Annotated in this window: 79 protein-coding genes, 1 tRNA gene and 4 pseudogenes; 42 read left to right on the top strand and 42 right to left on the bottom strand. The window is 46.5% G+C overall.

Features of this window, described 5'->3' with window-relative positions:
- Nucleotides 1-168: 168 nt before the first annotated feature.
- The 8 genes and pseudogenes from QUA71_RS04320 to QUA71_RS04285 form a co-directional block, all read right to left on the bottom strand.
- Nucleotides 169-1,797 (bottom strand): FAD-dependent oxidoreductase, encoded by a 1,629-nt coding sequence (locus tag QUA71_RS04320; protein ID WP_333282587.1) that lies wholly within the window; start codon nucleotides 1,795-1,797, stop codon nucleotides 169-171.
- 184 nt (nucleotides 1,798-1,981) lie between these two features.
- Nucleotides 1,982-4,063 (bottom strand): ribbon-helix-helix protein, CopG family, encoded by a 2,082-nt coding sequence (locus QUA71_RS04315; RefSeq protein WP_333282573.1) that lies wholly within the window; start codon nucleotides 4,061-4,063, stop codon nucleotides 1,982-1,984.
- A 60-nt stretch (nucleotides 4,064-4,123) separates the two neighbouring features.
- A pseudogene (locus QUA71_RS04310) lies at nucleotides 4,124-4,549 on the bottom strand (hypothetical protein).
- Nucleotides 4,550-4,574: 25 nt separating this feature from the next.
- A pseudogene (locus QUA71_RS04305) lies at nucleotides 4,575-4,649 on the bottom strand (phycoerythrobilin:ferredoxin oxidoreductase); the annotation flags it as partial.
- A gap of 74 nt (nucleotides 4,650-4,723) precedes the next feature.
- Nucleotides 4,724-4,939 (bottom strand): hypothetical protein, encoded by a 216-nt coding sequence (locus QUA71_RS04300; RefSeq protein ID WP_333282571.1) that lies wholly within the window; start codon nucleotides 4,937-4,939, stop codon nucleotides 4,724-4,726.
- Between the two features lie 126 nt (nucleotides 4,940-5,065).
- The gene (locus tag QUA71_RS04295; protein ID WP_333282568.1) at nucleotides 5,066-5,206 is read right to left on the bottom strand and encodes a hypothetical protein; all 141 of its coding nucleotides are present in this window, start codon (nucleotides 5,204-5,206) and stop codon (nucleotides 5,066-5,068) included.
- Between the two features lie 101 nt (nucleotides 5,207-5,307).
- On the bottom strand, nucleotides 5,308-5,964 hold the full coding sequence (locus QUA71_RS04290) for a HEAT repeat domain-containing protein (protein WP_333214724.1): 657 nt from the start codon (nucleotides 5,962-5,964) through the stop codon (nucleotides 5,308-5,310).
- Between the two features lie 295 nt (nucleotides 5,965-6,259).
- Complete coding sequence (locus QUA71_RS04285; protein WP_333282565.1) at nucleotides 6,260-7,162, bottom strand: phosphodiester glycosidase family protein; 903 nt, start codon at nucleotides 7,160-7,162, stop codon at nucleotides 6,260-6,262.
- A 74-nt stretch (nucleotides 7,163-7,236) separates the two neighbouring features.
- Between QUA71_RS04285 and QUA71_RS04280 the strand changes: the two genes are divergently transcribed.
- Together QUA71_RS04280 and QUA71_RS04275 are read left to right on the top strand one after the other, a co-directional pair.
- Complete coding sequence (locus QUA71_RS04280) at nucleotides 7,237-8,046, top strand: pentapeptide repeat-containing protein (RefSeq protein WP_333282562.1); 810 nt, start codon at nucleotides 7,237-7,239, stop codon at nucleotides 8,044-8,046.
- A 68-nt stretch (nucleotides 8,047-8,114) separates the two neighbouring features.
- Complete coding sequence (locus tag QUA71_RS04275; RefSeq protein WP_333282559.1) at nucleotides 8,115-8,384, top strand: hypothetical protein; 270 nt, start codon at nucleotides 8,115-8,117, stop codon at nucleotides 8,382-8,384.
- Here the strand turns inward: QUA71_RS04275 and QUA71_RS04270 are convergent.
- Complete coding sequence (locus QUA71_RS04270) at nucleotides 8,374-9,636, bottom strand: transposase (RefSeq protein WP_333282556.1); 1,263 nt, start codon at nucleotides 9,634-9,636, stop codon at nucleotides 8,374-8,376. The two genes, QUA71_RS04275 and QUA71_RS04270, sit on opposite strands and share 11 nt — an antisense overlap.
- Nucleotides 9,637-9,650: 14 nt before the next feature.
- Between QUA71_RS04270 and tnpA the strand changes: the two are divergent.
- Nucleotides 9,651-10,076, top strand: a pseudogene (gene tnpA, locus QUA71_RS04265) (IS200/IS605 family transposase).
- Between the two features lie 748 nt (nucleotides 10,077-10,824).
- On the opposite strand, the gene QUA71_RS04260 reads toward tnpA, so the two are convergent.
- Nucleotides 10,825-10,909: transfer RNA gene (locus tag QUA71_RS04260), tRNA-Ser, on the bottom strand.
- Between the two features lie 214 nt (nucleotides 10,910-11,123).
- Between QUA71_RS04260 and QUA71_RS04255 the strand changes: the two genes are divergently transcribed.
- The 8 genes from QUA71_RS04255 (at nucleotide 11,124) to moeB (ending at nucleotide 18,175) form a co-directional block, all read left to right on the top strand.
- Nucleotides 11,124-11,492: a 2Fe-2S iron-sulfur cluster-binding protein gene (locus tag QUA71_RS04255; RefSeq protein ID WP_333282553.1), complete on the top strand. Its 369-nt coding sequence runs from the start codon at nucleotides 11,124-11,126 to the stop codon at nucleotides 11,490-11,492.
- Nucleotides 11,493-11,526: 34 nt separating this feature from the next.
- Complete coding sequence (locus tag QUA71_RS04250) at nucleotides 11,527-12,042, top strand: thermonuclease family protein (RefSeq protein WP_006635699.1); 516 nt, start codon at nucleotides 11,527-11,529, stop codon at nucleotides 12,040-12,042.
- A gap of 161 nt (nucleotides 12,043-12,203) precedes the next feature.
- On the top strand, nucleotides 12,204-13,019 hold the full coding sequence (locus QUA71_RS04245) for an inositol monophosphatase family protein (protein ID WP_333282548.1): 816 nt from the start codon (nucleotides 12,204-12,206) through the stop codon (nucleotides 13,017-13,019).
- A 101-nt stretch (nucleotides 13,020-13,120) separates the two neighbouring features.
- Nucleotides 13,121-14,050, top strand: coding sequence for a tetratricopeptide repeat protein (locus QUA71_RS04240; protein WP_333282546.1), 930 nt, complete (start codon nucleotides 13,121-13,123; stop codon nucleotides 14,048-14,050).
- A 457-nt stretch (nucleotides 14,051-14,507) separates the two neighbouring features.
- Nucleotides 14,508-15,743, top strand: a complete 1,236-nt coding sequence (locus tag QUA71_RS04235; RefSeq protein WP_333282543.1) for an ATP phosphoribosyltransferase regulatory subunit — start codon at nucleotides 14,508-14,510, stop codon at nucleotides 15,741-15,743.
- Nucleotides 15,744-15,887: 144 nt separating this feature from the next.
- Nucleotides 15,888-16,115 (top strand): indolepyruvate ferredoxin oxidoreductase subunit alpha, encoded by a 228-nt coding sequence (locus QUA71_RS04230; protein WP_006635695.1) that lies wholly within the window; start codon nucleotides 15,888-15,890, stop codon nucleotides 16,113-16,115.
- A gap of 328 nt (nucleotides 16,116-16,443) precedes the next feature.
- Nucleotides 16,444-16,923, top strand: a complete 480-nt coding sequence (locus tag QUA71_RS04225; RefSeq protein ID WP_333282540.1) for a M67 family metallopeptidase — start codon at nucleotides 16,444-16,446, stop codon at nucleotides 16,921-16,923.
- A 79-nt stretch (nucleotides 16,924-17,002) separates the two neighbouring features.
- A complete protein-coding gene (moeB, locus tag QUA71_RS04220; protein WP_006635692.1) occupies nucleotides 17,003-18,175 on the top strand; it encodes a molybdopterin-synthase adenylyltransferase MoeB in 1,173 nt (390 codons plus the stop codon).
- 47 nt (nucleotides 18,176-18,222) lie between these two features.
- On the opposite strand, the gene QUA71_RS04215 is transcribed toward moeB, so the two are convergent.
- The 4 genes from QUA71_RS04215 to alaS all read right to left on the bottom strand — a co-directional run bounded on the left by QUA71_RS04215 (nucleotide 18,223) and on the right by alaS (nucleotide 26,850).
- Complete coding sequence (locus tag QUA71_RS04215) at nucleotides 18,223-19,785, bottom strand: hypothetical protein (RefSeq protein ID WP_333282535.1); 1,563 nt, start codon at nucleotides 19,783-19,785, stop codon at nucleotides 18,223-18,225.
- Complete coding sequence (locus QUA71_RS04210) at nucleotides 19,772-20,134, bottom strand: hypothetical protein (protein ID WP_333282531.1); 363 nt, start codon at nucleotides 20,132-20,134, stop codon at nucleotides 19,772-19,774. Before QUA71_RS04210 ends, QUA71_RS04215 begins: the two co-directional genes overlap by 14 nt.
- 252 nt (nucleotides 20,135-20,386) lie before the next feature.
- Nucleotides 20,387-23,881, bottom strand: a complete 3,495-nt coding sequence (locus QUA71_RS04205; protein WP_333282528.1) for a CHAT domain-containing tetratricopeptide repeat protein — start codon at nucleotides 23,879-23,881, stop codon at nucleotides 20,387-20,389.
- 317 nt (nucleotides 23,882-24,198) lie between these two features.
- Nucleotides 24,199-26,850: an alanine--tRNA ligase gene (gene alaS, locus QUA71_RS04200; protein WP_333282525.1), complete on the bottom strand. Its 2,652-nt coding sequence runs from the start codon at nucleotides 26,848-26,850 to the stop codon at nucleotides 24,199-24,201.
- A 1,123-nt stretch (nucleotides 26,851-27,973) separates the two neighbouring features.
- Here alaS and QUA71_RS04195 point away from each other — a divergent pair.
- From QUA71_RS04195 to QUA71_RS04165, 7 genes are read left to right on the top strand one after another with little or no spacing between them, the layout of a single operon-like run.
- The gene (locus tag QUA71_RS04195; protein WP_333282522.1) at nucleotides 27,974-28,582 is read left to right on the top strand and encodes a hypothetical protein; all 609 of its coding nucleotides are present in this window, start codon (nucleotides 27,974-27,976) and stop codon (nucleotides 28,580-28,582) included.
- Nucleotides 28,583-28,591: 9 nt separating this feature from the next.
- Nucleotides 28,592-31,309 (top strand): OmpA family protein, encoded by a 2,718-nt coding sequence (locus tag QUA71_RS04190; protein ID WP_333282520.1) that lies wholly within the window; start codon nucleotides 28,592-28,594, stop codon nucleotides 31,307-31,309.
- A gap of 2 nt (nucleotides 31,310-31,311) precedes the next feature.
- Entirely contained in the window at nucleotides 31,312-31,848 is a 537-nt protein-coding gene (locus QUA71_RS04185; RefSeq protein ID WP_190658867.1) for a Rab family GTPase, read from the top strand.
- Nucleotides 31,845-33,401, top strand: coding sequence for a PAS domain-containing sensor histidine kinase (locus QUA71_RS04180; RefSeq protein WP_333282517.1), 1,557 nt, complete (start codon nucleotides 31,845-31,847; stop codon nucleotides 33,399-33,401). The genes QUA71_RS04185 and QUA71_RS04180 overlap by 4 nt, the downstream gene beginning before the upstream one ends.
- 57 nt (nucleotides 33,402-33,458) lie before the next feature.
- Entirely contained in the window at nucleotides 33,459-36,284 is a 2,826-nt protein-coding gene (locus QUA71_RS04175) for an adenylate/guanylate cyclase domain-containing protein (RefSeq protein WP_333282514.1), read from the top strand.
- 44 nt (nucleotides 36,285-36,328) lie between these two features.
- The gene (locus QUA71_RS04170) at nucleotides 36,329-40,039 is read left to right on the top strand and encodes a PAS domain S-box protein (protein WP_333282511.1); all 3,711 of its coding nucleotides are present in this window, start codon (nucleotides 36,329-36,331) and stop codon (nucleotides 40,037-40,039) included.
- Nucleotides 40,040-40,043: 4 nt separating this feature from the next.
- Complete coding sequence (locus QUA71_RS04165) at nucleotides 40,044-41,162, top strand: ATP-binding protein (RefSeq protein WP_333282508.1); 1,119 nt, start codon at nucleotides 40,044-40,046, stop codon at nucleotides 41,160-41,162.
- Here QUA71_RS04165 and QUA71_RS04160 read toward each other — a convergent pair.
- On the bottom strand, nucleotides 41,156-42,412 hold the full coding sequence (locus tag QUA71_RS04160; RefSeq protein ID WP_333282504.1) for an FAD-binding oxidoreductase: 1,257 nt from the start codon (nucleotides 42,410-42,412) through the stop codon (nucleotides 41,156-41,158). The two genes, QUA71_RS04165 and QUA71_RS04160, sit on opposite strands and share 7 nt — an antisense overlap.
- A 211-nt stretch (nucleotides 42,413-42,623) precedes the next feature.
- On the opposite strand from QUA71_RS04160, the gene QUA71_RS04155 reads away from it, so the two are divergent.
- A complete protein-coding gene (locus QUA71_RS04155; RefSeq protein WP_006635678.1) occupies nucleotides 42,624-42,902 on the top strand; it encodes a hypothetical protein in 279 nt (92 codons plus the stop codon).
- A gap of 50 nt (nucleotides 42,903-42,952) precedes the next feature.
- The gene (locus QUA71_RS04150) at nucleotides 42,953-43,492 is read left to right on the top strand and encodes a DUF2231 domain-containing protein (protein WP_333282501.1); all 540 of its coding nucleotides are present in this window, start codon (nucleotides 42,953-42,955) and stop codon (nucleotides 43,490-43,492) included.
- A gap of 67 nt (nucleotides 43,493-43,559) precedes the next feature.
- Here the strand turns inward: QUA71_RS04150 and cutA are convergent, their stop codons facing one another.
- The 3 genes from cutA to QUA71_RS04135 form a co-directional block, all read right to left on the bottom strand.
- The gene (cutA, locus tag QUA71_RS04145; RefSeq protein ID WP_333282498.1) at nucleotides 43,560-43,880 is read right to left on the bottom strand and encodes a divalent-cation tolerance protein CutA; all 321 of its coding nucleotides are present in this window, start codon (nucleotides 43,878-43,880) and stop codon (nucleotides 43,560-43,562) included.
- 273 nt (nucleotides 43,881-44,153) lie between these two features.
- On the bottom strand, nucleotides 44,154-45,053 hold the full coding sequence (locus QUA71_RS04140) for a pentapeptide repeat-containing protein (RefSeq protein WP_333282496.1): 900 nt from the start codon (nucleotides 45,051-45,053) through the stop codon (nucleotides 44,154-44,156).
- A 253-nt stretch (nucleotides 45,054-45,306) separates the two neighbouring features.
- Nucleotides 45,307-47,949: a VIT domain-containing protein gene (locus QUA71_RS04135; protein ID WP_333282493.1), complete on the bottom strand. Its 2,643-nt coding sequence runs from the start codon at nucleotides 47,947-47,949 to the stop codon at nucleotides 45,307-45,309.
- A gap of 344 nt (nucleotides 47,950-48,293) precedes the next feature.
- On the opposite strand from QUA71_RS04135, the pseudogene QUA71_RS29195 reads away from it, so the two are divergent.
- The 4 genes and pseudogenes from QUA71_RS29195 to QUA71_RS04105 all read left to right on the top strand — a co-directional run bounded on the left by QUA71_RS29195 (nucleotide 48,294) and on the right by QUA71_RS04105 (nucleotide 52,197).
- Nucleotides 48,294-49,232: pseudogene (locus tag QUA71_RS29195) on the top strand (Rpn family recombination-promoting nuclease/putative transposase).
- Nucleotides 49,233-49,413: 181 nt separating this feature from the next.
- Complete coding sequence (locus tag QUA71_RS04115; protein WP_333282487.1) at nucleotides 49,414-49,575, top strand: hypothetical protein; 162 nt, start codon at nucleotides 49,414-49,416, stop codon at nucleotides 49,573-49,575.
- Nucleotides 49,576-49,637: 62 nt separating this feature from the next.
- Nucleotides 49,638-51,296, top strand: coding sequence for a CTP synthase (locus QUA71_RS04110; protein ID WP_190658845.1), 1,659 nt, complete (start codon nucleotides 49,638-49,640; stop codon nucleotides 51,294-51,296).
- Between the two features lie 478 nt (nucleotides 51,297-51,774).
- A complete protein-coding gene (locus QUA71_RS04105) occupies nucleotides 51,775-52,197 on the top strand; it encodes a hypothetical protein (RefSeq protein ID WP_190658841.1) in 423 nt (140 codons plus the stop codon).
- A 170-nt stretch (nucleotides 52,198-52,367) separates the two neighbouring features.
- Here QUA71_RS04105 and QUA71_RS04100 read toward each other — a convergent pair whose 3' ends face one another.
- The 4 genes from QUA71_RS04100 to QUA71_RS04085 form a co-directional block, all read right to left on the bottom strand.
- The gene (locus tag QUA71_RS04100) at nucleotides 52,368-53,255 is read right to left on the bottom strand and encodes an ROK family protein (RefSeq protein WP_333282480.1); all 888 of its coding nucleotides are present in this window, start codon (nucleotides 53,253-53,255) and stop codon (nucleotides 52,368-52,370) included.
- Nucleotides 53,256-53,479: 224 nt separating this feature from the next.
- On the bottom strand, nucleotides 53,480-54,187 hold the full coding sequence (locus QUA71_RS04095) for a tetratricopeptide repeat protein (RefSeq protein ID WP_333282478.1): 708 nt from the start codon (nucleotides 54,185-54,187) through the stop codon (nucleotides 53,480-53,482).
- A gap of 140 nt (nucleotides 54,188-54,327) precedes the next feature.
- Complete coding sequence (gene mltA / locus QUA71_RS04090) at nucleotides 54,328-55,530, bottom strand: murein transglycosylase A (RefSeq protein WP_445243747.1); 1,203 nt, start codon at nucleotides 55,528-55,530, stop codon at nucleotides 54,328-54,330.
- Between the two features lie 13 nt (nucleotides 55,531-55,543).
- Nucleotides 55,544-55,798 carry a hypothetical protein gene (locus QUA71_RS04085; protein WP_006635668.1) on the bottom strand — a complete coding sequence of 85 codons (255 nt, stop codon included), beginning with the start codon at nucleotides 55,796-55,798 and terminating at the stop codon, nucleotides 55,544-55,546.
- Nucleotides 55,799-56,039: 241 nt separating this feature from the next.
- Here QUA71_RS04085 and QUA71_RS04080 point away from each other — a divergent pair, with 241 nt between their 5' ends.
- The 3 genes from QUA71_RS04080 (at nucleotide 56,040) to carB (ending at nucleotide 60,648) form a co-directional block, all read left to right on the top strand.
- A complete protein-coding gene (locus QUA71_RS04080; RefSeq protein WP_333282472.1) occupies nucleotides 56,040-56,246 on the top strand; it encodes a hypothetical protein in 207 nt (68 codons plus the stop codon).
- 120 nt (nucleotides 56,247-56,366) lie between these two features.
- On the top strand, nucleotides 56,367-56,606 hold the full coding sequence (locus QUA71_RS04075; RefSeq protein ID WP_333282469.1) for a hypothetical protein: 240 nt from the start codon (nucleotides 56,367-56,369) through the stop codon (nucleotides 56,604-56,606).
- Nucleotides 56,607-57,336: 730 nt separating this feature from the next.
- Entirely contained in the window at nucleotides 57,337-60,648 is a 3,312-nt protein-coding gene (carB, locus tag QUA71_RS04070; protein ID WP_333282582.1) for a carbamoyl-phosphate synthase large subunit, read from the top strand.
- Between the two features lie 100 nt (nucleotides 60,649-60,748).
- Here the strand turns inward: carB and QUA71_RS04065 are convergent, their stop codons facing one another.
- Both QUA71_RS04065 and QUA71_RS04060 read right to left on the bottom strand, forming a co-directional pair.
- Complete coding sequence (locus QUA71_RS04065; RefSeq protein WP_333282466.1) at nucleotides 60,749-61,003, bottom strand: DUF6737 family protein; 255 nt, start codon at nucleotides 61,001-61,003, stop codon at nucleotides 60,749-60,751.
- Nucleotides 61,004-61,055: 52 nt separating this feature from the next.
- Nucleotides 61,056-61,658, bottom strand: a complete 603-nt coding sequence (locus tag QUA71_RS04060) for a Uma2 family endonuclease (protein ID WP_333282463.1) — start codon at nucleotides 61,656-61,658, stop codon at nucleotides 61,056-61,058.
- A gap of 244 nt (nucleotides 61,659-61,902) precedes the next feature.
- Here QUA71_RS04060 and QUA71_RS04055 point away from each other — a divergent pair, with 244 nt between their 5' ends.
- The 7 genes from QUA71_RS04055 to QUA71_RS04025 all read left to right on the top strand — a co-directional run bounded on the left by QUA71_RS04055 (nucleotide 61,903) and on the right by QUA71_RS04025 (nucleotide 70,845).
- Nucleotides 61,903-62,565, top strand: a complete 663-nt coding sequence (locus QUA71_RS04055; protein ID WP_190737639.1) for a VWA domain-containing protein — start codon at nucleotides 61,903-61,905, stop codon at nucleotides 62,563-62,565.
- A 176-nt stretch (nucleotides 62,566-62,741) separates the two neighbouring features.
- On the top strand, nucleotides 62,742-63,515 hold the full coding sequence (locus QUA71_RS04050) for a PP2C family serine/threonine-protein phosphatase (RefSeq protein ID WP_333282460.1): 774 nt from the start codon (nucleotides 62,742-62,744) through the stop codon (nucleotides 63,513-63,515).
- Between the two features lie 38 nt (nucleotides 63,516-63,553).
- Nucleotides 63,554-64,225 (top strand): hypothetical protein, encoded by a 672-nt coding sequence (locus tag QUA71_RS04045; RefSeq protein ID WP_333282457.1) that lies wholly within the window; start codon nucleotides 63,554-63,556, stop codon nucleotides 64,223-64,225.
- A gap of 151 nt (nucleotides 64,226-64,376) precedes the next feature.
- The gene (locus QUA71_RS04040; RefSeq protein ID WP_333282454.1) at nucleotides 64,377-65,069 is read left to right on the top strand and encodes a hypothetical protein; all 693 of its coding nucleotides are present in this window, start codon (nucleotides 64,377-64,379) and stop codon (nucleotides 65,067-65,069) included.
- Nucleotides 65,070-65,422: 353 nt separating this feature from the next.
- Complete coding sequence (locus tag QUA71_RS04035) at nucleotides 65,423-67,186, top strand: NACHT C-terminal helical domain 2-containing protein (protein ID WP_333282451.1); 1,764 nt, start codon at nucleotides 65,423-65,425, stop codon at nucleotides 67,184-67,186.
- Between the two features lie 732 nt (nucleotides 67,187-67,918).
- Nucleotides 67,919-70,036 (top strand): DNA-binding protein, encoded by a 2,118-nt coding sequence (locus QUA71_RS04030; protein ID WP_333282448.1) that lies wholly within the window; start codon nucleotides 67,919-67,921, stop codon nucleotides 70,034-70,036.
- A gap of 269 nt (nucleotides 70,037-70,305) precedes the next feature.
- Nucleotides 70,306-70,845 carry an MgtC/SapB family protein gene (locus QUA71_RS04025; protein ID WP_333282445.1) on the top strand — a complete coding sequence of 180 codons (540 nt, stop codon included), beginning with the start codon at nucleotides 70,306-70,308 and terminating at the stop codon, nucleotides 70,843-70,845.
- A gap of 459 nt (nucleotides 70,846-71,304) precedes the next feature.
- On the opposite strand, the gene QUA71_RS04020 is transcribed toward QUA71_RS04025, so the two are convergent.
- On the bottom strand, nucleotides 71,305-72,405 hold the full coding sequence (locus QUA71_RS04020) for a precorrin-8X methylmutase (protein WP_333282442.1): 1,101 nt from the start codon (nucleotides 72,403-72,405) through the stop codon (nucleotides 71,305-71,307).
- A 443-nt stretch (nucleotides 72,406-72,848) separates the two neighbouring features.
- Here QUA71_RS04020 and QUA71_RS04015 point away from each other — a divergent pair, with 443 nt between their 5' ends.
- Together QUA71_RS04015 and QUA71_RS04010 are read left to right on the top strand one after the other, a co-directional pair.
- Nucleotides 72,849-74,762: a heavy metal translocating P-type ATPase gene (locus QUA71_RS04015; protein ID WP_333282439.1), complete on the top strand. Its 1,914-nt coding sequence runs from the start codon at nucleotides 72,849-72,851 to the stop codon at nucleotides 74,760-74,762.
- Between the two features lie 499 nt (nucleotides 74,763-75,261).
- Complete coding sequence (locus QUA71_RS04010) at nucleotides 75,262-77,328, top strand: elongation factor G (RefSeq protein ID WP_333282436.1); 2,067 nt, start codon at nucleotides 75,262-75,264, stop codon at nucleotides 77,326-77,328.
- Between the two features lie 222 nt (nucleotides 77,329-77,550).
- On the opposite strand, the gene QUA71_RS04005 is transcribed toward QUA71_RS04010, so the two are convergent.
- From QUA71_RS04005 to petP, 7 genes are all read right to left on the bottom strand, one after another.
- Entirely contained in the window at nucleotides 77,551-77,955 is a 405-nt protein-coding gene (locus tag QUA71_RS04005; RefSeq protein ID WP_333282433.1) for a HEPN domain-containing protein, read from the bottom strand.
- A 1-nt stretch (nucleotide 77,956) separates the two neighbouring features.
- A complete protein-coding gene (locus QUA71_RS04000; protein WP_333282431.1) occupies nucleotides 77,957-78,622 on the bottom strand; it encodes a hypothetical protein in 666 nt (221 codons plus the stop codon).
- Between the two features lie 297 nt (nucleotides 78,623-78,919).
- Nucleotides 78,920-80,245 (bottom strand): hypothetical protein, encoded by a 1,326-nt coding sequence (locus QUA71_RS03995; RefSeq protein WP_333282428.1) that lies wholly within the window; start codon nucleotides 80,243-80,245, stop codon nucleotides 78,920-78,922.
- Nucleotides 80,246-80,527: 282 nt separating this feature from the next.
- On the bottom strand, nucleotides 80,528-80,947 hold the full coding sequence (locus QUA71_RS03990) for a hypothetical protein (RefSeq protein WP_333282425.1): 420 nt from the start codon (nucleotides 80,945-80,947) through the stop codon (nucleotides 80,528-80,530).
- A 6-nt stretch (nucleotides 80,948-80,953) separates the two neighbouring features.
- Complete coding sequence (locus QUA71_RS03985) at nucleotides 80,954-84,205, bottom strand: tetratricopeptide repeat protein (protein WP_333282422.1); 3,252 nt, start codon at nucleotides 84,203-84,205, stop codon at nucleotides 80,954-80,956.
- 335 nt (nucleotides 84,206-84,540) lie between these two features.
- Complete coding sequence (locus QUA71_RS03980) at nucleotides 84,541-85,635, bottom strand: Get3/ArsA fold putative tail anchor-mediating ATPase NosAFP (protein WP_333282419.1); 1,095 nt, start codon at nucleotides 85,633-85,635, stop codon at nucleotides 84,541-84,543.
- A gap of 185 nt (nucleotides 85,636-85,820) precedes the next feature.
- Nucleotides 85,821-86,021: a cytochrome b6f subunit PetP gene (petP, locus tag QUA71_RS03975; protein ID WP_190735912.1), complete on the bottom strand. Its 201-nt coding sequence runs from the start codon at nucleotides 86,019-86,021 to the stop codon at nucleotides 85,821-85,823.
- Nucleotides 86,022-86,074: 53 nt separating this feature from the next.
- Here petP and QUA71_RS03970 point away from each other — a divergent pair, with 53 nt between their 5' ends.
- The 3 genes from QUA71_RS03970 to QUA71_RS03960 all read left to right on the top strand — a co-directional run bounded on the left by QUA71_RS03970 (nucleotide 86,075) and on the right by QUA71_RS03960 (nucleotide 89,847).
- Nucleotides 86,075-86,269: a hypothetical protein gene (locus QUA71_RS03970; RefSeq protein ID WP_333282414.1), complete on the top strand. Its 195-nt coding sequence runs from the start codon at nucleotides 86,075-86,077 to the stop codon at nucleotides 86,267-86,269.
- 421 nt (nucleotides 86,270-86,690) lie between these two features.
- Nucleotides 86,691-87,797: a FecR domain-containing protein gene (locus tag QUA71_RS03965; RefSeq protein ID WP_333282411.1), complete on the top strand. Its 1,107-nt coding sequence runs from the start codon at nucleotides 86,691-86,693 to the stop codon at nucleotides 87,795-87,797.
- 235 nt (nucleotides 87,798-88,032) lie between these two features.
- A complete protein-coding gene (locus QUA71_RS03960; protein WP_333282408.1) occupies nucleotides 88,033-89,847 on the top strand; it encodes an adenylate/guanylate cyclase domain-containing protein in 1,815 nt (604 codons plus the stop codon).
- Nucleotides 89,848-90,032: 185 nt separating this feature from the next.
- Here QUA71_RS03960 and glsA read toward each other — a convergent pair whose 3' ends face one another.
- On the bottom strand, nucleotides 90,033-90,959 hold the full coding sequence (glsA, locus tag QUA71_RS03955) for a glutaminase A (RefSeq protein WP_333282404.1): 927 nt from the start codon (nucleotides 90,957-90,959) through the stop codon (nucleotides 90,033-90,035).
- Between the two features lie 461 nt (nucleotides 90,960-91,420).
- Here glsA and QUA71_RS03950 point away from each other — a divergent pair, with 461 nt between their 5' ends.
- Entirely contained in the window at nucleotides 91,421-91,762 is a 342-nt protein-coding gene (locus QUA71_RS03950) for a hypothetical protein (RefSeq protein WP_333282401.1), read from the top strand.
- Here QUA71_RS03950 and QUA71_RS03945 read toward each other — a convergent pair.
- Together QUA71_RS03945 and pap are read right to left on the bottom strand one after the other, a co-directional pair.
- Nucleotides 91,759-92,751: a YdcF family protein gene (locus tag QUA71_RS03945; RefSeq protein WP_333282398.1), complete on the bottom strand. Its 993-nt coding sequence runs from the start codon at nucleotides 92,749-92,751 to the stop codon at nucleotides 91,759-91,761. The genes QUA71_RS03950 and QUA71_RS03945 overlap by 4 nt on opposite strands.
- A 355-nt stretch (nucleotides 92,752-93,106) precedes the next feature.
- Nucleotides 93,107-94,594, bottom strand: a complete 1,488-nt coding sequence (gene pap, locus QUA71_RS03940) for a polyphosphate:AMP phosphotransferase (protein ID WP_333282395.1) — start codon at nucleotides 94,592-94,594, stop codon at nucleotides 93,107-93,109.
- Nucleotides 94,595-95,299: 705 nt separating this feature from the next.
- Here pap and QUA71_RS03935 point away from each other — a divergent pair.
- Both QUA71_RS03935 and QUA71_RS03930 read left to right on the top strand, forming a co-directional pair.
- Nucleotides 95,300-96,259, top strand: coding sequence for a GNAT family N-acetyltransferase (locus QUA71_RS03935; RefSeq protein WP_333282392.1), 960 nt, complete (start codon nucleotides 95,300-95,302; stop codon nucleotides 96,257-96,259).
- A gap of 453 nt (nucleotides 96,260-96,712) precedes the next feature.
- Complete coding sequence (locus QUA71_RS03930; protein ID WP_445243746.1) at nucleotides 96,713-96,922, top strand: DUF4915 domain-containing protein; 210 nt, start codon at nucleotides 96,713-96,715, stop codon at nucleotides 96,920-96,922.
- A 37-nt stretch (nucleotides 96,923-96,959) separates the two neighbouring features.
- Here QUA71_RS03930 and QUA71_RS03925 read toward each other — a convergent pair whose 3' ends face one another.
- The 7 genes from QUA71_RS03925 to QUA71_RS03895 all read right to left on the bottom strand — a co-directional run bounded on the left by QUA71_RS03925 (nucleotide 96,960) and on the right by QUA71_RS03895 (nucleotide 103,182).
- Nucleotides 96,960-97,859, bottom strand: coding sequence for an ABC transporter ATP-binding protein (locus QUA71_RS03925; RefSeq protein ID WP_333282389.1), 900 nt, complete (start codon nucleotides 97,857-97,859; stop codon nucleotides 96,960-96,962).
- A 125-nt stretch (nucleotides 97,860-97,984) separates the two neighbouring features.
- A complete protein-coding gene (locus QUA71_RS03920) occupies nucleotides 97,985-98,758 on the bottom strand; it encodes an ABC transporter permease (protein WP_333282384.1) in 774 nt (257 codons plus the stop codon).
- Between the two features lie 250 nt (nucleotides 98,759-99,008).
- Nucleotides 99,009-100,052: a hypothetical protein gene (locus QUA71_RS03915; RefSeq protein WP_333282381.1), complete on the bottom strand. Its 1,044-nt coding sequence runs from the start codon at nucleotides 100,050-100,052 to the stop codon at nucleotides 99,009-99,011.
- A gap of 503 nt (nucleotides 100,053-100,555) precedes the next feature.
- The gene (locus QUA71_RS03910) at nucleotides 100,556-101,395 is read right to left on the bottom strand and encodes a hypothetical protein (protein ID WP_333282378.1); all 840 of its coding nucleotides are present in this window, start codon (nucleotides 101,393-101,395) and stop codon (nucleotides 100,556-100,558) included.
- A gap of 63 nt (nucleotides 101,396-101,458) precedes the next feature.
- Nucleotides 101,459-101,626 carry a hypothetical protein gene (locus QUA71_RS03905; RefSeq protein ID WP_333282375.1) on the bottom strand — a complete coding sequence of 56 codons (168 nt, stop codon included), beginning with the start codon at nucleotides 101,624-101,626 and terminating at the stop codon, nucleotides 101,459-101,461.
- The gene (locus QUA71_RS03900; protein WP_333216861.1) at nucleotides 101,604-102,629 is read right to left on the bottom strand and encodes an ABC transporter permease; all 1,026 of its coding nucleotides are present in this window, start codon (nucleotides 102,627-102,629) and stop codon (nucleotides 101,604-101,606) included. Before QUA71_RS03900 ends, QUA71_RS03905 begins: the two co-directional genes overlap by 23 nt.
- A gap of 208 nt (nucleotides 102,630-102,837) precedes the next feature.
- On the bottom strand, nucleotides 102,838-103,182 hold the full coding sequence (locus tag QUA71_RS03895; RefSeq protein WP_190663046.1) for a hypothetical protein: 345 nt from the start codon (nucleotides 103,180-103,182) through the stop codon (nucleotides 102,838-102,840).
- Nucleotides 103,183-103,266: the final 84 nt, after the last annotated feature.

Below are 103,266 nucleotides of genomic sequence, written 5' to 3'. Positions count from 1 at the left end.
GATGCACCTTACTTGCTCTCCATTTTTGGACACCATACCTAATTTACCACTATTTGAGCCTTAACTGAACCGTATTGAGTTCCGCCTAAATTTAATCGCGCGATAGTTACATCTCTCGCGCGATTAATTATTTTTTGCGCTAGGGAAACGGCACGGTGCGGTGGCCTCTTAGATTTTAGAGGCGGCTTCCATTTGCCGCACGACTGTTAAAGCAGAATAGGAAACGCCTGCCGTTCCTTCTCCGGGATGGGTGGAGTCGCCCACTAACCACAAGTTTTTAATTGGTGTGCGGTTGGCAAATCCGAAGGGGCCGAAGGTTGGTATTCGCTGCCCAATACCACCCACAACGCCTCTATCTCTCGCTGTGTAGCGGGCAAAGGTGCGGGGTGTGGCGGCTTCTTGATGTACGATCGACTCTGGCGTCAAATTGAAATATTCGCTCAAACGGGCGATCGCCCCGACAGTATATTTTTGCTTCAATCCTTCATAATCAACCGAATTCCACCACATTCGAGTATCAGTAAATGACGAAGCGATAATTGTGGCCATTCCCTTCGGTGCTCGGCCATCTCCCGGATGGCTGACTGAAACAAATAATGAATTATTCTCCCCAATCTCGCCGTCGTAATCGTAGAGAAACTGAAGGTGCGGCCGACAATTGGCAGGAATTGCACTTTCATGCACTCCCAAATATATCACGAAAGCACCGGATGCGGGCGGCAATTTATCGACTCGATATTTGTAGCCTGCCATTTGATTTGGGAGTTGGTTTTTTGTCTCTGAACTCTCTGATTTAACGGATAAATTATCAGTTAAATTATCAGTTAAATTTCCGACACTCGGCTCGCTTGACAACAATTTTACTAAATTTTGCGCGGTCACGTTGGCAACAATGCGATCGGCTGTTTCTGTCCAAACTTCGTCGGTTTTTTGATTGCGAATCACTATACCGGTGGCTTTGCCGTTGGCGGTGACAATACTTTCAACTGTGTGCCGCAATAAGACTTGACCTCCGTAGAGTTCGATCGCCTCTACAAGTCGATCGCTCAACACCTGCATACTTCCTTTTAGATGATACAATCCCTGCGGCTCTTGCGAAACTCCTAAAGCCGTCGCCGCGTAAAGTAGCGCCGTTTCTTCTGTATCGACTTGAGAATACAATTTTAACTGCAAATCCAGAAAAGTTCTCAAGCGCAAATTGTCTCCCAACCCGCAAAGCCGCAAAGCATCTCCAACTGTCATAAAAGTGAAAGGCAAAGTAATTAAAGTATTGGGGCGAACAGCTTGAATTAATTGCCACAAATCCCAGAAGTTTCTGGGCGGTAAAACTGGATCGCGCCCTTGAAAGTTCCAGCTAGCTTTGAACAATGCAGACAATAATTGCCAAAAACGTTCGCTTCCGGGAAACTGCCGCTGTCTTTCTTCCTGCCACTTTTGCGGATCTCGCCAGACGCTAATCGGTGCGGTTTCTCCGGGCAAAAACACCGCACAAGCGGGATCGCAGGGTGTGGCTGCGGGGATTTCTATGTCTAATTCTGAGAAAATTCGGTGGTGAATGCCTCCGGGTTCCAATCCTGCAACCTGCGTGGCGCCGACATCGAAGGTAAAGCCTTTGCGTTTGAAGGTGGAAGCGCATCCTCCGGGGACGATCGCCTGGTCTAAGACTAGCACTTTGTATCCTCTGCGTGCTAGCAGGGCTGCTGCTGTCAGCCCGCCGATTCCGCCTCCAATTACCGTGACGCGGCCCTTAGTGTCTGCTGGATTGGATTTGCCAAAAGGGGTGCGATCGCCTGTCATAAATTTATTTATTGTAATATTTCTTAATAGTATGCTCATATTTGGCAATAAAAAGCTCTTGTAGCGACAGGTTGAAATCTATCGCTACAAGAGGAAGGAGGCCGAGTTGACAGGACATTTCAGGGGTAAGGTGCAGCCGGATCGTCCAAAGCAACCCGAGTTTTTGCCGTAGCCGATTGGAGAATCAGGGACGCCGCCACTTGTTGAGATAAGCTTCGCCAATCCCCGCGACAGCCTGCATTTGAGCTAGCTGTTCCCGTAAAGATTTGATGGTTCTTAGCTGTTCTTGAGACTGTTGCTGCAAAGCGTCGTAATTTCGCTGTATCGCCGCACTCTGGCCCAATTGATTTTCCAGATATTGCAACTTGGTCAATTTAACTTGGAGGTCGCCGATCGCACTTGACTTTTCTGCTAACTCGTGCTGCAAAGATTCGTAACTCGACTTCGACACGGTTTCCTGGAATTGGCTTTCGAGATTTTGCTTTTCGGTGGCGAATTGCTGCTGCAAAGATTCCAGAGCACTGGATTTTTCGGCCAGTTGCTGCTGCAAAGATTCCAGAGCACTGGATTTTTCGGCTAGCTGTTGCTGAAACTCGTGTTCCCGGTGTTCTCTTTCGGCCAGTTGCTGCTGCAAAGATTCCAGAGCACTGGATTTTTCGGCTAGCTGCTGCTGAAACTCGTGTTCCCGGTGTTCTCTTTCGGCTAGCTGCTGCTGCAAAGATTCCAGAGCACTGGATTTTTCGGTTAGCTGCTGCTGAAACTCGTGTTCCCGGTGTTCTCTTTCGGCTAGCTGCTGCTGCAAAGATTCCAGAAGACTGGATTTTTCGGCTAGCTGCTGCTGAAACTCGTGTTCCCGGTGTTCTCTTTCGGCGAATTGCTGCTGCAAAGATTCCAGAGCACTGGATTTTTCGGCTAGTTGCTGCTGAAACTCGTGTTCTCGGTGTTCCCTTTCGGCGAATTGCTGCTGCAAAGATTCCAGAGCACTGGATTTTTCTGCTAGCTGCTGCTGAAACTCGTGTTCTCGGTGTTCTCTTTCGGCGACTTGCTGCTGCAAAGATTCCAGAGCACTGGATTTTTCTGCTAGCTGTTGCTGAAACTCGTGTTCCCGGTGTTCCCTTTCGGCGACTTGCTGCTGCAAAGATTCGATCGAACTTTCGCGTTCACTCAACTGCTGCTGTAAACTTTCGTAACTTGACTTGGTTACTGTTTCCTGCAATTGGCTTTCGAGATTTTGCTTTTCGGTAGCTAATTGCTGCTGCAAAGATTCGATCGAACTTTCGCGTTCCGTCAACTGCTGCTGTAAACTTTCGTAACTTGACTTGGCTACTGTTTCCTGCAATTGGCTTTCGAGATTTTGCTTTTCGGTAGCTAATTGCTGCTGTAAAGAAGCGATCGAACTTTCGCGTTCCGTCAACTGCTGCTGTAAACTTTCGTAACTTGACTTGGCTACTGTTTCCTGCAATTGGCTTTCGAGATTTTGCTTTTCGGTAGCTAATTGCTGCTGTAAAGAAGCGATCGAACTTTCGCGTTCCGTCAACTGCTGCTGTAAACTTTCGTAACTTGACTTGGCTACTGTTTCCTGCAATTGGCTTTCGAGATTTTGCTTTTCGGTAGCTAATTGCTGCTGCAAAGAAGCGATTGAACTTTCGCGTTCCGTCAACTGCTGCTGTAAACTTTCGTAACTTGACTTGGCTACTGTTTCCTGCAATTGGCTTTCGAGATTTTGCTTTTCGGTAGCTAATTGCTGCTGCAAAGAAGCGATTGAACTTTCGCGTTCCGTCAACTGCTGCTGTAAACTTTCGTAACTTGACTTGGCTACTGTTTCCTGCAATTGGCTTTCGAGATTTTGCTTTTCGGTAGCTAATTGCTGCTGCAAAGAAGCGATCGAACTTTCGCGTTCACTCAACTGCTGCTGTAAACTTTCGTAACTTTCTTGCAGCGGATTTGGCTTTACACTCACCGAGTCCGATAGAGTTTCTGCCGTTACAGCGTCATTAATTTCGCTTTCTTCGGCTGTTTCCCCTTGCAAGTCGGGGGTCTCTACCTGCGTTTCTTCACCTTTTTTCCAAGTGACAGTAACTTCCGTCTTGTCCTTAGAAATATCCAGAGCGCCTTGTGCCAAGCGTTCTAGGAGTTCCGACCTTGATATTCCGAGCTTTTGAGCGATCACGTTTAATCGAGCGGCACTAGAAGAAGTCAGCGAAAGTCCGACTTTGACTTTACTCTCTGAATTGGAACTAACTACATTGCGATTTTTTTTGACCATTGGCATTTTCCTCATGCCAACCTACACTTATTAGTGTAGTGGCTGAAGCTTCTATTAAAATTAATTCTTGTTACTTACCAATTGTGCCAGCTTCCGTTCCCAATTGAACAAAAATCCTTGAATATACTCTTGCGTCCATTCCTCGCCGTAGAACCACTTAAACATTCCCTCGGCCGAGTTTTTTTCGGCACGATACCGCAGATAGCACAGTTGAGCTTGTCAGATACTATCTAACTTTGTGCCCGATGTCACCGATTCGGCGCGATCGACCAAATCCAAATCACCCGCCACATAGTCTTTGAACACTGCAAAAACGCGAGTTTCCACAACTTCCGTTTCCTTGGCGCGAGTGCACAGAAACGGCCACGAGAAAAACTGCTTCGCTTCCTCTGGAAAGTGGCCACCCCAGGGAAGGTGCGGTTGATGAGCTTGAAAAATATGTTTGATGCCCAGTACACTTAGCCTGGTAGTGAGCGTCGCCGCCAAACAAAGGCTGCATATCCAAAGTAATTAAATGGCAACCCGGCAGCGTTACCAAATCCGCGCCAAAAAACGGCAAATCAAAGTTAAGATGCGGGAATATCACAAAATTGAGAACTTGCAAGCTGCCGTCTTAACGTGAGTCACCCCAAACTGCTGCAAATTCGGGGATGCAAAAGTCTAACTGGTAGTTACGATTTCCTGACTTTGTTTTTTTCCTGTGCCGACTGTAGCTTCCTTCAGTTCAAACCCTTGTGGAATCTGGTAATACTGTAAGTCTAACCAATTTTTAATTTTAGCGATCGCCGCATCTAAAAAAGGCTGAGCAAGAATGATATCAACCTGTAGATTAGAGATTTTACCTCCTAAATCTACAGGTTGATAGTAAAAAATCAAGTTTTTTTATTGTCTATTTGAGATTTGAGATTTGAGATTTTATTTACTCAATCGAGAGGTTTCTAGTCCTGACTAAATTTATTACGGCGAACTTGTTTTATTGAGAAATATATGTAAACTTAGTGGTCATCGCGAGTTCGCGGTTACAGCTAAAGGCACAGCATCTTCAAACAAAAATTTCTCAACAAATTTCTCAGCCCATTCGTGACCGAAATAACTGCTAAACAATCCCGAAGCCGGGTCTTTGTTGCACTGTATCCGTAACATTGATAAATTGGGGATGGGCAGCGCGATCGGGCTAATCTAGGGGCGGGTTTAAGAGTTTAAGGGCAGCTACCAATGTCTGCTCGATCTTGTAAGCCCTTGTTTTACAGGGAAGCTTCCAAAGTCGCACCTGCAACCCGATGATCTCGATCTTTTGCCAAATAGCTCACAGCAGCGCGAGCTTGAGGATTGTCAAATTTGCTCAGCGCGCGAGCAACTCGCAGCCGAATTCCCCAGTAATCCGCGCTCACAAGAGGTAATAATTGCTGCAAAGCCTCTTCTTGCTTCTGGGTATTGGCCAGCAGACCACATCCGTCAATTGCTGCTTCCTGAACTGGTACATCTTCGCCGCCAAGACCGATCGCACAAATTTCAAATATTGCATCAGGACACTGCATTTCGTACAGCGGAGCCATGATACTGCGGCGGACGAGCCAATTGTCATCGCGGCGAAAAGCTTCGACTAAATGAGAAATTGCCTCGGTTCCGAACCTTGACAAAGAGTTAGCGGCTTCTGCTCGCACGTTCGGATCGCGATCGAACTGCATCATTTTTAACAGCGCCGCAAAAGCTTCCGCAGTTTGAATCTGCCGCAATCCCATCGCCACGAACGATCGCACCATAAACTCGCGATCGTCCACTTTGCTCAGCAACATCGGTAGCGCCACCGCAGAATCGCACTTTCTCAGAGCCGTTACCCCCCGCAGCCTGTCTTGAGAATCCGAACTTTGCAGCGCTGCTTGGATTTCGCTAATTTTCATAAGCCAATTATATATTTTTGTTACTTTTCTTTACAATTTTAGCAATTATTCCCGGATTTTGGGCAGATTTAAAAAAATTTCACTGCTGAATCAGAAATTTTGTGGGTATTTAAGCGAGCTTTTGTATTAGTAATGAAGGCAATCAGTACCCTATTTATTTGAGTAGGCGGAGGCATCCTTTATTTTTTTAAATAGGTTTTAACAGCCTATTTTTTACAAGCAGCGGCTTGGGTGCCGGGGACAATACAATCACTTTAAAACTCAGTTATCGGACCTACAAGCGCAATTTACACCACTAATTTTCCCGCGCATAAAATCCTAAATGATTGGCAATTGGACGTTCCTGCATGGGGATTTTATTCTGAATCGGAGCATTCAACAGTTTCGCTTTTGACGGCGATGCTACTGCAAAACTTACCGACCCGCCGCCATCTAAATTTAGCACTGTCTCGGCTCCCAACTGCATCGAAATATCAGTTATTTCGCTCAATTTCAGCCCTTCACTGTAAAGCCTCTGCTTGCCGTCTACCAGAATTAACCACAACTTGTCGCCTGTTTTGTCGATCGCCGCCACTGCACGGGGATAGGGTTTATCCTGTTTGCGTTCTTCCTGACTTTGTGCTACGGGTTTGCCATTTTTCACCAGTAAAGTATCTCCGGCAACTGCATAGGCTGTCCCCGCAGGACAAGTGCCGTTTTCGATTATTTGAGCGCGGTTTTTGGCATCAAAACAAAGGGCGGGAAAGCCTGGATCTGGTTGAGAATAAGCTTGGCTTTTGGCAATGGCGTGTCCGACATTATTTACTCGATCGCCACTGCGGGGATAGTAATCCCAAGGTGCTTTCTCGATGCAGGGATAAAAAAAATTGCCGTTGACTGCTAATTGCAATTTAAATTCTTTCAGGAATTCAGTAGCGGTGCGGGCATTGGTTTCTGTTAAATCGGGTGTTGGGTTTCCGGGAGTGACAAAAATTCCTATTCCCGGCGCTTTTAGGTCGATGCTAACAATGTGAATTAGGGTGGGACGCGGATTAGTCCGAAATTCCCTGCGGTAGTCTATTCCTTGAAAGAGCGATCGGGCTTCGTTGGTTTGTTCGGGACGCAAAAAGTAGGGAATGTTGTAGAGTAGTATTGGTGCGAGCAATATTCCGAGACCGAGAATCGGCCAAATTTGTTTGAGAGTGGGTCGATCAGTCATACCATTTTAGATTTGAGATGGGGGACGGGAACACTGACAGATTTCTTATATATTTTCCAGCATCCTGTACTAATATGAAGTATTCGGATTCCAATAATTTTAGCAATCAAATTTTACGAAATCGATCGTTCCAAGGACAAGTTCTTAACGGTGCTGATTTCAGCGGTGCGGATGTTCGAGGCTGCAATTTTAGAAATGCTCAGTTAGCGGGTGCGAATTTTATCGGTGCGAAAATCGGGCTTTCTCGGCGACAGATAGCTGTTTTGAGTGCTGGGGCGATCGCGATTTGTTTGGTTGTGGGCGATGTTCTGACTCGACTGATTTTGGGAACTCAAGGACAAGTAGCGGACTCTCGCAGTTGGCCTTTTGTTCTGTTGCTGTACGGGGTTTTGAGCGCTGCTGGTTTCGCTTCGGCGATCGCCAGCAAACAGCCACAAACCTCAAAACTGGGTAAATTGGCACGAACAATTTCTGCTATTCTATCAGGAGCTTTGTTGGGATTTTTCTATGCGGGCACTGCAACTAATAATAATTCCCAGGCTGCTCTTGCTGGAATGGCGATCGGCGGGGTGTTAATGTTTTTTGTGAGTTCCCGGATTCGCGGTCAATTTGCACAGGTGGCGATCGCATCGGCTGGAAGTGTGGCGACTTACGCAGCGGCTTTTTTGTTCAGTGCAACGGCGAGCGCTTTTCTGAGCACTCACAAACTGTTGTGGGGTATGTGTTTCGGTTTGCTGTCGCTGCTGTATCTTTGGTTTGCGTTTGTGTCTTTCTCCGCTATTGTTCGAGAGATTGGAAATGCTGAGGGTACTTCGTTCAGAGGGGCAAATCTCGCTGATGCTAAGTTCGATATAAATTACCTCAATCTAAAATCTAAAATTTAAAATCTCAAATTCCCTAATTGACATTTATTTCCTAACCCACGCTGAATACGACAAAGACAAATAAAAAAATGATCCTTACTTTTGATGGAGCCACTTATAGCAAATTGCCTGCACAAATCGCTCCTAGGACGATCGAAACCGAAGAGGAATACGATCGCCTCCTGGCAGTAGCAGAACGGCTAACGTTTGCTAAAAACCTCACTCCAGAGGAGAGAGCTTTATACAAGTTGTTAGTCACGCTGATTGAAGTTTATGAGAGAGAAAATTATCCGATAGACAAATCGGAGCCTCATGAGATTTTGCAACACATCGTGACAACTCCCACCCTCAACCGCTAAAAGCCGTCTGACGGGGGCTTCTCAAATTCACAAATGAGAGTTCTTGTCTCACAGGCTGTCTACTGACTAAGCCTCCACAAGCAGCAAACGGTTGTCCTACCGTCCGTTTAAGTATGTTCAGTGAAGCGTTTAAATCTCTGTCCAAACAAACCGAACAATTGGGGCAATTATGAATACGAACAGACAGGTCTTTAACAACTCTTTCTTCACAATTAAAACACTCCATACTAGTGCCTTTAGCATCAACTTCTTGGGTATGCTTACCGCGTCTTACCGCTACTGCTTGCAATATATTCAAGAACGTCCGCCATGCAACATCGAGTATTGATTTAGCTAATCTGGTTCTAGCTAGACCCTTGATATTCAATTTCTCGAATCCAATCAGATCGTAAGTTGTACATAAATAATGAGCTACAGCATAATGAAAATCTTTGCGTTGACGGGCAATATGCAGATGCAACCTAGCAACTTTATTTGCTTGTTTTTGATAGTTGTTAGACCCCTTGGACTGTCTGCCTAACTTGCGTTGTCTCCGTGCTAGAACAGCTTGAGCCTTGCGGTAGAACTGAGGAACGGCAATTGCTTCAGCGTCACTAGTAGTTAGAAACTTTTCTAATCCAACATCAATTCCCACCGCAGATTTAATTTTATCAACAGGTAAGGAAGTCGGTACTGTGTTATCTTCAAGTGCGAAACTTACATACCAACCATCAGCTTTGCTAACGATTGTTGCTTGTTTAATATCCAAACCCTCGGGTATCGGACGGTGCAAGATTACGGGAATCTCACCAATTTTAGATAACTTTAAAGTGCTACTACTTAAGTGCGCTCCGGCTTTGGCAGAATTGACTCTTGGAAATGTAATCGAACAAATATCACCCTGTTTCTTAAACCTGGGTTTACCGCCTCTCTTACCGCTTTTATCGGGAACTAACCATCGTTTCCAAGCCTTATCCAACCGCATTAAATTTTGCTGTTGGCAGTCAGCATAAATATCTTTATATTCAGGAAATAATGATTTTGTTTCCTTTAAATTGGTAGCTTGTGAATAGTAATCAACTCGTGCAGGAATCTCACCAATTGGCTCACTTATCAGACTGCATCTATCGATTGAAGAGCGGGTGCGACGAAGGTAATCTAATCTTTGTCCAACAGCATAGTTCCAATGCCGACGCAACAATTCACCCCAGTGGCTCAAAGTCGCCGCCTGTTCTTGGTTTGGTTGCAATCGGTACTGATAAGTGAGTAGCATAGGATTATTATATCATGCTTAGTGCTATGAGCTATAACAAAGGCTACCGTTGCGTATATTCGCTTAATATTCACAAGCGTGCTAGTGACAAAGTACCGAAAAAAGGTCATCAACCAAGAAATTTTTTCATAGGCTGCCTGAAATCCTTGCCACCACTTGTGAAAAGTGGGGTAGCAATTTAACAGATTTCAACGGTGAACCAGACCACGTTCACCTAGTCATTGACTTCCCGCCAGATGTCGCGAAAAGCGACGCTTTCCAACAACATTAAGACCATTTCAAGTCGATTTATTTGCAAGGAATTTGCTGATATTGTTAACCTCATTTACAGTAGTAAACCAGCGTTCTGGACGGTTGCCGATTTCGTTGCCATTTGTGGTGGCGTTACCGTTGAACAAGTTAGAAAATATGTCGAAAACCAGAGTGATATCGCAGAGTAATGGTCGGTTCGTCACCCACCCCACTCACTCTTTGAGCTGTCAAAGTTGTTCGGGGGTGGGATTCCTCACCGACCTGCTATCCCCCTCGCCACCAACCGCGTCTAGCGGTCTGGTGGGAGTACCCCGCAGTTTAGATGGAATCCAGCGGCACCCGTCAAGCGGACTTGGTAGGTATCATTGGATCGAGCGGTGTGGTGTCTGAGGTTGTGAATGGGAAAAGAGCGATTAGCAAGGCACAAGCTAAGGCACTAGGCGATTATTTTAAAATCTCACCTAGCTTGTTTATTTAATTTGGAAATTGGGCATTGCGAATACGGCATGGGTTATTTGTGATTAGAAAAACTACTAACCAGTAACCGCTAACTATTACCCATGCCCGATGCCCGATGCCCATTCCAGAGGCATCTGACTCTAGGCCGGCCGTCCCTGAATATTACCGATTATTAGGCGTTGCGGAATTAAGGTCTGATTAGTTCAAAGATAAATTTGCAAAAAACAATTAAGTGACGCTCCTAGACCATATCACTGGCGATTGGTGTAGGAGCGTCACTATGGTTTTCTACTATTGGCATTATATCGGGGCGTTTATGCTCGGCGCGATCGCCCTAAATTACACTTCCAACATTGAAAAGCTATCGCCCTAGATTTTTCTAAAAGAATTCAAGGGCGATCGCTCTAATCAAAGTATTTATCTCATATCAGAGATTTTGTTTGCAAGCTGTTTTTTTTGCCTAAACAGCTTGTTTAACGGAGAGGGAGGGATTCGAACCCTCGTTAAGTTGCCCTAAACACACTTTCCAGGCGTGCGCCTTCAACCGCTCGGCCACCTCTCCAGGGCTAAATTCATTTATTTAGCCACAGCTAAACTATATTAGCAGAACAAATCTGATTTGGGAAGGGGTAACGACATAAATTTGCTGTTTAATATGGGTAGGGTGTGAAACGGGCAGGCTTGGGTTCTCCTCCTGGGGTCGCAAACCCATTCATTTCAAGGATCTTGCCCCGCCCACGCCAATCTAAAATCTAAAATCTAAAATCTAAAATTCCATGACTAACTCTTACACAATTAAAATTCATAACAGACAGACAGGCGATCGCCACACCGTGCGAGTACCCGAAGACCGCTACATCCTCCAAAGCGCCGAAAACCAAGGAGTAGAATTGCCCTTTTCCTGTCGCAACGGCGCTTGTACCGCCTGTGCGGTGCGCGTCAAGTCGGGGGAACTGCACCAGCCAGAAGCAATGGGGCTTTCTGTGGAACTGCAAAAAGAGGGTTATGCCCTGCTGTGCGTCAGCTATCCCCGTTCCAACATCGAAGTAGAGACGCAAGACGAAGACGAAGTGTACGAACTGCAATTCGGTCGTTACTTCGGCAAAGGTAAAGTTAGAGCCGGTTTGCCGTTGGATGAAGAGTGAGGCAAATTGATAAATAATCAACTACCAGTTATCCATGCTTTATCGGTTATGTGCGATCGCCCTTTGTCTGTTGTTAGCTAGCTGCCAAAAACCAGAAATTCCCCAAGGTACGATCGCCAAAGTAGAAAGGGCCATCAGCGGCCAAACAATCGAAGTTATCAGTACAGCCGACAAAATAGCCTTATTAGAACAAATCAGGCTGATTGGTATTGATGCGCCGGATTTAAAACAGCAGCCTTGGGGAGAAGCAGCCAAACAAAGACTAGAACAGCTAATTGGGGGAAAACAGGTATTGTTAGAATCCGACATCCAAGAGAAAGACCAGTTCGATCGCAAACTAGCCTACTTGTGGCAAGATAAAATTTTGCTCAACGAACAGCTAATCAAAGAAGGTTATGCCCTGGCATCAGTGCGATCGCCCAACACCAAATACCAGCAGCGACTCATCAACGCTCAAGAATGGGCGAGACTCATGGGTAAAGGTCTGTGGAATCCAGAACGAGCTTTGCGCCAAACTCCCGCAGAATTTCGCCAGCAAAATCGGAAATAATCATGAGTCATTAGTCATTAGTCAAGGACTAAAAACTCCTCAGTTATAACTAATAACTAATGAGCAATGATTTCATTCTTCCCTCTTCCTTCTTCCTTCTTCCTTCTTCCCTCTTCCTTCGTGTCCTTCGCGTCTTCGCGGTTCGTACTTCCCTCTTCCTAATGACTGACAATCAACTGCAAAACTTCTTAGAAATAGCCACCGAAGCAGCCCTAGCCGCCGGTTCCGTCCTGAAATCTTTCTGCGGAAAATTAGAAAAAATTCAAGAAAAAGGTCGCTCGGGCGATTTAGTAACAGAAGCCGACAAAGCCTCAGAAGCCGTCATCTTAGAAATTCTCGGTCGCCACGTACCCGACCACGCCATCCTCGCCGAAGAATCCGGCAAATTAGGGGATGCCAGCAGCAAATACCTGTGGGCGATCGACCCTTTGGACGGCACAACAAATTATGCTCACCAATATCCTTTTTGGGCCGTGTCGATCGGACTTTTAATCGACGGAATACCACAAATTGGAGTAATTTACGACCCTTTTCATAACGAATTGTTTCGGGCAGGCAAAGGATTGGGAGCAACCTGCAACCGTTCGCCGATCGAAGTTTCCCAAATCTCAGAATTGAGAACCAGCTTGCTAGTCACTGGCTTTGCATACGATCGGCGCGAAACAGCAGACAATAACTATGCCGAATTCTGTCACCTCACCCACCTCACCCAAGGCGTGCGGCGCAGCGGTTCGGCATCCCTAGACCTCGCACACCTCGCGATGGGGCGATCGGACGGCTATTGGGAACGGGGACTCGCCCCTTGGGACGTAGCAGCAGGTGTAGTCATCGTCTCCGAAGCCGGAGGTCAAATTACAGCTTATGACGGTAGTGCCTTTGAGATGAACTCGGGTCGGATTTTGGCCACAAACGGCAAAATACACGCCGAACTCAGCGGCGCACTGCTAGCCGTTCCTCCCTTATCTTCATGGAAGTAGCGCCCCCCAGCAATAGATCGGGGGTAGTACGGGGGTCAGAACCCCTTGACTCAAGCTACATTAAAGAATAGTGAAAAGCCAGGAAAGGAAGAGTAAAAGTTATGTCTTTTGAAATGACAAAAGGGCTGTTCAAGTATGACTTTACAGATCAGCACGCAATTTTGGGAATTCCCTTAGACGCCGAGTTTAACGACATCCGCAAGCGCTACATGAAAATCGCCCGCCGGTTGCATTCGGATACTTGCTCTTTTGAAAGCCAAGCCGATAAAGATTGGGCTAACCAATTTTTGTCAAAAGTAGTCAATCCGGCTTACAACAAATTCTCCAAGGAAAGCGATCGCAAAGAATACAGCCTGCTATTAACAGCCATCGGCAAGCGCGTCGCGAAAGAACAGGCGAAAATGCAAATCGAAAGCGAAGCAGCCAAACAGTTAGTTACCGCTCAAAATTGGGAAGAAGCTTACAAAACAGCAGTTAGCAAACTCGCTCTCAAGCAGTACGAATCAGTTAAGGAAACGCAAGAGGCGATCGATCAAATTAGCGAACTTAACATGGTTTACCTGCTGCGAAAAGAGCGGGTTGGTGGTGGTGGGGTTGCACCCGGTTCATCTGCAACAGCCACAACCCCACCTAGCAAAGAAAAAACCGCAGCAGCAACCCGAGACACCGCACCCCCGCCTCCTCCTCCGCCTAAAGTCGAACCCCCAAACGTGCAGACCGAAGCCTATTGCCGCCGAGCTCAAGGATTCATGGACAGCAAAAGTTACGCCAAAGCAATTTTAGAGTTGAAAGAAGCGGTGAAACGTGATCCGAAACACAGCAAGTCCCACGCTTTGTTAGCAATGTGTTACGTTGAACAAAATCAAGCCACAATGGCAAAACTTGAGATGAACAAAGCTTTGGCATCAAATCCTGAAGAACCGACGGCTTTAGAGGTTAAGAAAAAGCTGGAACAAGCTTCCGCAAAGGCCAAAAAAGGTGATGATAAACCAGGATTTTTTGCAAGTTTGTTTGGCGGGAAGAAGAAGTGAGAAGTTGTGAGTTGTGAGTCAGGAATATTTAGAAATTGGTAAACTGCACAGCAGTGGAGTGAGATCGAGCAAAACAATCAAGACTGGGTGAGATCACATCCGATCGCAGTCGGAATTATACCGTCAATATGAGCGTCCCGCGATCGCGGGTGATCCAGAAAGAGCGGGACGCTTGCACTGACCGGGAAAATGATTATTCCCATGCAAACCAAAACGCTATCACGCCTTAATTTGTTAAAGTCGAAGGTTAAGCTTGCCTGATTCGACTTTAACAGCGTTCCCTAAAGCTAAGCTTCTAAGCCCAATCTAAAATCTAAAATCTAAAATCTAAAATTGATATGACACCTTAATTTGTTAAAGTCGAATGTTAAGCTTGCCTGGTTCGACTTTAACACCGTCCATAAAGCTAAGCTTCTGGGCCCAATCTAAAATCTAAAGTCTAAAATCTAAAATTGATATGGTTCACCAACCCCCATCCGGTGCAAGAGATTTATTGCCCCTTGACGTTGCTCAAAAAATTTCGATCGAACGGCGCTTGCAGCAGGTTTTTCACCGCTGGGGCTACCACCGGATTATTACCTCTACTCTAGAAAGGCTGGAGACATTGATGGCTGGGGGTGCGATCGACCGATCGACCTTAATTCAACTGCAAGACGCCGAGGATGGAGAACTTGGTTTGCGGCCGGAATTGACAGCTTCGATCGCCCGGGCGGCTGCAATGCGGATGGCCGGGACTCGCTGGCAGCCTCAGCGCCTCTACTACAACGCTAACGTGTTCCGCAAAGGCCCAGATACTGGCTCAGGCGGGCAACAGGAGTTCTATCAAGCTGGCGTAGAGCTCCTAGGCGCGGGGGGGGCGGTTGCGGATGCGGAAGTGCTGCTGCTGCTGTCTGAGTGCTTGCAGAGCTTGGAAATTGATGAGTGGCATTTGGTTTTGGGAGAAGCGGGCTTGACTGCAACATTGCTAGAACCGTTTCCGCCAAACGTGCGCCAAAAAGTTCGGGGGGCGATCGCCAATCTCGATCGAATTGCCTTGGAAACTTTGCCGCTGTCAACCGAATTGCGAGAAAGAGCTCTGCTGTTATTTGACTTGCGCGGCCGGCCAGAAGAGGTGTTGCCAATTGTTGCCAAGCTGGATTTAGATTTGCCGCAGCAAGCCGCGTTAAACAATCTCAAATCGGCGATCGAATTGCTGCACCAATGTCAGTCAAAAATTCCCAATCTCAAATCTCACATTCACCTCGATTTGAGTTTAATTCAAACATTTGACTACTACACTGGAATTGTGTTTGAAGTTGTCAGCAGCAGCAAGACAGGACAGCGAGTTTTAGGACAAGGGGGACGCTACGACCAACTGTTGGGACTGTTCGATCCCCAAGGGCAAAATTCCCCCGGCATCGGGTTTTGTCTGAATATTGAAGATTTGCACCAAGTTTTGCTGACAGAGGGGCAATTGCCCACCCAGACGCCAGCTAGCGACTGGTTGGTTGTGGCTCAAACTCCTGAAGCTAGTGCAGCCGCGTTTGCTTACGCTCGCAAACTCCGAGACTCTACTCACCTAGTTCGGGTGGAAATAGATTTAGAGAGTCGGGAGACAGCAGAGTCGGCGCGGGAATACGCGCGCGATCGACGAATTGCTCAAATTGCTTGGGTAAATGCCGAAGGATTGCCAACAATTGAAACGGTAAATTAGCCTAATTGGTAATTGGTAATTAGTAGTTGGTAATTGGTTAAAAGTCACCGGATATGATATTATGTATCCTGCTGATTCAGAGAAGGTTTTGCCAATTGCTAATTGCTAATTCCCTATCTACCTAAAATGTTTTGAGAGAACACTATGGCACACACTATTGTTACGAATATTTGCGAGGGAATTGCTGATTGCGTTGGCGCTTGTCCGGTTGCTTGCATTCATCCCGGTCCTGGCAAAAATGTCAAGGGTACTGATTGGTTTTGGATTGATTTTGATACCTGTATTGACTGCGGCATTTGTTTGCAGGTGTGTCCTGTCGAAGGTGCGATCGTTCCAGATGAACGCCCTGAGTTGCAGCAAACTCCCTCTTAATTGCAACTTGATTGCAATTGAGGGCTAAATAGCTACATTAACTAAGGGGTAAGGTGCGCGACCCGGCGCACCCTACAGTAACTTTTTTATGAACCGCAGAGGGCGCAGAGGACACAGAGAATAGGAGTGAGAAATAGTGGAAAAATCTAACGTTTAGATATCTAAGTGCAGGTAATTAATGAGGTTACTTTTGTGAGTTCTTTCTCTTCCCTTATCTTGTCTTCCTACCCTTCGGGAACGGCTTCGCCGAACGTGTCCTTCGCGTCTTCGCGGTTCGTTTAAAAAAAAGCCCGATCGCACTTTACAAAAAAATCTACACTAAAATCCTATGCAGCCGATCGCACTTTCCGACTCTCATATTTTATCCATGCGTACCCACGCCGAAAGCGCTTATCCTGAAGAATGCTGCGGTTTGTTGCTCGGTCGAGTTACTAGCGATGTTAAAACTGTGGTAGAAGTTTGGCCGACTGACAATGCTTGGAGTGCGGAAGCTGAGGAGAATTGGCCTGAACAAAAAGGATTGACAGAAAGACGCAGATATGCTATTCGGCCCGAAGATATGTTGCGGGCGATGAAACACGGGCGCGATCGCAGTCTGGATATTATCGGCATATATCATTCTCACACGGATTGTCCCGCAGTGCCCTCAGAGTGCGATCGGACATTGGCCTGGGCCGAATACTCTTACATCATTGTGTCAGTCCGACAAGGCTGTTCGGAAGACCTCCGCAGTTGGAGTCTTGACGGAGAGGGGAACTTTCAACCAGAGGAAATTCGCCTAGTGGAACCGACTGAGATTAAGAAATAATTAGTAAAAATAACAAACACGCAAAAATGCGAAAGATTCAGATAGGATGTAATTCAAAATCTGCGCTACACACAATATCATGCTAAATCCTAATCTGGACGAGATCCAGCTCAACAAACAAGAATACGAACGCTACTCTCGCCACCTGATCCTCCCAGAAGTTGGATTGGAAGGGCAAAAGCGTCTCAAAGCTGCCAGCGTGCTCTGCATCGGTACGGGAGGCCTCGGTTCGCCGCTGCTGCTGTATTTAGCAGCCGCCGGTGTTGGCCGCATTGGGATTGTAGACTTTGATGTTGTAGACCATTCTAATTTGCAGCGGCAAGTAATTCACGGCACTTCTTGGGTTGGGAAACCGAAGATTGAGTCGGCTAAAAATCGGATTTTAGAAATTAATCCTTTTTGTCAGGTTGATTTGTACGAGACTCGCGTTAGTTCGGAAAATGCGATCGACATTGCCACTCCTTACGATATCATTATCGACGGTACGGACAATTTCCCGACTCGCTATTTGATGAACGACGTTTGCGTGCTTCTAAACAAGCCTAACGTCTACGGTTCTATCTTCCGATTTGAAGGGCAAGCAACAGTTTTCAACTACGAAGGCGGCCCGAATTATCGCGATTTGTACCCAGAACCCCCGCCTCCTGGGATGGTTCCTTCTTGTGCAGAAGGCGGCGTTTTAGGCGTTTTGTGCGGAGTTGTCGGTTCTATCCAAGCAACGGAAGCTATCAAAATTATCTTGGGTCAAGGCACTACTTTGAGCGGCAGACTGTTGCTTTACAATGCCTTAGATATGACGTTCCGGCAATTGAAACTGCGGCCGAATCCAGTACGCCCGGTAATTGAAAAGTTAATCGATTACGAAGAATTCTGCGGCATTCCTCAATCAAAAGCGCAGGAAGCAAGTCAGCAAACGCAAATTCCTGAGATGACTGTCGCAGAACTTAAGGAGTTAATCGACAGCGGTGCGAAGGATTTTGTATTGTTGGATGTTCGCAATCCCAATGAGTATCAAATTTGTCAAATTCCTGGGTCGGTTTTGGTTCCTTTGCCGGATATCGAACACGGCGCAGGTGTCGCTAAGGTCAAGGAATTGTTGAACGGCCACCGCTTAATTGCACACTGCAAAATGGGCGGACGTTCTGCGAAGGCTTTGGGGATTTTGAAGGAAGCGGGAATTGAGGGGATTAATGTTAAGGGCGGGATTACTGCTTGGAGTGAAGAAGTAGACCCGTCTGTACCTCAATATTAAGCTCAATCTTGTTCTGGGGCGGGTGATTTGCCCGCCCGGAACCGGGATTATGGCGGCGGCAACTGTTTATTTCTATTTAGTAGATTCTTGAACTTACCTAGTAGATTCTTGGAATTGGCACTCAACATAACCACACCCCAAACTAGAGCCCCGGCACCGATACTAATCAACAATACGAAGGCAAAAGAATTAATTCCCACCTTCAGGAAAGGCAAAGGCAAAGCAACAATTTGATTCGGCGGGTCTTGTTTAATTAAATAAGGAGAACTTCCAGCCACTACCCCGGCTACTCCCAAACCAAAGCCGACAGCTTGAATCGTGACTTCTAATTTTGCATCCCGATAAGCTTCTTCGATCGCCACAATAGCTCTAATTGCCTCAGTTGCTTGGTCTAGCAAGCCGGAACCGTGTTTGAAATAGCCTAAATCTGCTTGAATCTGCCTTTGAAACTGCGGGCAAGTTTCTTTGCTGAATGTTTCGAGGAAACTTAAATTGGCATCACTATCATTGTACTTTTTAGCTGCTTTGATGTCAAGACTTATTTGATTTAATTTATCTTGGTAATTTTGGGCATTAATGGCGATCGTATTTTGGCGAAACTCCAAATCAATCAGCATTCGGGCATACTTCACAGCCCGAGGCGGCATCTCAATCATCTGAGTTTGCAGAGATTTTAATTCTTCCTCCTTTAAACCCGCACCTTTCGATTGCCTCTGCTGAGCTTTATCTCGCTGCAAATACTTAAAAGTCTTGTCAATATCCAGTTCAATTTGTTTGTATTCCTCGCGAGTCACGGCGTAAAGCTTGCGGCTGTCGTGATAAGCGCGAAGAATCTTATTTCGGTACAAAAACAAATCCATAAAATCGCTGTACCGCGTCTCATCCCAGATTTCATCAGTTGTCGGACTGTTGAAAAACCAGATAATAATGTGACAGTAACTATTGGGCTGACTCGGATTGCCGTACTCCAAAATCGGACTGCCGAATAACTCGCCTTGACGGTAAAAATCCGGCAGATTTTGACCAGAAATCAACTTTTCTAGACACTGTTTGCCTAAAGCTTGGAGAAACTGCGAATCTGCCCGCGCCGCCTGATTTTGTTCGACACTCAGCCAAGCCGTAAGCAGCAGAGTTTGCCCGAAATAACTCTGCACGAAATCCGGCAGCAAGCAGTTATCGGGATTAAATTCCTTGAAGATGCTAACATCGACAGCAGGTGTTTTAATGCCGTTAACTTTTTCGGGAACGCGAATTTGTAAACCCAGGGCATAGCTGTCATCAATTCGCAGCGGTTGGGCAAAACCCTTGAGAGTAATTGGCTGATTCTCAACCGAAATCTCCTTGTCAAAGGGTAGAGAATTGCGGTTGCGAACAACTTCTTTATGTTTATTAATCAGGTTAACTCGGAAGCCGACAGGTTCCTCTTTTTTGTGCAAATAGCTGTCATTAAATTTTGTACTGACTGCTAATTTAGTTTGCAAAATCTCATTGCACTTCTGCCACAAACGGGCGGATTCTACAGGGGAATTAGACTCTGATTCTAGGGCGTTGCAGAGGTGAAAGGCAAATAAATAAACGTTGGGGGCATAGATTTGGCTACTTGGAGTCATTGCTGGTATCTGATTGATTATTTGCTGCGATTTGTTGAAGCTTTTTGTAGCTATCTTCAATGCTGGTACGCAGAGTTTGAGTGATATTGGTTAGCGGCGGTGTTGTACTTGGGGTGGGTTCGCCCGCATCGTCGAAATCTTTTCGCAGACAATCTCTTAATTGTTCTCCCAATCCATTCTTGCCACACCACTTGCTGATAGTAAAAGCAATGGGAAACAATTCATCATCTGCGGATTCTGCTATTTCTTCCTCTAATTGGGGTAATTTTTTCCAGGCTGTCGGCGTGAAGATACTCGGATTTTCGTGCAGCCATTTGAGAAAGATAGCGATGACCTTTTCAGGTTCCATTGTAATTACTCCCGTGATTAAAAAATATAATTTTGTAGGGCGGGTTTCACCAACAATAATTGCCTGAAATCGACAATCTCTCAAACCCGCCCCCACCAAAAGAAAAATCATCACCTACATTTTAACATTCGATGCAAAATTCAGGTTGATGTGGGTTATTGGTGGGGTGGGGCGGGTTTATCTAGATTGTTGGTCATCGTTATATATTGTTTGTAAAACCCGTCCCTACAAAATCCTGATGGCACGCCTAACTTAATATCCCGTCGCACAGAATGCCGCCCAATATTTCGGATCGCGGAACGGCTGTTCCTCACTCGAAGATATTAACCACAATTCCACACTTTCTCTAGATTTTTTATCTAAATTTAACAATCCTACCCAAACTCGAAAATCCTCCGTACTAACACCGCGCATCCAGTTTTGCGCCGCATTCAAAGCGAGGGCTACTGAATCTGCCTCCGGCAATTCCTGATAAAATTTAATCATCAAAATTGCCGTGGCAAAATCATCGACAGCCCACAGACTGCTGACAACATTCATGCTACCCGCATACAAAAAACCGCTGGGTAAACCAATGTATTCATCCGTCATTGCGGTTGAGGTTGTTAACCCGGTTTCGCAGGCGGAAAGTGTGACGAGACTGCACTGCGGTAACTGCAAATCGGCAAAGATTTCTCGCAGGGTGAGGCATTTTTCTGGGTTGGCTTTTCTGCCGCTGCGTAGGGTGACATAGCGCTGTTTTTCAGCGGGCTGATTTGACTCTGGGGGCGGGGGTTCGGGCGGGCACGGGGGCACCGCCCCTACGGATTTGGGGGGTAATGGTTCCAGGGAATCGGCTAACACTAGGGATGACAGCAGCGGATAGTCAAAGTTGAAGCTGCCGTGACAGGAAAAGTGCAGGTTGCTGGCGTTTGAGAGGTTTTCTCGGTTTTCGTTGAGGGCGGTTTTTGTGGCTTCTTTTCTGAGTAAAATTTGATGCGGATTGAATCGGGTTTTGATGGTTTCTACTTCCATATCCGCGTTGAATAAATCTTCGGTGGGATTCTGGAGGGCAAATAGTTGTTGCTGATTTGGTGGGGGGGAGTTTCTGGTGATGATGCGATTTTTTACGAGTTGCAGCAGTTGCAAGCTGGGGCTGTATTTCACGCCGTCTGGGAAGCAGTCGAGGAGGTATCCGCGAAAGTTGGTTTTTTGTTTAAATCGGGTTTCTGAGGTGAATTGTAGGGCGTGGAGGGGGAATAGGTGCAGGTAGCGGTGGGGTACTAGGATTAGTTGTTTGCAGTTGGGGGGGATGTGGGCGATTATCTCGTTTAGTCGCAGGATTTCTGAGAGTTTTTCGAGTTTTTGGGATAGGGTGTTTTGCCAGGTTTTGTTGGTGTTTTGGTTGCGGTATTCGTCGAGATAGTTGTTTTTCCAGGTTGCTAATTCGGCTATTTCGGTTGTGGTATATGTGACTGGTTTTATGCTGTCGCGGGTGATGATGAAGGCTGATCCGCCCCAGCTATCATCGGAGTTGGAGTTATTGCCGATGTACCATTCTATGATTGCTGTTTCGGTGTCTAAGGTTTGTTGGAATTTGGTGATGTCGATGGGTTCGACTTTTTGAGTTAGGGAGAATTCTGGTTCTCGCTGTTTTATTTGTTCCAGCAGTTGTGTTAGTTGCTGTGATGTTGTTTCTAATTTGGCTTTTTGTTGTTGGAAATATTCGGGGCTGAGGCGGCGGGTTTGGGTTGTGCGTTGTGAGGGAGAGTCTTCGGGAACCCCCCCCGGCCCCCCTTTGGTAAGGGGGGGAGAAAGAGGGGGAGGAGATGGGGTTTCTGTTTCTAGGAATTGTTGGGAGGCGGCGATTTGGCGGCGCAGGTTTTGGAGTTGCTGTTTCTCGGTTTCGGTGGCTGTTTTGGGGTAGATTTCGCTGTTGGTGAAGAGTTCGACTAGGTAGCGGGATTTGCTGCGTTCGATTGTTTGCAGGGCTTTGTCATATTCTTGGTGATTGATGCAGGATTGCATCATGTTTTCGTAGACATCGAGATTTTCTTCGATGATTTCTCGTTTGCGGTTGTCGGATGTTATCCACTCGCGGCTTTGTTCGACTGCTTCGATGGCTTTTTCGTAACCGAATATGGCTGTTTCCCACAAACTTTCTGCAAATCCTAAATTGCCTAGATTTCTGCCTGTTTGCAGACAGTCAATTGGCAAAGCGGTGGGAGTGCGAACTTGTAAAGCTGCTTCATAAAATGCGATCGCCCTTGCTATATTCTTATTCTTATTTCCTTTAACTCTATTTCTGTAAGCATTTACTAAATTATTTTTAGTAACCCCCAAATCTTGCGTGAAAGTTTTGCGGGTGCAAACTTGTAAAACAGCTTCATAAAATGCGAGCGCCTTTTCGATATTCTCACCCCGTTCTCCTTTGATTCTATCTTTGTAAGCAATTGCCAAATTATTTTGAGTATCAGCCCAATCTTGGGGAAAAGCATGGCGGGTGCGAACTTCTAAAGCTGCTTCATAAAATGCGATCGCCCTTTCGAGATTCTCGCCCCGTTCTCCCTTGATTCTGTATAAGTAAGCATTTGCCAAATTATTTTGAGTCGTCGCCCAATCTTGGGGAAAAGCATCGCGGGTACGAACTTGTAAAGCAGCTTCATAAAATGCGATCGCCCTTTCGATATTCTCGCCCCGTTCTCCCTTGATTCTGTATAAGTAAGCAGTTGCCAAATTATTTTGAGTCATCGCCCAATATTGGGAAAAAGCATCGCGGGTGTAAACTTGTAAAGCTGCTTCATAAAATGCGATCGCCCTTTCGATATTCTCGCCCCGTTCTCCCTTGATTCTGTATAAGTAAGCATTTGCCAAACTATTTTGAGTCTGTGCCCAATCTTGGGGAAAAGCATCGCGGGTACGAACTTGTAAAGCTGCTTCAGAAAATGCGACCGCCCTTTCGATATTCTCACCCCGTTCTCCCTTGATTCTGTTACGGTAAGCTTCTTCCAAATTATGTTGAGTCATCGCCCAATCTTGAGGAAAAGCATCGCGGGTGTAAACTTGTAAAGCTGCTTCATAAAATGCGATCGCCCTTTCGAGATTCTCGCCCCGTTCTCCCTTGATTCTGTATAAGTAAGCATTTGCCAAATTATTTTGAGTCATCGCCCAATTTTGGGGAAAAGCATCGCGGGTGTAAACTTGTAAAGCTGCTTCATAAAATGCGATCGCCTTTTCGATATTCTCACCCCGTTCACCTTTGATTCTGTCACTGTAAGCATTTGCCAAATTATTTTGAGTCATCGCCCAATATTCGGGAAAAGCATCGCGGGTGTAAACTTGTAAAGCTGCTTGATAAAGTGCGATAGCCTTTTCGAGATTCTCACCCCGTTCTCCCTTGATTCTGTCACTGTAAGCATTTCCCAGACTATTTTGATTGATTGCCCAATCTTCTGAGTAAGCTTCGCGAGTAAAAATAGTTAATCCTATATCCAAACAAGCAATCGCAATCTCTATGTTGCTTGCCCGACTGCCTTGCTGAAGACTTGAAAAACTTAGATTTAAATTGTATAAAATCTTAGCATGATTGTATGCTTGGTCTGCATCCAAGTTTTCCAGAATTTGAGTTGCCCACTCTCGCAAGTATTGGGCAAAATCATCGTCTAATAATTCGAGATTGGCTTGCAGGATGGCGGTTTGTTCGTCGGTGTCCCAAGTGAGGAGAGATTGAATCAGGGTGAGATAGGCTTGGCGGCGTTCTTCGTTCATTTTTCACAACCCATGTTTGTAGGATTTTACATTTTTTGCCGGGGGAAATCAAGGGAGTTTTTAACCGCAGATGTTGGCGATGGACGCGGATAAACGCAGATGTAAAGGCCCAAATATGCGGTAGCAGCCTGCGAAGATTCAGGCAGACGGAAGCGATCGAACTGACGATTAGGCCTCGATCCCCCCTAGCCCCCCTTAAAGAAGGGGGGGACAAGATTCTGATCAAAGTCCCCCTTCTTAAGGGGGATTTAGGGGGATCTAGCCTCCGCTATAAACGAGAGATAAAAAGAGTTTTAGTCTCCTACAGAAAACCCAGGCTAACCCAACCCTTCAACTAACAGATTGCGAGCACTTTCCAACGCTTCCTGCAACTTACTTGCATCGCGTCCCCCAGCTTGCGCCAAATTAGGCCGCCCGCCGCCTTTTCCCCCGCAAATTTGAGCAATTCCCCCGATAAACTTGCCAGCTTGCAATCCTTTCTTATTGACTTCGGGACTAAAAGCTGCCACCAAACTTACCTTATCCGGTTCAGGAATTGATGCCAAAACAACCGCAGCATTTCCTAACTTTTGCTGCAATCTTTCGGCCGCAGTTTTCAGCGCTTCTGCATCCACATCTCCTAATTCAGCTACAATGATTTTGAATTCGCCGACAGCCTCAGCCGCACTCAGCAACTGGTCGGATTTCGCGATCGCCAATTCCGACTTCACAGCAGCCAAATGTTTCTGAGTATCCTTCAACTCATTCTGCAAATTAGTAATCCGGTTCGGCAATTCTTCAGGCTTCGCCTTAAATCGATCGCCCAAATCGCGCACCACCTTATCCCGCACATTCAAATAGTCCAAAACAGCTTGACCAGAAACCGCTTCAATCCTGCGAGTTCCCGCCGCTACCCCCGCTTCGGAAACAATCTTAAACAACCCGATTTCTGCGGTATTGCTGACGTGAGTTCCGCCGCACAATTCCATCGAAACGCCGGGAAAATCGATCACCCGCACCACATCGCCGTACTTCTCGCCAAACATCGCAGTCGCGCCTTTTTCTCTCGCAAGGGCGATCGGCATTTCTGCAACGACCGCAGCGTGGGCTTCAGCAATCCAACTATTAACTAAATCCTCAATTTTTTGCAACTCTTCTGCTGTGACAGCGCGCGGAGAATTGAAATCAAATCGCAATCTCTCCGACGATACCAGCGAACCAGCTTGCGAAATCGAATCATCCACAATTTTCCGCAAAGCTGATTGTAATAAGTGAGTTGCTGTGTGGTTCGCCTGAACTCTCCGGCGACCGCTATTGTCAATCTTCGCAGTAATACTATCGCCCACTCTCAGCGTTCCCCGTTCCACAAAGCCGAAATGGACGAAGAAATCCGATTCCTTCTTCACATCATCAACTCTTACTAACAAACCATCACCATTATCTCCGCTTTTCAAATAACCTTTATCCCCAATTTGTCCGCCGGATTCTGCATAAAACGGCGTTTGGTTCAAAACAACTTGTACCTCAGTACCCACGGCTGCTTCCTCCACAGATTTGCCGTCAACCAAGATAACTTCCACCTCAGCTAAACTCGACAATTCAGCATAACCGACAAACTCAGTTCCCTGGATAGTTTCAGCCAACTTATCCAAAGAACCCTGCACAGTCAAATCTATTGTTTGGCGAGCATCTTTCGCGCGAGTTTGCTGTTCCTTCATCGCCCTTTCAAAGCCCTCCAAATCCACCGAAATTCCCTGTTCCTCAGCAATTTCTTGAGTCAGTTCTAAGGGGAAACCGTAGGTATCGTAAAGAGTGAAAGCATCTTGACCGCTGATTTGTTGGTTGGTTTGCTGTTTTGTGCGATCGACAATTTCCTCCAGCAGCTTCTCTCCGCGTTCCAAAGTCTTGAGAAACTGCGCTTCTTCCCTTGCCAATTCCGCCTTAATTTGAGCTTCCCGCTGCCACACGTTCGGATAAGCAGCTTCCGAAAGGGCGATCGCACTTTCAGCCACCCGCACCGTAAATTCGCCCTGAATTCCAATCAGTCGCCCGTGGCGCACCACCCGGCGAATCAACCGGCGCAAAATGTAACCCCGACCAACATTCGACGCGCGAATTTCGTCCGCAATCATGTGCACCACAGCCCGAATATGGTCGCCAATTACTTTCAGCGAAACCTTGACTTTTTCATCGCTATTGTGGTAATCAATCCCGGCAATTTCCGCCGCTGATTGAATGATCGGAAAAATCAAATCTGTTTCGTAATTATTGGGGACTTTCTGGAGGATTTGCGCCATCCGTTCCAGTCCCATGCCAGTATCAATATTTTGATTTTGCAGCGGTGTTAAATTGCCCTCTGCATCTTTATTGTACTGCATGAAAACCAGGTTGTAGAATTCGATAAACCTGGTATCATCTTCGAGGTCAATATTGTCACCTCTCTCTGGGTGGAAATCATAGTAAATCTCCGAACAGGGGCCGCAGGGGCCAGTCGGGCCGGATTGCCAGAAATTGTCCTCTTCTCCCATGCGCTGAATGCGATCGCCCGGAATGCCAATTTCATCGCGCCAAATCGCAAAAGCTTCGTCATCTTCTCGGAAAACACTAACAACCAAATTGGACGCTGGTAAACCGAAAACTTCCGTGGAAAGTTCCCACGCCCAGGCGATCGCCTGTTTCTTGAAATAATCCCCGAAACTGAAGTTACCCAACATTTCAAAAAACGTGTGGTGGCGGGCGGTGCGGCCGACGTTTTCGATGTCGTTGGTGCGGATGCACTTTTGAGAAGTCGTGGCGCGCGGTGATTCGGCGGCGCGCTGTCCGAGAAATATCGGCTTGAATTGTAGCATTCCGGCGATCGTCAGCAACACAGTCGGATCTTCGGGCACCAAAGAAGCACTCGGCAATATCTTATGTCCCCGCTGAGCATAAAAGTCGAGGAAGGTTTGGCGGATTTGGCTGCCACTGAGAAACTTAGGAGAAATAGACATGACAAGAAGTGTTAAGTATGTAAAGATGTAGCAACAATAGAATTTATAGGACTTACGCACGGGTGTCCAGAAACCGGGTTTTTTAACCAAAATACTTGCTGAAAATCCTCAATCTCGGTAGAAAAACCCGGTTGGTTGGTTAGGAGTGCGTGAGTGCTAACTTACATCTATTTGGAGATTCATATCATTATACTTAGTAATGTAAAGACCTATCAAGTTTTGCAAATTGTGCTTTACTCCTCCGAAAGGCCATGCTAACTTAATAATAGACACCGGGACAGAAAGAGAAAGGAGGTCGCTATATTTAGAAAGAAAGTTCGAGGATATAGACATGGTGTCTCCGGTCTAGATTCCCAGGCGCAGCAGAAATTAACCGAACACAACTTGCAATAGTGGCGAACTGCCCATCGAGCAGTCAGGCCAAACCGCAGTCGAGTCAGACTTAGTTGTGGTTGCGGATTAACAGTAAAGCTGCACAAGTTGTAAACCCTAGTAAGTAACAGTTCTCAATCGGAAACACATCTCGTTTGTTAAAAAAAACAAAGCTCTCATATTATTGGGTCTGATCGCTGTCGATCGGGCCCTACGCTTTTTTAGAGGGCGATCGCAGGAGGAGAGGCTTCGAGGGGGGGAGAGGGCAGAGTTCGAGTGTGTAAATGCTTTGTACTCAAAGGCAACATCCCTGGGAGTCGATCGGCGATCGGTGCAGCTTTGGAGTTATATCTTATATATAATTGGACCTGTGCGCCCGCGCCCGCCTGCTTTTTGCCGGGGATCAAGCGCTGTGGTATGAGGCACTGTCAAGATGCGATATGATTGAATATGTCAGTACAAGACATTAAAATCTACCCCGCTGTCCTCTATAGCAGCAAAATCTACGCTTCTCTGAGCTTGCTGCAAGCCAAGGATAGCAAACCGTCTTTTTGGTGACAAGACCAGGCTCAAAAATTTGAATCTCAGGATATTTAGAGTCAAAACTCTAAAAAATCCCATCCCCGACGCAGGGGTGAGAGTTCAAAAAATAAAAGCCCCCCCACTCAAAAAAGCTAGTGCCACCAACAACGGTAGTAAATCACTAGCACAGTTCTTAAACTCACAATCTCCGGAGATTATAGGTACAAGCATGGCCGAAATAACTAAAGAAGAAATGCGCGAACGGCTGGGAAATATCGACCAGATTCGCGATATAATTTTTGGAGCGCAGCTTAGAGAATACGATAATCGCTTCGATAAAATAGATTCCGACTTGTCCATGATGCAGCAAGATATGCAAGCTCGCATCGAACAAGTGAAGACAGTTCTGTCTGCAGAAATGAAGGTGGCAGTTGATTCGTTAGAGAAGAAAGTTAAATCGCTCACCTCAAACACCCAAGAAGAAAGCGCCGACCTCCGTCAGCAAGTCGATCGCGTTAACCGCAAATTCTCCAGCAGCATGGAAGCCCTCGACGAGGCTATAGACAATCAAACCAGTTCGCTTCGCGACGAACTCTCCAAAACCAGAGATCGACTATCTGAAGAAACCCGCACTTTGAAAACACAGGTTTTTGAAGAACTCGACCGTCGCTTTTCTATGCTCAGAGATGTTAAAGTTTCTAGAGACGACATGGCAGAAATTCTGTTTGAACTCGGCATGAGGCTCAAAGGAACAGAATTTGTCCCCGAACTTAAAGGCGCTGCTGATAATAAGTTAAATACCGAATTTCTGTTGCCGGAGCGCCACCATAACGGATAATAAGAACGCATGGCTTTACCGAAAGAAAATCCGGCTGACGAAAATGAGTTAGAGGGTTTTGTTTCTCAACCTGACGAGTCTGCTGCCGATGTAGCAACCCAGCTAGAACCCTTGCTGAATCTGTTAGTCGATCTCAAAATTATTGCTGGTTCCAACCAGCAAAATGCAGAGCCCGAAGCTGACAGCAGCCAGGAAAAAAATCAAGCTGGGGCCCTCGGCGGGTTGATGGATTTGTTAGGTATTTCTGAGCAAGCGCCAGAGGAAGTTGCAGCGAGTGTGCCCGAAACTGGCGACGATCGCCAACCGGAGTCTGGCGATTCCCCGCCTGTTGCAGACGAGTTAAAAAGTTTGCTGTTGACTACTCACAAACTCAACACTTCAGAACTGGAAAAAGACTATTCCTCAGCTAAAACTATAGATGTTTCCGCGATCGTCCAGCCGGATTTGGAGGAGGAATCAAAGCCTGTCGAAGAATTGTCTAACTTGACAATGAATGATTCTCTACAGGAAGTACAGGCTCAAAAATCCCACAAGTTCGATCGGCAACAAGATATTTCCCCTCCCGAAACCGAGTCAAAATCCTCGGAAATTCCCGATAACCCCATAGTTTCCACAGTCTCAGACTCACCAGAAACTGCCGATTTAGATCCGGTGGTTGGTTCGCTTCAATCGATGCCAAACTTGGTAGAACAGCCCACACCGATATCGCAGCCAGCAGAAATATTAGGCCAAATTAAACAGGATTTAAATGAAGCCGACAGCGCCATGGAAAGGCTGCAAAATCTAATGTTCGGCTCGCAAATCTCGGATATTGAGCAAGTGAAAAGTCTGCTGGCAGAAAACGATTTGCCGGGGGTGCGCCACCTGATGGCAACAATCGACGATAAATTAGGAAAGCTGGAGCACCAAATCTACGAACCTCAAGAGTTGATTGAGTTGATGTTGCCTTGGATCGGAGAAATTCTCAGCCGCAAAATTACAGATTCCAGAGAAGAAGTTGTCAACGCGATAGTGCCAATTATTGACGAAGTGATTAGGGCAAAAACTCAGGAAAACAAGTCGGCAATGAGTGCGGCAATAGCTGAGCTGCTTCCCGAGGCACTTGCTCAACAAATAGTGAATTCGCCAGCGGATATTGCTAAGGCGATCGCCCCAGAAATCGGTCTGGCAATTAAAGAGCAAATTCGCCTCGACCAAGAGTCGATCGCCCAGGCGATCGCCCCGGAAATGGGCAAAGCTATTACAGCCCAAATAAAACTCGAACGCAACTCTATGGTGGATGCGCTCTATCCAGTAATTGGCAGTACAATTTCCAGATACATGGCAGAAGCTATCAAAACAATTAATGAAAAAGTGTCCAATGCCATCAGCGTCGAAGGATTCCAAAGAAAAATTCGATCCAAAGTACAAGGAGTCTCCGAAGCTGAATTAATCCTCCAAGAATCAGTACCCTTCACCGTCCAAGCAGCATTCTTAATTCACAAAGCATCAGGCTTAATAATTTCCGAAGTTCAAACCTCAGAAAGCTACCAGTTAGAATCAGAAATGGTAGCAGGAATGCTCACAGCTATTCGCAGCTTTGTTAACGACTGTATCGTTCGACCGGGAGAAGTTTCGGAACTAAATCAAATTGAATACGGCGACTCCAAGATTATGTTAGAAGTAGCGGGATATTGCTACATGGCAGTCGTGATTAAAGGAGAACCGTCAGACTCTTTCATCAATAAAATACGAGAAACCGTTAGTAATCTCATTCTTAATTACGCTAAAGTAATTCACGAGTTTAACGGCGATCCGGATACTATACCGGACTCGCTGCACCCGTGTATAAAAACTTTATTCGACCCGCTGCCCACGGAAAAATCAACCAAACCCCCGATCGCCCTAGCGGGTATTGGTTTAGCCGCCCTAAGCTTAATCTTAGTACCTTGGGGAATTTATCAGTACCGCAGCAGTGTTGAGCGCCGCCTCGAAACAAATGCCATCGCAGCTTTAGCATCCACTCCCGAATTAGCAGTTTACCGCTTAGATGTTGCAGTGGATGGCAAAACTTTAAAGTTAACCGGAAAGTTGCCAAATCAAGAATTGCGGGCACAAGCAGAAAAAATAGCCGCATCAACTGCACCGAAATTGCAATTAGATAATAGAATTATAGCTGTAGATGTCCCCCCAGATCCAGTTTTGACGGCGGCTGAGGTGCAGCGGATTACCGCCGTTTTGAACCAGAGAGAGGGCGTTTCTATTTCTACGCGGTATGGCGATCGCAAACTTACAGTAGAGGGCCGAGTTAGAGACAGTGCAGACGCACAGAAAATAGCTCAGTCCCTGAAGCAAATTCCCGGTGTTCAGTCGGTCATAAGTACCGTTAAATTAGAGCCGCTGAAAATTACAACCCGCATCTACTTCGAGCAAGGAACGACAAAATTAGACTCAACAGATGAAGAAATCATCGCCCGTGTCAAAAATTTCATGGATCAATATCCTCAAAAACATATTAAGATAATTGGGCACAGCGATCGAAGTGGAGAACTTGCTACAAATCAACAGTTGTCGCTCAGGCGTGCCACAGCAGTGCGAGATGCTTTAGTGCGGCAAGGTGCTAACCCGAAGCGCCTCCAAACGGTTGGCATCCCCAATCCTCCTGCGGACGTGGAACCCAATCAACCGCGAATTTTAAGCAGGTGCGTGCTATTTGAACCAATAACTAAGACCATAAACAGTAAATAATTATGTCAGTTACTATATCTAAAAAAATGTGCATGATTGGCGATTTTGGCGTGGGCAAAACCAGCCTGATCCGCCGTTTTGTCGATCAGAAATTCAGCGACGAGTACCTGTCCACGGTGGGAGTAAAAATTTCTCGCAAAAACATCATCTTAGGAAACACAAAACAGCGGGAAAACGTGACTGTACAGTTGCTAATTTGGGACTTAGAAGGGCATACAAAATTCAAAGGAATAGCACCGACTTACTTGCAGGGAGCTAGCGGCGTTTTAATCGTTGCCGATGTCACCCGCTCCGAAACAGTTGAGCGAATCTCCGAACACATTCAGCTTTTTTCTTCAGTCAATCCTAAAGGTTCAATTATCGTCGCTTTGAACAAAGTAGACTTGATTGACGAGGAAAAATTGCCGCTGCTAGTGGAAATATCCCATTCGATATGTCAAGACAAAGTAATAGCAGTTTACACGACATCTGCTAAAACAGGCAAAGACGTTGACGAAATTTTCTATAAACTAGCTTACACAATGATAGAACCAGTATGAACCCCATTTTAAAAAAGTTATTGGGCCCGCAACAAATAGAGTATTTTGTAGTAAATCACCATTTCATAATTCAGGAAACCTCCGCCCAAGTGCAGCATTATGCCGATACTCCGGGCGACGCGATACCCGGTGCAGATGCTCGCATAAGTTTTCCCGAACTGATTGGCATTGAAAATATCCTCATGTCTATCATTATGGGACGGCTACCGGGTTTTGAAGTCAAAGGTATCGCTCGGTTTGCCGACCCAAACCGCCCTTTATACTTTGATATGTTGGCTATCAAACATGAAGACGAACAAGAAGATGTGCCAAATAAATTGCTAATTTTGATTGAAGATACCACCGAAAAGATGGTGATGAAGCAATCGTTGATTCAGAGCGCTAATGAAGCTAATCTTTTGGTTAGTGCCTTAGCCGCTTCTAAAGATTATATAGATAAAGTTATTCGTTCGATGGGCGATGCTTTGTTGGTGACAACAACATTAGGAACTATCAAAACAATCAATCAATCGGCTCAATGGTTATTTGGGTATAGCGAAGCAGAATTAATCGGCCGCCCCCTGTCTTTAATCTTACTCGAAGAAACATTAATTTGCCAAGGTCGCCACCGCTATATTTTGTCTCAGAAAGAGCTGCGTAGAGAACTACAAATAGCCTGCACTACTAAAGCAGGAGAAGAAATTTGGGTAGAATTTTCCTGTTCGCCAATTCAGACAGAATTAGAGGGACTTTACGATTTCATTTATATAGGCAGGGACATCACAGAACGCAAACAACAAGAAATAGAAATTCGCGGCTCTTTGGCAAAAGAGCAAGAACTCAGACAGGTAAAATCTCGTTTTTTCTCAATGATTGCTCACGAATTCGGCAATCCTCTAAGTACAGTATTATTTGCTACTAAAATCCTCCAAGACTACGGCGACGAAATCACCCACGCGGAAAAACAAAAATACCTGCAACACGTTAAATCAGCATCTCAACAAATGGCTCAGCTATTAGATGACGTGCGGTTGCTAAGCAGCGCCGAAGCCGGAAAACTCGAATTCTATCCCGCACCCGTTGACTTAAAAAAATTTTGCAGCGAGTTAGTAGAATCAATTAAAATTAGTTATGGAAAAAATCATACAATTAACTTTATTTGTCAAGAATTAGTCACGCCCGCGACCAAAAATGATAACGAGTCGCAGGAAACGCAAAACTTGCCCGCACTAGATGCAAAATTGCTGCGGCACATCTTGACAAATTTGCTGTCAAATGCTGTTAAATATTCGCCGATCGACAGCAATATTTATTTTGAATTAAATTGTCAGAATAATGAAGAAGCTACATTTAAAATTAAAGACGCAGGCATTGGCATTCCTCTAGAAGACCAAGAACAACTGTTTGAATCTTATTATCGAGCCAAAAATGTCGGAAAAATACCCGGTACAGGGCTGGGTTTATCCATAGTCAAGCAGTGTGTAGACTTGCACGGAGGTCAAATCGAATTTTCCAGCGAGACAGGGTTAGGCACTACCTTTATAGTCAAAATTCCATTTTACCAACACAGATAAATAGATTAATTTTAGATAGTGCGCTACAGAGGGCGCATTCACTACTAAAAATTCAACATGGAAACCCTGTTAAAAAAGCTGTTAGTCCCCCCCCACTTGGAGTACCTAGCACTGGATAAAGACTTTTTAATCCAAGAAACCTCTATCAAAGTGCAGCGGTTTGGCGACTGTCCCGAGGAAGTAGTCGCCGGCAACGATGTCCGCATTCCCTTTCCCGAATTAGTGGGAACTGAAGAAATTTTAATCGATATTTTTGAAAGACGTTTGCCACACTTTGAATTAAAAGCAATCACGAGGCTATTAGAAAATGGATCGCGGCTTTATTTTGATATGTATATCGTCGAGTTCACCAATGACGAAAATTATCAGAGATTAATTATATTTTTTCAAGACGTAAGCGACAGAATGGCTTTAGAACAAACTCTAGTGCAAGCTACCAATGAAATGGATATTTTATTGAGTACCTTAGCGGCTACTAATAATTATGTTGAAAAAATTATTACTTCAATGGCCGAAGTTTTGTTGGTAACAACAGCCTCGGGAAAGATTAAAAAAGTCAATCAAGCGGCTCAAGATTTGTTCGGTTACAGCGAATCAGAATTAGTAGGCCAGCAAATAGACACTCTTGCTGCTGTTGGCTCCTCTTTGCAAGGAATCAGTCAAGAAGATAGTCAACAATCTCAAACTCACACCGAAGTAATTTGCCGAGGAAAAAGCGGAGAAAAGCTAACAGTTTCGTTTTCCTGTACGGCGATTTCGACTGACATTAAAGGCGTTTCTGGGTCTGGGCCCGCCCTTCAAGATTTCGTTTACATCGGCCGCGATGTCACAGATAGACAGCGCGCCCGCAAGCGACAAATAACTCAGTACGTCACCACTCGCATCCTGTCGGCATCCGAAACAATCAAAAAAGCTATAGCAGCAATTCTCCCCGTAATTTGTGACAGCTTGGGATGGGATACTGCCGAACTTTGGATGCCTGAATCTGGGGAAAAACTGCTGTCAGAAACTAAGAGAATAACTGCGGTTTCCGACCCCAATTTGCTTCGCTGCGTCGCCAGTTGGACAAAACGCTCAGTTTCTATCCCCAAATTTGCCGAATTTACCGAACAAATGACTTGTGCGTTTGGCGAAGGATTGCCCGGTTTCGTTTGGGCGAGCGGTTGCTCTCAGTGGATTGCCGATGTCACAAAAAGCGACAGTTGTATGCGCCGCGAAATCGCTGCTGAAGAAGGACTGCACGGAGCTTTTGGTTTTCCAATTTTGGGCGACTACGACCCTGAAAATTCTGCAAAGTCTGTGTTGGGGGTGATGATTTTTTTCAGCCGCGAAGTGCAGTGTTTTGATGAAGAATTGCTCCAGATAATGGCAACCATCGGCAGCCAACTCGGTCAATTTATCAAGCGCAAACAAGCGGAAATAGCTTTGCGGGAAAGCGAAGAACAACTCCGAGACTTATTTGAAAATGCTACTGACTTAATTCAAAGTATTGGAGCAGACGGTCATTTTTTGTATGTCAATCGGGCTTGGCGGGAAACTCTGGGCTACACCGAAGCAGAAATTGCTCAAATGACTGTTTTTGATATCATTCATCCGAACAGTTCCCCAGAGTCTCTGGATATATTGTATCAAGCTATTACCCAAAAAAACCTAAATGAAAATACATCGTATCCCGCCTCTATTGAAATAATATTTATCACGAAGACTCATGAAAAAATTTTGCTGGAAGGCAGCATAAGCTGTAAATTTGCGGCAGGTTCGCTAGTAGCGATTCGCGCTATTTTTCGAGACATTACTGCTCGAAAAATGGCCGAAGACGCCCTAGCAAAATCTGTATCCCTGCTGCAAGCAACTTTTGATTCTACTGCTGACGGTATTTTAGCTACTGACAGGAGCGGAAAAATTGTCACTTTCAATCGAGAATTTGTGGAAATGTGGGGCATACCTAATGAAGTGATGGCACTGCGAGACGACGCCACAACGATCGCCTTTGTCCTGAACCAACTCAAAGACCCCCAAGCATTTCAAGACAGAATACAATCGCTTGACGAGCAGCCAGAAGCCGAAAGTTACGACTTGTTGGAATTTCAAGACGGCAGATTTTTTGAACGCTATTCGCAACCGCAGCGGCTGGGAGATACAATTATCGGCCGAGTCTGGAGTTACCACGACATTACGGAACGCAAGCAAGCAGAATATGCCCTGCGAGAAGAGCAAGAAAAATCCGAAAAGCTGCTGTTAAATATCTTGCCCAAAGCAATAGCAGAACGCCTCAAGCAAAACGAAACTACTATTGCCGAATACTTTCCGCAAGTGACTGTTTTGTTCGCCGACATTGTAGGGTTTACTGCTTTGTCTGCCGTCATGAATCCGATCGAACTTGTGGATCTCCTAAATAAGATTTTCTCAGGATTCGACCTTTTGTGCGAACGGCACGGTTTAGAGAAAATTAAGACCATCGGCGACGCATACATGGCAGTAGGAGGACTGCCTGAACCCAGGGAAGACCACGCAGATGCGATCGCCAAAATTGCCCTAGATATGCAAGCAGAAATAGCGAGATTTAATGCTAACAATAATAAATATTTTAGCATCCGCATCGGCATTCACAGCGGCCCGGTTGTTGCCGGAGTAATTGGTATAAAGAAGTTTATTTACGATTTATGGGGCGACACGGTAAATATTGCTTCCCGCATGGAATCTCAGGGTTTGCCTTGGCGGATTCAAGTGAGCGAAACTACTTATAAATTGTTGGAAAATAAATATTTGTTTCAGGAGCGAGGAATGATTGAAGTTAAAGGCAAAGGGGGAATGAAAACTTATATTCTCCTGGGTCGAAAATCAGGCAGCTCATCAGTCATCAGTCATCTGGCTGATGACTAAAAGTGTTGCTAAAGTTAATTAGCAATACTTTGTGACCAAGACTAATGGAACTTGCTAATTTGTCGGCAAATTTACGATCGCCCGACGAAGCTGTCGATCGCCACCCTGCTACGGTTGGGTCCTCGACTTCACTCGCAGAGGCGATCGCCCTGATGCGGCGGACGAGCAACCCTTGCCCACTGCCTAATTCACCTGCATTTCCCGACTCAAACGAAACTGTAAAAGCATCTATTAGTTGCGTCTTAGTTGTCGATGAAAATCAGCTAGTCGGACTGCTAAGCCCGGAAGATGTCGTGAACTTAGCCGCCTCCGAATACGGATGGCAAGGCATGAAAGTTGCCGACGCAATGACGCGGAATTTAATTGTCTTACAAGAATCAGAATTTACAGATCTTATTACCGCATTTAAGCTATTTTGTCAATACTCGCTCGATTGCTTGCCAATTGTGGATGAACGGGGTCAGCTCGTAGGTTTAGTCAGCGAAAAAACGATTCGGCCAGCAATGTATAGCTGGATGGAGGCACGGCACCAAGAAGCTGCAAAACTTCAGGAACAATCTGAACTGTTAGACGGTAATTGTGAACTAGAAACACGAGTCAGCGATCGCAAAAATGCCGAAAATCACCTGCTGCAGAGCCAGATGCGCTACCAGGCGATTGTGGAAGACCAAACCGAACTGATTTGCCGCTACCTCCCCGACGGTAAAATCACCTTTGTCAATCAAGCTTACTGCCACTATTTCGGCGTGCAACTAGAAGACTTGCTCGGCAACAGCTTCATGTCGCTGCTCCCAGAAGCAGACCGAAAAATTTTTCAAGAGCAATATACTTCTGTGTGTCCCGAGAAGCCTGTTTTTACCTGCGAACACCGAGTAATTTTGCCGAGCGGGGAAATTCGCTGGCAGCAGTGGATCGATCGGGCGATATTCGACGAGAGCGGACAAATCGTCGAGTATCAAGCTGCAGGCCGGGATGTCACGGATCGCAAACAAGCAGAAATCGCTTTGCAGCAGCTCAATGCAGAGTTAGAACTGCGAGTCCAGCAGCGGACACAATGGTACGAAATGGCAGTATCGGCCGGCAAAGTGGGGGTTTGGGACTGGAATTTGGAAACCGACGAAATCTACATTGCTCCGTCTTTGAAAGCTTTGTTGGGCTATCAGGACGCAGAGATTCCCAACCGCATGGAAAATTGGGTGTCTCACGTTCATCCCGACGATCGAGTTGCAGTCGAGGAAGCAGTAAAGGCTTATCTAGAGGGTGTGACAGAAATTTATGAAGTAGAACACCGGATGCTGCGTAAAGACGGCAGCACCTGCTGGATACTTGCCCGCGGCAGCGCGATCCGATCGGCTTCTGGCAAGGCATTACACCTGACGGGCACTGACACCGACATTACCGATCGCAAATTGACCGAAGAAAAACTTCAAAACTCCGAAGCCGAACTGGTGGCGCTGTTTAACGCCATGACGGATATCGTGCTGGTTTTCGACGCAAGCGGCCGCTACCTCAAAATCGCCCCTACGGCTCCCGAACTGCTGTACAAACCGGCTCCTGAAGTGCTGGGCAAAACCCTCGCGGAAATCTTCCCAGAAGCGGAAGCTAATTTTGCCCTAGCCCACATTCGCCAAACATTGGCATCTGGGCAAACGCATAGAGTTGAATACAGCATGGAAATTGGCTGCAAGTTATTTTGGTTTGATGCCAGTATTTCGCCGCTGGAGTTCGATCGAGTGATGTGGGTCGCCCGAGACATTACCGCTCGCAAACACGCAGAAGCTGCACTGCAAAAGAGCGAGGAAAAGTTTCGCAACTTATTTGACGATGCTCCGATCGCGCTTGGTTTGGCAAGCGTGCGCGACTACCGCACGATCAAAGTGAATGAAGCTCACCGCCAGATGTTGGGCTACAGCGATTCGGAGTTGGCTACCATGACTTTTACTGAACTGACGCATCCAGAAGATTTACAAGGAGATGTGGAGCAAGTCAAGCAGTTGGTCGAGGGCCATATTTCTCGCTTCCAAAGGGAAAAACGCTTGATTAAGAAGAATGGCGAGCTGATGTGGGCAAACTTGACGGTAACGCTGATCCGCGATCGCGAGGGCATTCCTCTCTACAGCATGGGGGCGATCGAAGATATCAGTTATCGTAAGCGAGCAGAAATGGAATTTCAGCAGTTAAAAGAACGCCTGCAATTTTTGCTGGGTTCTAATCCGGCGGTAATTTTTACAGCCGCACCGATGGGAGACTTTTGTACTACTTACATCAGCGACAACGTTCAGACAATCGTTGGCTACGAGCCCCAAGAATTGTTAGCAGATTGTAAATTTTGGTCGAGCAGGATTCACCCTGAAGATCGGCCACAATTTCTAGTAAATTTTTCTGATTTGTCCGAGGAAAAAAATTGTATTTGCGACTATCGTTTTCTACACCAAGACGGAATATACCGCTGGCTAAGGACGGAACTAAAACTATTGGTTGACAGCAGGGGCATTCCGATCGAAATTATTGGTTATGCCGCTGATATCAGCAATTCTAAATACGCCGAAATCGCTAGGGGGCAGCAGTTCGAGCAAGAACGGCTTGTGGAGGCGATCGCCCGTCGTGTCCGCCAGTCTTTGCAATTAGAGGAAATTCTCAACACCACGGTTGCGGAACTCCAGCAAGTATTATTAGCCGATCGAGTTTTGGTTTATCAACTTTTACCCAAAAGGGGCGGGCGAGTCATTGCTGAAGCCGTGGCAGAAGGATGCAGCCAACTCGTGGATAGATATTTTGGCGAAGAGGTTTTTCCGCCCCAAAGTTATCAGCTTTATTTGCAAGGGCGAATTTCTGCGATCTCCGAACTAGATGACCCCTGCATTACACCTTGTGTGGTGGAGTTTATGAAACAAATTCAAGTTAGGGCAAAGTTAGTAGTGCCGATTATTCAGCACAGCCAAGTTTGGGGATTGCTGATCGCCCACCAATGCGATCGCCCTCGTGATTGGCAAGAATGGGAAATCAATTTATTTCAGCAGTTGGTGAATCAATTGGCGATCGCGATTCAGCAATCTCTACTTTACCAGCAACTGCAAGCTGAACTGAGCGATCGCAAACAAGCGGAAGCAAATTTGAAAAACTCCCTCAGAGAAAAAGAAATTTTGCTCAAAGAAATTCACCACCGCGTCAAAAACAACCTCTGCGTAGTTGCCAGCCTGTTAGAATTGCAATCGAATACAGTTTCCGACCCGCAAGTCAGCAAAATGTTTGAAGAAAGTCAGAATCGCCTTTATTCTATGGCTCTGATTCACGAAAAACTGTACCGCTCGACTAACCTGGCTCAAATTAATTTTGGCGAATATCTAGAAGATTTGGTAAGTAACTTGTTTCACTCTTACAATATTAGCAACAACCGAATTCAGTTGCAGGTATTAGCTGAGTCAATTTCCCTAAATCTTGAAACCGCTACTCCCTGCGGTTTAATTGCCAATGAATTGGTTTCAAATACCCTGAAACACGCTTTTCCTGATGGCACAACTGGTACAGTTAGTGTAGAATGCTATCAAACGGGCGATCGAGAAATCAACCTCTTAGTTAAGGACAACGGCATTGGCTTTCCTCAAAATTTAGATTTTCGGAAAACTCACTCGATGGGGTTTCAAGTTGTCTGCACTTTAACCGAGCAGTTAGAAGGAACTATCGAAATATCCAGAGAATTTGGTACATCCTTTCACTTAAAATTTAACGAGTTAAACTACTTTCAAAGATTGTAAAAATATGAGTTTTCCCGAAAAACCAATTAATATTTTGATTGTCGAAGACGAACTGTTAATTGCTAAAAATTTATCTCCTAAATTAGAAAAATTGGGATATCAAATCGCCGATATCGTTTCTTCAGGAGCGGATGCAATCCAACGCGCCCGCGAACTAAGACCAGATTTAATTTTAATGGATATAGTTATTAAAGGCGACATTGACGGTATAGAAACAGCAGCAATAATTAATCAAGAATTAGATATACCAATTATCTATACAACTGCCTATGCTGACGACGAAACTTTGCAGCGAGCCGAAAATACTGGTTCTTACGGCTACCTGCTCAAACCTTTTAAAGAAAGAGAAATGCACGCCACTATCAAGATAGCACTGAGCAAACATCAAGAAGCAGTTAGTCTGAAAAAATTAATGGCGTTAGCAGCAGAAAAAAATGAAAATAGATCGCGCTTTATTTCAATGGCTTACCACGATTTAAACACTCCTTTAACTACCATACAGTTATCGGCTGAAATGCTAGAAGATAGCGAAGTGCAGAGAACCCTCGGAACCACCAATAAAAATGTCGATCGGATTAAAAGAGCCGTCAGTAATATGAGTGGGCTGCTGGAAGATATTTTAATGCTGAGCAAAGCAGAATCCGGGAAAATTTCCTTAAATTTAAATCCTATCAATGCGACGGATTTATGCAATTCTATTTTAGAAGAACTGCAACCTATCGTCACCGAAAAACACCTAGTACATTTCCGCAGTCACACAAATCCGCTGTACGCCAATCTCGATGCAAAACTACTGCACCACCTTCTGACTAATTTGCTTTCAAACGCCATTAAATATTCTCCAAACGGCGGCAAGGTCAGTTTAGACTTAAGCTGCGAAAACCAACAGATAATTTTGTGCGTTCGAGATGAGGGAATTGGAATGACACCAGAATATCAAGGAAAACTATTTCAGCAGTTTGAACGGGGTGGTAATGTAGGCAAGATTAAAGGATCGGGTTTGGGACTCTGCATTGTCAAACACATAGTTGACCTGCACGGCGGTACAATAAGTGTAGAAAGTGCGATCGGCAAAGGTACTACATTTATTGTCGCGCTGCCTTTTTTAGTTAGTAGTCAGTAGTCATCTATCCTTCTTCCTTCTTCCTTCTTCCTGACATCCGTTACATCCGTTACAGAATCCGTTGCCGAACTTTTTTCTGCAATAAATCGATGGGGAGACAAAAGCTCGATCGCCCTATCTTCTTCGCCCCCCACCCAATTAGCAAATCGCTCAGCCAAAGCAGGTACAATCACCAAAGGATTGCTGAGACCAGAAAAAACGTGCAATCCAGGGCGATCGGCAATCGGGCCCACTACAGGCAAATTATCAGCGCTAAATGCCACAATACACTCGTGCCAAGTTGCGGGTAAACCTGCCAAATCGGGCAAAACCTTGCCAATTCCTGCACGAATTGCCGTTTCGCTGGTTTCGCGATCGACTTTAGCATTCAAATCGCTCAAAGTGCGCGACAATTGCCCGATTCGCAAACTCCCATCCTTAAACCCAATTGCACCCGAATCTAAAATCGGCGGCTGTAACTCTTTACCCGGTTCATCCCAAAGAAAATCCACCTCAATTCTACTCGATTCAGCTTCCAATTCAAAACGTTTTAATACCGCAGGCATCACCAAAGTCCTGAGTTTCAAATCCACAGGTGCAGTTTCCAAAATCTCCGTGCGAGTAAAATAAACTCCCACAGAAACACCAGCGGCTTTCAGCAAACTCCGACTCCAACCTCCAGCACAAACCACAGCATTTTCACAACGATAAATTCCCTGCGCCGTCTTGACTCCCGAAATCCGATTTCCCTCTTCTATAAACCCAATTACTTCAGCAAATTCTATCGTTCCTCCCAACCGCAGAAACCCTTGACAATAAGCTTTATTTGTGGAAGTCGGCGAAATGTGACCGTGGCGCACAGTCAGAGCTCCGGCGATCGCACTTTTATTCAGCAAAGGTTCCAACTCGCCAGCTTCTGCAACGCTCAAAAGCTGCGGAACAATCGCAAAATGCGCGTAATTAGACGCCACTTTTTCGGCATCATTGCCCGCATCAATTGTCAGCAACAAATCCAACTCGCGAAACTCAGTATCAGCATCTAATTCCGCCGATAAATGGCGGTGGCGTTCGATACCTTCCCGACACAATTGCCGAGTTAAATCTGTCGTTCCCGACCAATAAGCCAAGCCGCCGTAACTAAAACGAGTAGCATTTTGCAGGGTAGCATCTCGTTCCAAAAGCAGCACAGCAAAACCTTTTTTGGCCAGTTCGTAACTCAGTGATGCACCCGTAATGCCACCGCCGACAACAATCCAATCGTAACTTTTCATGGGAAACTCAAAGGGAAGGAAAATATCATGCTTAGATTTTAGCTTAGGTTTTTTCGGAACCAATCGAAAAACCTCTACCTACAGGAAGAGGCTGCCTGCGATCGGCATAACTAAAAGTTCCACCCCTCGGGAGATGTTTGTGCAGGGAGATTTTTCGTTCAATAGTAGGAATTAGAGTCAGCAAAAAATTAGAAATACCAGAGAGGTTTTTATGAGTATCGACAAACCAGGCAAAGATATGGAGCGCACGGTCAATCCGGGCGATCGCATTTCCGACGAACCGCAAACCCTCGAAGAAAAAGCCCAGCAACTGGCGGTAGACCACGTGCCAGACATCACGGGCGATGTTGTTACAGTTCCAACTTATGTGATGGTAGAAGAAGCCGATGGGGAAAAGAAAGCCCTGCACCACGTCAAAGACGCCGATGAAATTTCCGACGTAATTCGCCAGGCCCGCGTTGACGAAAATGGCGAGCGGATTTGGGATTAAGTTCAATCGAATAAAAACGGCTTTGTTGTACAAAAGTTATCGTAGAAATCATGGAAACAAATCCCAGAAATAGTACGCCCTATCCCAATCTTCCGCCGATTCTCGAAAGTCTCGATACAGAGTATCGCGACGCCGGCATTACGAGTACGCTTTCAGTTGCAGGCCATCCCATCCACCCCATCATCGTCATCTTTCCGGTAGCCTTTTTAGTAGGAGCCGCGGGTACGGACATCGGTTATTGGCTCACAAGCGATCCGTTTTGGGCGAGAGCTTCGGTTTGGCTGATGGGTGTCGGTTTTGCTGCGGGGATTTTGGCCGCAATCACGGGCTTTTTAGATTTTTTCAAAGTTAAAAGAGTGCGCGAGCGCAGTGCCGGTTGGTTGCACATGGGCGGCAATGTGGCGGTTATGGTACTTACCCTGATTAACCTGGTGTTGCGACAAGGAAATCCGGCTGAGCCGATCGTATATACAGGTTTAGCAATATCGATCGTCGTTGCAGCTTTGCTGGGCATTACAGGCTGGTTCGGCGGCGAACTAAGTTTTCGCCATAAAATCGGCGTCATCGGCCCTACCAGTCATAATTCCTAGGTTTCTGACCATTTGTAGTAGGGACTTCCGTCCCTCTTCATTTGACACTTTAGCACTAAAGTCTTGACTACAAACTTAAAGATTTTCCCAGCCAATTGAGATAAGCATCGCTGCCAGCGATAATAGGAAGAGCAATAATTTCGGGAACTTCATAGGAATGGAGTTCCTGAACTTTTGTTTTTAAAGCCTCAAATTTAGCCATATCAGTTTTAATCACCAACTGCCACTCTGACTCGGCATGAATCTCGCCTTGCCAAGTATAAATAGAGCGAATTGGCGATACACTCACACAAGCAGCCAGCTTGTGTTCAACTAAAGATTTAGCGAGATTCTCCGCCTCCGCCTCCGATGCCGCAGTTACCAGCACCACCCCAAAATTAACAGTCATAGCGATTTTAGATTTGAGATTAAAGAATTGATTTCAACAGAAAACCTTGAGCGTAATTCTTTGTAGCTACAGGGCAATGCCTTGTCAGGCGCGGATATCTACCACTTTTAATAATTCTAGTTACCGGATTTAATCGAGCGTGTCGCATCTAAATTTTACAGTCAAGTTGGAAGAAATTATTGTGGGGAGTAGGGGTTGGGCGGGATGCCCGCCCAAAAATCCAATTCAGATACGCAATTACCAATTCCACACTTCCAAATTCCCCCTTTCCCATTACCCATTTTTAATTTCCGTAACTTCCCAAGAATTGACTCTGCCAGCCCCAGCTAAAGAAAAATAGCGCCTAGTAGATTCCGGCAAAATAGCTCCCGCCAACAAAGCATTATCTAAATTAGCTCCTATTAACGTCGCCTCGCTCAAATCTGCTGACATCAAATCTGCTTGACACAGCTTTGCCCAATTCAGATTTGCTCCTCTCAAACAACTTCCCCTCAACTTAGCCCCGGTTAAGTTTGCACCCGCCAACTTCACCCCAGGCAACTGAGCCGCGCTGAAATTCGCCCCCGCCAAATTCGAGCCTTCCAAATTAGCTCCCATTAGTTTAGCTTCACTCACGTTGACACCGCTCAAATCTGCACCGCACAGATTCACCCCTGTCAAGTGCGCTCGCCGCAAACTGACTCCGGTTAATTGAGCTCCAAAAAGTTTTGCACTATTGAGCTTTGCACCGTAAAGGTTGGCCCACTTAAAATTAGCTGCCATCAGATTCGCGCCCAGCAAGTTAACTAATTGCAAGTCGGCGCTGCACAAATTGGCATTCCACAACACAGCACCGCGCAGGTTGGCACCAGTTAAAGTTGCGCCACTTAACTTTGCTCTCGGCAATTTTGCTTTTACCAAAAAAGCTCCACTCAAATTAGCTTTTGTCAAATCTGCACCTGAGAGCTGGGTTTCACCCATTTTGGCAAAACTCAGATTTGTTCTGTGCAGCAGTGCACCTTTGAGTGCTGCTTTGGTGAGAAACGCCCTGCTGAGGTTCGCCCCGGAAAGATTAGCTCGCGAAAGGTTGACTCCGATTAAGATTGCTCCGCTGAGGTTTTTCCCGCTGAGGTCGGCTCCAGTAAAGTCTCTTTCTCCTTTTTCGTAATTGTTTAGCAGTTCACTAACTTCCATAGGGCATCATACCTTCTATGATTGGGGGGTTTCGATCCAGAAATCTTTACTGTTAAGGTTGTTTCAGAAAGGAAACTGTTTCAGAAAGGAAACTGTTTTAGCGTTTGCCTCAAACGGTATAAATTTCATTAACATGACTTCCTGTTTAAAGGCAATCTCTTAATAAAGATTTTATATGTTCCACGCGGTAGCGATCGCCCTTTCGGTATTTTTGAATTAAAAGTTAATGTTTTGTGACATAGATAGTCCTTGCTTAACGATCGACCGTTATTCGCAACTTCAGGCGCAGCGTGCCCTTGAATCCTGCGGGAGGTTGCCAGGAACTCAAGACACTCTTGAGACTCTCTACGGCGTCTGTTGCTTGCATCGTCGAGGTTTGAGGGTCGATCGCCACTCGGGCAACGCGGCCTTCTTGTACCGATAACTCCCACACCGTTTCACCCCTAACCCCCGCCGGGAGATTAACAGATTGCAGGTATTGAGTCAAAGCGGCGAGTGCCCCGGCATCTAACCCTTCGGCGCTAACTACTTGGAGGCGAGAAACCTTTGGCTGCGAGGGTTGCAACTGACCGTAACCGGGCTGCCGCGGCATAGCAGGAGCTGGACTCACGGGTGCCGAGTTGCGATTCGAGGTAACGCTGCGAGTGCCGCCCCTAGTTGGCTCTGCCCCCTCCCACTGGAAAATACCTTCATAGCTGACACCCTGCGGCAATTCCACAGGCACTTGCACTCGACGACGAGTTCCATCTGCTTCGACTCGCACTTCTTCGCTCACAGCCACAAAAGCTGTGTATTCCGACAGCAACCGATAAGTCAGAGCAGTATTAGTCACAGCTTCCACCAGAGATTTAGTCTCACCACCAAACATTTGATTCATTAAATCTTTAATGCGCGATCGCCCCCAAAGTTGAGCTACCGCCGGATTGCCAAAATCCGTAGCGCCTGCTGCGACTGAAGTTGACTCCCGCTGCCGCCCGCCGGATGGAGCAAAATTAACAGGTAAAACTTGCTCGTAAGCTTTGCCACCTGCAAGAGTGCCGCGAATGCGAAGTTGGCCGTTAGTTCGATCTGTCTTTTTGCCAAACAAAACCAGCGGCCCACTGGCAAACAAGTCTGGGGGTGCGATCGGATAAATCTGCGGTTTTTCCCCCATTCCTTCCCAACTAATTTGAATATTAGTCAATACCGGACTATTAATTTCACGAAAAAACTTTTCTGCCGCTTCTGCCGACGGTTCATCTTGACGAATTACCTGAGAAGTGCCTCTTCCCACTTCCGCCAAACGGTTAATCAAAAACCGATTCACCGAACCGCCGACCCCAAAACTATAAAGTCGATTTCCCGGTTTCAGACTCTGTTGAACCCGCCCTAGCACTTCATTTTCATTACCAATGTAACCGTCAGTAATTAATACAATACTCCGCAGCCTTCCCGTTGCCGGAGCCGGAAAATTCATCACTGCTTGAATGCCGTTAAGCAATTCACTGCCACCGTTAGCCTGCAACTTTTCGATATAATTAATTGCTTTTTGCCGATTTTCTGGAGTATTTGCTAAAGGAGTTGTTGAAAGCGCTGTCGCAGTATTGGCAAAATCAATAATAGTAAAAGTATCGTTGGGATTCAGCCCTTGAATGAAGCGGCGCATCAACTCCTTTGATTTTGCCAGCGGTTCGCCCTGCTGAGAACCGGAAGTATCCATCAGAAACACGACATCTTTGGGTACAATTTCATTAGTTTTGTAGTTTAATGCCGGAATCAAATAAGTAGCAAAATGACCGCCCCGCTTGTCGGATTGAGTCAAAATAGTTGCCCGAGTATTTTCGCCCGCCACCCGATAGCGCAGAATTAAATCTTTATTGGGAATTGTGTCAGAATTGGCTAATTGGACTTGTACAATATTGCCGCTGCGGTCAGTTGTAATTTGATGCGAAGTAGAGCGGACATCGCCGATCGCAACTCCGGCATCTATTTCTACCGAAACAGCGATATTGTGACCCGATCGTGTTCCCGGAGGCAAAACAGGCGGGTTAATGCGATCGGCATCGGTATTAACCCCCCCCTGCCCCCCCCTTGCTAAGGGGGGGAATTGAGAATCGCCCCCCCTTGCTAAGGGGGAGGATTGAGAATCGCCCCCCCTTGCTAAGGGGGGGTTGGGGGGGGTCGTATTTCTCGCCCCGGGAGACTCAGAACTATCGCCCCTCCTTGCTAAGGGGGGGGTCGAATTTCCCGAAATATAGCGCGGCCCTACCACCATTGGAAACACAAATTCATAATCGCCGCCGGCAAACTTGAGACTTTCCGTGTAGCGAATCGTAACTTCAATTTTTTCTCCGGGTTTGATATTAGCGAGAGACTGAGTAAAAATATTGTCGCGTTCTTGTTCCAACAAACCCGCACTCCGGCCTTGCTTTCTGGCTTGTTCGTAAATTTCCAAAGCTTCCTCGCGCAGTTTGATATCAGCTTTAATAGTGCGTGAGCCTATTTTAATTTCCATATCGTCCACCGCCGCTTCGTCGGGCAAAGGAAATATATAAACAGCTTCTATAGATTCAGGAAAAGGATTTTCAAACTTCTGAACAACTTCGACGCGGGAGATATTGCCAGCTATTTTGGCTTTAACTTCAGTCTGCTTGAGAGGAAAGACTTGTTCTGAGGTCGTATTTGGAGTTTTGACGAACAAACCGCCGACTGGACACCGATTTTGTGCAGCTCGCGACCCATTGCAATTAACATCGTTACTAGCGAGGATTTTCGGCGACACAGACGAATAATTTTCCCCAGGAGCTTTTGCCCGCGCCGTATTTGGAGCGAGCCACGCGCCACACTCGATGGCTGCGAGCAATGCGATACCAGCAGAAAGCAACCGTTGAGCGGATAGAACGCAGACAAACTTCATAGCTGTTTTTTTTTAGCAGACTTGAGGTGCTTTGTTTACCATGACTTTACGCTTCGCGAAACGTTCCTGAGTTAGCTTTCTGGGAAAAATGACTGAGCGCGTAGGGCTGATTTTAGATTTTAGATTTTAGATTTTAGATTGACCCGCCTAGGGGCGGACTGGGCGCTGGAACTTTTGTCGAAGCCATGATTGCTCAGGGCGACTGCTGTCGGCCGCTCGATCCGTATTTGGGTGAGGTCGGTTGGGGCGATCGTCCGCGAACCCAACCTATAAGATGGTCTGATAGTTAAATAATTAAATAACTCTAACCTCAACCTCTCAAGCTCTAATAAATTGAAATTGCCATGAATTTTATTAATCCCAAAACCCACTTTGCCTTTGAAAAAATCTTCGGGTCTGCTGAGACTAAGGACATTTTGATTAGTTTCTTGAATGCCATGCTCTACGAAGCACAGCCAGTCATCGAGAATTTAGAAATAATCGACCCCTATTTGGCTCCAAAAATCAAAGGATTCAAAGATACTTACTTGGATGTCAAAGCTAAGATTGATGGCAACGAAACGGTAACTATTGAAATGCAAGTAGGGAATGTATAGTCATTTTAGGAGCGAATTTTATCCAACAATGCTACTAAAGCTTATTCGCTGCATCTAAGCACAGGAAGCGGTTACAGCTTGTTAAACCCTGTGATTGCTCTGGCGATTACAGGTTTTCAAATGTTTGAGCATCTGGAAACACTGATTTCGCGCTTGGTTTTCAAATAAAAAACTTTTTTAACCGACTATCTCGCTGATAAATTTGAACTTGTATTTGTTGAGTTACCAAAATTTGACAAGACATTACAGGAGTTAGAAACGCTGACAGATAAGTGGAGAGATTTCATGAAAACTGCTCAAATTTTACGGTCGGTTCTCGAAGAGTTGGGAAATGTGCCGGAACTCCGACAGGCTTTTGCAATTGCGAATGAAGCGAATCTCGATCCTGATGAATTGGAAGATTTAGAAAGGCGAGAAATTTTTATTCAAGACCAGCGCGGTGCAATTACCAAAGCTACCAGAATCGGGAGAGAACAAGGCATCGAACAAGGGATCGAACAAGGCATCAAACAAGGAAAGTTCGAGTTAGTTGTGCGGCTGTTGGAGCGCCGTGTCGGCCAGTTGTCGTCGGAGATTCAAACTCGCATCAGTCAGTTATCCGCTGAGCAATTAGAGAATTTAGGGGAGGCCGTCTTAGAGTTGGCCAGTGTGTCAGATGTGACAGATCGGTTGCAGACATATTTGTGAGGAAGGGAAAAAAGCCTGGGTGAAGGTGGTTTTCTCAAAAGATCGATCGCCCTTGATATCATTTCCGGTTACACCGGAATGATGTTGACGGTTGACTGTTGACTGTTGACTGTTGACGCCGTGAACAGTCAACAGTCAACAGTGAACTCGAATTTACTATTCCGATGCTAACGGATTTGATATGACTGGTATCCGCCCAAAGCGAACTGATGAACAATCAACAGTTTTGAAATTGGCCTACGAACTCAAAACCCCCGCAAACCGCCCGATCGAGCAAATGGGCTACTCGTCGTATCCCCAGCCGTATTTGAGAAATGGTCAAACACTGCTGGACAATTTTTGATTTTAGCTCTTAGAGTTGAGTGTTACCTTCTTAAATGAGAAAGATCTAAAGTCGAAAATCCTATGAGCAAATTTGTGTTTGTGACCGGCGGCGTGGTTTCCAGCATCGGCAAGGGAATAGTCGCTGCTTCGTTGGGCCGCCTATTGAAGTCGCGGGACTATTCGGTCTCGATTTTGAAACTAGACCCCTATATTAACGTTGACCCCGGCACTCTCAGCCCGTTTCAGCACGGAGAAGTCTTCGTGACGGAAGACGGTGCGGAAACAGACCTGGATTTGGGGCACTACGAGCGTTTTACCGATACTTCCATGTCACGCCTCAACAGCGTCACCACGGGTTCCATTTATCAAGCGGTAATCAACAAAGAACGCCGCGGCGAGTATCAGGGGAGTACGGTGCAGGTGATTCCGCACATCACTAACGAGATTAAAGAGCGAATTCATCGGGTAGCAAAAAATACTAATCCCGATGTCGTGATTACGGAAATCGGCGGAACGGTGGGAGATATTGAATCTTTGCCGTTTTTGGAGGCAATTCGGCAGTTTCGCAAGGATGTCGGCCGGCAAAATGTTGTGTATATGCACGTCACGCTGATACCTTGGATTCCTTCGGCTGGGGAGATGAAAACTAAACCGACTCAGCATTCGGTGAAGGAATTGCGGTCGATCGGCATTCAACCAGATATTTTAGTCTGTCGGTGCGATCGCCCGCTGTCTTTGGGCATGAAACAGAAATTGTCGGAATTCTGCAACGTGCCCGAAGAATGTGTCATCACCGCTCAAGATGCCAAAAGTATCTACGAAGTGCCGCTGATGATGGAACAGGAAGGTTTAGCGGAACAAAGCATCAATTTGCTGCAACTCGAACCGCGCCGCCCCGATTTGACTCAGTGGCAAACCTTAGTCAAGCGGCTTTACAATCCTAACCACAAGATTGATATTGCTTTGGTGGGCAAATACGTGCGGTTGAACGATGCTTATCTTTCGGTGGTCGAAGCTTTGCGGCACGCAGCAATCTCGATCGGCTGCGACCTGAATTTGCACTGGATTAACTCAGAAGATTTAGAATCGGGAAACATCGAAAGTTATCTCAAAGATATCAAGGGCATTCTTGTGCCCGGAGGTTTTGGGGTTCGGGGAGTAGACGGCAAAATAGCCGCGATCGAATATGCCAAACACCATAAAATACCCTTTTTGGGATTGTGTTTGGGGATGCAGTGTGCTGTGATTGAATGGGCGCGCAACATCGCCCAACTAGAGGATGCCAACAGCGCTGAATTTAACCCAGATACCGCAAATCCGGTAATTAATTTATTGCCAGAACAGCTAGATGTAGTTGATTTGGGCGGTACAATGCGGCTGGGTTTATATCCGTGCCGTGTCAACCCAGACACCCTCGCTTTCAAACTTTATCAGAAAGAAGTGATTTACGAGCGGCACCGCCACCGGTACGAATTTAACAACGCCTACCGCAATCTTTTCTTAGAATCAGGTTATGCAGTCTCCGGGACATCTCCCGACGGCCGATTGGTAGAAATGATCGAATTGCCCAACCATCCCTTTTTCATAGCCTGTCAATTTCACCCCGAATTCCAATCTCGACCTAGCGCCCCCCACCCCTTGTTTCAGGGGTTTATCGAGGCGGCGAGCGTGCAGGGAAATCAGGATTTTTTAGAAGCTGAGGGGCGCGACTTGGTGGCCGGGAAACTTGCAGGAAACTGATCTCATATCATGTTCGATCGATTAGTTCTGATATATTAGATGTCTGTAGGGGCGGGTGAGAGTACACCATATTAAAATCAGGCAGACAATGCATCGTACTCTCACCCGCCCAACCCAACAATCGGATTTGATTCGGGTCGCACTTACCGGACATGATATCGGGCAGCATTCTCAACCCGTGAAAAATCTCACCCCTGAGCCCTAGCATAGGGGTTGGGGGATAGTACCCGAAGGGAGAAGGCAAAAGGCAGAAGGTAGAAGGCAGAAGGCAGATGGTAAAAATGCTGATATTTTTACTTAACTTTTTAGCTTTGATTTCAAAGGTGATACCAGTAAAAAAAAATGCCACTTTAGGCAGGTTCCAAACCCTGATAGTCATCAGTCATGCCCAATCTAAAATCTAAAATCTAAAATCTAAAATGGTATGAGTTGTCAAACTATCCTAAAATACCAGGAAACACAGGTTTGAGGAGGCTTTGTGGCTTATTGGAGCAAAATTACTTATGAGAAAAGTACATACATAATTGACCTTGACACTATTAGTGCTTTTTCTAGCGAACTGGATAACAAGCGTCTCACCTTTTGGCTGCCTAATAGCAGTCAGCCGATTATCCTCAATCCCCAAGGCAATTATGAGGCTTACAAGCAAGTTCTCGATTACCTCAAAAAAACCATCGATCGCAATTCTAAAGGATCGTGGATTAAAATTCATTATGACCGCAAAGAATTTGCGATCGATATGAGTCGAATTAGCTCTTTTGCTTGCGAACAAAACGGTCGGCTAAGCTTTTGCCTGCCTGACAGCGCAACTAATATTGTTATCCTCCGCCAAAGCAACCCGGAAACTTATCAAGAAATTCAGGAATACATTAAAAATACGACTGGACAATCTCTGCCATGAAGCAGTCATTAGTCATTAGTCATTAGTTAGAAGCATGAACAATCAAGGGAGATTATGTTGAGTAACTCCTCACATTCATTTTATTTTTTTTGAGCTAAAGTGCTTAGGTTGCACCGTAATTTTAGATATGAAAAAAGCGCAGTAAAATGCGCTGCTTTTTTAAATTTTAACTATTGAACAAGCTGCCAAGCTAATTTGGCCGCCCCTACCATGCCTGCTTGATTTCCCAATTCAGCAACCAATAACTGCAAATCTTCGCGAGAACTCGGCAGAACCCGCCGCTCAATTTCTTCTCGAACCTGCGGCAAGAAAAATTCAGCACCTGCACTAATTCCACCGCCGAGAATAATAGCTTCCGGCGTCAAAATATAAATGAGACTTGCCAAACCGATACCCAGATAGCGCCCGTAATTTTGCCAATATTCTAAAGCTTTGGCATCTCCCGACTTGGCTAAATTTGCTAATTCTACAGGTTCCAAACCCGTTTCCCGGCGAATTGCTTGCACCGAAACGTACTGTTCTAAAGAACCGCGATTGCCGCTGTTGCATTCCGGGCCGTCGGGATTTATAGTAATCAATCCTAGTTCTCCGGCCGCGCCTTGATGACCTACAAATAGTTTGCCGTCTAGGATAACTGCACCGCCGACTCCTGTACCTAAAGTTATTAAAATTAGGTCTTTAAAGTGCCTGCCTGCGCCCAACCAAGCTTCTCCCAACCCGGCACAGTTGGCATCATTTGCTAACATGGTCGGCAGTCCGGTTTTAGCTTCCAACCAGTCAGCTAACGGGACGTTATGCCAGTTTTTGAGGTTAATTGCTACTCTGGCTATACGGCCGGCGGCGTCTGCGGGGCCTGGAGTGCCGATGCCGATCGCACTTACAGCATTTTCGACCGGATTCAGTTGTAAAATAGCATCGGTCATTGTAGCTAAAACGGCTTCTGGCGTTGCCGGTTGAGGAGTTGGAACAGTTAAGGATTGATGACAAATGCCGTCTTCGCCGAATCTGCCGAGTTTAATTGCGGTTCCGCCTAAGTCAATGCCGATTACTTGTGTCATTCGATGTGGGTTTTGGATGCAATAATTTGGGACTAATTTTAATAGTATAAACCTATTGTATGTGCGCCTAACACACCTTACAAATTAAGTTGGTACTGAGGACTGAAGTCCTCAAACTTCTCTTTTAAATGTATGATAACTAGCCGCGAAAACGACCATTAATTATTAATAGTATCAGCTCGCTCGCAATACCTAGTATAAATTGTATATAAAAGCGAGTTCGCCTATTTAATTTCGCCTAACTTACGTTGCGCTACCTCTCGGTTGTGCAAAGCATCGTGATAGTCTGGTTTGAGAGCAATTGCCTGATTATAAGATGCGATCGCCTCTTCAAATCTTCCTAAATTATACTGCTCATTCCCTCGAACGCACCACGCCTCAGCATCTACATTAACTTCCGATTCTGCCTCCGCACCCTCAGCGCCTCTGCGGTTCACTTCCCCAGAAAAACCCAAACCATCCCCAACAAACACCGCCTCAATCACCCTTCCCTTTGTATCCTCCTCCTCAACCTCCGGCAGCGGAAATCGTGTCAATATCTCCCGCCCAATTTGCCTCGCAACCTCTGACAACTCCCCGCTGCCAATTCTACCTAACAATACCAGCCGCTGCGCCAATTCCTGCAGCGATGCCACCGCATCCGTAGCAGCGGTGTCATCATGTTCGCCCTCTAACAATCTTTTCCCAAACCGTCGCAACCAAGCCGCTAATTCACCATCTTTAAGGCGTCTTGCGATTAAGAATCCCGCTACATCCCCGCGACTCCAACCGACATTCACTCCTTCGAGAATTTCCATGAATTTCGACTCGTATTCAGCGTCAGTTAAGGTTGGGCGGATGGTGGTATTTTCTGAAGGCGGGGTGGGCGGGGTTTGGGTTCCCAATATTCGCTGAATTAGTCGTTTGAAGAATTGCCAAATTTTGTTTAGCATTTGTGCGGTTGGGAGGGTGGGTATTTTCTATTTTATAGCAATTTACATAGAGATTGTCGGCGATAATATCTATAGGGACACGGCACTGCCGTGTCCGGGATTGCAACGCACAGCAAACAATCACATCAAGTAGAATTAATCTACTTTAAAAGCGGATAATACAGTTCTCCTGTCGAGTTGATAAAACCAGCCCGATCGCCCGCTAAATCCCCCGTTCCCATAAATACGTCAACTCTCCCCGCACCTTTGATTGCACCGCCGGTATCCTGATCCAAAACGTAGCGATTTACCGCATTTTGTTCGAGTTGTCCCGCCGCATTCGGATAAGGGAGTTTTGTACTGATTAATGCTAGTGCGCCAGGGGGCATTAAAGCTTTATCGGTGGCGATCGACCTTTCGGCAGTTACTGGCACTCCAATGCTTCCTGTGGCTGGAACTCCATTAGTATCCCGAAAGAATACAAAGCTTTCATTTTTCGGCAAATATTTGTTCATATCTCCGGGAAAGTTGGTGAAATATTCCCTTAGTTTCGGCAAATTTAACTCTTCTAAAGTAAACTTTCCGTCTTTAACTAATTCTCGCCCGACTCCTGTATAACTGTGACTCGTTTTGCCTGCAAAACCGACGGTCATCACGCTACCATCTGTTAGCTGCAATCTCGCAGAACCTTGGACGTGCACGAGAAATGCCTGGAAGCGATCGCGCAACCAAACTAATTCTAATCCCCGCAGCAATCCTTTACTTGCCTGCAAAGCATCTTCGCCTTCTAATTGCAATCTTGTCGGGTGAGGTTTCGGCCAAGATGCCATGTTTGGCGGCATCCGGTACAGGGGATAACGGTATTCGGAATTAGGCGTGCGAGATGCTGCGTAAGTCGGCTCGAAATAACCTGTAAATGCGACTGTTCCTTTGCCATCTTTGCCCGTGGATTTGTAAAATACAAATTCGCGCTTGACCGATTCCTGGAGTTGTGCAGGGGTTGTGGAACTGACAACTAATTGGCGGAATCGATCGAGAGAACGCCGAACTCGATCGCGCGTAACTCCTGCGACTGGATAGCGGCTGTAAGCAGTGGCGGCCGCCGATGTATTGAGATAGCGGAGGCTGTTGTCGATCGACTTTAACAGCAATTCCCGATCGCCCGGTTTGCCATTTTCGCCCCAGATTTGAGCGTCAAAGGCGAGATCATCCGACTCGCCAGCTTGCAATTGATTTAGACTAATTGGTTGCAGTGGCGGGGCTGCAACGGCGGGCACCGAAAAAGCAATCGCCAAAACGCAACAGGCGATGGCTAATAGCTGATAGCGAAAAATCTTGCTCAATTTCCAATCTTTCCTACTCAATTGATACTTTTCCTTATTCATCGTATCGTTCGACGCTAGAAGTAAATACCGGTTCTACGCGAATTGCGAGAACGCTGGTAGGCCGAACTACCATGTATTCGCCTTGAATATTTTTGATCGGGACATTAACAAATTCTGACGAATCTTGTTTGGGAACCAGAGTTTTATACCACTGTTGAAAATCTTGCAGCGTTGAAAAACGGATTTCTTCGCGGTGGCCGCCTTCAAGCAGCAGGTGCACGGAATATTCGCTGGGAGTTCTAGGCATAGGAGATAGGGAGAGTTGTTGGAGGACAATCTAAAATCTAAAATCTAAAATCTAAAATTGATGTGGTTGCCCTCAAGCAGCAGGTGCACGGAATATTCGCACTTGTGTTCTAGGCATATCTTTATTTTTGATTTTTGATTTTAAGCTTTTGGAACGATTCCATATTTTACCTCTTCCTCGGCGCATTCCCTCATCTAGTAGGTTGGATTGAGGGAGAGGGAGAGAGTGGGAGAAGGGGAGAGTGCGAGAGTTGTTGGAGAAAAATCTCAATCTAAAATCTAAAATCCAAAATCTTAAATCGATTGACGGCGGCCCCCCTATGCGGCTACGCTGTGAAATTAAGGTTGCTTTGCTTGCAGAGGAGGCAGCCCGCGTCGCTCAAAAATCTAGTTGCACTGCCCAAAGCTGCTACCAACAGCAATGGACAGCTAACCGCCAAACTGAGTAAGCAGTATGGAGGCTAATGGAGAATTTTAACACTCTCTGTAGCCGCCCTGCTCTGTGTTAACGTGCGGGGCGGCTGGGTTTTTGGGTTTTCCTAGAAAACCAAAAACCAGGAGACAATATTATGTCACAGGAATTCGTACCTGACGATAACTTGTCCGATCGTCCAAATGACAACTCAGCATTATCCGAACAGGAAGTCGTGCGGATAACGGTTGTCGGTTCCCGCGCAGGCGTGTTAGAAACCATCCACACCTTGTACCGACTGGGATTTGCCGCCGTCGGCGATTGGAGCCCGCCGCAGCGAGGTGCAAAGCCGGGACAAGTGATTAGCGTACTCATTCGCCGATCGCGCAAAGCTTAAAAATAGGATGAAATACGGTAGGGAAACGACACCCTGCCTTTCGTCCTGTCAACAAACACGTTAAACCCTCAGTCCGAGAGAGGTTGAAACCCCTTCCTCAAAACTCAAGCCCTCGCTATGAGGACTCAGAAGAACACTTTTAAACTCATTAGTCCTCTTAGAGAGGACTTTAGCTATTAGACAGGGAATTCATTCCCTGGCGGACTGACGGGCAGGTGGGAGGACTGGCGGACGATGGGCTTAAGTTGACACGCTTTGGACACGGGGCCCGGCCGTGTCCTCCATCGCTGCGGCTACATGGCTGGATCTCCGATTGTCACATCCTCCGAGGGCGATGGGGAAATTTCATCATCCAACCCGGTTAATTTTATCCGTTCCCCACAGTCAGGACACGCCTTGGCCTAAGTCTCTACAATGATTAATCAGGCGGAATACCGGGATTGTGTATTTTAGAACACGATTTGACCGCAACACTTAAAATAGTCTTGATTTACCGATCGACCGCACCCTTTTCTCATCAATATTTCTGGTTAGCTGGGGGTGTCTGTCAGCCGGAGTTGCGAGGTTCTGCTTCCAAAATGCTGAGAATGGTGCACAATTTCAAATTAACAACAAAACTTGCACTATTTTGAGTAAGCTTTGGGGGGAACAGCTCAGAAAGCCTGTTTCTAAGACTGAGGCAAAATATCAAATTAATCCTCCACCTTGTCCAATTACTAATTACGAACCTATGCCCCGTCGTCAAGACTTAAAAAAGATTCTTCTCATTGGTTCCGGCCCAATTGTTATCGGTCAAGCGTGCGAATTTGACTATTCAGGAACACAAGCTTGCAAAGCTTTGCGAGAAGAAGGTTTTGAAGTAGTGTTGGTCAATTCCAACCCTGCAACGATTATGACCGATCCGGAAACTGCCGATCGCATTTACATCGAACCTCTAACGCCAGCCATCCTCGAACAAATCATCGCTAAAGAAAGGCCTCAAGCAATTCTACCGACTATGGGCGGTCAAACTGCGCTAAATTTAGCAGTTGCAGTCGCTAAAAATGGCGTTTTAGAAAAGTACAATGTCGAGTTGATTGGTGCTAAATTGCCAGCAATTGAAATGGCAGAAGATCGGCTATTATTTAAGGAAGCGATGGCGCGAATTGGCGTCGCAGTTTGCCCTTCGGGAATTGCTAACACTCTCGACGAAGCCAAAGCAATTGGTCACCAAATCGGCAGTTATCCGTTAATTATTCGTCCTGCTTTTACAATGGGAGGTACGGGAGGCGGCATTTCTTACAATCAAGAAGAGTTTGAAGAAATGGCCCAAGGCGGGATTGATGCCAGTCCAGTATCGCAAATTTTGATCGAACAATCTTTGATTGGTTGGAAAGAGTACGAACTGGAAGTAATGCGGGATTTGGCAGATAATGTGGTGATTATTTGTTCGATCGAGAATCTCGACCCGATGGGCGTCCACACCGGCGATTCTATCACCGTCGCCCCGGCGCAAACTCTTACAGACAAAGAATATCAGCGCCTGCGGGATGCTTCGGTGAAAATTATCCGCGAAATCGGAGTCGAAACCGGCGGTTCCAATATTCAATTTGCCGTCAATCCTGTCAACGGAGATTTCATCGTTATTGAAATGAATCCTCGGGTTTCCCGTTCCTCCGCCTTGGCCTCGAAAGCAACGGGTTTCCCTATTGCAAAAATGGCGGCAAAATTAGCGGTAGGTTACAGCCTAGACGAAATTTCCAACGATATCACCAAGAAAACTCCGGCGTCTTTTGAGCCGACAATTGACTACGTGGTGACGAAGATTCCCCGATTTGCCTTTGAAAAGTTCCCTGGTTCCGAACCGACTCTGACAACGCAAATGAAGTCTGTTGGGGAGGTAATGGCGATCGGGCGCAGCTTCAACGAATCCTTCCAAAAAGCCCTGCGGGGATTGGAAACAGGCCGCGCAGGTTTCGGGTGCGACAAACCGGAAAAGTTGCCGAGTTTGGAACAAATTCGCGCCGGATTGCGGACGCCAAATCCCGATCGGATTTTTACAGTTCGCCACGCGATGATGATGGGAATGTCGGTGGAAGATATCTTCGAGTTTACAGGAATCGATCCTTGGTTTTTGGATAAAATGCAGGAATTGCTGGAAACTGAGAAGTTCTTGAAACGAACGCGGTTGGACCAGTTGACAAAAGAGACAATGTTTGAAGTAAAGCAGTTGGGTTTTAGCGATCGCCAAATTGCTTACGCCACCAAAACATCGGAAGATCAAGTCCGCGCTTACCGCAAACAGTTAGGCGTAATTCCGATTTACAAAACAGTCGATACCTGTGCCGCTGAATTTGAAGCGTTTACACCGTATTATTATTCCACCTACGAAGCGGGAGCGGCAATTTGGGAATTGGGCGATGAAGAAAAGAAAGTTTCGCCTGTAGGCCACAGTCTCGCGCCGGAGTCGGAAGTTTTGCCTTCCACCAAACGAAAAGTGATGATTTTAGGTGGCGGGCCGAACCGGATCGGTCAGGGAATTGAGTTTGATTACTGCTGCTGTCACGCTTCCTATTCCCTAGGAGAAGACGGCTTTGAGACAATTATGGTCAACTCAAACCCGGAGACGGTTTCGACGGATTATGATACGAGCGATCGCCTGTATTTTGAACCGCTAACAAAAGAAGATGTTCTCAACATCATCGAAGCCGAAAATCCAGAGGGAGTAATTATTCAGTTTGGCGGCCAAACGCCGCTGAAATTAGCGGTTCCTTTACAAAAATCTCTGGAAAATCACCCCGATGTACAAACAAAAATCTGGGGAACTTCGCCGGATTCCATTGATACTGCAGAAGACAGGGAGCGATTTGAAAAGATTCTGCGGGAATTGGATATTCAGCAAGCTGCTAACGGTTTAGCCCGCAGTTTTGAGGATGCTTTAATAGTAGCTCAACGGATCGGTTATCCGGTAGTGGTGCGACCGAGTTACGTATTAGGCGGGCGAGCCATGGAAATTGTTTATTCCGATACGGAATTGGAACGTTACATGACCTATGCCGTGCTAGTAGAACCCGATCATCCGATTTTAATTGATAAGTTCTTGGAGAACGCGATCGAGGTTGATGTAGATGCGATCGCCGATGTTACGGGCAATGTGACGATCGGCGGTATTATGGAGCACATCGAGGAAGCGGGAATCCACTCCGGCGACTCTGCTTGTTCTATTCCTTACCAAACGCTTCCTGATGCAGCTTTGGCAACAATCCGCCGCTGGACTGTAGAATTAGCAAAATCCCTGAAAGTAATCGGGTTGATGAATATTCAATTTGCTGTTCAAGGGGAACAAGTTTTCATCTTGGAAGCTAATCCGCGAGCTTCTCGAACAGTGCCTTTTGTGTCCAAGGCGATCGGAGTTCCCTTAGCAAAAATGGCCTCGCGAGTCATGTCTGGCAAAACTCTAGAAGCTTTGGGTTTTACTGAAGAGATTATACCCACTCATGTTTCGGTAAAAGAAGCTGTATTGCCCTTTGCTAAGTTCCCGGGCGCTGATACCTTGTTAGGGCCAGAAATGCGATCGACCGGCGAAGTAATGGGAATTGACACCGATTTTGGCAAAGCATTTGCCAAAGCTCAACTCGGCGCGGGACAAATGATGCCGCTGTTTGGAACCCTGCTGGTTTCGATGCGCGATCGGGACAAACTAGCAGTTGTACCCGTTGTCAAGGAATTCTTAGAATTGGGTTTCAGAGTAGTCGCAACTCACGGGACACGCAAAGTTTTGCGAGAGCAAGGTTTAGAGGTAGATTTGGAATTGAAAATGCACGAAGGGCGGCCGAATTTGTTGGATTCGATCAAGAATGAGAAAATTCAACTAATTATCACCACGCCTTCCGGCGAAGAATCCCGAGCCGACGGAATCTTTATCCGCCGCACAGCTTTGACTTACAAAATTCCGATTATTACGACAATAGCCGGTGCCAAAGCTACAGCAGCGGGAATTCGATCGCTCAAATCCCACCCGATGGAAGTAAAAGCAATTCAAGACTATTACCCGCAAACCTAGACTGCGAAACACTCAAAGGTAGGGTGTGCACCGCGCACCTTACCCACAACATAGGGTGCACACCACCAAAACCTAAACATAGGGTGTGCACCACCAAAACCTAATCTGGATGAGAATCTAAAACTCCGCTAGACAGCATCAACCTCGGCCAAACTAACAAGAAAAAACCCATCCAAGCTAATAAAGGAAGCGCGACTAAAACAGTTATCCAAACAGTTTTTAATAAAAACCAACTACCGCTAATCAGGCTAGTACCAGTTAAAAGAATCGACCAAGGCTGACACCACCAAGGTTTGTAACTCCAAGGGCTAATAGCTTTTTGATCGGAAAGTTTTTTATCAGAAAGAGATTTCATATTTTCAGTTATTTTTTATGGAGAATAGTCTGGCTAGCTGGATTAACCGAAGTTAAACATTCATCACCTCTTCTGCTGTCAGGGTTAATTCGGGAAAAGTCCGCGACACAATCCGTTCGCTGCCCTTGAAGGCGCTTCTTTGATAGTTGCCCTCTGCATCTAAAAGGTGGACAAATACAGTGGGAATTTTGGGATTTCCCAGAAATTCCCTGCTACCAATTGCTAAATAATCGACAATCCAATACTCAGGAATTCCGAGGCGCCGATATTCGTCCAATTTGTCTATATAATCGTCCTCCCAATTTGTTGATGTTACTTCCACAGCCAATTGAATTGGTTCTCGTAAGGCAGAATAAGCAGAACGGTTCGATCGCCACAAATCAGGCTCGATTACGCTGACATCCGGTCTCCGCCCTTGTTCGATGCCGGCTTTACTTACAGTTCTGATAACGGCTCTAGTGTTGACTACATAATTCAAATTCTGTCGCCGGATTTCATCATTGAAGCCAAATAACAGGAAATTAGCAACATCATCATGATTTCTTGGAGAATTCATCTCTACAATTTCTCCATTTACCAGTTCATAGAGTCCATCTTCTGGACATTCTACAAGGAATTGGTCAAAGGTTAATTTCTGTGTGACTGTTGCAATCATAAGATTTATCCTTATTTTGCAGTAATACTATTAGTCTATATTACCACAGGCCGGAAGAAATTTGTTTTTTTGACGGCAGACATCCAATTCTCAAATCTAAAATATACAATCAAAAATCTAAAATCGATTCACGTAAATGGTAAAATGCGATCGCCCTAGCAATTTGCACTTAAATTTGTTACTGACTTGATACAGTAAAGTAACAAACCTAGAAATCGAGCCACTCCCAGGTCAACCCCGAACCATGAGACTAGACGAAGCCGTAGAATTTGCCGAAAACCCAGAGCCGCGCTGTCCCTGCGTCCTCCTGCTGGACACCTCCGGCTCCATGCAAGGCGCACCCATAGATGCCTTGAATGAGGGGCTGGAAATCTTTAGGAATGACCTAATTAAAGACGAACTAGCTAAAAAGCGAGTCGAAGTCGCGATTATTTCATTTGACAATCATATCAAAGTCGTGCAAGACTTCGTGACCGCCGACCAGTTCGAGACGCCACTGCTGACAGCTCAAGGACAAACCCACATGGGCGCAGGCATTCAGCAAGCGCTAGACACCATTGCTGCCCGCAAATCCGAATACCGCAACAACGGCATTACCTACTACCGCCCGTGGGTATTCATGATTACCGACGGCGAACCTCAAGGCGAATCCGACGATGTGGTGGAAATAGCAGCACAGCGGATTAAAGAGGAAGAAACTAACAAGCGCGTAGCATTTTTTGCAGTCGGAGTGGAAGGTGCTAATATCCCCCGTCTCGCGCAAATTGTCGAGCGCACGCCTGTAAAATTGAGAGGATTAGACTTTAGAGAGATGTTCATCTGGCTGTCGGCTAGTATGCAGAGAGTTTCTCACTCAAAAATTGATGAACAAGTAGCACTGCCACCACCCGGATGGGGAACTGTTTAGTTATTAGTTGGAAGTCATTGGTCATTAGTAAGTGACAAGCGCTAAGGTGCGGTGTGCATGGAGCCCTACATAATAAGTAAGGTGTGGTGTGCATCGCCACCTAATTAGGGATAAATAAACCCGTCCAGACTTTGCATAGTTGTAAATTTACGAAGTTTTGAGTTAAAGAGTTATTAATGCAGAATTCATCCTTCAATTGGCAAGTTGTAGCGGCATCGGTGATAGGTACGAGCCACGAAAAAAGATCGCAGCCCTGTCAAGATGCCCACTGCTGGCGTCTCTTGCCGAATGGTGTTTTGGTAGCCGCAGTTGCCGACGGCGCGGGCTCGGCAGCACTCGCAGAAGTTGGGGCGAAAATTGCTGTGGAAGCGGTTGTTGAAACGATTTGCCAGCAACAGGAAAGGCTGCCTCAACATGACGACGAATGGCAAGTATTCTTGACAGCATCACTGCAAGTCGCGCGGGCGCAGGTGGAAGCAGAAGCGGCTGTGCGGGAAGTGGCTGCGAGAGATTTAGCCTGCACTTTAATTGCGGTTGTTGCTACGCCGGAATTAATCGCAGTGGCTCAAATCGGCGACGGTGCGGCGGTAGCAGGTGACAGTGCGGGAAATGCGATCGCCCTGACTGTACCTCCCTGCGGCGAATACATCAACGAAACCATCTTTTTGATTTCGCCGAATGCGATCGAAACAGCGCAATTTCAGGTACTGCGGGAAAAACTGCGGCACTTGGCAGTTTTTTCCGACGGCTTGCAAATGCTAGCTCTCAAAATCCCGGAAGGCACGCCGCACGGGCCGTTTTTTGCGCCTTTGTTTCGGTTTTCTGGCGAGTGGAAAGAAGAGGAAGATGCGAAACAGCAGTTAGAGTCATTTTTGCGATCGCCCCGCGTTTCCGAACGCACCGATGATGACCTAACATTATTGTTAGCAACTTTTTCGAGTAATGTCTGATTTGTTCAAATCAACTTACAAAAGCCGGATAAAAAGTTATGACAGCTCCACGAATTAGTGCCAGAAGCTTGTTGCGAGAAACATTTGCTACTACGGGGCCTCTATACGCTCCCCTGTTGATAATCAACTCTCCCAGTTTGATATTTGCCGCGCTCAATAGTTTGGGCAAGCTAGGTTCAGCAGGTGTTGCCTTCAATATTATCTACTGGTTCGTGGCACTTCCTTTGTTGTCGGGAGCCATGATTTTCTACACTTACCGAAGTTTGACAAAAAATAACGTAACTGTGGGTCAGGCTTTCAATCAAGCAAACAGAAGATTGCTGCCACTCATTGGGGTTTATATTATGTGTTTCCTGCTGGTGTTCGCTGGCTGCATTGCACTAATAATTCCCGGGCTTTATGTATCATATCGCTTAATATTTTCATTGTACGCTACCGTCATTGATAACTCTTCGGTGATCGACAGTCTTAGCAGCAGTTGGGAATTAACTAAAGGGCGCTGGTGGCTGGTGTTTCGATCGTATTTTCTGATACTTTTTGTTGTTTTCGTGCCAATATTGTTGATGGCCCTATTAATCAGTTCGACGGGAAATTTGCTAGCATCTAAGCTTGTGGCTAATGTACTCGGATTTTTAGCCGGACTGTTGATGAATGTTTATTTGGTTTTATTGTACCTGCGCCTGCGGGCATCGGCAGCAACTATTCAATAGACATCTCCTAAAAATCAAGTCAAGGGCTGTCAGGATACCTACCCCAGAACAATTGTTGGAAATGTCTAATGAGCGGTGAAAATTTGGCGCGGTTCTATAATAAAATCGAGGTGTCAACAATTCTGCTTTAGTTTGTACAGTAGGTCGTCGTTTGCAAGCACAAGAGATTAAGGATAAGCTCAACTCCCTAATTAGCGCAGCAGATCCAATAGATCCGAGTTTGGCGAGAAGATTGGATGAAATCAATCGCTGGGTGAAAGATGTTAAACCCGGTTCGCTAACTGCTAAAAAATTTGTGATGGCTTTTTTGCTGCAGCTTATCCGAGATTCTCAGGTTTGGCTGGCTGTTCAATCTCTACCTTCGGAAAGAGAACAAAAAGCCGCGTTTGAGTTAATGACGCCGGGGGAAAGGTATTGGTACAGCTATCTATTTCCTAAATGGCTGAGCGAAAACGATCGCAAATTTTACATCTGGAAACAAAAACTCAAGGCCGGCAAATTCGATCCGGGAGATGATATCGTGATTCGTGCGATCGCAGCCCGAATTGTCGATCGCCAAGGCACTGTTTTGTATCGATATGTTGCCGATCTTTCTATGGCAACCGATTCCATCGTTAGCAGCCGCCAACAGCAGCCCCTCTGCATTCAAGTAACTACTCTTTCGGATGAATTCTCTGAACAAAAATATCAGAATTGGCAACAAACTCTTCAAGATTGGGGGATTGACAGAGGATTATTTTTAAGTTATGATAAAAAGGATGCAAATTTCTTGAACCAGTTAGTTAACATTGCATTATATAATAGTGATAATTTGCCCGCAGGTCGTTACCTCAAGTTCCCGTAAATCACGCAGATATGCTGCTGAGAATAGTTCGACTGCTCCCAACTCGGTGAAAAAGAAATTTTGACTAACTCACATATTGCACCATTCTCGAAAATGCCAAAAGCCTAGTCCCCAGACAGCTTCCCGCAAAAGGGAAGGCGGAGCAAGATTCTTCCTCCCCTTTTCTGGTTCCGGGAGGGGTCTGCCAGACGGCGACAACAGGTGCTGGATACGAAGGCTAAGCAACGGGAAGATTTACCGCAGCAATCAATAAGAGTGAAATAACTAGCAACTCGGCCTAAATTGAATTGAGATTTGATTTAATCGCCGTGAATTGTTGGAAATCAAATCAAATTACATCAAAATCAAATACTATGACTGTACAAGGTACGAACGCAGTTGAAAATAACTTGCAGAAAGTCTGGGAAGAATTGGAAGCGGCCAGAATAATGCAGGATGAATGGATGAATTACGGGGTAGATTTTGTAGATTTGTATGTGGAAGATGCGGGCGGTGATTGGTTGGAAAAGTGGGGTAAATGTGAAGAAGAATTAGAGCGAATTAAACATAATGTAGATATTGAAGCAGTCAAAGCCGCGATCGACATTCCCAGCTTTCAGCAGACAAAACTGCTGGAAATCGCCTTGAATTGCCGTTACTATACCAGCGATTACTCGGATCGCCCCGAGGAGTCTCCCGCTTGGCAAGACGTTAAGTACAAACGGCTGTCACTCTTAGGCGGGGCGATTTTCGGTGCTGTTGTTACCGATTACCTGTACCGCGAATATCCAGAACTCGCTCCAGATGCGATCTCAACTTTAAAAGCTCGTTTAGCAGACCCGAAAAAACTGGCAGAATTTGCACAAAATTTGAAGTTAAACCAACTCGGTTGGCGGGTATGGAATCGGAAACAAACAGACGAAAACGAGTACAATAGATTGCTTTCGGAGACTTTTGAGGCTTTGTTTGGCGCGATTTACTTGGAGTTTGAACGGGAGTTTTTCCGTGGGGGAAACTGGCTGATTCAGCACTTGATTGAACCAATTGTTAGCCAGCAGGGGGATTTAACTCAGCGGCGACAAATAGGGCCCGAAAACGAGCTGAAACGGCGGGAAATTCTGGGTGCGGATATTCTAGAGGCGATCGCGATCGACTATTTGTACAACCGCTTTCCCGAACGCAGCGCCAGCCAGCTAACTCGCTGGAAAAATATGTTAGTGGCTAAAAAGATTTTTCCCAAAGACTTTAAGGCAAAATTAGGCAGTCATTACCTAGAGTTGGAGAGCAATTTCTCGCGTACCCGCGACTGGTTGGTGGATAACTTTATCAAAAGTGCAGTTGACGAACTGCTAGAGGAAAGCGACACTCAACCAGAATATCTGATTGACAGTGCGAACCCCGAATCGCTGCCAGAATTGGTCAACCGGATTACAGACAAAAAGTGGAAAAATGAATTTGTGAGAGTTGTCAGCATTTTGCAACCGGCTGACGAACTTTTGCTGCTGATGCAACAAAAATTAGACAGTATGGCGGCTAAAGATGAAACTTTGCAGCAGTTGCTAATCTGGGCAAATCACAAGTCTCAGTTAGTGCAAAGGAATTTTAAACCAGTCGAAAATCGCGCTTTTTATGTAGCCTTAGTTTGCGTCCTCGATTTGGCTTTGACTCGCGTCCTCGATCCGAGTCAGAAGTTTGATAGATCGAAAGTTCGCAAGTTTCGGAATTGTTTGGCAAAGGCTGGAAAAAATGTAGAATTTGCAGATGTTAACGAGTCTCTGAAATTGGCTTTTGATAATGATGTGGCGGGTACTTTGGTTGGCATTTGGGCGCTGGATATTGAACCAGAACTTAAACAACTGCTGGCACAATTTCAGACTGAGATGCCTGATTTGCAAAACTGGAAAAACTGGCGCAAAGAGTTCGGTAGCTGTTGGCTGGCAAAATTCAAAACTGCGATCGGCTACAATCGAGACTTTCGCCCCCAACAGAAAACTTTGCTGAAACAGTATTACTATGCCCACAACTTGCTGGTGGAATGCCTCAACAGCGATAATTGTCAGGTGACACCTGCCGTCAGACAAAAAATTGAGGATAAAATGTTGTTATTGTCGGTGGATTTGAAGCTGGTTTATATTTAATTTTGATAGCGCGGACGGGCGGGACGCCCATCCCACCAACAGCAACAGGGCTTACCCACTTCCACCCAAGAAACCGGGTTTTTTACCGAATCTGCGGGCTGCAACGCCTCTTTTGGTGAAAAACTCGGTCTCTCGTCACCGATGCCTAAGTCATAACAAAGTTGACACTCCCGGGCCTAAAGGCGGGGGGATTCTTGGTTCTGGCGACATACCTTAAAACTATCTATCCTTGCGGCAATACTTAAACCAAATATCCGTTCAAAGGAACCAAATATCGAGCCTAATTTAGTTAGTCCCAGAGGGTTTTATCTCCCCAAGCGTTCGAGAATTACTTCTCATGTTACCGGATGCCCTACGGTACGTTTTAACTTCCAAAAATTTACTTTTCTGGTTTTGGCTTACGTTAGTCAGCCTAGCTATGTTTTTCGTGGTTTTCGCCACCCACTAACCATTATTGTTTTCCGACCAGTCGTTTGAGCTTGGTGTCTCATGTGTATCGGCGGTTATTCTACCTGTGGTATAAGTGTCATTGTACTCTACCTTAAATAGAAGGCAAGGAAATTTGAAAAATAGATACTAACGCAACTAAACGATTAAAACAAAAATCGGCAATCAATTAAAGCCTTCCTATAAGGACGGGGCTTTAGACCCAATTATTTTGGTAAGATTTAATGGGCAAGTCAAATTTATTGAGTGATGGCTTCCAAATCCTGTATCCCCTAACGGAATTATATGCAGTTGCAGCGCCAATTTAGCGGACAACTGATTGCGATCGACACCAAAACCGCGATCGCCAGTGGCGGTGAAGGTCGCATCTACCCGATCGCCCAAGACTCGTCCCTTGTAGCAAAAATCTACCACAAACCGACAGACGAAGACGGCGACAAACTCACAGTCATGTTCAGTATGCCGCCGGATGCGCCGATCGCGGAACCCGGGCACGCTTCCATTGCTTGGCCGATCGATTTGCTGCATACTGTGGGCGGGCGAGAAAAAATTGTCGGTTTTGTGATGCCGCGCGTCAACAAAGTGATGCCGGTACACACTTTTTACACTCCCAAAACGAGGCGCGAACAAAAACCTCTATTTAGCTATCTTTACCTCCACCGTACCGCCAGAAATCTCGCCTCGGCTGTAAATGCCCTCCACGTCAGGGGTTACGTCATCGGCGACGTAAACGAGTCGAACATTCTCGTGACGGATACGGCGTTGGTAACGCTGGTAGACACGGATTCGTTTCAAGTCCGCGATCCTTATACGGGTTACGTTTATCGGTGTCCCGTGGGGAAACCCGAGTTTACGCCGCCAGAGTTGCAGGGGCAGACTTTCCGCGATATCGATCGAGCTCCAGAGCACGATTTGTTCGGTTTAGCAGTATTAATTTTTCAATTGCTGATGGAAGGTACGCACCCGTTTTCGGGAGTTTATCTCGGTAGCGATGAACCACCGCCTTTGGAAGCGAGAATTCGATCCGGCCATTTCCCTACAGGTACGAAGCGGATTCCCTACCGCCCGATGCCGGCTGCGCCTCCTTTTGAGATGCTGCATCCGCGGCTGCGGCAGATGTTTATCCGCTGTTTTGAGGAAGGGCACGGCAATCCTTCGGCGCGCCCGGATGCGAAAACTTGGGTGAATGCGATTCGGGAAGCGGAAGATGCTTTGGTTACTTGCAGCAAAAACACTCAGCATAAATACGGAAATCATCTCAGTCGGTGTCCTTGGTGCGATCGGGCAAAACTCCTCAAAGGGCGCGATCCGTTTCCTTCGCGGCAAGCAGTCAACAACGGATTGCACTTGCAGCCCGCGAAAACGAAGCGTAAAAAGCCCCAACCACCGCCCGTCGTGATGCAGCCCGCAGTGCGCCGGCAACAGCCCTCCACGGGGCTGTCGCGCCCTATCGGCCAGTACGCAGTGCCCTTGCTGCCGATGCCGATGTCTCCTCGGAGTCGGACTCCTGCGCCTCAGCTTCCCGTGGGCAAGTTTGAGCGCATTGTTCAGGATGCTGCTTGGGGAGGTGTTTGGGGCAGTTTGTGTTTGGCGGCGATCGGGGGGATTTATTCGGTAATAGCTGAGGGCGGCGGCGCTATTTTGGGGGCGATTTTTGTTGGTACGATTTGGGGCTGTTTTTTTGGGATGATGTGGGGCGTTTTTACTTTGGCGCCGAATCAGATTTGGCGGAAGTGGGGCGGAGTTGTGGTGGGGGCGGCTTGGGGCGCTTTTTTGTTGGCGGCGATCGGCGGTGCGGTGTTTGGGGCGATTAATAGCACTCCGGGAATCGGGGAGAGGATTTTGGCTGGGGCGGGGGTTGGTGCCGTCTGGGGCTGTGTTTGGGCGAGTTTTCGGCCTCCTCTGGCGCTGCCCGCAGGGAGGGTGTGGGGCCGGCGCGGAGGGTATTTGGGGGCCGTCTGGGGCTCGTTTGTGGGGACTCTGGCTGGTGTTTTGTTGGGGGCTGGGTTAGTGGTTTGGCAGCAATACGGTGTCCAGATGCGGCCGGTGAATGAGTTTGCGGGTTTGTTGCTGGGTGTGGCGATCGTGGCGGCTGGTGTGGGTTCTGTTGGAGGTGTGGTTTCTGGGGGTTTCTTGGGTTTGTGCGGGTTTTCGCCGAAGTTGCCGATTTCGTTTCAGCCTTCGGGCTTGAAGGGTGGGACTTTGGGGGCGATTTGGGGCAGTTTTTTGGGGACTTTTGCGGGTGCTGTGTTGGGGGCGTTGGTGTCTGCGATGTTTCCGGCTGTTAGCGCTGGGGTGCCGGTGCAGTTGGGGCCTGTGGCGGGGGCGATCGTCGGGGCTGGTTTGGGGGCGATTTGGGGGGTGGTTTCGGGTACTGTTTGGGGGGCTTTGGGCAAGTGGTGAAGAAAGAAGCAACGATGTAAATTTGCAACCGCAGATATTTCTCTGCAAGCTATTACCCAAGCGCCTCAACAAAGCCTGCGATTTCCAGCGCTTGACGTTTCGGGCCCGCACATCGAACAGAACCTCTACTTGAATTTAACTTAGTCTTAACTTAAACTTAACCTGAATTCCCTAGTAAATCTAGCGACTAACCGGAGTTAGATTGAGTCAGCCTGCCACGCCTGGGAATGCGTGCGCGTGAAGAGCCAGTTCTAGTAGGAGTACAGGCAATGAGTTCTATCTTTTTCAGCCCCAACGATTGGCAAACAGTCACCTTTAGGCTGACGGCTGCACTACTGGTAGGCTTCGCGATCGGTATGAACCGCCAGCAGCCAGGTAGACCAGCAGGTTTAAGAACCTTTATGATTGTGAGTCTAGGCGCAGCTATATTTGTAATGATTCCTTTGCAGATGGATGGCGACAGTACCTTTTCCTCTTCCAATGCTTTGAGCCGAACTATCCAAGGAGTTGCCACAGGGGTAGGCTTTCTGGGGGGCGGAATCATTCTGCAACAAACTCAATACCCATTGGGTAAAGCTGAAGTAAAAGGATTAACTTCCGCCGCAACTATTTGGTTGGCTGCCGGATTAGGTGCAGCGGCAGGCTGCGGTTTGTGGGTGATGAGTTTGATAGGAACGCTGTTTGCACTCTTGGTTTTGAGTGGCGTCAAACGGCTTAAGAAGTCTGCCTTGATTCGTGCTTATGCTAACAGCCAACCCAAAACACGAGTCAAAGATGCCGCCTCAGTGCAAGATCGGCAGCCAGAATAACTGAGCTTGCCTTTTAAAAAGTACAACATATACTCACCACGGTCAAAGACAATGGTGAGTAGCTGATATCATTTCCGGTTACACCGGAATGATGTTGACGGTTGACTGTTGACTGTTGACTGTTGACGCCGTGAACAGTCAACCGTCAACAGTGAACTCGAATTTACTATTCCGATGCTAACGGATTTGATATGAGTACCTTTTGCGGTTAATTGCTCTGGCTTGAAGCTCCGAAATTTTTAGGTGAAAATAGAATTCAAATCTTGTTTATGGGTGAGAGAATCCTGAGTAAGTAAGTCCGATATTGCTGTCTTAAACCCCGAAAAATCGGAGCAATACTTAGAATATAAACACTTCTTTTTGCCAGACTCTTTGAACTAGGTTTCAAGCCAGAATTGCGCTCTCAAACAAATCCCGATACACGAGAATGTGAGTTGTAAGCTTTTCTCAAGCCAATTTTTACTTGAGATGACAATGACAATTCGGCTTTTCAATCAAAGACTCAACCAAAGCATTCAAAGCAACCGCCGCCAACAACCCGCCGCCAAAAGTCCCCACAGTCGTAACATAAGCAACGCCCGATCGCACTAACCGCCGTTTCGCCACCGGAGAATGACTAAAACCGATCGGCATACCAATTACCAAAGCCGGTTGCAGTTGCCCACTCTCGATCGCCTCGGAAACCGCCATCAGCACAGACGGCGCATATCCTATCACCAATATACATCCCTTTTCCAGTTTCAACAACTTTTCAAACCACTCACCCTGCTGCCAGAATTCCTGTTCCGCTTCCGCCGCAGCATTGATGTGCGGGTCATCAATTAAAGTTGCAATACTTGTTCCCAAATGCGCCAATCTAGTCCCATCCAAAGCGGCAAAAACAGGCGGCACATCAGCCACAATTTGACACTGATTTTTCAAAGCTTCCCGCGCCGATTTAATCGCCGTTTCGCTCAACTTCACAAACGGCAGCAGCGAACAATCACCGCAGGCTAACACCAGTTTAGAAAGCAAGTCTACCTCAATTTCCGAGCGATCGCGCAAATCCGGCAACAAATGCTGCAACGACTCCCCAAAATCCTCCGGGTGAGTGTGCGCCCCCGCATCCCAACCCTCCCAAAGTTGTTCCAACTCATCCAACCCCCCCTCAGTTTCCGCCTGCAACAGCCTTAATTGCGCCAGCGCGTCGGCTTGCACCGCTTGACAGGAAATATCCCGTCCCAGCAATCCTTCCAGCGCCGATGCCGTTTCTCTGAGGCGAACAATTTGCTGAATAACCGACAGATATTGCCGTTGCAGAGTCGCCATCAGCGCGTCAGGCGAAGCATCCGCGTCTGTTTCTAATAGTTTGCGGATGTGAGACAGTTGAAAGCCTTGCTGCTTGAGTGCGACTATTCTTTGCAGTCTTTGCACGTCGCTGCGGGTATACAATCTATAGTTAGAGGTCGATCGCACCGCCGGAGATAGCAGCCCCAAAGCGTGATAATGTCGCACCATCCGAGGGGTAATTGTGCCTTTTACCGCTTCTGTAAGTTGTTTGATTGTCAGGTATTCTTGCATTGGATTTTTAGATTTGGGATTGTATATTTTGTTCTCGAATTCACCCAGACTCCGCCGGGGAATCAATTCCCCGTCTCATAGCAGAAGTCGGTTAAAACTCACATTTTGCACCAATATCAATTACTTGTTTAGGAACAGGCAAGATGCCTGTGAAGCGAGAGCTCAATTTTATTGTGGAACAGGCATCTTGCCTGTTCTTGAGAATGGTGCAACATCTCAGTTAAAACCGACTAAAACATTAAATTCAATTCTCAGCTATCTTCAGTCCTCTTTCAGAGGACTTGCGCTATGAGACAGGGAATTCATTCCCTGTCGGACTGTCGGACTCTGGGACTCAACGAGAGGCGAGTTGATGCGGGATTTATTTGGGTTTCACTCTTGACATTGACATTAATGTCAAGGTTTAGGGTAAAGGAGTCATTCTACCAAATCAAATTTCCCCAATGACTCCCAATTCCCTCCCAATCTCTCGCCTCTGGCGCCTCGCCGCAGAACATCCCGACGCTTTAACAGCCGCCCTGTGCGGAATTCTAGTAATCTTGGGTTCGCTAGCCCTGCAATTCGGCTGGCTGGGTTTAGCCGTGTTAATCTTACCCGCAGCTTATGTTATCGGCGGCTATTCCAGTACCCGCGAAGGCTTAACTACACTTTTTCAAGAACGCGAATTAGATGTAGATTTGTTAATGATTGTCGCTGCTTTGGGCGCGGCAGGTTTGGGGCTATGGCGGCAAGAATATCATTTAATTGTTGACGGTGCGGTGCTGATTTTAATCTTTGCAATTAGCGGCGCGCTGGAAGGTTATGCTATGCAGCGGACTGAACGCAGCATCCGCAGTTTGATGAGTTTGACTGCGGATACTGCTAGGGTGGTAATGTACGGCGGGGAACGGGAAGTTGCGATCGACAAATTGGAAATTGGCGATTGCATTTTAGTCAAGCCCGGAGAAATCATCCCCACAGATGCGATAATTATTGAAGGCTACAGTGCGATCGACCAAGCCTCGATTACCGGCGAATCGATGCCCGTGGAGAAAACCAGCGGCGATGAAGTCTATGCAGGTACAATTAACGGTGTCGGCGCCCTGAAACTCGAAGTGCATAAAACTCCAGAAAGCAGCTTGATTCAGCGAGTGATTCGGCTGGTCCAAGAAGCGCAAACAGCAGCGCCGCCTTCTCAAATGTTTGTGGAAAAATTCGAGCGCGGTTATGCCAAATTAATTGTCGGTTTAGGCTTGCTGCTGGCAACTTTGCCGCCCTTTGTTTTGGGCTGGAATTGGGAAGAGACAATCTATCGGGCGCTGATTTTCCTAGTAGTCGCCTCCCCCTGCGCGCTGATGGCTTCGATTATGCCGGCGCTGCTTTCGGGAATTGCTAATGGGGCGAGACAGGGGATTTTGTTTAAAAGTGGCGCGCAATTAGAGATGATTGGTAAAGTAAGGGCGATCGCCTTTGACAAAACCGGAACTCTCACCACGGGAAAACCTGAAGTTATCCAAATTGTACCAGCAGCCGGATATACTGAAACAGAAGTTCTGCAATTGGCTGCTGCTTTGGAAGCTCATTCCGAACACGCGATCGCCTCTTCAATTGTCAGCGCCGCCCAGCAGCAACAGTTACAATTATCAACCGCTACCGATGTACAAGCAAAAATCGGTCAAGGAATTATCGGCAAAGTCAACAATCAAACCATTGCCATTGGTAAAGCCGAATTTGTCGAAGCAACTTCCGAATTGAGTCAAATCAGCCAGCAGTTGCAAGCCGAAGGTAAAACAGTTGTTTGGGTGGCAAAGGGCGATCGGCTTTTAGGAATCATTGCAGTAGCAGATACCATCCGCCCCGAAGCAGCAGCAACGGTAAAACGCTTGCAAAAATTAGGCGTAGAACATATAATTATGCTAACCGGCGACAACGAGCAAACAGCTCAACACATCGCCCGCCAATTAGGCATCAATGAAGTGTACGCCGAACTTTTGCCAGAAGACAAAGTGCAGGCAATTAAACAACTGCAAACCCAGTATCAAACTGTAGCAATGGTAGGAGACGGCATCAACGACGCCCCCGCCCTCGCTCAAGCTTCCGTGGGCATTGCAATGGGGATTTCCGGCAGCGATGTTGCTTTAGAAACTGCTGATATCGTATTAATGGCAGATAAGTTAGAGCAACTAGCTAAAGCAATTAGTTTAGGCCGCCGCGCTCAAAATGTTGTCAAACAAAACATTGTTTTTGCACTCAGTTGCATTGTGCTGTTGTTGGCGGCTAATTTTTTCGGAAATATCACCATGCCTTTAGGCGTAGTCGGTCACGAAGGCTCTACATTAATAGTAACATTAAGCGGTTTGCGACTGCTGAGAAATTAGACACGAAAAACCGCTAAAATCGAGGCAGAGCAAGAGTGAAATGCGTTCTCAGGCAGAGTCCATTGGTGACAATTTAACGTTAAACTAACCGTCTCTCTTTTTTATATCGAAGCCTAGATCCCCCCTAACCCCCCTTCTTAAGGGGGGGACAAGATTCTTCTCAAAATCCCCCTTCTTAAGGGGGATTTAGGGGGATCGAGACTCAACAACAAGCGACATTTATTATGAGTTTCAGTCTTAAGCTGTTACCAATTGGCAGAGCCTGGGAACGAGAATCCGATCCGCGTTCATCTGCGGTTAAAAATTCAAAATATTAAGAAAAAATACAATTGTGTTTTTGTCACTCAAAACACGCTAGGGTCAAAAGTATAGAATCATACCCAAATCAGAAATTGCTCGACACTGCAATAAAAATTAACCTAGAACAAGTCTAGAAAATGGTAGAGAACTGATTGCACCCAGAGCAATGGAAAACAAGTTTTCTGTTGGAGGCAAAGATATGAACGAAAAAGTCATTGGGGCCACGCGGAACGTTGCAATTGTTGGCCCTTATTTAAGCGGTAAAACCGCACTGCTCGAAAGTTTGCTGTCGGTCACAGGGACAATTACCCGCAAAGGAAATGTCAAAGATGGCAACACAATAGGTGATAGTTCGCCGGAAGCGCGCGATCGCCAAATGAGCGTAGAAGTAAACGCCGCCACCGCTGAATATCAAGGCGTCCGCTTCACCTTTCTCGACTGTCCGGGCTCGGTAGAATTTGCCCAAGAAACTTACAATGCCCTGATTGGTGTGGATGCGGCGATAATTGTTTGCGAACCCGTTGCCGATCGCACTTTAACCCTCGCACCCCTGTTTAAATTCCTCGATGATTGGGAAATTCCCCACCTAGTTTTCATCAACAAGATCGATCGAGCTTACACAGACGAAACTACTTGTGGCACCAACTTCACCGAGGTGATCGACGCGCTCAAATCCGTTTCCAGTAGACCGATCGTACCTCACCAATATCCGATCGGCAAAAACGAACAAATCATCGGTTTTATCGACTTAGTAACCGAACAAGCTTACCACTACCATCCGGGCGCCGCCGCAGATCCCGTCCCGCTTCCAGAACACCTCAAAGCACAAGAAAGCGCAGCGCGGCAGCAAATGCTCGAAGAATTGGCGAATTTTGACGACCATTTACTCGAAGAATTGCTCGAAGAAATCAATCCCGACGCCGAAGAAATTACCCGCGATTTAAAGATGGAATTAGGCGCAGATTTAATTGTGCCAGTATTCATCGGCATCGCCGAACAAGATTTCGGCGTGCGGCCTCTGCTGGAAGCTTTGCTGAGGGAAGCGCCGACACCCGAAACTACAGCCGATCGCCGTGGTATTATTCAAAGTGAAAACAAAGTTCTGGCTCAAATCCTCAAAACCTATTACACACCGCAGGGAGGCAAACTATCGTTAGTGAGAATGTGGCGGGGGACCCTGGCAGACGGAGCAATTTTGAACGGCGTTCGAGTTAACGGTTTGTACCGGTTGACCGGCCAGCAAACGCAAAGTTTGCAATCCGTCAGCGCCGGGGAAATTGTGGCTGTGGGAAGGCTAGAAGGCATGAAAACAGGCGATACGCTGGCGCTAGACCGATCGGAAGAATTGCCAAAAGCCGAAATCATCCCGCCTGTCTACGCACTGGCGATCGTCCCAGAAAAGCGCAACGATGAAGTTAAGCTGAGCTCCGCTTTAGCTAAATTGCTAGAAGAAGACCCATCTTTAGTTTGGGAACAGCACGGCGACACTCACGAAATTATACTTTGGGGTCAAGGCGAAATCCACCTGAAAGTAGCCTTAGACAGGTTGCGCCGCAAGTATAACTTGCCGATGGTAACTCACTTACCGCAAGTGCCGTACAAAGAAACCATCCGCAAACCAGCATCTTCCATCCACGGGCGCTACAAACACCAAAGCGGCGGACACGGACAGTTTGGCGACGTGTACCTCGACATTCAACCGCAGCCCCGCGGAGAAGGTTTCACCTTTAGCGACAAAATAGTCGGCGGCGTCGTCCCAAAACAGTACATTCCCGGCGTGGAAGTGGGAGTGCGCGAGTATTTGGACCGCGGCCCGCTGGGTTTCCCGGTGGTAGACGTAGCGGTGACGCTGACGAACGGTTCCTACCATTCTGTGGACAGTTCCGAACAAGCTTTCAAGCAAGCGGCGCGTTTGGCGATGCAGGAGGGAATGGCCAAGTGCGAACCGGCATTGCTGGAGCCGATCGCCAAAGTTGAAATTTGCGCTCCGAACGAGTGTACATCAAAGGTGTTGCAGTTGGTCAGCGGACACCGCGGCCAAATTCTCGGTTACGAAGGTAAAAAAGACTGGAAGGGATGGGATGCAGTTTCTGCTTATTTGCCGATCGCAGAAATGCAGAATTTGATCGTAGAATTGCGATCGCAGACCATGGGAGTCGGATTTTTTAATTGGGAGTTCGATCGATTGCAAGAAGTGCCGGAACCTTTAGCTAAGCGGGTTTTGCTAACCACTGGCGGCAATGGAAACGGTAACGGTAAAAGTTAGGTAATTGTCTTAAAAAACCCGGTTTCTTCAAGAAACCGGGTTTTTGCACGAGTTGCCATTAGAATTCATTGGGGTCGATTCCCATTTACCTCACATCTTGCACCATTCTCAAGAACAGGCAAGATGCCTGTTCCACAAAGAGTGAATTTTCTTGTGGAACAGGCATCTTGCCTGTTCATAAAAAGCTTATTGAGAATGGTGCCACCTCTCAGATTTACCGGATTATTGAGTTAACTTACTTAACGCTGAAATAATATTTTCAGCTAGTATTAACGCAGTTCTCGCTTCTCTTTGTAAGTTAAACATAATATCTTCATAATCAGCTTTATTCCTAAGTTCTCTCAATCTGCTTAAATTTTCACCTATTTTGACCATATTTTTCAGTTGAGTTGGGTGGTATATAAATTCTTTTGCTACATATTGATGTTCGTTTATATCGCGATTCTTACGAAAAAGTCTTGGGTCTTTTTCAATGTCGCGTAAGTAATTCCGCGCTAGGCAAAATGTCGAATAGTATGCTCTACTTATCGCCGATCGCAACTTCGCTTCCCTGTTACCTGAACAGTCACTATTTGTGGCAGCTAATTCTTGAGCTAAATTCAAATATTCAGACCAATCAAATCTCATTTTATTCCCATTCAAGCCTAATATGTAAATCATTTTTGGGGGCAGCTCTTTTAGCTTCGAGCCACCAACTATCATCAAGGATGTTTAACTTTGCAAAAGCTTCCTCGACTTCGAGTTTGGTGTAAATGGTAATCCACACCGATCGCCAGTTGGCAATTTCTGGATCTGTTTTCACTTCCAAGCCTAATCTTGCCGTAGGAAATATCGCTAGAATGCGATCGTAAGCTTCCAGAATCAAAGGTGCGATCGCTTCTTGCTCCATGATGATTTGAAAACTTTCTCTAGGATTTTCAACCGCGTACAGGCTTTGGATTTTATTAAAAGATGCAATTAAATTTTCAAAGGCTTTAGCTATTTCTGGGGGATTTTCCATTTCTTCAGGCGGCTGAGGAAAGGAAGGTCTTAAATTTATAGCGTCGGTGCTGTAAATGATGTCACTTGTCTCGTTGTAGCGTTTGTCTTTTGATTTTGCTTCGTACTGATCTTGTAAGTCGAGGCGTTCTTTTCTGTAAATTTCGTTCAGAGTGTTGTTTTGTTCTGCTAATTTTTCTAAAGCCAATATCTCACGACTTATATTCTCTTCCAACTCGCCAAGCTGGACAGATGAATCTAGTTTAGCTAAAGCAGCACCAAGGGCTTGCAGACTAATAATATCTCTTGCTTTCATAATAGTCGATGGTTGGGAAGTTAGGGATTAACTTTACCAGTAATCGTGAAACCTGTCTGGAGATTGTAGCAGATTTGACCATTGAATGTACATTTGGTTCGTAGGGGCGGGTTCACCAACAATATATAACGATGACCAACAATCTATATAAACCCGCCCCTACCCCGCGGTAAATCTGAATGTACATTTCGATTTACCGTGGGGAGAGGGCGGGTTTTCTAGATTGTTTATTTGAGGCGATTATGGTTGGTGGAACCCGCCCCTACGGGCATTATGTCAATTTTTAATCGCCGATGTCTAACGCCGAAAAATGCGCGAGCACACACCTATAATTGCCCATGTCAGGAGGCTAGCAGCTATCCCTGATAGAATGCTAAATCCCATAATCACCCTCAGTCCCGAACCCGGAGCAAAAATGGGCATGAGCGTATTTATGGCATAATTGATATTAGGGTTTGCTTCTATTTCCGTTTTGAAATTGGCAGCCGCAGAACCTACAGTACCAGCAGTAGACAGCCCGACTCCGACTATACCGACTATTGTCTGAAAAGTGCGATCACTCTCAGCCTTTCTAATTTCAACCGTACCTCTAATTGTATCAGTCAGACTCTGCAAAATTTCCAAACAAGGACGAAAATTGTCAATATCTTTTTTAATCTGCTTGGGATAGTGTTGTTTGGCGCGATCGCAAAAATCCTGCAAAAACTTCAAATCGTCCGTAGGTCTAGCCTTGGCTTTAATTTCTGCCAGCTTAGCCTCATACTTCTCAATATTAACCTCAATTGTACTGTATTGCAACTCCAAATAATTAAGGTCGATCGCAAACTGAGACAACTTCCCCATCGCATCCATCAGCTTCTGGAGATTCAGACGAGAAGTATTCCTCATCTCCACAATTTGGTTATAATTACTCACCAACCGTTCCTTTAGTTGTAGACTGTTTTCATAAGCCCAAATAATTTTATGGCGGTAACACAGCAAATCCAGCCAATTTATATCAAAATTACTGCATTCCCGAAAAGCAGCTTCATCGGGATACAAAATAACCAAAAGTTGCAAATTATCCTCAATCTTATCGCCCCAAAACTCAAATACTTTCCCACCCAAAAACTCACCACTACCTTGAGGAACACCATCCTTTGCAAACAAAGACTTGTAAACCTGTTTTGCAAGTTCTGTCGCTTCCAAATCAGTCCCAGATTCCACCCAACCCGAAAGCATCCAAGTTTTGCCAATATTTTCCAACTTTGGCGGTGAGGGAATTAAAGATTGCCAACTTTCAATCAGTTTAATAACTTTGTCGGGTTCGTACTTACCGTCAACGTAGCCATCAAACCAAAGTTGGTAATTATCCGTAACATTCCGACAGCGGTAGCGACCCTGGACTTGACGACTGTTGATATCTCCTGTAAAACGTAAATTGGCTTCTATTTTCTCCGATAGCGCCAGAAATTTTTGTTTTTTTTCGAGAGCAAAAGAAACATTCAGTTGTTGCTGAAGTTGTTCAACTAAATTATCTAAAAATTTGATGTAGATTTTGCGAGTTTCCGGTTCGCCGACACCCAACCCTTGTTTGAGAGTGTAGCTAAATAAATTCAGGGTAGGGTCAACTAATTTGAGCATAAAATATTTTGCTGATGGTTACTTCTGGGGAGGCAGAAACCGGGTTTTTTTCCAAATCTGGGTTGTCACCCTAAACCTCGTAAAAACCCGGTTTCTTAGATTTGGTTCGGGGCCAGAAACCGGGTTTTTCCCCAAATCTGGGCTTGTCATCTTAAACCTCGGAAAAAACCCGGTTTCTTAGATTTGGAAGCCAGAAACCGGGTTGTTTTCCAAATCTGGGCTTATTACCTTAAACCTCGGAAAAAACCCGGTTTCTTGAGTCTCAATGCACCACTAAACAAATCACAACTTCAACCGATAAACCCGTTCCACCAAATCAGTAGCCTTTCCCAACAACTTCTTAGCCACACTCTGCGGATTAGGATCACTCAAAAGAGGCGCTAGAAAATTCTCATAATCATCAGTCTGTTGCGACGGAATATCTGACTCACGCGAATGCTTATTCTTTTCCTCCGACTCATCAAGTTCCTGCAAGTCCTCATAAGCCTCATTAAAACACTCAGAAAAAGCAGCATCTTTTTGAGCGATATCAACAAGCAAAGCTGCTTTCTGTAAGTCGCCACTCACCAAAGCTGCACCAACCTCATTCACTTCAGCTATCAACTCAGGCGAAAGAGGTGCTTCAAATCTCGCGAGGGCGATTAAAAAAGCTTTCGGCGCAAAATGAGCGAATCCCGATAAAGTAACTTGTGTAGAAGTCATATTATTTTAGCCGTTGCCGGTGATAGTAAAAGCAGCCCAGTGGTAAGGGTGCTCGTAGGGTTTCTCATCTATTTTAGCTAATTTTTTTTGCAGCCGCGAGGCTTCCCTTTCAAAGAAAAAGATGTTGTCAAACTCAGCTTCTCTCAGCAAAGGCAACAACTCGCCCGCATACCACTCACCTAGCTTACCATTCGTGAGTTCTCTGAGCCAATCTTTTGCTTGTTGCAGGGCTTCCGGCGGCTGGATTCCCTGCTTCCATAACTGGTAGAAATAAATCATTAACAAAGCGCTAGAACGTTCGTCCACTCGCCACAGTGTACTGATAATATAATTAGTTTCCGGCAAAAAGCCGCTGGCTATGCCCACGAATTCATCGATTAACTCGCCTTTCTTGGTGATGCCGGTTTCGCAAGCGCTGAGGCAGACTAGGTAATAATTGACTAATTTTAACTGTAAAATGTCGGTCAACGTCAATTCTTCGTCTTTGGCTAACATTAAGGCGGAATTCTCTGATTTTTCGGTGTTGTGGTAGGCGTGACCTGTATAATGAAAGATGCCTCTATTGGCTTTTAGTGCTTCAATAATTGCGGTTTTGGTGGTTGCATTGGAGGCGCGGTGAGTATGGTTAATTTGTTTGATTGCGGCTGCTTCTATTTGGGTGAATTTTAAGGCGCTTTTGCCCTGGGAGTGCTCTACCATCAGCAGTGAAATTGGCGCAATTTCCGTGGGGTTTTGCTGTTGCTGTTGGATGGCAATTTGAGCGCTGGGGAGGCGGGTAATCCTGCGGATTTTGATTTGCCGAGTATCTGTAAAAGACTCTGCGAAAAAGGGAGGAAAAAACAGAGAATCTAGGGGCAGCAGGTGCAAGTCGCGGTGGGGAATTAAGATTAAGTGTTGGATATTGGTGAGGTGCGTACAAATTTCGGGAATTTTGAGGATGTCAGCGAGTTGTTGCAACTGCGCTGTCATTGACTCGCGCCAGGGATGGGATTCTTTGCTTTGCTGTTTGCTGGTAGTTTTGCCGTAATTTTGATAGTTGGTTTTCCAGTTTTTCAGCCAGTTTTCTAAACTGTGACTGTTGCGTTTTGCGAATATATCGGTGACTGGTGTGGAGATGACTTCAAACTTTTCTGCGGTAATGATAAAAGCAGTCAGGTAAACTGGGCTGAGATGCCAGTAAATTATCGCGGTTTCGGTGGTGTTTGTGAGTAAATCTCGGATTTGGGGGTAAGTCGGGCTGGCGGTGCGGTTTTGTGAAGTTGCGCGCATCCATTGCAGGCAAAAGTTTTTCCTGGCTTCGGCTTTTTCCAGGGCATTTACCTTGTTGCCAGACTCGACGAGGATATCGACTTCTAGTTGGTAAAGTCCGGCAAATTTGCGCTGGAGTCGCTGTTTGATTTCGGGGTGAGTTTCATTGTCTAAAAGTAAATTTTCTAAGACGGTAGTAGCTTCCTTAATGTACTCGCTGGTTTTGGGATCTCCCAAGCTGCGGCAGACGGTAATTAAACCTTGCATTACTTCTAAATAAGTTTCGGGAATTAGGGGCGATTTCGAGAATTCGCGGGCTTGTTCGTAGCTGGCTTTGGCTTTGTGGAAAGATTCAAAATAAGTGGCTGTTTGTTTGCCGTGTTCGTAGTGTGCCTTGCCTTTTTTCTGGTGCAATGTGCCGCAAGCTAGACGATAGTCGTGGTTGCTGAGCTGATATTTCTGTAAGCCTTCATCCCAGTTTTGAATAGCTTCAATGTAGCGCCCTGAGTTGATAAATGCCAAACCTCGATTTGCCCAAGCTTGCCAAAATTGATCGCCTGTAATTTCTAAGGCTTGATCGAAGGCTGCGATCGCCTCACTGTAGCGACCCAAAGCCTGTAGGGCATTGCCCAGCCCGTGCCAGGCAAAGTGGTATTTGGGGTCAATTTCTAAGGCTTGCTCGTAGGCTGTGATCGCCTCACCTCTGCGCCCCAAACCTCTTAGGGCATTGCCCAGCCCGTCCCAGGCACGGTGGTATTTGGGGTCAATTTCTAAGGCTTGCTCGTAGGCTGTGATCGCCTCACCTCTGCGCCCCAAATCATTTAGGGTATCGCCCAGCTCGTTCCAGGCAAGGTGGTATTGGGGAGCAATTTCTAAGGCTGTCTCGTAGGCTGCGATCGCCTCACTGTAGCGGTCCAAATCATTTAGGATAGCGCCCAACATTGTCCAGGCAATGTGGTCTTTGGGGTCAATTTCTAAGGCTTTCTCGTAGGCTGCGATCGCCTCACTGTAGCGACCCAAAGCCTGTAGGGCATTGGCCAGCCCGTGCCAGGCAATGTGGTATTTGGGGTCAGTTTCTAAGGCTTGCTCGTAGGCTGTGATCGCCTCACTGTAGCGGCCCAAATCATTTAGGGTATCGCCCAGCCCGTTCCAGGCAATGTGGTATTGGGGAGCAATTTCTAAGGCTTTCTCGTAGGCTGCGATCGCCTCACTGTAGCGGCCCAACTTCTTTAGGGCAAAGCCCAGCCCGAACCAGGCCAAGTGGAATTTGGGGTAAATTTCTAAGGCTGTCTCATAGGCTGCGATCGCCTCACTGTAGCGGCCCACATGATTTAGGATAGCGCCCAACATTGTCCAGGCCAAGTGGTAATTGGGGTCAATTTCTAAGGCTTTCTCGAAGGCTGCGATCGCCCTTCCTAAATCTCCTGCATAATCGCGATATTTTCCTTGATTAAATAACTCTTCTGTCTCTTGAATGACTTCTCTTTCTATAGATTCTGCTTGCGAATTGGCATCATATTCATTAGCATCCGATAAACTATCTGTAGGATGAACACTCGAACTATTCTTTTCCAACAATGGAGGGACAATATCTTCATCTATAACCAATGAATCATCGGTAGGAGTCGGAGTCAAACTCTCCCCAACCAACAATTGCCTACCAATATTCCCAGTAACCTCACTAATTCTCCCGCAATTCATCTCACCCAGCCGCACCATCCGCCCACCCAATTCTAAATGCGTTTCCGGGGATACCAGCAACCTTTCTCCAAATTCTTGCAGCCAGTTTTCCCACTCACCCTCATTGATTTTGCAGCCGATTAAAAAACCTTTAATTTCGCCCCGACTCCAGCCTTGTTCAACACCCTCTAACAGTGCCATGAATTTCTGTTCGTATTCCCCAAAAGAGCGAATCGGAGTTGGCTTGGGCGGTGGGGGTGATCGTTTGCGGAAATGTCGCTGAATTTGCCGCCACAGGTTGAGGATACGTTGCCAAATTTGTCGGATCATTGGCTGGGTGGGTGAGATGTTGCTGGAGATTGTAGCAGATTTTGGGGTTGAATGTACGCTGCGGTAGGGGCGGGTTTTACGAATAATATATAACGATGACCCACAATCTATAAAAACCCGCCCCCACCCACGGTAAATCGGAATGTACATTTCGATTGTTTGTTGGGTTGGGCGGGTTTTTGAGATTGTTTTTTTCAGGCGATTATGGTTTGTGAAACCCGCCCTTACGATCGCACAAATTATACGATCGCGAATCAACGAGACATGATATTAGAGAACTCGATAATTCATCAGTGTATCCGTGTCAAAATCCGTGTCGTGCCTTCTTCCTTACCCTAAAAAGAAATAATCAAGTAACCATTCAGGAACTTAGCACCAGTAACAGACTTCCCAGTCAGCGCTGGAGGCAGCAAAATATTGCGCCGCTGATCGCCCGCTTCTATCGTCACTTCCGGCCCGGATTGAATCAATTTAATTTCTTTCTTGTCAAACCCAGGCAAAAACAAACTAACTTGACGCTGTGCAATGTTTATGTTAATGGGTTTAGGAGCTTTTGCCGCCTCAGAAAAATCTGGCAAAGCATCAATTAGCGGCTGCCAGTTATTGTCACTGTGGGACGGAACCGAAACAGCCGTCAAAGGCTCAAAATCGGCAGTAATAGCTTCTGTAACCGATGCTTGATTAACAATGACACCGCCCACAGTCAAACCAACTTGTTGAGAACTTCCCCAAAGATAGCGGGCAGTTGCGATCGCGCTTGCATCCCCAGTCGTCACCAAAAAAGCCGCCGTGCGGTTCGGATCTGCCAGCGCTGCCTTACCCTTATCCAAAAGATTATCGACTTGCTTAGTCGATTGAAAAGCATTGTCTCCCGACAAATCTACCGTCAACACGGTACTCACAACCGGTTGAATAAAAGGTGAAAGCGCTTTCCCCAAATCCGAATCTACCAAAACTTGACGGAACCTGCGGATGTACCAACTCAGAATTTCCGGCATTCCCAGCATCCGCAGCGTATCCATGCCGCCATTGCCGTCATAAACAATTACATCGTATTGTTTGCTGTCCTCGTATTCCCGAAGTTCGTTCAACGCCAGCGCGCTGTCCATTCCCGGTAAAACCCCTAATTCTTGACCGTAAATCTGCTTGAAAAACGGAGTGCGGACATATTGAGCTTCTAGTTGTTTAACTTCGTCCCACCTGCGTTCTAGCAGCGGCGCGCTTTGCACCTGAACTGCTTTGAGGTTGGGGGCGATTTCTTGGGGGCTGAGAGTCAGGGGAGCCCCTAGCAGAATACCCAATGCAGGGCCCGGATCTTGGCCGAGCAGCAGAACTCGCTTGCCTTGAGCGGCATATTTTTTAGCTGTTGCGATCGCGATCGTACTGCGGCCAGTGCCGCCTTTGCCCAAAAATGTCAAAATCAAAGCCATTTTCTGTTCTCACTGCCAAAGCTTACTCTTTAACATTTAAGCGCAACCTTCAGCCAGAGTGGGGGAGGGGGGAGAGTGGAGGAAGAGGAGAGTCGGTGAGTGGGAGAGTGGGAGAGGGGAAGAATGGGGAAAATTTTTCCTCTTCCTTCTTCCTTCTTCCTTCTTCCTTCTTCCTTCTACATCTGTTAAACGGGTTCTAGCTCATCTTCAAAGAACCAAGTCGAAAAACCGTCAAACTTGACAACCACGCCTACTCCGCTACCGTCAACCATTCTGAATCCGTCAACAGTGCCTACTGGATTCTCTTTTATCCTGCCCACCATATTTGGAGGTATCCGATCTCTGAGACGGCGCACCTTAACTCTCTGACCTACTTCTATTGCCACGGAAATTGTTCTCCTGCTCTATATAACCTATATACAACCGTTTATTTTACAGTTTGGCGTCTACTTCGGAACAGCAACACCAGCAGGCGATCGCACCCTATGATTTTCCATCGAAATTTCGACCAACTTTCCCTAAAAAACGCTATTCTAGTCAGAGTTGGTCGATCGTCTACCCGGATTCGCTTGGGTTTGCTTCATCAGGTTCCACATGGGCAAGTTCCACTGCCAGAGCCGGGCGCACCACTTAGATAATTATTTTTTATCGCTTCGCAAAAAGAATCTTTTTATTAATTGCCACAACTACAGGATTTCTCCCCTGTTAGTCCTCCTTCCGGCCGAAGCCAAAAGGCCTTCAGAAGGTGTAATTAATTTTATGTTTGCTATATATAACTCGGCGCTCTCTAAGGTTGAGAGCGGCGAAATTACTGCTGCAAAGCACTTTGAGTCTGGTTGGCAAAATTTTCCGAAGGTCATATTTTAGTAAATTGCCCTGTTGTAACAGTTTAGTAAAATATGACAATAAAAAGAAGATTTAATGCTAAAATTTAATGTTGAGAAAGTGGATTTGGGGTGCGGTCTTACGGCATAAAAAGTGGAACGATTGCCGGATTTAGGGAGTCTAATAGAGGAAATGAAGTCAAGGAACTTCAACATCACAAAATTGAAATAATGAATAAAATTTTTACGTGCTGGCGATCGACCAAAATTCCGCTCCTAAGTTTGTCGTTAGCTGTGTTCGCCTGTCTGCCGCTTGGTCGTGGGACGATCGCCAGTCCGCTCTCTCCATCCCCCAAACAGCCGTCGAACCCTACTAAAATTGTCTCGGTAGATCGACCGCCAGCATTGCTAACAGGCTCAAAATCTCCAACAAATCCGGCAACTGTGGCGGCGAATTCATCCCCAGCAGAGACGATAAACGCTCAGGGAACAGCGGTCGGACGATCGCTCGAAATACAAGAAATTCGCGGTAAAGTAAGCTTTAAAGGGCGACCAGCAGTCGTGGGCGATCGGCTTCTCGCCCCCGGAGACGAAATCATCACCGGCCCCGATTCCACAGCCCGTTTAGCCATCGACAACAACGCCGGCATCGTGGAAGTTGCCGAAAAAACCGCAGTCAGAATATCCAATTTGTCAAGCAGTGCAGGCGGGGAAAAAGACACAGCCATTTTTGTCAGCAGGGGGCGAGTCAGGTTGTCGATCGGCAAAACTGCTGCGACAACTCCCGCAGCCAACACCTCAACAATTATCCCCCCAAACCAAATAGCCTCCCTCAATAGCCTCAGCGGACTTGGCAAATCCAGTCAAATTGCCCAACAAAAAAGGTCTGCCAAAACCGCCCCAGTCAGGGTTGAAACCCCAGAAGGCGTTGCCGGAGTCCGCGGCACCTCCTTTGGCGTCAGCGTCGGTGGGGGCAAAACCGCAGTCGAAACTATTGAAGGTGCAGTCGTAGTATCCGGCAGCGCCGACTCAGAAGTAGTTGTCAACGGCGGCAACGCCACGACAATTTTCCCTCAAACCTCGCCCGTGGCGCCCTCAGCGAGCCCTCGCCTAGCTCAACTCAAAGTCCGCAGGTTGTTGAGATTCAGCGGCAATATCTATCGCCTCAGCGGTCAAATTAACCCGATCGACACACTTTATGTCAACAACGAAGAGATTAAGAGCGATCGAAATGGCAACTTCAAAATCCAAGGAATTTTACCTCCAAGCCGCCGCCTCCAAATCGTAGTGCGAGGGCCGTCAGTCACAGAACGGCATTACAGCCTCGTCGTTCCCTAAACAACCTATCTAAGAGTAAAGTGCGCGGGCAGTCTCTGAAGACGTGAGTTAGAGCCTAAGTCGTATCTGGGTGGATTATTTTGTGTAGGTGCGAAGCATTTCGCGGTGAATCTCGGTAGTCAAAATAAATAAATTTTGCGCCAACCCTTCGCCCTTACGGTATTGTAAAACTTCATGACTCGCACTCCTGTCGAAAGTCGGACTCGAATGTCAATTATTTCGTCAAATTAATTGCATGAAGTTCAAACAATGGATGGATCATCTCAAACACAATCAACTGATCGGCCTGCGGCAATATATAATTTCAAATCCTCCCTGGATGACAGGCACCCTAGCAGGGCTAATGTCTGTAGCCATGCTGCAAGTGGGAATGTGGAAACCCCTTGAATATTTGGGATACAAAACGCTATTTCAAATTCGAGAATCGGGTATATTACCAAATCCCGGATGGGATAAGAGAATTGCAGTAATTGCGATCGAACCGCATTCCTTGCAAGAATACGGTCAATTTCCTTGGCCCCGCAACCGCTATGCCGAACTGCTAGAATCACTGAAAAAATCCCCCCCCACAGCAGTTGGTTTTGACATTCTTTTCCTCGATCCAAGTCCGAAAGATGATATTTTAGCCGCGGCAATTGCCGCCAACGGCAAAGTTGTACTCCCTAGAACCCCCAAAGAAGAACCCGTAGCATCTTTAAAAGCAGTCGCCGCAGGTGTCGGCCACATCAGCCAAGAAGCCGATAGCGACGGTATTACCCGCGAGTCAAAAATCTTTCTGAACGGGATTCCTAATTTCGGTTTAGCATTGACTCACAGGTACAATGCTGCTAATCCCCAAGATCCAGTATTGCTCCCAAAGTCAAAAAATAAGCAGGAAAAAAAAGTCTGGGTTAACTGGCCGGGGAAAACAGAAAATCTATCTACCTATGCTTTTGTTGATGTCGTAGAAGGTAGAATTCCCGCAGATGCTCTGACCAATAAGTTAGTTTTAGTGGGCATAGTTGCTACCGGTTTCGACCCGATATCTTCACCTCTCAACAAGACTACGGGTGGGGTTTATTTATATGCAGCGTTGGTTGACAATTTGCTCAATCAACGCTTGCTGCAGCGGCTGCCGGTACTCGTAGAAATTTTGTTATTGTTGGGGATTGGTTCGCTTACCGCTTTGGTTCTGGGCCACCGAGGTGTTAAGGAGAGAATTGCGATCGCTCTCGGTTTGCCTCTAATTTGGATTGGAGCTGCTGCTTTGTTATTTGGCTTCTTTTTTTGGTGGGTTCCGATTGCCGCACCTATCGGCACCCTCATTTTATCTAGCACTGCTTTGCAACTGCGGGAACAGTACGAAAAGCAGCAGTTGATGAGGTTATTTGAAAAGCACGTCGCTCCGGAGACAGCTCAGCTTATTTGGGAACGCAAAGCTGAGATATTTGAACAAGGAGAACTCGAACCTCAAGAACTTACAGCAACGGTGCTGTTTATGGATATTCGTAGTTTTACTTCGATTTCAGAAAAAATGCCGCCGCGGGATTTGCTCACCTGGCTGAACAATTATTTGGAAGCGATGACCAACTGTATTATGGATCACGGCGGGGTTGTAGATAAATACATCGGTGATGCAATTATGGCAGTTTTTGGGGTGCCTTTTTGCCATACCGAATATCGACAAATCCAACAAGATGCTTTGAATGCAGTTGCGGCTTGCATTGCGATGCACGAACGGCTGCACCAACTTAACCAGCAGCTTAGAATTGAACGCAAACCTTTAATTAAATTTGGCATCGGTTTGCATACCGGACAGTTAGTTGCTGGTAGCGTGGGCGGTTCCCGGCGTTTGAATTATTCTGTGATCGGCGATGCTGTCAACGTTGCTGCTAGATTGGAGGCGATGAATAAGGAAATTGTTTCTGACAGTCCTTTTAATTTGTTGGTGACGGGGAGGACTTTTGCTTACGTGCGCGATCGCTACGAAGGTCAAAAAGTAGGGTCGATTCAATTGCGCGGCAAAAAAGAACAGACGGTGGTTTATGCTATTTTGGGTGAAAAGCATTAGTTATTGGGCATTGGGCATTGGGCATTGGGCATTGGGCATTGGGCATTGGTTCAGGACTTACGTATTAAAACCAAAGAAACCGGGTTTTTGGCAGTTTATGCCAGCACATTCACGAAATATTCTCGCAAAAAACCCCGGTGGTTGAGCGAAGTCGAAACCCTGACCACCCGTGCGTAATTCCTAATCTAATCAAACACGCTCAGCCGCAAAGTTTTAGCTATTTGTTCTAACAGAAATAAGCCACCGACAGAGTTTCCCTCTTTATCTAGGGGCGGACTGTAAAAGCCGATCGCACCTTGACCCGGAATTACCGAAAGCATTGCCCCGCTAACTCCCGACTTAGCAGGCAGCCCCACCCGCAGCGCAAAGCGGGCGGATGCTTCATACAAACCGCAAGTTGCCATTAGTGCTTTGACAGTGCGGCAGTTTTCCCCGATTTGTCGATCGCCACTATTTACCAAAACCATCCCCAGCTTAGCTAAATCCTCCACAGTTCCCGACAAACAGCAGAGGCGATTGTAAGTTTCTAAAGCAATTTTCGAGTTTTGAATATAACCCGATTCTACCATTTTCAAGGCGAGATTCCTATTATTTTCATTCGGCCTTGAATTCACTGAATCGAGCATTAACTCGTCAACAAATAACTGACTGTTTGCCTGTTGATTCAGCCAATCGAGCAAGTTTTGACAGCGCGCCACAGCATTTTGACCGGGAATCAAAGACGCTAGGGCGATCGCCCCGCTATTAATCATGGGGTTTCTCGGCTTCCCTTGGTCGATTTCGAGTTGAGTTAAGGAATTGAAAGGCAGCTCCGAAGGCTCGCAGCCAACGCAGTCAAATACCGTTTTTTCGCCCAATTCGCACAGCAAATAAAGCAGCACAAAGGGCTTGACTGCGCTCATCAGCGAGAATGTTTGAGCAATGCTACCCCAGCTCAAAAATTGACCGTCAATTGCCCGAATTTGCACGGCAAACCATTGTCGGTCGGCTCGCGCCAGGAGGGGTATGTACGCGGCGATTTGACCGGATTTACTGCGATTAATTGCCTCTTTTGCCCAAGCTTCCAGTTGTTCGGGTTGCAAGCCAGATAGTTTGCTGGTGGGTATTTTCACTCTGGATTATTTAGATCATTTGAGATTTTAGATTGGCATTCCTGGCGCGATATTGTGCCATAAACCCAGTTTATTAACAGAATTGCGTCACTTGGGAACGCTGCGGCAAGAAACTGGGTTTCTTCGGGGAGCTCAACCAAGCTCGAACTTCAGGCTATTGACGTTTCGGCCCGCCGGGAGCCAATAAAGTTATTGACAAATTTTTCATAAAAAACCTGTAATTTGCATAAAACTCTCCCCTTCACCCAGATAGATAAGTAGCAGCTTCAAGGCAACGCTGCTAGCCAAAACAAACAAGCACTAGCTTGAAATGCCTTCAGATTCTTATGTTTAAGCCCCAGCAAGGGGCGGCGTGCATATTTAACTTAATTCTTTCAGAGTTCGCCAAATCCTGTCCGGAAAACCCCCGAACCTCTGAGAATGTACTATCCAACCGAATCTACAAAAACCAGGATAAAAAAATGGCAGAAGCTAAAGCAGAAGCACCAAAGCCCGCTCCAATGACTTTTAAGGGTGTATGCAGCGACGGAGTTCTCAAAGGCAAAGAAATTGAAGGCAAACTAGATATCAAAGTCAACGTCGAATCTGTCAAAACCCCAGAACAACCGAAAAAAGCAGCCCCTGCGTCGGAGACAGCTTTCTTTTGGGCGCTGTTTTTATTAATGGCAAGCATGGTCGTCGGCAACCCCGCCGAAATGAGAAAAAACAGCTCCCCACAAAGGTCTCATTCTCATCAGATGTTAAACCAATCTGGGGAGCAGTCGCTGTTGCCTAAGAAAAACACCAGCAACTTGCCACTTTAGGCCCTGGGAGCCTGCCAGCCGCGCAAATAGTAATAGAAAGACCCGAAATATTCATCGAATACTCGCGTCGTAGTTACCAAAGCTTCTGCACTAGGCAAAAAATCTCCCGCGTCTAAGCGCAGTCTCGAACTCCCTCCTGAGGTGGGTTGAAAAGTGTAGAAGTCGGTAGCTCTAGGAATCACCTGGATTCCCATATTTGCAAAAGCGAGGCTAGCACGCCGCATCTGAATCGCAGATGTTACCAGGATGACTTTGCGCGCGGCGCCACGGCTGTCGAGTATCTTTCTCACTTCTTCAGCGCTGGTGCGTATGTTGCTGCCGTTATCGTCTAGAACAATACTGCTGCGCGGCACGCCCATGTTGTTTGCCAGCAAAGTCTCGATATCCTTAGCTTCGCCAACATAACCCTCCAACTCGCGTCTCGGGCCAGCGGTAACGATGACCATAGGTGCGAGTTGTTTTCTGTACAAAACGGCAGCATAGGGCAGGCGATTGCCTGTATCTGTCAGTTGAATCGCTACTCGGTTGGGGATGTGAGGCTGAGTGGTTCCTTTGCCCAGCAGGACGATCGCCGCTGCGGTTTCGTCGCAGCAAACTGTGCGGACGGCTGCGGCGGCGTCCCGTTCTGCTTGCTCGGCGAACCAGTAAGCGACAACTGGCATACTCGAAAGGATCAAAACTAGCAGGGCTGCCAAGATCATTCTCGGCGCCGGGTTGCGGATGCCCCCGTTCGTGATCAGCGCGGATGCAATCACCAGCAGCGTGATTGAAAAACCCAGCGGCTTAAAGAAGAAGGCTATTAAGCCGAAAATCGCTGCTCCGACCGGGGTGTCTGGCGCAAAAAAAGCTAGGATCAAAAGGCTGATCAGCAGCAAAACGCGCAGCCGATCTAATAATGGATTGTCTTTGCCTCCTGATTGATCCCACCACGATTTGAGCAGTGAGAACAGGAGGAATAGAAATAGAATGCGAGCTAACAGTTCTGGCATCTTGCAATATTCTGTGTCTTCATAAATTAGTACAGAAGTTTTGGAAACGAGCGCGAATTTAGCTGCGGGAGGAAATACGAGAATCGGTGAGTTTTTAACTTTCGCCAATAACGCAGCCCGATCGCATTTATCCTAATGCTCGCTTCCGGTCAGCTATCAACTATTGGCTGCAGGGTGAAGCCCGCTACTTCCAGTCACAGATTGCTGACAGTTAATTGGTAATTGATAACTGGTAATGGTTGATTGATAATTGGTAATGAATCGAGCACGCCGCAGGTGAAATTGGCAATTCAACTCTGCTTTCTGCTGCCTGCTTTTTGTCCCCATTACCTGTTACCCATTCACCAATCCCAATTTATCGGCGCTTCAGTTGATTCCGAATTGCCTGCGTTACCGTTTGAATTACTTTAACACGAGCATAATACTTGTTATCGGCCGCAATTAGCGTCCAGGGAGCAAGCGGCGTGCTGGTGCGGTGAATCATTTGATTCACCGCCACTTCATAATAATTCCACTTTTCCCGATTTCGCCAATCTTCCTCGGTGAGTTTGTATTGTTTAAAGGGATTGTTTTGCCGCTCTGTAAACCGCTTTAGTTGCTCGTCAGGACTGATGTGCAGCCAGAATTTAACTAAGACACAACCGAAACTGGTGAGTTGCTCCTCAAATTCGTTGATTTCCTGATAAGCTCGGCGCCATTCGGGTTCGGTGGCAAATCCTTCGACTCGCTCGACCAGCACTCTACCATACCAACTGCGATCGCAAATGCTGATTTTACCAGCCGTTGGCAGCCGTCGCCAGAACCGCCAGAGGTAGTGATGTGCTTTTTCTTCGTCTGTCGGAGCCGCAAAGGCATTAACGGTGTAACTGCGGGGGTCTAATACGTCCGTCAAGCGTTTGATTGCTCCTCCTTTACCGGCGGCGTCCCAACCTTCAAACAGCACTAATACGGGGATTTCCTCTTCGTAGATGCTTTGTTGCAGTTTGCCAAAACGGGTTTGTTGTTCGCGAAGTTGCTGTTTGTATTCGTCGGGCGACAGCGATTGAGTTAAATCTACTTGGGCCAGCAAGTCGGGTTCGCTGGGTTGCAAGCTTTCTTGAGGTGGCAATTTTACGGGTGCAGATTGCATCGGCAGTCTGTCTAAGGCTTCTGTAATTGTCGCTGCCATTTGCGTTAAAACTTTGACTCTGGCCCACCGCTGACAATCGCCTTCTACTAGCGTCCAAGGTACCGGGCCCGTGCCGGTTTGGGCTACCATTTCTTCGGCAAAAGTTGTGTATTCTTCGTATTTTTTGGCTTGTTTCCAATCTTCGGGCCGCACTCGCCAAGCTTGTAAGGTGTCGTCTTCTAGTTTTTTGAGGCGGTGCTTGAGCTCTTTTTTGCTGAGGTGAATCCAAAATTTGGCAATTGCTGCGCCGTCATCTACCATCTGCCGCTCGAAGGCGTTGATTTGCCGGATGGCTGTCGGTACTTCTGCCTCGGAGACTCGATCGAACAATCGGTCTTCTAAAACATGAGTGTACCAACTGTGGTAGAAAAAACCAATTTTGCCGCGGGCGGGGAGTTTCTGCCAAAACCGCCATAGGAAAGGATAGCCCATTTCTGCATCTGACGGCGGCCAAATTGGGTGGACGGCAAACCCCCGCGGGTCCATATACCCCACCATTTTTTTGACTAAAGCACCCTTGCCGGCGGCGGCCCAACCTTCGAGGACGATAATTGCGGGCAATTTTTTTTCCCTGCAGGCCAGTTGGAGCGATCGCAACTGTTGCATTAAAACTTCTATCTTGGCATCGTAGGTTTCTTTATCTAGGGAAATGTTTAAATCCAGGTTGTCAAGCATATTTACCTTCTACCAATCCGCAATCTAGTTTAATGTTAGTTTAACGTTTGGATAAATCCCACCTAAAATTCGGTAAAAAACTGATAAAAACTACTGTTACGGTCGGTTAAAACTGCGATGCTTCTGCCCTCGAAAACCTGCTCCAGTCCATACTAACAAAACTCTCCTCACCTCAAACTTGCAAAAAAAAACAGCTCAGGTTATAGTTGAGATAGGGAACTTTTAAATAAGTTCAAATTCTCCCCTCACCCGATCGGGCGAGTTAACAGGAGGAGCAAGAAATCCCTGAAAAAGGATTTATTGTAAAAGAGAGCAAAAGTAAAAATCAACTACCCAGTGGGGGTGACAACTTCTTTACTTAGCTGTAGAAACTTTATTCAAACAAGAGTTACTTAGGCACCAAGCTTGGTAACGAAAGAGAGCGCGACTCATCGACACCCAGCGATAAACTCACCTACAAAATTAGCCCCAAAGGGCAAAACAATTTTTATGATTGCCTAATTAGATAAAACCTGAAAGCCTGGGTGATATAAACAGGTTTCTGAGTTTTATCGACACCACAATAAATCTGCATTACATCCGCGTTTATCCGCGTTCATCTGCGGTTAATCATCAAAAACTCGGAGTTTTGCAAGAAATTCACTGTACTTGTTTGCCAATACCACTTAAGAGGAACAGTCCGAAACTACGGATTGCAAGTTTTCTATGAATATCTTAACAACACGCTCCTACAAGGGCGAAACTGACTGGTGCGCGATCGCAAATTTGATCGATGCTTGCGAAGCCGTAGATAGACTCGGCGAAGAAGTCTCAGCAACTGAACTTAAGCTAATACTTGATGCCCCCAAACTCGACAAAGCCCGCGACGTGCAATTGTGGGAAGATGGTAATTACAAACTAATCGGTTTAGCACTGCTAGATATGCCCGATTCGCCAGAGGAAATCGACGCTTGTCTCTGGTTTTACGTGCATCCAAACGTGCGCGGCGCAGGTTTGGAAAAAGATATCATTAAATGGGGCGAAAAGCGGCTGGGCGAAGTCGCGAAAGAACGGAATTTGCCTGCAAAATTGCGTACATACAGCCGCGAGGACCAAACCGATGAGATGCGGCTGTTAGAAAAACAGGGCTTTGAGGTCGATCGCTATTTTTGGACAATGGCCCGATCCCTCGCCGAACCGATTCCCGCGCCGGAATTCCCCGCAGATTTTGCACTGACACACGTATCGGGAGAACAAGACATCCAACCCTGGGTAGAGATGTTCAACCAGTCATTTATCGATCACTGGAATCACCACGATTTAACTGCGGAAACCGTGCGTTATTGGATGCAAGATCCGAATTATCAGCCGGAATTAGACTTGATTGCTGTTTCGGGCGATCGTAAATTTGCAGCTTTCTGCGACTGTCAAATCAAACCCCAAAAAAACGCCCGCAGCGCCACAAAAGACGGCTGGATTGAATTGTTGGGTACGCGGCGCGATTTTCGGAAAATGGGTTTAGGAAAAGCGATGCTATTAGCTGGTTTGCATAAGTTGAAAGCAGCGGGTGCAAACACAGCTAAACTCAGCGTCGATGCTGACAGTTTGACAGGGGCGACAAAGCTTTACAAATCAGTGGGTTTCCGCCCGATGGAAACTTGGATCGAGTGGGTTAAGACTGTGTAGAAAAAGGTTGGCAGTGAAGGCTAGATCCCCGACTTCTTAAAGAAGTCGGAGATCTAACATGGTTGTGTATAGTTTTTGATGCTGTAGGGGCGGGTTTTACCAACAATATTTGCTTAAAACCCATAATCTCGTAAACCCGCCCCCACCCAACGGTAAATCACAATCTACCTCTTTCAAGATACAAGGAGCGGGTTTTAGCAAAAATATTTGAAGCTAGGCAAGGGAGAAATAAACCCGCCCCGTCTTTCGTTTCTTTCCTAAATCCGCCGGAAATTAGCCGATGTAATCGAATTGGCACTCACTCCAATCATCACACCTAACTCCTCTCCTGTCAAGACATTTTTGATGAGAGTTCCCTGAGTATTTTGAGTTATTTCCAACTGACCAAAACTCAAACCTCCGCTTAGTGCGATCGAATCTTGACCTACGGTAAAATCAGCTAGCGGTTTAGAATTGGATGAGTTATTGGTAGCAAAGGATGCTGAGGCTCGCTGTGGTATGATGGCGATAGATTTGACTACTGGGGCGATCGTTCACTGGTTGCGCTTTGAAGGAATTGTCACGGAACTGTATGATGTGCAGGTGATTCCGGGAGTGCAAAAGCCGATGGCGTTGGGTTTTCAGACTGAAGAAATTGCTCAGTTAATTACTTTGGAACTTTAACCGCAGATGGTGGCGGATGTACGCGGAGGAACGCGGATTAAGATACAGTTTGCTTGGTGACTTCGACATAAATATGTTCTAATCGCACCGGATACCGAGCAATTGAATCAATAGAAATCCCGTCGAACAGCAAAATAATCTCTTTTAATTCTAAACGTTCCGGCAGCCAAAAAGCTAAATCGCTACCGTACCGGCGGGGGATGAAACTGTATTGTTTAGCGCGGGCGATTACTTCAGCTTCTTCGTCGGTTTTAACCACGATAATTTCTTGAGCCGGAATCAGTTTTTGCAACTCCTCCAAACTGCCCTCAGCGACAATACTGCCATTTTTCAGAATACCGATTTTCTGACACAGACGCTCAGCTTCATCCAATAAATGAGTTGTCAGCAGAATTGTAACTCCTTCCGATTGCAAGCGCTGAATTAACTCCCAAATTTCATAGCGGGCCTCAATATCTAAACCCGTTGTCGGTTCGTCTAAAATTACTAATTTAGGTTGGTGCACCAATGCTACCGCAATATTCAAACGGCGCTGCATTCCTCCGCTCAAAGTTTCCACGGGGCTTGTAGCTCTATCTGTCAAATTTACTGCTTTCAAACAGTGTCTTACTTGATAGCGCCGCTGCTTGCGCTCTAAGCCGTAGATTTGAGCAAAAAAGTTGAGGTTTTCCTCGCAGCTAAGGCTTTTGTAAAGCAAATTTTCTTGGGGCGCTACACCTATTAATAATTTAGTAGCTTCGGAAACCGGTTCGCCATTAATAGAAACTTGACCGCTGTCGGCATTTAGCAAATTACATAAAATATTGATAGTTGTAGTTTTACCCGCCCCGTTTGGCCCGAGCAAACCGTAAATTTCTCCAGATTGAATGTGCAGTGTTAAATCTTTAAGCACTGAACGCTCGCCATAGGACTTATTTAGCTTTTCTATTTGCAGCACTGCTTTAATTCTCCGTATTATTTTATATATTTACGGTTGTTTCTAAACGATTAAACCGCAGAGAGCGCAGAGGGCGCTGAGTCAGAGAAGAGATAGATGAATAATTCCGACATAATGAGATAGTTTTAAAGTCTTCTTTCTACTCTCAGCATCCTGCGGTAAGAAAGCCATCCACCTGCAATCATGGCAATAGAAAATATGAATAAATACCAAAAGTGTTCTGCAATATCAGCCAAATCTTTGCCGTCAGCCCACACGCCCATTAGTGCTTCGTTCATGTGATAAATTGGATTGTACTGGGCGAGTTCCAGCAGACTTTGGGGAAAGAGCGAAGTAGGCAAAAACGCGCCTCCTAAAATCAACAAAGGAACGCCGAAAGCTGCTACTAGGGAGTTGACATCTTCAGTGCGCCTCGCAAACTGGGTGCCAAGAATAAAGCCTACACCTACATAAGATACAATACTGAGCAGAATAATCGCACATCCTAACAGGATTGAGCCTTGAAATTGTGCTCCTAAACAAGAGGCGATCGTGTATACTAAAATTACCTGACCGATGCCGATGCAACTGTGGGCCAGGAAAATTCCTAAAAAGTAGGAAGTGCCGCTCAGCGGGGAAATAAACAAGCGTTTGAGGGTATGCTGTTCTCGCTCTGCTACTACTGTTGCTACGCTACCACCGAGACAGCTAAAAAATAAAGCTGCTCCTACTAAGCTTGCAGGTGCAGCAACTTCAAAGGCTTTTGCTGTGCTGAGATTAGCGCGTTCTTTTAAAATTAAACCGTTAATTAGCAAGATAGAAACTGGAAAAATACTCCACAATACTAAGCTGCGTCGCCGCCTCCCCAATTCAATTAAAATCCGCTGTGCTACTGCGAGCGTTTCGTACCAGTATTTCATAGCAAATATATTAGTATTGTTAGAATTGGGAATTGGCGATCGCGCCACCGAGTATCATACCATAGAGGTGCAAATAAGTTTAACTCTCAATAAAAAACCCGCCGACGCGGGTTTTGTGATTTTAGGGGGATAGGTTTTAACACCAGTAAAAAAAAGCATGGAACTGTAACAAATTCCAAATCCATATCTAATCAGCTATTCCCTATCTAAAATCGAAAATCGTATAACTTATCGGCCTCTGTCGCTGCTGTCAATTAATACTAAAGTTCTTACCTCTGTAGCATCCTTGAAAAGAAGTTAAACTGGTGCGGTTTGTCTGTTCCAATTTAGTCACGAGGGAAGAAGTATTGCTACTTTCAGGGGTAGCACCCCAGTTGTAGATAAAGTCGCCGAGATAGTCTCCGGTTTCTTCGTAGCTGTGCTCTTCAATTGGAATTCCCGAAACTCCTGAAACAGTTTGGTTTTGGTATCCGTTAACGATGATTTTTTCGATAACTGCGCCCGGTTCTACAGTGACATTCCAGTTAACCGGTTCGTAGGCTGAAAGCGCGAGAATTATTGGCTTGTTTCGGCGTTCTACTTTGACTTCGATCGCACTTTTTGATAAATCTCGGTTCTTGTGATCCGCATTGGCTTCGTAAACGCCTATTAAATGAAGTTCTTTGTTTCCGCTTGAGGAACCGATATAACCTGAAAAATCGTCGGAACCGCCAAGCCCGCAGTTGGCGCCAGAACTAATTGGGGAAATAAAAGCTGTTTTTTCGGCTAGTTTCTGCTGCACAGTTGGCACTACCCACAATCCGGTTCCGATTCCTAAAGCACCTATCAAAGCGGCCGCGATACCGAAAGGAAGGGCATTTGTCAGGTTGCGAACAACTGGTTTGGCTGTTAGTTGAGATAGGGTTTGCTGCCAATTTTCACCAGTTTGTCGATCGGCATTCCCGCCATCGAGACAGGCCAATAAACCTAAACTTTCCGGCTGTTCGAGCAAACTTTGAACAGTTTTCCCTTCGCCGACGTAGAGATTTCTAGTTTCGGTGTCTAAAAGCAGCCAGTAGCGATCGCCCTCGCCGAGGTTGTACTCTTGTAGCGCAGGATCGACTAAATCGTGCTGCAAAAACACCAGCCAAGCCATATTATTGCCAGTACCGACTGTTTTGCCGTCGCTGGAAATAAGTTGGTCGATGTCGGGCTCCCAGCGCCAAGCTACCCAGCGACTATCTCCTCGATAGCCGAGGGATTTTTCTAGTTGCGGATGAGCGGTTATTTCTAAGCGTTGAACTAAGTTTGACACTAGGTGTCCTCCTCAAGTGCGATCGGGTCTAGAGCAATTTTGTTCCAATTTAAAACAAATATTTTGCTCATGAAGAGCCTCGGAATAATCGGGTTAATTTTGTCTCGCTAATGTTATCAGCCGGTACTTTCCAAACCACACTGGCTTAACAAAAATATGCCTGTTTAATGGCTTAGCTTGAGAACTTGGAGCTGGCGAGCACCCGCCTGGTAATAAATTTAACCTTTGCTGATAACTAATCCTGTTACGGATTAAAGCTGGCTATCTATCACTGCTTCTACCTGGTTGTCCAGTTTTGAAAGAGTGCTTGGCCGATAGCGTCTACAAGTTCTTAGCTTAACTTTTATTTGGCTACTCTGCTACAAAATATGCCGATCGCACCTGACATCAATATTACGCAGGCAAATAAATATTCCGGCTTTCTCGCGGGTGAACAATCCCTAAAAAAGAGACGGTTTCAGAGAAACCCGGTTTCTGTGATGAAAGTTCTAGCACTTCGCCTATTACTGGCGGGGGCCATCAATCGCATCTCTAGTCGGTGCCACACCTCCGGGGCCAAAGGAACTCGGCGGCACTCTCGGAAGATTGAGATTGGGAGTGGGAACTAAATCGCCGTTGCTGTCGCCAGCAGTTCCACCCGTGGGAGACGCACTATTATTGGGACTGGTACTCGGCGAACTTCCCGGATTGGCATTATTATTCGGAGTGGTATAGGGCGAACTTCCCGGATTGAGATTATTCTGATTGGTATTCGGCGAAGTTCCCGGATTGGCATTATTATTCGGAGTGGTATTCGGCGAAGTTCCCGGATTGGCATTATTATTCGGAGTGGTATAGGGCGAACTTCCCGGATTGAGATTATTGGGATTGGTACTCGGTGAACTTCCCGGATTGGCATTATTGGGAGTACCTGCGGGCGCAGTTCCCGGATTCTGATTATTCTGATTGGTATTGGGGGCCGTTCCCGGATTCTGATTATTCTGATTGTTGGGATTTGCCGTGCCTGCAGGAGTAGTTATCGGCGTGCCGGCACCATCTACGGTGATGGCGTTGGGGTTCGGGGGAGCAGGCGGAGCACCTCCATTGGGGTTATTTGCAGGAGCATTGGCGGGGTTGCCCGCAACCGGAGCAGTGTTTTGGGGAGCAGCATTGCTGCCGCACAAGCTGACTAAATCAAAAGTTGTGCCGCCTCGGGTTTCGATGAAGCAAACCGGCACATTTACTTGGGGGTTTGAGGCTCTGGGAAAGTCGGCTGTTCCCGGCATGGGACGGCTAAAGGCAGCTTCAGCCATCAGTGGGGTCAAGGCCGCCGATAGAGCGGCGATTGTTCGCAATAATCTCATCAGCGTTTCCTCAAATGTATAATTTTATTTTCTCCAGTATTGCCCATAAATTGCCAAGTGTCGTCACTCTAAAAGCCGATCGATCTTTTTGACAACTGCTTCTACAGGGCCACCGCTGGCTGCAACATCTCGCGAAGGCAGAAAGTACAGGTAGAAAAAGCCGAAAGTGGCATAGTCGCGCATCCGTTGCCGTTCTTCCTTAATATTTTTAGTACCGAATTCGCGGGTCAACGTAAGCGTTCAAAATATCAATTACAATGCTGGCAATTACGACAATTGCCGCAAAAAACACCACAATACCTTGAACAGTTGGATAATCCCGCAAGCTAATCGCTTCGTAAAGGCGATTTGCCAACCCCGGCCAAGAAAAAGTAACCTCTGTTAAAATAGCACCGCCCAACAGTGCAGCAAAAGTCAATCCTAAGACAGTAATCACGGGAATTAGCGCATTTTTCAGAGCGTGAGCCCATAAAATCTGCAATTCGGGAATGCCTCTGGCTCTAGCTGCTTCGACATAATCTGCTTGCAAAGTTTGCTTGAGATTCACCCTGACAATGCGCTCGAAAATGCCGCTCAAAAGAATGCCCAGCGTCAAACTCGGAAGTGCCAAATAATGCAAAGATGTGAGAAACTGACCAGGGTTAGCGCTCAGGAGACTGTCAATCGTGTATAGTCCTGTGTAGCCTTCGGGGGCGGGGAATGTGACGGGAAAGCGAGTTCCCAAGGGAAACCATCCCAACTGCACTGCGAAAATCAACTGCAAAACCATGCCTGCCCAAAAAGCGGGCAGCGAGTAAGTGATAATGCCAAACAAACGACCGACAGCATCGAAAATAGTGTTGGGGCGAGATGCTGCTAGGGAACCGATACTGATGCCGACAATTAAAGCTATGGCCATGCTACAAACTGCTAATTCCACTGTAGCGGGGAAATAGTCGCCGATAATTTGCCACACGGTTTGTCCGCGAGTGGTGATGGAGGTTCCCAAGTCGAAGCTCAACAAGTCTTTCATGTATTTGAGATATTGCTGCCACAGGGGTGCGTCGAGGCCGAGTTGAGTTCGCATTGCTTCTTTGGCGCCTGCGGGAGCTCGTGAGCCGAGAATGGCATCTATGGGGTCGCCCGGAGTGGCCCGCAGCAACAAAAATACTGCTGTGGTGATTGTCCACAACATTAGCGGTGCGAGGAGCAAGCGGACAAAAATATAAGATTGCAGGGCTTTGGAACGAGACATAATATTTGGGAATTGCCAATTGCGAAGTCATTAGTCATTAGCCAGATGTTGAAGACATCAGGCAGATGGAAGCTAGAAGCTGGAAGAAACAGATATTTTATATCTGCGACTTCAGTGCCGCGAATCAGGGGAATTGGGAATTGCGAATAGACAGTTGAGTTGATTTTTGCGAAAAAGTCGATCGACTTTTTCGCAATTGGCGATTTTCCTATTCGCCCAGCAGCGATTCAAAGGCGGCTTGCAAAGACTTGATATCGCCTACTCTGGCTACTAACAAGTTTTCGCTGCCGGCATCCTCCAGCCTATGCCTCCAATACTGGATGCTATCGGAGTTGTTCATCCAGAAACTAATCACGGTGTCTACAACTCGATCGACATCCCAGCCCCGGTAAGGAGAAACTGTCTCCACGGATGCCACAAACGCATCGAGAGTGCACTTCCAGTTTCCCAAGTATTCTACACCCGACGGCTCCTGTTGTTTCAGCAATTCCTGCTGCTGGTTAAAAAATGTTAAAGTTGGTGATACGCCCAGGATTTCAAATGTATAGTTCATGTCATCCTCCAGAAGTATTATTTGGCCAAAATGTCGTAGCGTAGCGGGGCGTAAGCCATCGTCCAAAAAAGCCAAAAACGCTTT

The organism is Microcoleus sp. MON1_C5 (assembly GCF_036701875.1).
Classification (GTDB): domain Bacteria; phylum Cyanobacteriota; class Cyanobacteriia; order Cyanobacteriales; family Microcoleaceae; genus Microcoleus.
This window is presented reverse-complemented; position numbering and strand designations above follow the sequence as displayed.

Excerpts from the sequence above, each read along its gene's own strand:
- QUA71_RS04110 (WP_190658845.1), top strand. The coding sequence starts at position 49,638 with ATGAGCAAATTTGTGTTTGTGACCGGCGGCGTGGTTTCCAGCATCGGC.
- QUA71_RS04005 (WP_333282433.1), bottom strand. The coding sequence starts at position 77,955 with ATGAGATTTGATTGGTCTGAATATTTGAATTTAGCTCAAGAATTAGCT.
- QUA71_RS04190 (WP_333282520.1), top strand. The coding sequence starts at position 28,592 with ATGGCTTTACCGAAAGAAAATCCGGCTGACGAAAATGAGTTAGAGGGT.
- QUA71_RS03895 (WP_190663046.1), bottom strand. The coding sequence starts at position 103,182 with ATGAACTATACATTTGAAATCCTGGGCGTATCACCAACTTTAACATTT.
- QUA71_RS03995 (WP_333282428.1), bottom strand. The coding sequence starts at position 80,245 with ATGCTCAAATTAGTTGACCCTACCCTGAATTTATTTAGCTACACTCTC.
- QUA71_RS03945 (WP_333282398.1), bottom strand. The coding sequence starts at position 92,751 with ATGCCAGAACTGTTAGCTCGCATTCTATTTCTATTCCTCCTGTTCTCA.
- QUA71_RS04085 (WP_006635668.1), bottom strand. The coding sequence starts at position 55,798 with ATGCCTAGAACTCCCAGCGAATATTCCGTGCACCTGCTGCTTGAAGGC.
- QUA71_RS04270 (WP_333282556.1), bottom strand. The coding sequence starts at position 9,636 with ATGCTACTCACTTATCAGTACCGATTGCAACCAAACCAAGAACAGGCG.
- QUA71_RS04030 (WP_333282448.1), top strand. The coding sequence starts at position 67,919 with ATGCAGTTGCAGCGCCAATTTAGCGGACAACTGATTGCGATCGACACC.
- QUA71_RS04235 (WP_333282543.1), top strand. The coding sequence starts at position 14,508 with ATGGTTCACCAACCCCCATCCGGTGCAAGAGATTTATTGCCCCTTGAC.
- QUA71_RS04060 (WP_333282463.1), bottom strand. The coding sequence starts at position 61,658 with ATGATTGCAACAGTCACACAGAAATTAACCTTTGACCAATTCCTTGTA.
- QUA71_RS03920 (WP_333282384.1), bottom strand. The coding sequence starts at position 98,758 with ATGAAATACTGGTACGAAACGCTCGCAGTAGCACAGCGGATTTTAATT.
- QUA71_RS04010 (WP_333282436.1), top strand. The coding sequence starts at position 75,262 with ATGAACGAAAAAGTCATTGGGGCCACGCGGAACGTTGCAATTGTTGGC.
- QUA71_RS04175 (WP_333282514.1), top strand. The coding sequence starts at position 33,459 with ATGGAAACCCTGTTAAAAAAGCTGTTAGTCCCCCCCCACTTGGAGTAC.
- QUA71_RS04195 (WP_333282522.1), top strand. The coding sequence starts at position 27,974 with ATGGCCGAAATAACTAAAGAAGAAATGCGCGAACGGCTGGGAAATATC.
- QUA71_RS04140 (WP_333282496.1), bottom strand. The coding sequence starts at position 45,053 with ATGGAAGTTAGTGAACTGCTAAACAATTACGAAAAAGGAGAAAGAGAC.
- QUA71_RS04250 (WP_006635699.1), top strand. The coding sequence starts at position 11,527 with ATGCTTTATCGGTTATGTGCGATCGCCCTTTGTCTGTTGTTAGCTAGC.
- QUA71_RS04295 (WP_333282568.1), bottom strand. The coding sequence starts at position 5,206 with ATGTTACGGATACAGTGCAACAAAGACCCGGCTTCGGGATTGTTTAGC.
- QUA71_RS04095 (WP_333282478.1), bottom strand. The coding sequence starts at position 54,187 with ATGCTAAACAAAATTTGGCAATTCTTCAAACGACTAATTCAGCGAATA.
- QUA71_RS04055 (WP_190737639.1), top strand. The coding sequence starts at position 61,903 with ATGAGACTAGACGAAGCCGTAGAATTTGCCGAAAACCCAGAGCCGCGC.
- QUA71_RS04245 (WP_333282548.1), top strand. The coding sequence starts at position 12,204 with ATGACTGACAATCAACTGCAAAACTTCTTAGAAATAGCCACCGAAGCA.
- QUA71_RS04290 (WP_333214724.1), bottom strand. The coding sequence starts at position 5,964 with ATGAAAATTAGCGAAATCCAAGCAGCGCTGCAAAGTTCGGATTCTCAA.
- moeB (WP_006635692.1), top strand. The coding sequence starts at position 17,003 with ATGCTAAATCCTAATCTGGACGAGATCCAGCTCAACAAACAAGAATAC.
- QUA71_RS04100 (WP_333282480.1), bottom strand. The coding sequence starts at position 53,255 with ATGACACAAGTAATCGGCATTGACTTAGGCGGAACCGCAATTAAACTC.
- QUA71_RS04180 (WP_333282517.1), top strand. The coding sequence starts at position 31,845 with ATGAACCCCATTTTAAAAAAGTTATTGGGCCCGCAACAAATAGAGTAT.
- QUA71_RS04315 (WP_333282573.1), bottom strand. The coding sequence starts at position 4,063 with ATGGTCAAAAAAAATCGCAATGTAGTTAGTTCCAATTCAGAGAGTAAA.
- QUA71_RS04240 (WP_333282546.1), top strand. The coding sequence starts at position 13,121 with ATGTCTTTTGAAATGACAAAAGGGCTGTTCAAGTATGACTTTACAGAT.
- QUA71_RS04210 (WP_333282531.1), bottom strand. The coding sequence starts at position 20,134 with ATGGAACCTGAAAAGGTCATCGCTATCTTTCTCAAATGGCTGCACGAA.
- QUA71_RS04015 (WP_333282439.1), top strand. The coding sequence starts at position 72,849 with ATGACTCCCAATTCCCTCCCAATCTCTCGCCTCTGGCGCCTCGCCGCA.
- carB (WP_333282582.1), top strand. The coding sequence starts at position 57,337 with ATGCCCCGTCGTCAAGACTTAAAAAAGATTCTTCTCATTGGTTCCGGC.
- QUA71_RS04045 (WP_333282457.1), top strand. The coding sequence starts at position 63,554 with ATGACAGCTCCACGAATTAGTGCCAGAAGCTTGTTGCGAGAAACATTT.
- QUA71_RS04280 (WP_333282562.1), top strand. The coding sequence starts at position 7,237 with ATGAAGTATTCGGATTCCAATAATTTTAGCAATCAAATTTTACGAAAT.
- QUA71_RS03990 (WP_333282425.1), bottom strand. The coding sequence starts at position 80,947 with ATGACTTCTACACAAGTTACTTTATCGGGATTCGCTCATTTTGCGCCG.
- QUA71_RS03960 (WP_333282408.1), top strand. The coding sequence starts at position 88,033 with ATGAAGTTCAAACAATGGATGGATCATCTCAAACACAATCAACTGATC.
- QUA71_RS03910 (WP_333282378.1), bottom strand. The coding sequence starts at position 101,395 with ATGAGATTATTGCGAACAATCGCCGCTCTATCGGCGGCCTTGACCCCA.
- alaS (WP_333282525.1), bottom strand. The coding sequence starts at position 26,850 with ATGTCTATTTCTCCTAAGTTTCTCAGTGGCAGCCAAATCCGCCAAACC.
- QUA71_RS04205 (WP_333282528.1), bottom strand. The coding sequence starts at position 23,881 with ATGAACGAAGAACGCCGCCAAGCCTATCTCACCCTGATTCAATCTCTC.
- QUA71_RS04170 (WP_333282511.1), top strand. The coding sequence starts at position 36,329 with ATGGAACTTGCTAATTTGTCGGCAAATTTACGATCGCCCGACGAAGCT.
- QUA71_RS04035 (WP_333282451.1), top strand. The coding sequence starts at position 65,423 with ATGACTGTACAAGGTACGAACGCAGTTGAAAATAACTTGCAGAAAGTC.
- QUA71_RS03900 (WP_333216861.1), bottom strand. The coding sequence starts at position 102,629 with ATGTCTCGTTCCAAAGCCCTGCAATCTTATATTTTTGTCCGCTTGCTC.
- QUA71_RS03985 (WP_333282422.1), bottom strand. The coding sequence starts at position 84,205 with ATGATCCGACAAATTTGGCAACGTATCCTCAACCTGTGGCGGCAAATT.
- QUA71_RS04155 (WP_006635678.1), top strand. The coding sequence starts at position 42,624 with ATGAGTATCGACAAACCAGGCAAAGATATGGAGCGCACGGTCAATCCG.
- QUA71_RS04065 (WP_333282466.1), bottom strand. The coding sequence starts at position 61,003 with ATGAAATCTCTTTCTGATAAAAAACTTTCCGATCAAAAAGCTATTAGC.
- QUA71_RS04275 (WP_333282559.1), top strand. The coding sequence starts at position 8,115 with ATGATCCTTACTTTTGATGGAGCCACTTATAGCAAATTGCCTGCACAA.
- QUA71_RS03950 (WP_333282401.1), top strand. The coding sequence starts at position 91,421 with ATGGCAGAAGCTAAAGCAGAAGCACCAAAGCCCGCTCCAATGACTTTT.
- QUA71_RS04025 (WP_333282445.1), top strand. The coding sequence starts at position 70,306 with ATGAGTTCTATCTTTTTCAGCCCCAACGATTGGCAAACAGTCACCTTT.
- QUA71_RS04115 (WP_333282487.1), top strand. The coding sequence starts at position 49,414 with ATGACTGGTATCCGCCCAAAGCGAACTGATGAACAATCAACAGTTTTG.
- QUA71_RS04135 (WP_333282493.1), bottom strand. The coding sequence starts at position 47,949 with ATGAAGTTTGTCTGCGTTCTATCCGCTCAACGGTTGCTTTCTGCTGGT.
- QUA71_RS03965 (WP_333282411.1), top strand. The coding sequence starts at position 86,691 with ATGAATAAAATTTTTACGTGCTGGCGATCGACCAAAATTCCGCTCCTA.
- QUA71_RS04185 (WP_190658867.1), top strand. The coding sequence starts at position 31,312 with ATGTCAGTTACTATATCTAAAAAAATGTGCATGATTGGCGATTTTGGC.
- QUA71_RS04165 (WP_333282508.1), top strand. The coding sequence starts at position 40,044 with ATGAGTTTTCCCGAAAAACCAATTAATATTTTGATTGTCGAAGACGAA.
- QUA71_RS04215 (WP_333282535.1), bottom strand. The coding sequence starts at position 19,785 with ATGACTCCAAGTAGCCAAATCTATGCCCCCAACGTTTATTTATTTGCC.
- cutA (WP_333282498.1), bottom strand. The coding sequence starts at position 43,880 with ATGACTGTTAATTTTGGGGTGGTGCTGGTAACTGCGGCATCGGAGGCG.
- QUA71_RS04285 (WP_333282565.1), bottom strand. The coding sequence starts at position 7,162 with ATGACTGATCGACCCACTCTCAAACAAATTTGGCCGATTCTCGGTCTC.
- QUA71_RS04020 (WP_333282442.1), bottom strand. The coding sequence starts at position 72,405 with ATGCAAGAATACCTGACAATCAAACAACTTACAGAAGCGGTAAAAGGC.
- QUA71_RS04075 (WP_333282469.1), top strand. The coding sequence starts at position 56,367 with ATGTCACAGGAATTCGTACCTGACGATAACTTGTCCGATCGTCCAAAT.
- QUA71_RS04230 (WP_006635695.1), top strand. The coding sequence starts at position 15,888 with ATGGCACACACTATTGTTACGAATATTTGCGAGGGAATTGCTGATTGC.
- pap (WP_333282395.1), bottom strand. The coding sequence starts at position 94,594 with ATGCTTGACAACCTGGATTTAAACATTTCCCTAGATAAAGAAACCTAC.
- QUA71_RS04000 (WP_333282431.1), bottom strand. The coding sequence starts at position 78,622 with ATGAAAGCAAGAGATATTATTAGTCTGCAAGCCCTTGGTGCTGCTTTA.
- QUA71_RS04255 (WP_333282553.1), top strand. The coding sequence starts at position 11,124 with ATGACTAACTCTTACACAATTAAAATTCATAACAGACAGACAGGCGAT.
- QUA71_RS03935 (WP_333282392.1), top strand. The coding sequence starts at position 95,300 with ATGAATATCTTAACAACACGCTCCTACAAGGGCGAAACTGACTGGTGC.
- QUA71_RS04320 (WP_333282587.1), bottom strand. The coding sequence starts at position 1,797 with ATGACAGGCGATCGCACCCCTTTTGGCAAATCCAATCCAGCAGACACT.
- QUA71_RS03980 (WP_333282419.1), bottom strand. The coding sequence starts at position 85,635 with ATGGCTTTGATTTTGACATTTTTGGGCAAAGGCGGCACTGGCCGCAGT.
- QUA71_RS04150 (WP_333282501.1), top strand. The coding sequence starts at position 42,953 with ATGGAAACAAATCCCAGAAATAGTACGCCCTATCCCAATCTTCCGCCG.
- QUA71_RS04225 (WP_333282540.1), top strand. The coding sequence starts at position 16,444 with ATGCAGCCGATCGCACTTTCCGACTCTCATATTTTATCCATGCGTACC.
- QUA71_RS04160 (WP_333282504.1), bottom strand. The coding sequence starts at position 42,412 with ATGAAAAGTTACGATTGGATTGTTGTCGGCGGTGGCATTACGGGTGCA.
- QUA71_RS04050 (WP_333282460.1), top strand. The coding sequence starts at position 62,742 with ATGCAGAATTCATCCTTCAATTGGCAAGTTGTAGCGGCATCGGTGATA.